100 protein-coding genes and 1 tRNA gene (1 of these 101 cut by a window edge) are annotated in these 112943 nt (G+C 71.9%); 34 read left to right on the forward strand and 67 right to left on the reverse strand.

Annotated features, from left to right (window positions below; genetic code table 11):
- Positions 1 to 181: 181 nt before the first annotated feature.
- Entirely contained in the window at positions 182 to 853 is a 672-nt protein-coding gene (locus tag ABTX18_RS19165) for a FadR/GntR family transcriptional regulator (RefSeq protein WP_352123874.1), read from the forward strand.
- 75 nt (positions 854 to 928) lie between these two features.
- Here ABTX18_RS19165 and ABTX18_RS19170 read toward each other — a convergent pair whose 3' ends face one another.
- Both ABTX18_RS19170 and ABTX18_RS19175 read right to left on the reverse strand, forming a co-directional pair.
- A complete protein-coding gene (locus tag ABTX18_RS19170) occupies positions 929 to 1708 on the reverse strand; it encodes an SDR family NAD(P)-dependent oxidoreductase (protein WP_352123875.1) in 780 nt (259 codons plus the stop codon).
- Positions 1705 to 3042 carry an enolase C-terminal domain-like protein gene (locus ABTX18_RS19175; protein ID WP_352123876.1) on the reverse strand — a complete coding sequence of 446 codons (1338 nt, stop codon included), beginning with the start codon at positions 3040 to 3042 and terminating at the stop codon, positions 1705 to 1707. Before ABTX18_RS19175 ends, ABTX18_RS19170 begins: the two co-directional genes overlap by 4 nt.
- Positions 3043 to 3298: 256 nt before the next feature.
- Between ABTX18_RS19175 and ABTX18_RS19180 the strand changes: the two genes are divergently transcribed.
- Complete coding sequence (locus tag ABTX18_RS19180; protein WP_352123877.1) at positions 3299 to 4336, forward strand: PAC2 family protein; 1038 nt, start codon at positions 3299 to 3301, stop codon at positions 4334 to 4336.
- An 88-nt stretch (positions 4337 to 4424) separates the two neighbouring features.
- On the opposite strand, the gene mshC is transcribed toward ABTX18_RS19180, so the two are convergent.
- The 4 genes from mshC to ABTX18_RS19200 form a co-directional block, all read right to left on the reverse strand.
- On the reverse strand, positions 4425 to 5654 hold the full coding sequence (gene mshC / locus ABTX18_RS19185) for a cysteine--1-D-myo-inosityl 2-amino-2-deoxy-alpha-D-glucopyranoside ligase (protein WP_352123878.1): 1230 nt from the start codon (positions 5652 to 5654) through the stop codon (positions 4425 to 4427).
- A 138-nt stretch (positions 5655 to 5792) separates the two neighbouring features.
- Positions 5793 to 6632, reverse strand: a complete 840-nt coding sequence (locus ABTX18_RS19190; protein WP_352123879.1) for an SCO1664 family protein — start codon at positions 6630 to 6632, stop codon at positions 5793 to 5795.
- The gene (locus ABTX18_RS19195) at positions 6596 to 7186 is read right to left on the reverse strand and encodes a DUF3090 domain-containing protein (protein ID WP_352123880.1); all 591 of its coding nucleotides are present in this window, start codon (positions 7184 to 7186) and stop codon (positions 6596 to 6598) included. The genes ABTX18_RS19190 and ABTX18_RS19195 overlap by 37 nt, the downstream gene beginning before the upstream one ends.
- Before the next feature lie 106 nt (positions 7187 to 7292).
- Positions 7293 to 8006: a histidine phosphatase family protein gene (locus ABTX18_RS19200; RefSeq protein WP_352123881.1), complete on the reverse strand. Its 714-nt coding sequence runs from the start codon at positions 8004 to 8006 to the stop codon at positions 7293 to 7295.
- 67 nt (positions 8007 to 8073) lie between these two features.
- Between ABTX18_RS19200 and corA the strand changes: the two genes are divergently transcribed.
- Positions 8074 to 9060 (forward strand): magnesium/cobalt transporter CorA, encoded by a 987-nt coding sequence (corA, locus tag ABTX18_RS19205; RefSeq protein WP_352123882.1) that lies wholly within the window; start codon positions 8074 to 8076, stop codon positions 9058 to 9060.
- Positions 9061 to 9111: 51 nt separating this feature from the next.
- On the opposite strand, the gene ABTX18_RS19210 is transcribed toward corA, so the two are convergent.
- Positions 9112 to 9900: a ferritin-like domain-containing protein gene (locus ABTX18_RS19210; protein WP_352123883.1), complete on the reverse strand. Its 789-nt coding sequence runs from the start codon at positions 9898 to 9900 to the stop codon at positions 9112 to 9114.
- A gap of 296 nt (positions 9901 to 10196) precedes the next feature.
- A complete protein-coding gene (locus ABTX18_RS19215; protein WP_352123884.1) occupies positions 10197 to 11249 on the reverse strand; it encodes an LLM class F420-dependent oxidoreductase in 1053 nt (350 codons plus the stop codon).
- A 140-nt stretch (positions 11250 to 11389) separates the two neighbouring features.
- Here ABTX18_RS19215 and ABTX18_RS19220 point away from each other — a divergent pair, with 140 nt between their 5' ends.
- Positions 11390 to 12373, forward strand: a complete 984-nt coding sequence (locus tag ABTX18_RS19220) for an aldo/keto reductase (RefSeq protein WP_352123885.1) — start codon at positions 11390 to 11392, stop codon at positions 12371 to 12373.
- Positions 12370 to 14661: a helix-hairpin-helix domain-containing protein gene (locus ABTX18_RS19225; RefSeq protein ID WP_352123886.1), complete on the forward strand. Its 2292-nt coding sequence runs from the start codon at positions 12370 to 12372 to the stop codon at positions 14659 to 14661. Before ABTX18_RS19220 ends, ABTX18_RS19225 begins: the two co-directional genes overlap by 4 nt.
- 95 nt (positions 14662 to 14756) lie before the next feature.
- Here ABTX18_RS19225 and ABTX18_RS19230 read toward each other — a convergent pair whose 3' ends face one another.
- Positions 14757 to 15416 (reverse strand): hypothetical protein, encoded by a 660-nt coding sequence (locus tag ABTX18_RS19230; RefSeq protein WP_352123887.1) that lies wholly within the window; start codon positions 15414 to 15416, stop codon positions 14757 to 14759.
- Between the two features lie 47 nt (positions 15417 to 15463).
- Between ABTX18_RS19230 and ABTX18_RS19235 the strand changes: the two genes are divergently transcribed.
- Positions 15464 to 15652: a DUF5703 family protein gene (locus ABTX18_RS19235; RefSeq protein ID WP_136328229.1), complete on the forward strand. Its 189-nt coding sequence runs from the start codon at positions 15464 to 15466 to the stop codon at positions 15650 to 15652.
- Between the two features lie 58 nt (positions 15653 to 15710).
- On the opposite strand, the gene ABTX18_RS19240 is transcribed toward ABTX18_RS19235, so the two are convergent.
- The 3 genes from ABTX18_RS19240 to ABTX18_RS19250 form a co-directional block, all read right to left on the reverse strand.
- Positions 15711 to 16481, reverse strand: a complete 771-nt coding sequence (locus ABTX18_RS19240) for a chaplin (RefSeq protein WP_352123888.1) — start codon at positions 16479 to 16481, stop codon at positions 15711 to 15713.
- A 138-nt stretch (positions 16482 to 16619) separates the two neighbouring features.
- Positions 16620 to 16853, reverse strand: coding sequence for a chaplin ChpH (gene chpH, locus ABTX18_RS19245; protein ID WP_123528131.1), 234 nt, complete (start codon positions 16851 to 16853; stop codon positions 16620 to 16622).
- A gap of 169 nt (positions 16854 to 17022) precedes the next feature.
- Positions 17023 to 18357 (reverse strand): M20/M25/M40 family metallo-hydrolase, encoded by a 1335-nt coding sequence (locus tag ABTX18_RS19250; protein ID WP_136328226.1) that lies wholly within the window; start codon positions 18355 to 18357, stop codon positions 17023 to 17025.
- 182 nt (positions 18358 to 18539) lie between these two features.
- Between ABTX18_RS19250 and ABTX18_RS19255 the strand changes: the two genes are divergently transcribed.
- Both ABTX18_RS19255 and ABTX18_RS19260 read left to right on the forward strand, forming a co-directional pair.
- Positions 18540 to 18624 (forward strand) — tRNA-Leu (locus tag ABTX18_RS19255).
- Positions 18625 to 18815: 191 nt separating this feature from the next.
- Positions 18816 to 21695 (forward strand): glycoside hydrolase family 2 TIM barrel-domain containing protein, encoded by a 2880-nt coding sequence (locus ABTX18_RS19260; protein ID WP_352123889.1) that lies wholly within the window; start codon positions 18816 to 18818, stop codon positions 21693 to 21695.
- Between the two features lie 51 nt (positions 21696 to 21746).
- Here ABTX18_RS19260 and ABTX18_RS19265 read toward each other — a convergent pair whose 3' ends face one another.
- The gene (locus tag ABTX18_RS19265) at positions 21747 to 22799 is read right to left on the reverse strand and encodes a rhamnogalacturonan acetylesterase (RefSeq protein WP_352123890.1); all 1053 of its coding nucleotides are present in this window, start codon (positions 22797 to 22799) and stop codon (positions 21747 to 21749) included.
- A 221-nt stretch (positions 22800 to 23020) separates the two neighbouring features.
- Between ABTX18_RS19265 and ABTX18_RS19270 the strand changes: the two genes are divergently transcribed.
- Positions 23021 to 23956 carry a pseudouridine synthase gene (locus tag ABTX18_RS19270; protein WP_352123891.1) on the forward strand — a complete coding sequence of 312 codons (936 nt, stop codon included), beginning with the start codon at positions 23021 to 23023 and terminating at the stop codon, positions 23954 to 23956.
- A gap of 4 nt (positions 23957 to 23960) precedes the next feature.
- On the opposite strand, the gene ABTX18_RS19275 is transcribed toward ABTX18_RS19270, so the two are convergent.
- The 3 genes from ABTX18_RS19275 to ABTX18_RS19285 all read right to left on the reverse strand — a co-directional run bounded on the left by ABTX18_RS19275 (position 23961) and on the right by ABTX18_RS19285 (position 26495).
- Positions 23961 to 24590: an MBL fold metallo-hydrolase gene (locus tag ABTX18_RS19275; RefSeq protein WP_352123892.1), complete on the reverse strand. Its 630-nt coding sequence runs from the start codon at positions 24588 to 24590 to the stop codon at positions 23961 to 23963.
- Complete coding sequence (locus ABTX18_RS19280; RefSeq protein WP_352123893.1) at positions 24590 to 25675, reverse strand: S-(hydroxymethyl)mycothiol dehydrogenase; 1086 nt, start codon at positions 25673 to 25675, stop codon at positions 24590 to 24592. The genes ABTX18_RS19275 and ABTX18_RS19280 overlap by 1 nt, the downstream gene beginning before the upstream one ends.
- Before the next feature lie 118 nt (positions 25676 to 25793).
- Positions 25794 to 26495, reverse strand: a complete 702-nt coding sequence (locus ABTX18_RS19285) for a FadR/GntR family transcriptional regulator (protein WP_352123894.1) — start codon at positions 26493 to 26495, stop codon at positions 25794 to 25796.
- Between the two features lie 179 nt (positions 26496 to 26674).
- Between ABTX18_RS19285 and ABTX18_RS19290 the strand changes: the two genes are divergently transcribed.
- Both ABTX18_RS19290 and ABTX18_RS19295 read left to right on the forward strand, forming a co-directional pair.
- On the forward strand, positions 26675 to 27184 hold the full coding sequence (locus ABTX18_RS19290; protein ID WP_352123895.1) for a gluconokinase: 510 nt from the start codon (positions 26675 to 26677) through the stop codon (positions 27182 to 27184).
- A gap of 11 nt (positions 27185 to 27195) precedes the next feature.
- The gene (locus ABTX18_RS19295; RefSeq protein ID WP_352123896.1) at positions 27196 to 28593 is read left to right on the forward strand and encodes a GntP family permease; all 1398 of its coding nucleotides are present in this window, start codon (positions 27196 to 27198) and stop codon (positions 28591 to 28593) included.
- Here the strand turns inward: ABTX18_RS19295 and ABTX18_RS19300 are convergent.
- Both ABTX18_RS19300 and ABTX18_RS19305 read right to left on the reverse strand, forming a co-directional pair.
- Positions 28579 to 29220, reverse strand: coding sequence for a cytochrome b/b6 domain-containing protein (locus tag ABTX18_RS19300; RefSeq protein ID WP_352123897.1), 642 nt, complete (start codon positions 29218 to 29220; stop codon positions 28579 to 28581). The two genes, ABTX18_RS19295 and ABTX18_RS19300, sit on opposite strands and share 15 nt — an antisense overlap.
- Positions 29204 to 29992: a molybdopterin-dependent oxidoreductase gene (locus tag ABTX18_RS19305; RefSeq protein WP_503061169.1), complete on the reverse strand. Its 789-nt coding sequence runs from the start codon at positions 29990 to 29992 to the stop codon at positions 29204 to 29206. Before ABTX18_RS19305 ends, ABTX18_RS19300 begins: the two co-directional genes overlap by 17 nt.
- Before the next feature lie 109 nt (positions 29993 to 30101).
- Here ABTX18_RS19305 and ABTX18_RS19310 point away from each other — a divergent pair, with 109 nt between their 5' ends.
- On the forward strand, positions 30102 to 30545 hold the full coding sequence (locus ABTX18_RS19310) for an ASCH domain-containing protein (protein ID WP_352123898.1): 444 nt from the start codon (positions 30102 to 30104) through the stop codon (positions 30543 to 30545).
- Positions 30546 to 30566: 21 nt separating this feature from the next.
- On the opposite strand, the gene ABTX18_RS19315 is transcribed toward ABTX18_RS19310, so the two are convergent.
- A complete protein-coding gene (locus ABTX18_RS19315) occupies positions 30567 to 31817 on the reverse strand; it encodes an FUSC family protein (protein WP_352123899.1) in 1251 nt (416 codons plus the stop codon).
- A gap of 102 nt (positions 31818 to 31919) precedes the next feature.
- On the reverse strand, positions 31920 to 33575 hold the full coding sequence (locus tag ABTX18_RS19320; protein ID WP_352123900.1) for an FAD-binding dehydrogenase: 1656 nt from the start codon (positions 33573 to 33575) through the stop codon (positions 31920 to 31922).
- Between the two features lie 219 nt (positions 33576 to 33794).
- Here ABTX18_RS19320 and ABTX18_RS19325 point away from each other — a divergent pair, with 219 nt between their 5' ends.
- From ABTX18_RS19325 to ABTX18_RS19340, 4 genes are read left to right on the forward strand one after another with little or no spacing between them, the layout of a single operon-like run.
- The gene (locus tag ABTX18_RS19325) at positions 33795 to 34688 is read left to right on the forward strand and encodes a DMT family transporter (RefSeq protein ID WP_352123901.1); all 894 of its coding nucleotides are present in this window, start codon (positions 33795 to 33797) and stop codon (positions 34686 to 34688) included.
- Between the two features lie 47 nt (positions 34689 to 34735).
- On the forward strand, positions 34736 to 35245 hold the full coding sequence (locus ABTX18_RS19330; RefSeq protein ID WP_352123902.1) for an NUDIX hydrolase: 510 nt from the start codon (positions 34736 to 34738) through the stop codon (positions 35243 to 35245).
- 9 nt (positions 35246 to 35254) lie between these two features.
- Positions 35255 to 35650, forward strand: a complete 396-nt coding sequence (locus tag ABTX18_RS19335) for a YidH family protein (protein WP_352123903.1) — start codon at positions 35255 to 35257, stop codon at positions 35648 to 35650.
- A complete protein-coding gene (locus ABTX18_RS19340; RefSeq protein WP_352123904.1) occupies positions 35647 to 35958 on the forward strand; it encodes a DUF202 domain-containing protein in 312 nt (103 codons plus the stop codon). Before ABTX18_RS19335 ends, ABTX18_RS19340 begins: the two co-directional genes overlap by 4 nt.
- A gap of 21 nt (positions 35959 to 35979) precedes the next feature.
- Here ABTX18_RS19340 and ABTX18_RS19345 read toward each other — a convergent pair whose 3' ends face one another.
- Both ABTX18_RS19345 and ABTX18_RS19350 read right to left on the reverse strand, forming a co-directional pair.
- Positions 35980 to 36921, reverse strand: coding sequence for an NADP-dependent oxidoreductase (locus ABTX18_RS19345; RefSeq protein ID WP_352123905.1), 942 nt, complete (start codon positions 36919 to 36921; stop codon positions 35980 to 35982).
- A 67-nt stretch (positions 36922 to 36988) separates the two neighbouring features.
- A complete protein-coding gene (locus ABTX18_RS19350) occupies positions 36989 to 38278 on the reverse strand; it encodes a glucarate dehydratase family protein (protein WP_352123906.1) in 1290 nt (429 codons plus the stop codon).
- 153 nt (positions 38279 to 38431) lie between these two features.
- Between ABTX18_RS19350 and ABTX18_RS19355 the strand changes: the two genes are divergently transcribed.
- Both ABTX18_RS19355 and ABTX18_RS19360 read left to right on the forward strand, forming a co-directional pair.
- Complete coding sequence (locus ABTX18_RS19355) at positions 38432 to 39460, forward strand: phosphotransferase family protein (RefSeq protein WP_352123907.1); 1029 nt, start codon at positions 38432 to 38434, stop codon at positions 39458 to 39460.
- Between the two features lie 8 nt (positions 39461 to 39468).
- Positions 39469 to 40683: an acyl-CoA dehydrogenase family protein gene (locus ABTX18_RS19360; RefSeq protein ID WP_352123908.1), complete on the forward strand. Its 1215-nt coding sequence runs from the start codon at positions 39469 to 39471 to the stop codon at positions 40681 to 40683.
- 44 nt (positions 40684 to 40727) lie between these two features.
- Here ABTX18_RS19360 and ABTX18_RS19365 read toward each other — a convergent pair whose 3' ends face one another.
- Genes ABTX18_RS19365 through ABTX18_RS19375 form a run of 3 tightly spaced genes read right to left on the reverse strand, consistent with a single transcriptional unit; the run spans position 40728 to position 43795 of the window.
- Entirely contained in the window at positions 40728 to 41321 is a 594-nt protein-coding gene (locus ABTX18_RS19365) for a TetR/AcrR family transcriptional regulator (protein ID WP_352123909.1), read from the reverse strand.
- Between the two features lie 54 nt (positions 41322 to 41375).
- Entirely contained in the window at positions 41376 to 43034 is a 1659-nt protein-coding gene (locus ABTX18_RS19370; RefSeq protein WP_352123910.1) for a class I adenylate-forming enzyme family protein, read from the reverse strand.
- Positions 43031 to 43795 carry an SDR family oxidoreductase gene (locus ABTX18_RS19375; RefSeq protein WP_352123911.1) on the reverse strand — a complete coding sequence of 255 codons (765 nt, stop codon included), beginning with the start codon at positions 43793 to 43795 and terminating at the stop codon, positions 43031 to 43033. Before ABTX18_RS19375 ends, ABTX18_RS19370 begins: the two co-directional genes overlap by 4 nt.
- Positions 43796 to 43979: 184 nt before the next feature.
- Here ABTX18_RS19375 and ABTX18_RS19380 point away from each other — a divergent pair, with 184 nt between their 5' ends.
- Entirely contained in the window at positions 43980 to 45257 is a 1278-nt protein-coding gene (locus tag ABTX18_RS19380; RefSeq protein ID WP_352123912.1) for an exo-beta-N-acetylmuramidase NamZ family protein, read from the forward strand.
- Between the two features lie 90 nt (positions 45258 to 45347).
- Here the strand turns inward: ABTX18_RS19380 and ABTX18_RS19385 are convergent, their stop codons facing one another.
- Complete coding sequence (locus ABTX18_RS19385) at positions 45348 to 48194, reverse strand: penicillin acylase family protein (protein WP_352123913.1); 2847 nt, start codon at positions 48192 to 48194, stop codon at positions 45348 to 45350.
- A 230-nt stretch (positions 48195 to 48424) separates the two neighbouring features.
- Between ABTX18_RS19385 and ABTX18_RS19390 the strand changes: the two genes are divergently transcribed.
- Entirely contained in the window at positions 48425 to 49036 is a 612-nt protein-coding gene (locus tag ABTX18_RS19390; RefSeq protein ID WP_352123914.1) for a hypothetical protein, read from the forward strand.
- Between the two features lie 57 nt (positions 49037 to 49093).
- Here the strand turns inward: ABTX18_RS19390 and soxR are convergent, their stop codons facing one another.
- Positions 49094 to 49567: a redox-sensitive transcriptional activator SoxR gene (gene soxR, locus ABTX18_RS19395; RefSeq protein WP_352123915.1), complete on the reverse strand. Its 474-nt coding sequence runs from the start codon at positions 49565 to 49567 to the stop codon at positions 49094 to 49096.
- A 293-nt stretch (positions 49568 to 49860) separates the two neighbouring features.
- On the opposite strand from soxR, the gene ABTX18_RS19400 reads away from it, so the two are divergent.
- Entirely contained in the window at positions 49861 to 50322 is a 462-nt protein-coding gene (locus tag ABTX18_RS19400) for a MaoC family dehydratase (protein ID WP_352124020.1), read from the forward strand.
- A gap of 55 nt (positions 50323 to 50377) precedes the next feature.
- Here the strand turns inward: ABTX18_RS19400 and ABTX18_RS19405 are convergent, their stop codons facing one another.
- The 3 genes from ABTX18_RS19405 to ABTX18_RS19415 form a co-directional block, all read right to left on the reverse strand.
- Complete coding sequence (locus ABTX18_RS19405; protein ID WP_352123916.1) at positions 50378 to 51001, reverse strand: TetR/AcrR family transcriptional regulator; 624 nt, start codon at positions 50999 to 51001, stop codon at positions 50378 to 50380.
- 95 nt (positions 51002 to 51096) lie between these two features.
- Positions 51097 to 51387: a YiaA/YiaB family inner membrane protein gene (locus ABTX18_RS19410; RefSeq protein ID WP_352123917.1), complete on the reverse strand. Its 291-nt coding sequence runs from the start codon at positions 51385 to 51387 to the stop codon at positions 51097 to 51099.
- A 114-nt stretch (positions 51388 to 51501) separates the two neighbouring features.
- The gene (locus tag ABTX18_RS19415) at positions 51502 to 52653 is read right to left on the reverse strand and encodes an acyl-CoA dehydrogenase family protein (RefSeq protein WP_352123918.1); all 1152 of its coding nucleotides are present in this window, start codon (positions 52651 to 52653) and stop codon (positions 51502 to 51504) included.
- 69 nt (positions 52654 to 52722) lie between these two features.
- On the opposite strand from ABTX18_RS19415, the gene ABTX18_RS19420 reads away from it, so the two are divergent.
- Complete coding sequence (locus tag ABTX18_RS19420; RefSeq protein WP_352123919.1) at positions 52723 to 53373, forward strand: TetR/AcrR family transcriptional regulator; 651 nt, start codon at positions 52723 to 52725, stop codon at positions 53371 to 53373.
- Positions 53374 to 53586: 213 nt separating this feature from the next.
- Here ABTX18_RS19420 and ABTX18_RS19425 read toward each other — a convergent pair whose 3' ends face one another.
- The 10 genes from ABTX18_RS19425 to ABTX18_RS19470 form a co-directional block, all read right to left on the reverse strand.
- Complete coding sequence (locus tag ABTX18_RS19425) at positions 53587 to 54666, reverse strand: Zn-dependent alcohol dehydrogenase (protein WP_352123920.1); 1080 nt, start codon at positions 54664 to 54666, stop codon at positions 53587 to 53589.
- 53 nt (positions 54667 to 54719) lie between these two features.
- Positions 54720 to 56114, reverse strand: a complete 1395-nt coding sequence (locus ABTX18_RS19430) for an aldehyde dehydrogenase family protein (RefSeq protein ID WP_352123921.1) — start codon at positions 56112 to 56114, stop codon at positions 54720 to 54722.
- 167 nt (positions 56115 to 56281) lie between these two features.
- Entirely contained in the window at positions 56282 to 57640 is a 1359-nt protein-coding gene (locus tag ABTX18_RS19435) for an ABC transporter ATP-binding protein (RefSeq protein WP_352123922.1), read from the reverse strand.
- Between the two features lie 133 nt (positions 57641 to 57773).
- Positions 57774 to 59045, reverse strand: a complete 1272-nt coding sequence (locus ABTX18_RS19440) for an MFS transporter (protein ID WP_352123923.1) — start codon at positions 59043 to 59045, stop codon at positions 57774 to 57776.
- Positions 59046 to 59048: 3 nt separating this feature from the next.
- Entirely contained in the window at positions 59049 to 60461 is a 1413-nt protein-coding gene (locus tag ABTX18_RS19445; protein WP_352123924.1) for a CitMHS family transporter, read from the reverse strand.
- 120 nt (positions 60462 to 60581) lie between these two features.
- Positions 60582 to 62891, reverse strand: coding sequence for a molybdopterin oxidoreductase family protein (locus ABTX18_RS19450; protein WP_352123925.1), 2310 nt, complete (start codon positions 62889 to 62891; stop codon positions 60582 to 60584).
- Positions 62892 to 63017: 126 nt separating this feature from the next.
- Positions 63018 to 63638 (reverse strand): TetR/AcrR family transcriptional regulator, encoded by a 621-nt coding sequence (locus ABTX18_RS19455; protein WP_352123926.1) that lies wholly within the window; start codon positions 63636 to 63638, stop codon positions 63018 to 63020.
- 68 nt (positions 63639 to 63706) lie between these two features.
- Complete coding sequence (locus ABTX18_RS19460) at positions 63707 to 64990, reverse strand: hypothetical protein (RefSeq protein WP_352123927.1); 1284 nt, start codon at positions 64988 to 64990, stop codon at positions 63707 to 63709.
- Positions 64991 to 65037: 47 nt separating this feature from the next.
- Entirely contained in the window at positions 65038 to 65943 is a 906-nt protein-coding gene (locus tag ABTX18_RS19465) for a hypothetical protein (protein WP_352123928.1), read from the reverse strand.
- A 134-nt stretch (positions 65944 to 66077) separates the two neighbouring features.
- A complete protein-coding gene (locus ABTX18_RS19470; RefSeq protein WP_352123929.1) occupies positions 66078 to 68249 on the reverse strand; it encodes a right-handed parallel beta-helix repeat-containing protein in 2172 nt (723 codons plus the stop codon).
- Positions 68250 to 68378: 129 nt separating this feature from the next.
- On the opposite strand from ABTX18_RS19470, the gene hmgA reads away from it, so the two are divergent.
- The 3 genes from hmgA to ABTX18_RS19485 all read left to right on the forward strand — a co-directional run bounded on the left by hmgA (position 68379) and on the right by ABTX18_RS19485 (position 71854).
- Positions 68379 to 69707 carry a homogentisate 1,2-dioxygenase gene (gene hmgA / locus ABTX18_RS19475; RefSeq protein ID WP_352123930.1) on the forward strand — a complete coding sequence of 443 codons (1329 nt, stop codon included), beginning with the start codon at positions 68379 to 68381 and terminating at the stop codon, positions 69705 to 69707.
- A 40-nt stretch (positions 69708 to 69747) separates the two neighbouring features.
- Positions 69748 to 70533, forward strand: coding sequence for a GntR family transcriptional regulator (locus ABTX18_RS19480; protein ID WP_352123931.1), 786 nt, complete (start codon positions 69748 to 69750; stop codon positions 70531 to 70533).
- A 103-nt stretch (positions 70534 to 70636) separates the two neighbouring features.
- Entirely contained in the window at positions 70637 to 71854 is a 1218-nt protein-coding gene (locus ABTX18_RS19485; protein ID WP_352123932.1) for a type ISP restriction/modification enzyme, read from the forward strand.
- On the opposite strand, the gene ABTX18_RS19490 is transcribed toward ABTX18_RS19485, so the two are convergent.
- The 3 genes from ABTX18_RS19490 to ABTX18_RS19500 all read right to left on the reverse strand — a co-directional run bounded on the left by ABTX18_RS19490 (position 71812) and on the right by ABTX18_RS19500 (position 73990).
- Positions 71812 to 72501: a TetR/AcrR family transcriptional regulator gene (locus ABTX18_RS19490; protein WP_352123933.1), complete on the reverse strand. Its 690-nt coding sequence runs from the start codon at positions 72499 to 72501 to the stop codon at positions 71812 to 71814. The two genes, ABTX18_RS19485 and ABTX18_RS19490, sit on opposite strands and share 43 nt — an antisense overlap.
- Before the next feature lie 151 nt (positions 72502 to 72652).
- Entirely contained in the window at positions 72653 to 72916 is a 264-nt protein-coding gene (locus ABTX18_RS19495; protein ID WP_078598324.1) for a hypothetical protein, read from the reverse strand.
- Between the two features lie 282 nt (positions 72917 to 73198).
- Positions 73199 to 73990, reverse strand: a complete 792-nt coding sequence (locus ABTX18_RS19500; RefSeq protein ID WP_503061173.1) for an SGNH/GDSL hydrolase family protein — start codon at positions 73988 to 73990, stop codon at positions 73199 to 73201.
- A 225-nt stretch (positions 73991 to 74215) separates the two neighbouring features.
- Between ABTX18_RS19500 and ABTX18_RS19505 the strand changes: the two genes are divergently transcribed.
- Positions 74216 to 75331 carry a DUF5925 domain-containing protein gene (locus ABTX18_RS19505; RefSeq protein ID WP_352123935.1) on the forward strand — a complete coding sequence of 372 codons (1116 nt, stop codon included), beginning with the start codon at positions 74216 to 74218 and terminating at the stop codon, positions 75329 to 75331.
- A gap of 93 nt (positions 75332 to 75424) precedes the next feature.
- On the opposite strand, the gene ABTX18_RS19510 is transcribed toward ABTX18_RS19505, so the two are convergent.
- Positions 75425 to 75799, reverse strand: coding sequence for a GntR family transcriptional regulator (locus ABTX18_RS19510; RefSeq protein ID WP_352123936.1), 375 nt, complete (start codon positions 75797 to 75799; stop codon positions 75425 to 75427).
- A gap of 69 nt (positions 75800 to 75868) precedes the next feature.
- Here ABTX18_RS19510 and ABTX18_RS19515 point away from each other — a divergent pair, with 69 nt between their 5' ends.
- Both ABTX18_RS19515 and ABTX18_RS19520 read left to right on the forward strand, forming a co-directional pair.
- Positions 75869 to 76789 carry a GNAT family N-acetyltransferase gene (locus ABTX18_RS19515; protein WP_352123937.1) on the forward strand — a complete coding sequence of 307 codons (921 nt, stop codon included), beginning with the start codon at positions 75869 to 75871 and terminating at the stop codon, positions 76787 to 76789.
- Entirely contained in the window at positions 76770 to 77267 is a 498-nt protein-coding gene (locus ABTX18_RS19520) for a ribonuclease FAU-1 family protein (protein ID WP_352123938.1), read from the forward strand. Before ABTX18_RS19515 ends, ABTX18_RS19520 begins: the two co-directional genes overlap by 20 nt.
- 103 nt (positions 77268 to 77370) lie before the next feature.
- On the opposite strand, the gene ABTX18_RS19525 is transcribed toward ABTX18_RS19520, so the two are convergent.
- Positions 77371 to 78849, reverse strand: a complete 1479-nt coding sequence (locus tag ABTX18_RS19525; RefSeq protein ID WP_352123939.1) for a trifunctional class I SAM-dependent methyltransferase/NUDIX hydrolase/VOC family protein — start codon at positions 78847 to 78849, stop codon at positions 77371 to 77373.
- Between the two features lie 225 nt (positions 78850 to 79074).
- On the opposite strand from ABTX18_RS19525, the gene ABTX18_RS19530 reads away from it, so the two are divergent.
- Entirely contained in the window at positions 79075 to 80154 is a 1080-nt protein-coding gene (locus ABTX18_RS19530; protein ID WP_352123940.1) for a lytic polysaccharide monooxygenase auxiliary activity family 9 protein, read from the forward strand.
- A gap of 24 nt (positions 80155 to 80178) precedes the next feature.
- Here ABTX18_RS19530 and ABTX18_RS19535 read toward each other — a convergent pair whose 3' ends face one another.
- From ABTX18_RS19535 to ABTX18_RS19545, 3 genes are all read right to left on the reverse strand, one after another.
- The gene (locus ABTX18_RS19535; RefSeq protein ID WP_352123941.1) at positions 80179 to 81072 is read right to left on the reverse strand and encodes an esterase/lipase family protein; all 894 of its coding nucleotides are present in this window, start codon (positions 81070 to 81072) and stop codon (positions 80179 to 80181) included.
- A gap of 207 nt (positions 81073 to 81279) precedes the next feature.
- Positions 81280 to 82278: a DNA polymerase Y family protein gene (locus tag ABTX18_RS19540; protein WP_352123942.1), complete on the reverse strand. Its 999-nt coding sequence runs from the start codon at positions 82276 to 82278 to the stop codon at positions 81280 to 81282.
- A 32-nt stretch (positions 82279 to 82310) separates the two neighbouring features.
- Positions 82311 to 85817, reverse strand: coding sequence for a DNA polymerase III subunit alpha (locus ABTX18_RS19545; protein ID WP_352123943.1), 3507 nt, complete (start codon positions 85815 to 85817; stop codon positions 82311 to 82313).
- Between the two features lie 188 nt (positions 85818 to 86005).
- On the opposite strand from ABTX18_RS19545, the gene ABTX18_RS19550 reads away from it, so the two are divergent.
- Positions 86006 to 87052, forward strand: coding sequence for a DUF3533 domain-containing protein (locus ABTX18_RS19550; RefSeq protein WP_352123944.1), 1047 nt, complete (start codon positions 86006 to 86008; stop codon positions 87050 to 87052).
- A 361-nt stretch (positions 87053 to 87413) separates the two neighbouring features.
- Here the strand turns inward: ABTX18_RS19550 and ABTX18_RS19555 are convergent, their stop codons facing one another.
- Genes ABTX18_RS19555 through ABTX18_RS19570 form a run of 4 tightly spaced genes read right to left on the reverse strand, consistent with a single transcriptional unit; the run spans position 87414 to position 90418 of the window.
- Entirely contained in the window at positions 87414 to 89009 is a 1596-nt protein-coding gene (locus ABTX18_RS19555; protein ID WP_352123945.1) for a polyamine aminopropyltransferase, read from the reverse strand.
- Positions 89010 to 89030: 21 nt separating this feature from the next.
- The gene (locus ABTX18_RS19560; protein WP_352123946.1) at positions 89031 to 89471 is read right to left on the reverse strand and encodes a DUF350 domain-containing protein; all 441 of its coding nucleotides are present in this window, start codon (positions 89469 to 89471) and stop codon (positions 89031 to 89033) included.
- Between the two features lie 48 nt (positions 89472 to 89519).
- Positions 89520 to 89915 carry a DUF4247 domain-containing protein gene (locus ABTX18_RS19565; protein ID WP_352123947.1) on the reverse strand — a complete coding sequence of 132 codons (396 nt, stop codon included), beginning with the start codon at positions 89913 to 89915 and terminating at the stop codon, positions 89520 to 89522.
- Positions 89912 to 90418, reverse strand: a complete 507-nt coding sequence (locus ABTX18_RS19570) for a DUF2617 family protein (RefSeq protein WP_352123948.1) — start codon at positions 90416 to 90418, stop codon at positions 89912 to 89914. Before ABTX18_RS19570 ends, ABTX18_RS19565 begins: the two co-directional genes overlap by 4 nt.
- Before the next feature lie 202 nt (positions 90419 to 90620).
- On the opposite strand from ABTX18_RS19570, the gene ABTX18_RS19575 reads away from it, so the two are divergent.
- Positions 90621 to 91118, forward strand: coding sequence for a phospholipase (locus ABTX18_RS19575; protein WP_352123949.1), 498 nt, complete (start codon positions 90621 to 90623; stop codon positions 91116 to 91118).
- 74 nt (positions 91119 to 91192) lie between these two features.
- Here the strand turns inward: ABTX18_RS19575 and ABTX18_RS19580 are convergent, their stop codons facing one another.
- Together ABTX18_RS19580 and ABTX18_RS19585 are read right to left on the reverse strand one after the other, a co-directional pair.
- Positions 91193 to 91792, reverse strand: a complete 600-nt coding sequence (locus tag ABTX18_RS19580; protein WP_352123950.1) for a hypothetical protein — start codon at positions 91790 to 91792, stop codon at positions 91193 to 91195.
- Between the two features lie 141 nt (positions 91793 to 91933).
- Entirely contained in the window at positions 91934 to 93361 is a 1428-nt protein-coding gene (locus tag ABTX18_RS19585; RefSeq protein ID WP_352123951.1) for a serine hydrolase domain-containing protein, read from the reverse strand.
- Positions 93362 to 93509: 148 nt separating this feature from the next.
- On the opposite strand from ABTX18_RS19585, the gene ABTX18_RS19590 reads away from it, so the two are divergent.
- On the forward strand, positions 93510 to 93668 hold the full coding sequence (locus ABTX18_RS19590) for a hypothetical protein (protein ID WP_352123952.1): 159 nt from the start codon (positions 93510 to 93512) through the stop codon (positions 93666 to 93668).
- Positions 93669 to 93738: 70 nt separating this feature from the next.
- Here ABTX18_RS19590 and ABTX18_RS19595 read toward each other — a convergent pair whose 3' ends face one another.
- Positions 93739 to 94824 carry a S1 family peptidase gene (locus tag ABTX18_RS19595; RefSeq protein ID WP_352123953.1) on the reverse strand — a complete coding sequence of 362 codons (1086 nt, stop codon included), beginning with the start codon at positions 94822 to 94824 and terminating at the stop codon, positions 93739 to 93741.
- A gap of 286 nt (positions 94825 to 95110) precedes the next feature.
- Here ABTX18_RS19595 and ABTX18_RS19600 point away from each other — a divergent pair, with 286 nt between their 5' ends.
- Positions 95111 to 96019, forward strand: coding sequence for an alpha/beta fold hydrolase (locus ABTX18_RS19600; RefSeq protein WP_352123954.1), 909 nt, complete (start codon positions 95111 to 95113; stop codon positions 96017 to 96019).
- Between the two features lie 52 nt (positions 96020 to 96071).
- Here ABTX18_RS19600 and fxsT read toward each other — a convergent pair whose 3' ends face one another.
- From fxsT to fxsA, 4 genes are all read right to left on the reverse strand, one after another.
- Entirely contained in the window at positions 96072 to 100007 is a 3936-nt protein-coding gene (gene fxsT, locus ABTX18_RS19605) for an FxSxx-COOH system tetratricopeptide repeat protein (protein ID WP_352123955.1), read from the reverse strand.
- Positions 99991 to 101349: an FxsC protein gene (gene fsxC / locus ABTX18_RS19610; protein WP_352124021.1), complete on the reverse strand. Its 1359-nt coding sequence runs from the start codon at positions 101347 to 101349 to the stop codon at positions 99991 to 99993. Before fsxC ends, fxsT begins: the two co-directional genes overlap by 17 nt.
- A 211-nt stretch (positions 101350 to 101560) precedes the next feature.
- The gene (gene fxsBH / locus ABTX18_RS19615; protein ID WP_352123956.1) at positions 101561 to 103804 is read right to left on the reverse strand and encodes a radical SAM/SPASM protein FxsBH, inactivated beta-hydroxylase extension form; all 2244 of its coding nucleotides are present in this window, start codon (positions 103802 to 103804) and stop codon (positions 101561 to 101563) included.
- 74 nt (positions 103805 to 103878) lie between these two features.
- Positions 103879 to 104046 carry an FxSxx-COOH cyclophane-containing RiPP peptide gene (gene fxsA / locus ABTX18_RS19620; RefSeq protein ID WP_206309473.1) on the reverse strand — a complete coding sequence of 56 codons (168 nt, stop codon included), beginning with the start codon at positions 104044 to 104046 and terminating at the stop codon, positions 103879 to 103881.
- 226 nt (positions 104047 to 104272) lie between these two features.
- Between fxsA and ABTX18_RS19625 the strand changes: the two genes are divergently transcribed.
- Positions 104273 to 105199, forward strand: coding sequence for a DUF4231 domain-containing protein (locus tag ABTX18_RS19625; RefSeq protein ID WP_352123957.1), 927 nt, complete (start codon positions 104273 to 104275; stop codon positions 105197 to 105199).
- Between the two features lie 47 nt (positions 105200 to 105246).
- On the opposite strand, the gene ABTX18_RS19630 is transcribed toward ABTX18_RS19625, so the two are convergent.
- The 8 genes from ABTX18_RS19630 to ABTX18_RS19665 all read right to left on the reverse strand — a co-directional run.
- Positions 105247 to 105726 carry a hypothetical protein gene (locus ABTX18_RS19630; RefSeq protein WP_352123958.1) on the reverse strand — a complete coding sequence of 160 codons (480 nt, stop codon included), beginning with the start codon at positions 105724 to 105726 and terminating at the stop codon, positions 105247 to 105249.
- Positions 105727 to 105956: 230 nt separating this feature from the next.
- On the reverse strand, positions 105957 to 106856 hold the full coding sequence (locus ABTX18_RS19635; RefSeq protein ID WP_352123959.1) for a S1 family peptidase: 900 nt from the start codon (positions 106854 to 106856) through the stop codon (positions 105957 to 105959).
- A 266-nt stretch (positions 106857 to 107122) separates the two neighbouring features.
- The gene (locus ABTX18_RS19640) at positions 107123 to 107923 is read right to left on the reverse strand and encodes a DUF1684 domain-containing protein (RefSeq protein ID WP_352123960.1); all 801 of its coding nucleotides are present in this window, start codon (positions 107921 to 107923) and stop codon (positions 107123 to 107125) included.
- 4 nt (positions 107924 to 107927) lie between these two features.
- Positions 107928 to 109067 carry an LLM class flavin-dependent oxidoreductase gene (locus ABTX18_RS19645; RefSeq protein ID WP_352123961.1) on the reverse strand — a complete coding sequence of 380 codons (1140 nt, stop codon included), beginning with the start codon at positions 109065 to 109067 and terminating at the stop codon, positions 107928 to 107930.
- On the reverse strand, positions 109064 to 110131 hold the full coding sequence (locus ABTX18_RS19650; protein WP_352123962.1) for an LLM class flavin-dependent oxidoreductase: 1068 nt from the start codon (positions 110129 to 110131) through the stop codon (positions 109064 to 109066). The genes ABTX18_RS19645 and ABTX18_RS19650 overlap by 4 nt, the downstream gene beginning before the upstream one ends.
- Positions 110132 to 110184: 53 nt before the next feature.
- Positions 110185 to 110994, reverse strand: coding sequence for an amino acid ABC transporter ATP-binding protein (locus tag ABTX18_RS19655; RefSeq protein ID WP_352123963.1), 810 nt, complete (start codon positions 110992 to 110994; stop codon positions 110185 to 110187).
- A gap of 40 nt (positions 110995 to 111034) precedes the next feature.
- A complete protein-coding gene (locus ABTX18_RS19660) occupies positions 111035 to 112879 on the reverse strand; it encodes an FAD/NAD(P)-binding protein (RefSeq protein ID WP_352123964.1) in 1845 nt (614 codons plus the stop codon).
- On the reverse strand, positions 112876 to 112943 hold the final stretch of the coding sequence (locus ABTX18_RS19665; RefSeq protein ID WP_352123965.1) for an amino acid ABC transporter permease. The gene runs 799 nt beyond the window's last position; 68 of the gene's 867 nt are visible here — the last part of the coding sequence; its start codon lies off the right edge, out of view; its stop codon occupies positions 112876 to 112878. The genes ABTX18_RS19660 and ABTX18_RS19665 overlap by 4 nt, the downstream gene beginning before the upstream one ends.

Here is a 112943-nt window from a genome sequence, read left to right on the forward strand (position 1 = left end):
ATGGACGCCGCCCCCCTTCTGGCGTCTGCGGAGTTCGCCCGATGGAGCCGACGCACCGTACGGAACCGGGCGAACCGGGCCGTTCGCGTACGGGAGACGGAGACCGGGTTGCCCCGGCGGGCACACCGCCGTCCCCGGGGACGCATAATGGGCCGATACATCGGATGTCTGGAGGTCGCCCATGGCTGTCACCGACGAGGCCATCGAGAAGATCAAGGAAATGATCGTCTCGGGTGCGCTACGGCCCGGCGATCGTCTCCCCAAGGAGAGCGAACTCGCCGCGGAGCTCGGCCTGTCCCGCAACTCGCTGCGGGAGGCGGTGCGCGCCCTGTCGCTGATCCGCATTCTCGATGTGCGCCAGGGCGACGGCACGTATGTCACCAGTCTCGATCCCCAGTTGCTGCTGGAGGCGCTGAGCTTCGTGGTGGACTTCCACCGCGACGACACGGTGCTGGAGTTCCTGGCGGTCCGCCGGATCCTGGAGCCCGCGGCGACCGCGATGGCGGCGAGCCGGATCAGCGAGGAGCAACTGGACCAGCTGGGCGCCCAGCTGGACGCGCTGGGCGAGCACCCCTCGGTCGAGGAGCTGGTGGCCTGCGACCTGGAGTTCCACCGCGGCATCGTGCAGTCCTCCGGCAACTCGGTGCTCTGCTCGCTGCTCGACGGCCTGTCGGGGCCGACGACCCGGGCGCGGGTATGGCGCGGCCTGACCCAGGAGGACGCGGTGAGCCGCACGCTCCACGAGCACCGGGCGATCCTCTCGGCGCTGCGGGACCGGGACGCGGAGGCCGCGGGAGCCTGGGCGACGGTGCATGTGGCGAGCGTGGAGCAGTGGCTGCGGTCGACGCTGTAGCCGGCGCCGCGGGCGGTCCTCGAACGCCGGACGGGCTGCGTGTGCCTGTCCGGCGTTCGCGTTTCAGCCGTACGGTCAGCTGCCGGCGGGGCGCAGCCGCAGCCCCTGCATTCCCCCGTCGACGGCCAGTGCCGTGCCGGTGACAGAGGCCGCGCCGGGGCTCGCGAGGTAGAGGATCGCGGCCGCCACTTCGTTGGCCGAGACCAGCCGGCCCAGGGGCTGCCGGGCATTGAGGGCCGCGCGTTCGGCGGCCGGGTCGTCGGCCTGCCCGAGCAGCCGGCCGATCCACGGGGTGTCCGCCGTCCCCGGGTTGACGCAGTTGACGCGGATGCCCTCGCGGACGTGGTCGGCGGCCATGGCCAGCGTCAGGGACAGGACGGCGCCCTTGCTCGCGCTGTACAGGGCGCGCTGGGGCAGCCCCGCGGTGGCGGCGATCGAGCAGGTCTGCGTGATCGACACGGCGCCGGGGCGGTCGGCCGCGGCCCTGCGCAGGTGCGGCAGCGCGTGCCGGGCGGTGCGGACCATGCCGAGGACGTTGACGTCCAGGACCCGGGCCCATTCCTCGTCGTCGTTGTCCTCGACGGTGCCGATGGAGCCGATGCCCGCGTTGGACACGAGTGTGTGCAGGGAGCCCAGTTCGGCGGCTGCCCGGTCGACGGCCTCGCGGACGGTGTCGTCGTCCGTGACGTCCGCCTCCAGGGCGAGGACGCCCTCGGGGGCGCCCGCGGTCTCCCGGTCGAGAATCGCGACGCGGGCCCCGCGCGCGGTCAACTGGCTCGCGACAGCGGCCCCGATGCCGGAGGCGCCGCCCGTCACCAGGGCGTTCATTCCCTCGAAGTCGCGTGTGCCGGTCATCGGCCGTCCTCCTCGTCGGTGCGGCGGGCCTGCCATACGGGGCCCTCCGGGTAGCGGTGTGCGGCGATCGATCCGGGGTGCATCCGGGCGGAGAAGCCCGGCGCCGCCGGGGCGGTGTAGCGCCCGGCCTCGATCACGGCGGGGTCGACGAAGTGTTCGTGGAGGTGGTCGACGTACTCGATCACCCGGTCCTCCCAAGTCCCCGACACGGCCACGTAGTCGAACATCGCGAGGTGCTGGACCAGCTCGCACAGTCCGACGCCGCCCGCGTGCGGACAGACGGGCACGCCGAACTTGGCGGCGAGCAGCAGGATCGCCAGGTTCTCGTTGACTCCGGCGACGCGGGCCGCGTCGATCTGGACGAAGTCGACCGCTCCTGCCTGGAGCAGCTGCTTGAACACGACGCGGTTGGCGGCGTGTTCGCCGGTGGCGACCTTGACCGGCTGGGCGGCGCGCACGGCGGCGTGGCCGAGGATGTCGTCGGGGCTGGTGGGCTCCTCGATCCAGTGCGGGTCGTACGGCGCGAGCGCGGTCATCCACTCCACCGCGCCGGCGACGTCCCAGCGCTGGTTGGCGTCGACGGCGATCCGTACGTCGCTGCCGACGGCGGCCCGGGCGAGGGCGAGTCTGCGGACATCGTCGCCGACGTCGCCGCCGACCTTCAGCTTGATCTGGGTGAAGCCGTCGGCGACCGCCTCCTTCGCCAGCCTGACCAGTTTGTCGTCGGAGTAGCCGAGCCAGCCGGGCGAGGTGGTGTAGGCCGGATATCCCTCGGCGCGCAGCCGCTCGGCGCGTCCGGCCCGGCCGGGCTCGGCGGCGCGCAGGATCGCGAGCGCCTCCTCGGGGGTGAGGGCGTCGGTGAGGTACCGGAAGTCGACGAGGGAGACGAGCTCCTGCGGCGTCATCTCCGCCAGGAACCGCCAGACGGGCATGCCCGCGTACCTGGCCGCCAGGTCCCAGGCGGCGTTGACGACCGCGCCGGCCGCCATGTGCATCACGCCCTTCTCGGGGCCCAGCCAGCGCAGTTGCGAGTCATGGGTGAGGTCCCGGTACAACGCGCCGAGGCCGGCCGCGGTCCGGGGCGCCGGACGCCCGATCAGATACGGCCGCAGCGCCTCGATCGCGGCCACCGTCACCTCGTTGCCCCGCCCGATGGTGAAACAGAAGCCATGCCCCTCCATACGGCCGCCGTCACCCTCCGCGTCGTCGGTACGCAGCACGACGTAGGCGGCCGAGTAGTCGGGGTCGGGGTTCATGGCGTCCGAGCCGTCCAGTTGTTCCGAGGTCGGAAAACGGATGTCGTGGACCTCGAAGTCCGTGACGGTCTGACTCATGTGCGCCCCCAGGGGAAATAACATCGGACCTCTACTCTGGTCATCCGATGTATAGCGCCCTGAATGCCCCAACGTCCAGCGTTGACCGGAAACCGACCGCACACAGCTCGGATGTATGCCCGGCCCCGACGCCCGGCCCCGGCCGATGACGCATCCCCTCGGCCGGGTTCACCCCACCGTGCGCAAGGGCTGCGGCGGGAGTGGCGGGAAGCCTTAAGGTTGTTCCGTACGCAAGGAACTTCGGAAGGAGGCCTGGGTGATCGAGCTCGAGGGAGTTCCCGAGCTGATCGACCCGGTCATGGTGGCCGCGTTCGAGGGGTGGAACGACGCAGGTGACGCCGCCTCCACGGCGGTCGCGCACCTGGACCGGGAATGGAAGGGCGAGGTGTTCGCGGCGCTGGACGCCGAGGACTACTACGACTTCCAGGTCAACCGCCCCACAGTCTGGCTGGACGGCGGGGTGCGCAAGATCACCTGGCCGACGACCCGGCTCTCCGTGGTCCGCATCCGCGGCGACAAGCCGCGCGATCTCGTCCTGGTCCGGGGCATCGAGCCGTCGATGCGCTGGCGCTCGTTCTGCAACGAGATCCTGGGCTTCGCCCATGAACTGGGCGTCGAGATGGTCGTGGTGCTCGGCGCGCTGCTCGGCGACACCCCGCACACCCGGCCGGTGCCGGTCAGCGGGGTCACATCGGATCCGGATCTGGCACGCACCATGGACCTGGAAGAGACCAAGTACGAGGGGCCGACCGGCATCGTCGGCATCCTCCAGGAAGCGTGCACGCACGCGGGTGTGCCCGCGGTGAGCCTGTGGGCGGCGGTGCCGCACTACGTCTCGCAGCCGCCCAACCCGAAGGCCACCCTGGCGCTGCTCAACCGCCTGGAGGACCTTCTCGGGCTGCGCATTCCGCTCGGTGAACTGCCGGAGGACGCCCGGGCCTGGCAGGTCGGGGTCGACCAACTCGCCGCCGAGGACAGCGAGGTGGCGGAGTACGTGCAGACGCTGGAGGAGGCCCGGGACACCGCGGAGCTTCCCGAGGCCAGCGGCGAGGCCATCGCCCGGGAGTTCGAGCGCTATCTGCGCCGCCGGGACCCCGGACCGGGCCAGGCCCCGGGCGGGCATGCCACGGAGAGCGGTGAGGGCCCGTATCTGCGGGACCCGTCGAGCGGCCGGACCAGACCGCCGAAGCCTCCCAGGCCCGAGACCGGCCCCGGCCCGGGGACCGGCCCCGGGGGCAGCGGCCTTCCGCCGGATGTGCCGGACGACTCGCCGGACGATTCCCCGGAGGACTGATCCGGGGCAGCGCGGCACGTACGCCCCGACAGAACCGGCCCCGGACTTCCTCAGAAGTCCGGGGCCGGTGCAGCGAAGTGGCGGACGGTTACAGCGCGACACCGAGCAGGGCGTCGACGGTACGCGAGACGAGTCCCGGCGCCCCCTCGTCGGTCCCGCCCTCGGCGGTCTGCCGCTCGGCCCAGCGGTCCACCGCGGCCAGCGCGGCCGGGGCGTCCAGGTCGTCGGCGAGGGCCTCGCGGACCTCCTCCACCAGCGCGTCGGCGGACAGCCCGTCTGGCCGGGAGACGGCCGCACGCCAGCGCGCGAGCCGTGCCACCGCGTCGGCGAGCACCTGGTCGGTCCACTCCCAGTCGGAGCGGTAGTGGTGCGAGAGCAGGGCGAGGCGGATCGCCGCCGGGTCCACGCCGTCTCGGCGCAGCGCCGAGACGAAGACGAGGTTGCCCTTCGACTTGGACATCTTCTCGCCGTCCAGGCCGACCATGCCGGCGTGGACGTACGCCTGGGCGAACGGGTGCTCGCCGGTCAGCACCTGGGCGTGCGAGGCGCCCATCTCGTGGTGCGGGAAGGCGAGGTCGGAGCCGCCTCCCTGGACGTCGAAGCCCATGCCGAGGTGGTCCAGGGCGATGGCGACGCACTCGATGTGCCAGCCGGGGCGGCCGGCGCCGAGCGAGGCCCCGTCCCAGCTCGGCTCGCCCTCGCGGGCCGCCATCCAGAGCATCGGGTCGAGCGGGTTCTTCTTGCCCGGACGGTCCGGGTCGCCGCCGCGTTCGGCGGAGAGCAGGCGCATCGCCTCGGTGTCGAGGTTGGAGACCTGGCCGAAGTGCGGGTCGGTGTCGACGGAGAAGTACACATCGCCGTCGAGTTCGTAGGCGGCGCCCGCGTCCCGGAGCCGTTCGACGAGCGGCACGATGCCGGGTATCGCCTCGACGGCTCCGATGTAGTGCTGCGGCGGGAGCATGCGCAGGGCAGTCATGTCCTCACGGAACAGGGCCGTCTCGCGCTCGGCGAGCTCGGTCCAGTCCTGCCCGTCGCGCACGGCCCGCTCCAGTAGCGGGTCGTCCACGTCGGTCACGTTCTGGACATAGTGAACCTGCCGCTTGGTGTCGAGCCACACGCGCTGAACGAGGTCGAACGCGTTGTAGGTCGCCGCATGACCCATATGGGTCGCGTCGTACGGCGTGATGCCGCAGACATAGATGCGGGCGACGGGACCGGGGTCAAGGGTGATCCGTCCGCCGGTCGCGGTGTCGTGGATCCGAAGGTCGCGGCCCTTGCCAGGCAGGGCGGGGACCTCAGAAGCGGGCCAGGCATGCATGCCACGAGCGTAACCGGATGCGCCTTCCGGATACGAACCGGAGGGGGCATCCTGGCCGAAGAGGCACTCTTGCGTCCCGGCCCGGAAGGTGCATGACCCCGTCCCTCCGCGGATTCGCCGCCCGTCACAGCGGCTTGATCACACCGGTGGCCACGGGATGGACGGCCACTCACCGCTCGGCTCGCGATGCACCCCTGTGCTCAGCAGGGCCGCCACCCGGGCCCGCAGGGCCTCGATCTCGGCGGTGGTGATCAGTTCCGCCAGCCGGGTGACCAGCGCGGCCCCCGGCTCCAGTTCCGCGGCCAGCCGGTCCAGCACCTCGACGGCCTCCGCCGTCAGCGGCTCACCGGCCCAGCCCCACAGCAGCGTGCGGAGCTTGTCGTCCACGTTGAAGGTCACCCCGTGATCGATGCCGTACAGCCGGCCGTCCGGCGCGGGCAGCAGATGGCCGCCCTTGCGGTCGCCGTTGTTGATCACGGCGTCGAGGACCGCGAGCCGGCGCAGCCGGGGATCGTCCCGGTGGACCAGCAGGGCGGTCTTCCCCTCCGCCACCTCGGCGAGGACCACGGGCTTCCAGCCCTCGCCCGGCTCCTCGTCCTCGACGAGCGCGAGCAGCCCGGGATCGTCCTCGCCCTGCGGCGCCGCCTCGATCCAGAGCTGGCACATGCCCTGGCCGTACGGCCCGTCCCGGAGCACGGTCGGGGGCACCAGGCCCCATCCCGTCACCTCGGAGACCTCGTAGGCGGCCACCTCGCGCTGGGCGAGGGTGCCGTCGGGGAAGTCCCACAGCGGCTGTTCCCCCGCCACCGGCTTGTAGACGCAGGTCGCCTCCTCGCCCTCGTACGCGACCGAGCAGTACAGCACCGCGTTGGACGCCCCGCGGACCTGGCCGAGGACCGTGAGCCGCCCCTTGCCGAGCAGGGTGATCAGCCCGTCGTCGGTCAGGCGCCGCGACGGTATCCGTTCTGGCGCGGGCATACGTGTCCTTCCGGATCGAGCGGCAGGCTGCACAGGGGGCACGGGGGGCGGCCGGCGTTCACGACGTCGAGTGCGCGTTTGGCGAAGGCGCGGGCCTGTGCGCCGCTGAGCCGGACCCGGAGCATCGGCGGGCCGTTCTCCTCGTCCTGGAGCAGCCGCTCCTCCGCCTCCGCGAGGTCCTCGATGGAGTCCGCGTCGAGTTCGACCAGGGCCTGCGCCTCGACGATCATGCGCTGTTCGTCGCCGTCCCAGGCCAGCGCCATGGTGCCGACGCGGAACTCCTCCTCGACGGGGACGTCGAGCGGAGCGGTGTCGGTGACGTCCATCGGGGCCACGGCCGGCACCGGCGAATTACCGCCGGTGCGCCGCACCACTTCGTCGAGCAGTTCGTCGACCCGCTCGGCGAGCGCGGCGACTTGGGTCTTCTCCAGGGCCACGCTGGTGACACGTCCGCCTGAGGATGCCTGCAGGAAGAACGTACGACGTCCAGGCAGCCCGACCGTACCGGCCACGAAACGGTCCGGGGGGTCGTAGAGGAACACCTGACGGGACACGTCCTGTCTCCCTTGAAATTGACGGCATATGAGGGTCGGCCGGGCCGGCCCGGGAGAGTCCCCGGGAAAGCGCACTACGGCGCGTCCACCCTACTGTGCGAAGCGATCACGGTGCCCCAGCGCCGCCACCGACCGCCGCGTCCCCCCCGCCGCCGGCCGTCCCGGCGCTTTCGTCGGGGGCCGGTTCGCGGGGCGCCAGTGAGGCGAGATCGCCGGTTTCACCGAGCCGGAGCAGGAACGGGCGCAGCCTGGTGTAGCGGATCGCGGTGACGGAACACGGGTCGGCGTGCACGCGCTGGAAGAGGTCCAGGTGCATGCCGAGGGCGTCGGCGACGAGGGACTTGATGATGTCCCCGTGGGAGCACATCACGTAGACGGCGCTCTCGCCGTGCTCCGCCTCGATCCTCGCGTTCCAGTCCCGTACGGCGTCGACGGCGCGTGCCTGCATCGCCCGCATCGACTCGCCGCCAGGGAACGCCGCGGCGGACGGGTGCTGCTGCACGACCGTCATCAGCGGCTCGTCGCTGAGCTCCGCGAGCTTGCGCCCCGACCAGTCGCCGTAGTCGCACTCGTTGATCCGCTCCTCGGTGTGCAGCGCCAGCTCCGGCCGGGCGGCGAGAAGCGGCCGGAGCGTCTCGCGGCAGCGTTGCAGCGGGCTGCTGACCGCGGCGGCGAGGGGCAGGGCGGCCAGCCGCGCGGGAAGTGCGGCGGCCTGCTCGGCACCGCGCTCGTCGAGCGCGACACCGGGGGTGCGGCCGGCGAGCACCCCGGCGGTGTTGGCCGTGGAGCGTCCGTGGCGTACGAGGATCAGGGTCGGCATACCGGCCAGGGTAGGGCGCGGAGCGGGCAAAGGTGCGCCCGGGACCCCGGCAGGGAAGAATGCGCGCGTGATCGTGGACTGCGCCATTTACCGGGACGGACGCCGCACCGACGGCCCCGCCGACTTCTCCGATGCCCTCGACGAGGCGCGGGCCGCAGGCGACGCGTTCTTGTGGATCGGCCTGCACGAGCCCACGGAGAAGGAGTTCGAGCTGGTCAGCAGTGAGTTCGGGCTGCATCCGCTGGCGGTGGAGGACGCGCTGGCCGCCCACCAGCGGCCCAAGCTGGAGGTGTACGACGACTCGCTGTTCGCGGTGATCAAACCGATCGCGTACGAGCACGAAAGCGACACGGTCAGCGCGGACGAACTCATGGTGTTCATAGGCGATTCGTTCGTGGTGACGGTCCGGCACGGCGAGGGCGCTCCCCTGGCCGCGGTCCGCCGTCGTCTGGAGGCCGAGCCCGAGGTACTCAAGCACGGGCCCACCGCGGTCCTGTACGCGGTCAGCGACGCCATCGTGGACCATTACATCGACGTCGCGGGGGAGCTCCAGGTCGACTTGGAGGAGCTGGAGACGCAGGTCTTCGCCCCGAACGCGACCGGCGACTCCAAGAACACCGCGGCCCGCATCTACACCTTCAAGCGCCAGGTGCTGGAGTTCCGCCGGGCGACGGTCCCGCTGGCCGCGCCGATGGCCCGGCTGGCGAGCGCGGGGGTGCCGTTCGTCCACGACCGGTCGCAGCCGTTCTTCCGGGACGTCCAGGACCACCTGACGCGCGCCAACGAGCAGGTGGAGGGGCTGGACCGGCTGCTCTCCGACATCCTGTCGGCGCATCTCGCGCAGATGGGGGTGCGGCAGAACGACGACATGCGCAAGATCTCGGCCTGGGCGGCGATGGCCGCGGTGCCGACCTTGGTCGCGGGGATCTACGGCATGAACTTCGACCACATGCCGGAACTGCACTGGATCTGGGCGTATCCGGCGGTCCTGCTGCTGATGGCGGGCGCCGTCCTGAGCCTGCATCGTCTGTTCAAGCGCCGCGGCTGGCTCTGACGCACCGCCTGCTCAGGCGCCGCGGCCGGCTCCGACGGCCGTCCGGGCCGCTCAGGCGAACTCGGGTGCCGGTACGGCCGGTCCGCCCAGCGCGTCGCGCCGCTCGGGAGGCGCCAGGGTGACCATGCGCCGCCAGCCGTGGAGCCGCTCGTACGCGTGGACGGCGTGGATCCCCGCCGCCAGTACCGCGGCCTTCGCCCGGGACCAGCCGAGGACGCGGCCCATGTGGCCCATCACGGCGAGGCTGACGTCGCGGTAGACCCGGATCTCGGCGAGGGCGCACTCGCGCAGGATGTGCTGGATCGTCCGGCCGTGCCCGGCCGCGGCGAAACGCAGGAGCTCCTCGTGGCAGTACGCGAGGTGGTTGTCCTCGTCGTGGGAGATCATCCTGACCGCGCGGCCCAGGTCGGGGTGGTCGGCGAAGTACTTGCGCAGCAGCCGCATCTGCTCGGACGCGCGCTGCTCGGTCACCCTGCTGTGGGCGAGGTAGGTGATGATGTCGCGCTCGGTGAGCGGCTCCTCGCGTCCCAGCTGCTCATGGGCGAGTCCGATGCCGTGCTGTTCCAGCAGCATCGTGTAGTCGGTCTCCCGCGGGACCGGGACCGGCGTCAGGCCGCGCTTGCGCAGCAGGGCGTTGAAGATCCGCCCGTGCTTGTCCTCGTCGGCGCCGTGCCGGGCGATCTTCGGGGCGAGCGCGCGCTGACTCGCGGGGACGAGGGCCGCGATGCGGCCGTTCTCCCAGCCGCCCTGGGACTCCCCGCTGGCGGCGATGGAGCAGAACAACCGGAACGCGTCGTCGTCGTCGAGAATTTCCTGGAACAGGTTCTTTGCCGAGAGCATCACTGCCACCTCCGTGCGGCGTCCGCCGAGCGACAGTCAATTCCCCCCGCGCCCGACGGGCAACAGGAGCGCTCCCCCACTGGGCCGTACGGGGGACCCCTCTCCCGGAGCGCCCACCTATGGCGAACCGTTTCAGCACGGCCCGTAACCCGCGCGCCCCGCCCGCGTTGTTCCCTGTGACGCGGCCGTGGCGGGGAGGATCCCCGAGCCCCCACCACGGCCGTACTGCTGCCCGCCGCAGGCCCAGGTCCTGTCTGGACTCCCCCCGCGGCGTCGCGACGAACTCCGGACAGGACCTACTGGGCGAGCCCGGACCGCTCCAGCGCGTCCGTGCCGGCCCGCAGCGCGGCGATCCGCTCGTCGAGCGTGAAGCCCGCGGGGGCCAGGGTCAGGGTCGTGACACCGGCGGCCGCGTACGCCTGCATCCGGTCGGCGATCCGCTCCACCGATCCCAGCAGCGTCGTCTGGTCGATCAGCTGGTGCGGAACGGCGGCGGCCGCGCCGGCCTTGTCCCCGGACAGGTACTTCTCCTGGATCTCGGCGGCTTCCTTCTCGTACCCCATGCGCTGGGCGAGCTGGTTGTAGAAGTTCTGCTTCGGGCTGCCCATGCCGCCGACGTACAGCGCGGTGTACGGCCGGAACATGTCGGCGAGGCCCTTGATGTCGTCGCCCACGGCGAGCGGCAGCGTCGGGCAGACGTCGAAGCCGTCCATGGTCCTGCCGGCCTTCTCGCGTCCGGCCCGCAGGTACCGCATCGCGGTGTCCTCGAGGTGGTCCGCGGACGGGAAGATCAGCAGGGCGCCGTCGGCGATCTCGCCGGTCTGCTCCAGGTTCTTGGGCCCGATCGCCGCGATGTACAGCGGGATGTGCTCGCGCTGCGGGTGGACGGTCAGCTTGATCGGCTTGCCGGGGCCACCGGGCAGCGGGAGTGTCCAGTGCTGCCCCTCGTACGTCAGCCGCTCACGGGCCATGGCCTTGCGGACGATCTCGACGTACTCGCGGGTGCGGGCGAGCGGCTTGTCGAACGTGACGCCGTACCAGCCCTCGGAGACCTGCGGCCCGGACACCCCGAGGCCGAGGCGGAAGCGGCCGCCGGAGAGGGAGTCGAGGGTGGCCGCGGTCATGGCCGTCATCGCGGGCTGCCGGGCCGGGATCTGCATGATCGCCGAGCCGACGTCGATGGACTCGGTCTGCGCCGCGACCCAGGACAGCACGGTGGGCGCGTCGGAGCCGTACGCCTCGGCCGCCCAGCAGACGTCGTAGCCGAGCCGGTCGGCCTCCTGCGCGACGGCGAGGTTGTCGCCGTCCATTCCCGCTCCCCAGTAACCGAGATTGATGCCGAGCCGCATAGCCGCACCCCTTACTGATCAGTAACGTCCCTGTGTTCCGGACTCTAGCGCGCGGGAAGGCCATCCGGCAGGGGCCACCCGGGCCCCGGTTGCCCACGGGCCTGCGACGCGTGGGGCTCCGGCCAGTAATCTCAGCGCCCATGGAGCAGAGGCATCTCGGCCGCACCGGCCTTCGAGTGTCCCGGATCGGGCTCGGCACCCTCACCTGGGGCCGGGACACCGACGAGCACGACGCTGCCGAGCAGCTGAAGGCCTTCTGGGAGGTGGGAGGCACCCTGGTCGACACGGCGGACGTGTACGGGGGCGGGGAGGCCGAGTACCTGCTCGGGCAGCTCGTCGGTGGCCTGGTGCCGCGGCACGATCTGGTCATCGCGACCAAGGCCGGCAGCGTGGCCGATCCGTACCGCAGGTTCAACGGCTCGCGCGGACATCTGCTGGCCGCCCTGGACGCCTCCCTGGCGCGGCTCGGAACGGACTACGTGGATCTGTGGCAGGTCCACGCCTTCGATCCGATGACCCCGCTGGACGAGACGCTCCAGGCGCTGGACATCGCGGTTTCCAGCGGGCGCGCCCGGTACGCGGGGGTGTCCAACTTCTGCGGCTGGCAGCTGGCGAAGGCGGCGACCTGGCAGCTCGCCTCGCCCGGCGTGCGGACCCGGCTGGCCAGTACGCAGATGGAGTACTCGCTCCTCCAGCGGGGCGTGGAGCGCGAGGTGCTGCCGGCCGCGCTCGACCTCGGTGTGGGCCTGCTGCCGTCCTCCCCGCTGGGCCGGGGCGTGCTGACCGGCAAGTACCTCACGGGGACCCCGGCGGACTCGCGCGGCGCCTCCGAGCTGCTGGCGCCCTTCGTCGAGCCGTATCTCGACGACCCGGCGAGCCGCATCGTGCACGCGGTGGCGACCGCGGCCGAGGGACTGGCCACCACGACGCTCCAGGTGGCGCTGGCCTGGGTGCGGGACCGGCCCGGAGTGGTGGCCCCGATCATCGGCGCGCGCAACGCACAGCAGCTCACGGAGGCATTGTCAGTGGAGGCGCTTAGTCTTCCTGACGAGATCTGCCAGGCGCTCGACGACGTGTCGGCGCCCGTGCACCGCTATCCCGACCAGGACTGGAGCACGCTGTGACTGCGCTTCCCCGGGGGGAATCCCCCGGCCCCTCGGCCACCGACGACGACGGCGTCGCGGACGAGCCCGCCACCGCACCCGCCGGGGAGGCCGAGGACGGGGAGACCGCTGCGGCGACAGCCGGGGATTCCGGCGGCCCTGAGGCTCCCGGCGGTTCTGACGACGTATCGGGTGGGACCGACGAGGCGGGTGGGATCGACGGTCCCGACGAAGCGGGCGCGACCGCGGCTTCGGAGGCCGGTGCCGCCACTGCCGCAGCGCCCTCCGAGGCCGAGGCGGAGCTGGCCGCCCAGCGCGAGCTGCGGGAGCGGATCGAGAAGCGCAAGGCCGAGAAGGAGGGCCCCATCGCCGCCGGTACGAAGCTGAGCGGCCCGGCGGCCGATCTGCTGGCGGCCGTACGGGCCGTGGAGAGCGGCGACAAGCCCGGCGCCGCCTTCTTCGACTCGCCCGCCCCCTCCCCGGCCCGCAGGAGCGTTCCCGCCCCGGCGCCGGTGCGGGAGAGGGCCCCCGAGCCCGCCCGCGCGCCCCAGGGCGCGTCGCCGGAGGCCGTCGCCGCCGTGGCGGCCGTACTGGCCGAGGGAGGGGCTCCGGAGGCTCTGGCGGGCTCTGCGGCCGCCACCCTCGGCGCGCAGGCCGACGAGGCGCTTCGGGAGGACCCGTGGCAACTGCTGTCCCTGCCGGGCGTCGGCCCGGAGCAGGCCGACGGCTTCGCCCGGGCGCTGCTGGGTGCCGGATGCGGCCCCGACGACGAGCGGCGCACCGCCGCCCTGGTGGGCTGGCTGCTGGAACGGGCCGCGCTGCAGGGCCACACCGCGCTGGACGCGGACCAGGTGCGCGCCGCGCTCGCCGGCCGGGCGGTGGGCGACCCCGACGCGGCGGTGCAGCACGCCATCGCCGAGGGCGTCGTCCTGGTCTTCCAGGACGGCCCGGAGGGCGAGGAGAGCACCGAGGAGGTGGAGGACGAGGAGAGCGGTGAGGCGGGCTCGGGCGACGGGGCCGCGGAGCCGGGGGCCGGCCGGGAGCCGGTCCAGGTGCTCCTCGGCCTCGACCGGTACGCGCTGGCGGAGGAGAGCCTCGCCGACGGACTCGCCCGGCTGGTCAACGCCTGCGAGAAGGACGCCGACTGGTCGGAGGCCGTCGTCGCGGCCCCATCCCCCTCGGCCGCCGAACTGATCCGCGCGGTCGCGGCCCACGGCCTCGTCGCCCACACGGGCGGCGAGGCGGCGAGAGCCGAACCCGCGGCCCTGATCGCCGCCGCCCGCGGTCTCGGTATGCGGGCCCTGGGCGCCACCCACAGCGTGGACGGCCGGCAGCGGCTGGCCGAGGCGGTCGGGGACCCCGAGGCGGCCGTCACGCTCGCCGGGCTGCTCTCCGGCGCGCAGGGCCCCGGACGGGACGGGGAGGGGGCGCTCGCCCTCGATCTGCTCGTCGTGCTGGACGCCCCGCAGCTGGACGTCGAGACCGGCGCGATGCTGGTGGAGTCCCTCGCCGACGGCACCCGCGTGGTGTTCAGCGGCGACCCGGGCGTGCTGGGATCGGCCGGTGCGGGGCGGGTGTTCGCCGATGTGCTGGCCGCCCGCGCCTGCCCCCAGGTCGTCTCCCGCACCCCGGACCCGGGACCGATCGGCGAGCTGGTCTCCGGCATCGGCATCGGGGAGCTGAACCAGGTGGAGGCGCCGGGCAAGGAGGTCGTGATCGTCCCCGTGCGGGACGCGGGCGAGGCCGTGCACCGCACGGTGCAGCTGGTCGCCGACTCCGTCCCGCGCGTCATCGGGGTGTCGTCCGCGGAGACCCAGGTCATCACGGTCGGCCATGGCGGCTCGGCGGGCACCCGGGCGTTGAACGAGGCGCTCAAGCAGCGCCTCAACCCGGGCCCGGGCCGCTTCGGCGGTTTCGATCCGGGGGACAGGGTGGCCCATGTCCCGGCGCCGGGCCGGACCGTGCCCGGCGTGGTCGTCTCGGCCGACGCCGAGGGACTGCATCTGGACTGCGCGGGGAGCCCCGTCGTCGTACCGCAGGAGCGGGTGGCCGCCTCCGTCCGGCACGCCTGGGCGCTCAGCGCCCACCAGGCGGCGGGGATGCGGTGGCCCGCGGTCGTCGTCGTCCTGCCCGGTGACGCGGCTCAGGGGCTGAGCCGCCCCTGGGTCTACACCGCGTTCGGCCGGGGCGAAAGGCATCTGTCCGTGGTGCACGGAGTCGACCAGGCCCTGCCCCGCGCCGTGGCCGAGTCCCCCGCCCAGGACCGCACCACCCGGCTGCGTACGCTGCTGGAGGCGTCCGAGGGCTGACGGCACACCGAAGGGCCGGGTGGACGCGTCGCGCGTCCGCCCGGCCCTGTCGGAGGCGGCGGCGAGGGATCAGAGGCTCTGGCAGCGGCGGGGAATCAGCTCCGGCCCCTCGTCAGACCGTCGATCTCCTCGTCCGCCTCGTCGTCGTCGAAGACCGCGCTGACGTCGAAGCGGCAGACCACCAGCTGAGGGTCCGCGTCGTCGAACGGGGCACCCAGCCACTCACCCGGCTCCGGCAGCTCCTCCGCGGCCGCGACCCAGAGCGTCGAGTCGCCCTCCTCCAGACCGAACTCGGCGTGCCTGGAGGCGATCTCGTCCGCCTCGTACTCCCCGAAGAGCACCCCCAGCGCCGCGTGGACGCTGCCGCCGACCTCGGCCGCGCCCTCGCTGCCGCCGTCGGCGGCCTCCACGTCGGCGAGGCGCTGCGCCTGGGCGAGCAGCCGCTGCGGCTCGACCACCGCGTAGTCGCGGCGGATGAGCACGCTCAGCGCGTTCGGCTCCTCCGGGCCGCTGTACGGCGGCAGGGAGTCCTCCACCCCCGGGATCTCGAACGGGGTGACCTCGTCATGCCGGTCGTAGAGGAGTTCGTCGTAGACCTCGGCCGCAGCGGCCAGTGCGTTGAACGCGTCGTAGACAGCGGGGTCGTCGTCCCCGGACCGGCGTTCGACGGCCGCGAGGTGGTGGTCGATCGCGGCTTTCACCGCATCGGCGGCGGCGCGTACCTCGGCAGCGGTGGGCTGCGCAGCATCAGACATAGGGCAGACGCTATCCGTACACGGGCTCTGCCCGCACAATAGATGCGATGCCGGAATACGAATTTGTCGACGTGTACGTGCCGCGCGGGGTGTCCCGGAAGGAGACCGCCCGCCTGTTGACCGACCATGCCGAGTACGGGCACTGGGAGCTGGACCGCCTGACCCTGCGCCTGGACGGCAGCCGCCGGGTGCGGCTGCGGCGGCGGATCATCCGCCAGCTGCGGGCCACCTGGTGACACGGAACGGGCCCCGCTGCCGCGGGGCCCGTTCCCTTCGCCGTGCTGACCGCTGCCGTCAGGCGGCGGCCTTGGAGCGGCGGTACAGCACCGTGCCCGCACCGGCCAGCAGCAGCCCCGCGCTCGCCGGAACGAGCAGGTCGAGCCCGCCCCCTCCGGTGTGCGCGAGCTGCGGCGTGCTCGCCGGCAGGGTCTGCGGCTCCGGCGCGTTCGGGACGGTGTGCGGTCCCGGCTCCGGCGGTGTCTCGTGGTGCACCTGGGTGGGCGGAACGACCGGCGGCGTGCTGTCGTTCTCGCACGTGTTGCCGAGGGCGGGGTTCAGCAGGCCACCGATGGTGACGCTGTTCCCGCAGGCGTTGACGGGGATGTCGATGGGCACCTGGATCTGGTTGCCCGAGAGGATTCCTGGCGAGCCCTGCGCGGTCCCCTCCGCGGTGGCACCGCCCCCGTGGTCGCGGCCCGGCCCTCGGTGCTTCCCGGTGCCCGCCCGATCGCCCTGCCCGCGGTCGTGCGACGCCCTGCCGTGGTCCGAGGCGTGGCTGCCCGAGGAGCCGGACGAACCGTGATGGCCCGCCGAGGCGCCGTTCGAAACGTTCGCGCAGGCGTTGCCCGCTGCCGGGTTGAGCAGCCCCACGACGTTCACGGAGTTGCCGCAGACGTTGACCGGGATCTCGACCGGGATCTGTACCGAATTCCCTGAAAGCACCCCCGGGGAATTCGATGCGCCGCCGGCCGCTCCCGCGTCGGCGTGCGCGTAACCGCCACTGAGCGCGAGCACGCCGCCCGCAGCCGCCATGGTGATCAGGCCTTTACGCGTGACCTGTCGCATAGGTTGTTTCCTGCCTTCTACCTTCCGGAATACCCCCGGACTTGACCGTGCGGAGGCAAAGGACCCGACGGCCCCGGGGCACATGGCGTGCGCTCCGGGGCCGAACGGGCTCAAACCCTTGCGGGTTGACGCACAACGTCAGGCGTTGACGCAGGTGTTGCCGAAGGCCGGGTTCAGCAGCCCGATCACGGAGATCGTGTTGCCGCACACGTTCACGGGAACGTGGACGGGAACCTGAACGACGTTGCCCGAGAGCACGCCGGGGCTGCCGATGGCGGCACCCTGGGCGCCCGAGTCGGCGACGGCCATGCCGGCGCCCGCGAGCACCAGACCACCGGTGACAGCCGCAGCGGCGACGATCTTCTTGATCATTATTCCTCCTAGTTGGCAAATGCGGTCCCAGCCGCGGACCGCATCACCTGTAACGAGGAAGAAGTAATCGGGCTACGAGCGATCCATCCCTTTCACTCGTTCCGGTGAGGCACGTACACGCTGGCGATTTAAGGAGGTCCGAGTGCCAGGGGATCCGAGTGCCAGGAGGTCAGCTGTGGTCGATGAAGCGATCGAGCACCCGCGCGCCGAATTTCAGACCCTCGACCGGCACGCGCTCGTCCACCCCGTGGAACATGCCCGCGAAGTCCAGCTCCGGCGGAAGCTTCAGCGGAGCGAATCCGAAGCAGCGGATGCCCAGGTCGTCGAAGGACTTGGCGTCCGTACCGCCGGAGAGCATGTACGGGACCGCGCGCGCGATCGGGTCCTCGGCCTTGAGCGCGATCTGCATCGCGTCCACGAGCGAGCCGTCGAAGTCGGTCTCCAGCGCCTTGTCACCGTGCACGTCCTCGCGCCTGACCCGCGGGCCGAGGATCCGGTCGAGGTCGGCCAGGAACTCCTGCTCGTACCCCGGCAGGAAGCGGCCGTCGACATGGGCGGTCGCCTGGCCCGGGATCACGTTGACCTTGTACCCGGCGCCGAGCATGGTGGGCGCCGCGGAGTTGCGCAGGGTCGCGCCGACCATCTTGGCGATGCCGCCCAGCTTGGCCAGCGTGGCGTCCATGTCCTCCGGGTCGAGCGGGGTGCCCAGCGCGTCGGACAGCTCGTCCAGGAAGGAGCGCACGGTCTTGGTCACCCGCACCGGCCAGGTGTGCCGCCCCAGCCGCCCGACCGCCTCGCACAGCTCGGTGATCGCGTTGTCGTCATTGGTCATCGAACCGTGGCCGGCCGTGCCGTCCACGGTCAGCCGCATCCAGTGCATGCCCTTCTGCGCGGTCTCGACGAGATAGAGCCGCAGGTTCTCGTTGACCGTGAAGGAGAAGCCGCCGACCTCCCCGATGGCCTCGGTGACGCCCTCGAAGAGGTCCGGGTGCTTGTCGACGAGGTAGCGGGCGCCGTACGTACCGCCCGCCTCCTCGTCCGCGAGGAAGGCCAGCACGATGTCGCGCGGGGGCTTGCGGCCGCTGCGCATCCGGTCGCGTACGACCGCCAGGGTCATCGCGTCCATGTCCTTCATGTCGACCGCGCCCCGGCCCCAGACGCAGCCGTCCGCGATCTCCCCCGAGAAGGGGTGGTGCGTCCAGTCGTGGGCGTTGGCCGGTACGACGTCCGTGTGGCCGTGGATCAGCAGCGCCGGCTTGGACGGGTCCTCCCCCTCGATCCGCGCCACCGTGGAGGCACGGCCCTTGTGGGACTCGAAGATCTGAGGCTCCAGGCCCACCTCGGCGAGCTTCTCCGCGACGTACTCGGCGGCCGCGCGCTCGCCCGGGCCCGAGTGGTCCCCGTAGTTGCTGGTGTCGATCCGGATGAGATCGCGACAGAGGTCGACGACCTCGTTCTCGGCGCTCTCGCCCGCGCCGGTCCTGGCCGCTCTGGTCTCGCTCACGCTGGTTCCCTCCGCTGTCGCTGTGGTGCTCCGCCTCATCCTCCCGCGCCCGGCCCGCGTACCCAAGGGCGCCCGCCCCTCGTCACACGCCCGTCACACGAAGGGGGCGTGATCGAGCACCCCCCAATGTTTGCTATGGTTTTCCACGTCGGAACGGGCAGGGCCCGCAAGACAGACACCTGGTCCGGGTGGCGGAATGGCAGACGCGCTAGCTTGAGGTGCTAGTGCCCTTTATCGGGCGTGGGGGTTCAAGTCCCCCCTCGGACACAGAAGAGACAGAGTGCCGATCAGGAGAAATCCTGATCGGCACTTTGCGTTGCCGGGACTCCCACGGCTGACGGAACGGTTCGGCGAAACCCGCGCGGCGCTTCACCATGCGGCCTGCCACCCCTTGTTGAAACGGTTCATTGCTGGCTAACGTCACCTCCGAGAAAGGGCGTTCCCGAGCGAGGAGAACCATGAGCCGCACCGACACGCTGTCCTGGTACGAGGATCCGAGCCCGGGTACCGGCGGCCTCGCGCCGCGGTCCTGGTACGCGGCGTCCGACGCCTGGCGGATGTCCCTGAACGGCGCCTGGGCCTTCCGGCTCTCGCCGGGGGCCCGCACCGAGGACGAATCGTTCGCACGGCCGGGGTTCGACGCCTCGGCATGGGGAACGGTCGCGGTGCCCGGTCACTGGGTGCTCCAGGGGGCCGGAGGCGCTCCCGCGTACACGAACGTCGTCTATCCCTTCCCCGTCGATCCGCCGCGGGTACCGTCCGAGAACCCGACGGGTGACCATCTGCGGACGTTCACGCTGCCCGGGGACCGGCCCGGGGACGGCGAGTTCGTGCTCCGGTTCGAGGGCGTGGAGTCGTGCGCGCGGGTCTGGCTGAACGGGCGGGAGCTGGGTGACTTCAAGGGGTCCAGACTGCCGCACGAGTTCGCCGTGGGCGATCTGCTGGAGCCCGGTGAGAACGTCCTCGCCGTGCGGGTGCACGCATGGTCGTCGGGTAGCTACCTGGAGGACCAGGACCAGTGGTGGCTGCCGGGCATCTTCCGTGAGGTCACGCTGCTGCACCGGCCGCGGGGCGCCGCCCGGGACTTCTTCGTGCACGCCGCCTACGACCACCGCGACGGCTCCGGGACACTGCGTGTGGAGTGCGAGGGAGCAAAGGGCCGGGTCCTGGTGCCCGAGCTGGGTGTCGACATGGCGGCGGGCGAGTCCGTGACGCTGCCGGTCGAGCCGTGGACCGCCGAGACGCCCCGGCTGTACGACGCGGAGCTGGTGACGGCCGGCGAGCGGATTCCGCTGCGGATCGGCTTCCGTACGGTCGTCGTCGAGGACGGCGTCATCAAGGTCAACGGCAGGCGGCTGCTGTTCCGCGGGGTGAACCGGCACGAGTTCCACCCGGAGACGGGCCGGGCCGTCGACGCGCGGACGATGCGGCGGGACCTGGTGCTGATGAAGCAGCACAACATCAACGCGGTGCGGACCAGCCACTATCCGCCGCACCCCGCCTTCCTCGACCTGTGCGACGAGCTGGGTCTCTGGGTGATCGACGAGTGCGATCTGGAGACACATGGCTTTGTCGACCTGGAGTGGCGGGGCAACCCGGTCGACGACGAGCGGTGGACCCCCGCCCTGCTCGACCGGGCGGCCCGCATGGTCGAGCGCGACAAGAACCACGCCTCGGTGATCATCTGGTCGCTGGGCAACGAGTGCGGTGCGGGCAGCGGTCTGACCGCGATGGCCGAGTGGATCAGGGGACGGGACCCGGAGCGGCTGCTGCACTACGAGGGCGATCTGTCCTGCGAGGACGTCGATCTGTACTCGCGGATGTATCCGGCACACGCCGAGGTCGAACTCATCGGCAAGCGTGCGGAGGAGCCGCTGGCCGACGCCGGACTCGACGCCCGGCGCCGCGCGATGCCCTTCATCATGTGCGAGTACGGGCACGCCATGGGCAACGGACCGGGCGGACTGAGCGAGTACCAGCGGCTCTTCGAGCGGTACGAGCGCTGCCAGGGCGGGTTCGTCTGGGAGTGGATCGACCACGGCTTCGCCCACCCCGAGCACGGCTTCGCCTACGGCGGGGACTTCGGCGAGGAGCTGCACGACGGCAACTTCGTCTGCGACGGGCTGCTCTTCCCGGATCGCACACCCTCCCCCGGGCTCGTCGAGTACAAGAAGGTCATCGAGCCGGTGCGGATCGGCCCGGGAGCGGTTGCCGGTTCGTTCGCGGTCACCAATGGCTACGACTTCGCGGGGCTGGAGCACCTCGAGTTCGTCTGGTCGCACGAGGTGGACGGCACGGTCGTCGCCTCGGGCACCCTGGCCGTGCCGGAGCTCCCGCCCGGCGCTTCGGCGCAGGTCACGCCCGATGCCGCGGGCGACGGTCTGTGGACGGTCCGGGCGGTGCTCGCCGAGGACACCGCCTGGGGCGAGCGCGGGCACGTCGTGGCGTGGGGCCAGGTGGAAACGGGTGCGCCGGCCACCCCGGCTCCGGCGGCCGGTGAGCGTCCGGTGCGGTCCGGTGGTGTGATCACCCTCGGGCCGGGCGTCTTCGACGCGGCGACCGGGGCGCCGGTGCGCATCGGGGACGTCCCGGTGGATGCCCTGCGGCTGGATGTGTGGCGGGCGCCCACCGACAACGACAACGGGGCCGCCTGGCAGCCGGACGAGCGGTTCGGGCTGCGGTGGCGGGAGCTGGGGCTGCACCGGATGCGGCACCGGATCGACGCGGTCGAGGCGGACGGGGACGCGCTGACCGTCCGGACCCGCGTGGCCCCGGCGGGCTGGGACCTCGGGCTGCGGACCACCTACCGGTGGACGGCCGGCGGGGACCGGCTCGGGCTGACGGTGTCCGTGGTGCCCGAGGGCGACTGGCGGGTGCCGCTGCCCCGGCTCGGCATCCGGTTCGGGCTGCCGGCGGCGTACGGCGGTGCGCGGTGGTCCGGCGGCGGACCGGGCGAGGCGTACCCGGACACCCGGGCGGCCGCGCTGCTCGGGACGTGGGAGAGGGAGGTGGACGCGCTCCAGACCCCGTACGTCAGGCCCCAGGAGAACGGGGCCCGGGCCGACGTGCGCTGGGCGGAGCTCACGGACACCGGTGGTGCGGGGCTGCGGGCAGAGGGCGGCACGCCGTTCTGGTTCACCGCGCGTCGCTGGACGAGCGAGCAACTGGACGCGGCGGAGCACCTGCCGGATCTGGTGGCCGGGGACCGTGTCTGGGTCAACCTGGACCACGCGTTGCAGGGCATCGGCTCGCAGTCGTGCGGACCGGGCGTGCTGCCGGAGCACCGGCTCGACGCGGCGCCGGCGGAGTTCTCGTTCGTGTTCTCGGCGCTGGGGTGATCAGTCCTGTCCTGCCCCGGCCTGAAGCCGGGGCGGGACAGGGCCTTCGGGTCAGCGGAACAGACGTTCCGGCAGCAGGTCCTGGTCGCGGAGCGCGTCGCGGACCATGGCGGCGTACTCCGTGGCCCCGCGCTCCGAGGTGTGCGTGTTGTCGCGCTTCTCGGCGGTGAGGTAGAGGGCCTTGGAGCCCTCGGGGCCGAGCTCCTCGACCCGTTGCCGGGTGAGCGCGGTCAGGTCGACGAGCGGCACGTCGTGCTCGGCGGCCAGGAGCCGGATCTGCGCGGGCAGGTCGACGCCGAGGCCGTTGACGAGCAGGGCGGTTCCGTTGTCCAGCGTGCCGTCGGCGTTGAACCAGCGGCGGACGATCGGGGTGACGAGCACCGGCCGGCCGCCCTCGGCGCGGATGGCGTCGATCATCGTGGTGAGGTTGGCCCGGTAGTCCGCCGCGGTCGTCTGCTTGTCGTTGTGGGCGAGCTGGATGAGCACGGTGTCGCCCCGGCGGATCAGCGGGCGGACGGTGGGGAAGAGCTGGGGCTGGTCGAGATACGTCTGTGAGCTTTCGCCGGAGTCCGCGTAGCTGGCGACGGACATGCCGGCCCGGAAGTACTGCGGAAGCTCCTGGCCCCACCCCGTGTACGGGCTGCCGAGCTGGTCGCAGACCGTCGAGTCGCCGATCAGGAACAGCTGCGGGGTGCCCGGCGCCGGGCTGACGTGCAGCCCCGTGAGAAGGGGCGCCGGGCCGCCGAAGGTGAGGTCGAGACCGGGGCTGCCGCTCGCCCCGGTGGGCTCGCCCTCCGGCTCGCGCACATTGACGGTGAAGGTGCGGAGCACCGGCCGCCCGGCGGCGGTCGGCGTCTCGCCGAGCACGGTGCGCCGCGTCTCGGCGGTGACCGTCGTACGGCCCTCGGCGGCGCCGCCGATGCGAGCGGTGACGCGGTAGGTGCCGGGGGCCACGTCGAAGTGGCAGACCACGGGGGCGGTTCCGGTGCAGCCGGCGGGGGCGGGCTCAGCCACCGTGCTGTCGGCCAGTGCCGGGGTGGCGAGGGCGGCCACGGCGGCCACGGCGGTCAGCAGGGCGGGGGCGGTTCTGCGGGCAAGGGGCATGGCGGGGCTCCTTCGACGATGCGGGTGCGGGTGCGGCGCGATACCGGCAGCCTTGCCGTGCCGCAAGCGCTTTCTACCCCCGTACACCGGGATTTGAATCCTTTCAGTCCTGGGAAGTTGTCCACGCTCTCCCCTCCTCGTCCTCGACCCTGAGGCGCCGGTCGCTGTGGAAAGATGCCCGGCATCATGAGAACCAGCACCAAGGCGTCCGGCGGGCCCCGATGAGAGGCCGCGCGAAGCCTCCGCCGTCGCCGTTGCCCCAGCACGACGGGGTCGATCCTGTCCGGGTGCGGCTCCCCGAGGACCCGGACGGGCAGTGGGCGACGGTCGGCGATCATCTGCTGGCCCGGTTCGCCGGAGCGATCGGCGCGGCCCGGGTCGACGCCATGCTGACCGGGGGCCGGTTCGTGTCCGCCGAAGGTGCGGTGACGGGCCACGAACCCTACGCGGCGGGCCGGCACCTCTGGTTCCACCGGGACTTCGCGCCGGAGGAGCCCGTGCCCTTCCCGGTCGGTGTGGTGCACCGGGACGAGCACCTGGTCGTCGCGGACAAGCCGCACTTCCTGGCGACCACCCCGCGTGGCCGGCACATCACCGAGACCGCGGTGGCCCGGCTCCGGCGGGAGCTGGGTCTGCCGCTGCTCCAGCCCGCCCACCGGCTGGACCGGCTGACCGCGGGCCTCGTCCTCTTCATCGTGCGGCCGGAGGAACGGGGCGCGTACCAGACGCTGTTCCGGGACCGCCTGGTGCACAAGGAGTACGAGGCGGTGGCACCGTACGAACCGCGGCTGGTCTTCCCGCACACCGTGCGCAGCCGCATCGTGAAGGAGCGCGGGGTGATCGCCGCCCGCGAGGAGCCCGGCGAGCCGAACAGCGAGAGCCGGATCGAGCTGCTGGAGCACCGGGACGGGCTCGGCCGCTACCGGCTGCTGCCCGCCACCGGGCGCACGCATCAGCTGCGGGTCCACATGAACAGCCTGGGGCTGCCGCTCGTCCACGACCCCGTCTATCCCGTGGTCGAGGCGGAGGGCGCCCCCGACGACTTCGCGCACCCCCTGCAACTCCTGGCCAAAACGCTGCGGTTCACCGATCCGGTCACGGGAGAGCCGCGCCGCTTCGAGAGCGGGCTGCGGCTCTCCGCGTGGCGGCAGGGCTAGGGCCTCAGTGGCCGCGGGCGATCCACTCGTCCAGGTGCGGGGCCTCCGCGCCGATGGTCGTGGAGTCGCCGTGTCCGGTACGGACGGTGGTCGCCGGGTCGAGGGCGAGCAGCCGGTCCCTGATCGAGGCGACGATCGTCGGGAAGTGCGAGAAGGACCGGCCGGTGGCGCCGGGCCCGCCCTGGAAGAGCGTGTCGCCGGTGAAGACGGCCGACAGCTCGGGGGCGTACAGGCAGACCGCGCCCGGGGCGTGCCCCGGGGTGTGAAGGACCTTCAAGGCCGTCCCGGCGATCCGCAGCTCCTGGCCGTCGGTGAGTTCGCCGTCCGGCGCCCGGTCCGGGTGGGTCTGCTTCCACAGCGGCAGGTCGTCGGGGTGGAGCAGGATCGGTGCGCCGGTGGCGTCGGCGAGGGCCGGGGCCGCGTCGATGTGGTCGTTGTGCGCGTGGGTGCAGATGATGGCGCGCAGCGTGCGTCCGCCGAGTGCGGCCTCGATGGCGGCGGCGTCGTGGGAGGCGTCGATGACGACCGCCTCGGTGTCGTCGCCGACGATCCAGACGTTGTTGTCGACGTCCCAGGTGCCGCCGTCGAGGGCGAAGGTGCCGGAGGTGACCAGGTGGTCGATGCGGGCGGCCATCAGAAGACCACCACCGAGCGCAGGACGTCGCCGTCGTGCATCCGGGCGAAGGCGTGCTCGATGTCGCCGAGGCCGATGGTCTCGGTGACGAACGCGCCGAGGTCGATGCGGCCCTGCTGGTGCAGGTCGATGAGCATCGGGAAGTCGCGGGAGGGCAGACAGTCGCCGTACCAGGAGGACTTGAGCGAGCCGCCGCGGCCGAAGACGTCCAGGAGCGGGAGTTCGAGCTGCATCTCGGGGGTGGGTACGCCGACCAGGACGACGGTGCCCGCGAGGTCCCGGGCGTAGAAGGCCTGCTTGTAGGTCTCCGGGCGGCCGACCGCCTCGATGACGACGTCGGCGCCGTTGCCGCCGGTGAGCGACCGGATGGCCTCGACCGGGTCGGTGGAGCGGGAGTTGACGGTGTGCGTGGCACCCATCTTCTTGGCCGTCTCGAGCTTGCGGTCGTCGATGTCCACGGCGATGATCTTCGCCGCTCCGGCCAGCCGTGCGCCCGCGATCGCCGCGTCGCCGACACCGCCGCAGCCGATCACGGCGACCGAGTCGCCGCGGCCGACCTGGCCGGTGTTGATGGCGGCGCCGATGCCGGCCATCACGCCGCAGCCGAGGAGGCCGGCGACGGCCGGGGAGACCTCGGGGTCGACCTTGGTGCACTGGCCGGCGGCGACGAGGGTCTTCTCGGCGAAGGCCCCGATGCCGAGGGCCGGGGAGAGCTCCGTGCCGTCCAGCAGCGTCATCTTCTGCTTGGCGTTGTGCGTGTCGAAGCAGTACCACGGGCGGCCGCGCAGGCAGGCCCGGCACTGTCCGCACACGGCGCGCCAGTTGAGGACGACGAAGTCGCCCGGCTCGACGTCGGTGACGCCGTCGCCGACGGACTCCACGACGCCCGCGGCCTCGTGGCCGAGGAGGAAGGGGAAGTCGTCATTGATGCCGCCCTGCTTGTAGTGGAGATCGGTGTGGCAGACGCCGCACGCCTGGATCTTCACCACGGCCTCGCCCGGGCCGGGGTCCGGAATCACGATCGTCTCGACGCGTACCGGCTCGTTCTTTCCCGGTGCGATGACCCCTTGTACGTGCTGCGCCATTCCCGTGGTCTCCCATTCCCGACGTACCGTCAGACCGGTCTTCCTGAGGACCGGTCACGAGCAACCGTACGCCGTGAGCGGGAGCGGGCCGGCCGGGGCGCACACGCGCTCACCGGGCTCAGGGCGCGAGTACGTCCAGTTCGTGCAGGGCGCCCACCGCGATCTCCTTCGTCAGCCGCTCCGCGGCGGCGGCGTCGCCCTCGCGGACCGCCTCGGCGAGCCGGACATGGAGGGTGACGGCGGCCGGGTCCGGGTCCTCGAACATCACCTGGTGGTGGGTGCGCCCCGCGAGAACCTCGGCGACGACGTCGCCGAGGCGGGCGAACATCTCGTTGCCGGAGGCGTTGAGGACGATCCGGTGGAACGCGATGTCGTGCTCCAGGTACGCCTCCAGCTGCTGGCCGCGTGAGGTGGCGACCATGCCGAGGGCCCGTTCGGTGAGCTCGGCGCACTGCCGGGCGGTGGCGTGGCGGGCGGCGAGCGAGGCGGCGACGGGTTCGATCGCCGAGCGCAGGACGGTCAGCGAGCGCAGCTGCCGCGGTCGGTCGGCGCCGGCCAGCCGCCACCGGATGACCTGCGGGTCGTAGACGTTCCACGCCTCGGTCGGCCGTACGGTCACGCCGACGCGGCGCCGGGACTCGACGAGGTGCATGGACTCCAGGACCCGGATCACTTCGCGGACGACCGTGCGGGACACGTCGAAGCGCTGGGCGAGCTCGTCCGTGCGCAGGACCTGGCCGGGCGGGTGCTCACCCGCGGCGATCTCCAGACCCAGGGTGTCCAGCACATGCGTATGCAGTCCCTGGCTCTGTGTGGTCATGGACCAAGCGTACGGGGGCACGCGTGGGAAGCCCGCTCCTGGAAGCCCTCCGGAGTCCCGGTCGAACTAAAAGTACGACGTTTACGTCACACCCTCTTGAATAAGTCGTACGTATAGGTTTCAGTGGCGCGACGGACCGATGTCGAGGACGACATCGAAGAAGACAGCGAGGCACCGTAATGAGCACCCCCCACGTCGTTGTGGTGATGGGCGTCGCAGGGACCGGCAAGACCACGATCGGCCCCCTGCTCGCCGCCGAACTGGGCGTTCCGTACGCCGAGGGCGACGACTTCCATCCCGCGGCCAACATCGCCAAGATGTCGGCCGGCACCCCGCTGGACGATGCGGACCGGTGGCCCTGGCTCGACGCGATCGGGCAGTGGGCGCACGGCCGGGCAGGGCTCGGCGGTGTCGTCAGCAGTTCCGCGCTGAAGCGCGCCTACCGCGACCGGCTGCGCAGCGAGGCCCCGGGCGCCGTCTTCCTTCATCTGAGCGGCGACCGGTCGCTCATCGAGGAACGGATGGCGGGCCGCAAGGGCCACTTCATGCCGACCGCACTCCTCGACTCGCAGTTCGCCACCCTCCAGCCCCTTGAGGACGACGAGGCCGGCGTGGCCGTGGATGTGTCCGGCACCCCCCAGGAAATCACCCAGCGAGCCGTCGCCGCGTTGCGCCGGCTCGAAAGCTAAGGATCTTCACCGTGACACGTCTCAGCGTCGAGATGCTGGCAGCGGACGCCGTCGAACCGATCACTTCGGCCGGCAACGCGCAGTTGGGCATCGCCGTCCTGGCGGGCATCGCCGTCATCGTTCTGCTCATCACCAAGTTCAAGATGCACGCGTTCCTCGCGCTGACCATCGGCTCGCTGGCCCTCGGTTCGTTCGCCGGCGCCGCGCCGGCGAAGACGATAGCCAGCTTCACCGCGGGCCTCGGCTCGACCGTGGCGGGCGTCGGCGTCCTCATCGCGCTCGGCGCGATCCTGGGCAAGCTGCTCGCCGACTCCGGCGGCGCGGACCAGATCGTCGACACGATCCTCGCCAAGGCGAGCAAGCGGGCCATGCCGTGGGCGATGGTCCTGATCGCCTCGATCATCGGTCTGCCGCTGTTCTTCGAGGTCGGGATCGTGCTGATGATCCCGGTGGTGCTGCTCGTCGCCAAGCGCGGCAACTACTCCCTGATGCGGATCGGCATCCCGGCCCTGGCCGGACTCTCCGTGATGCACGGGCTCATCCCCCCGCACCCCGGCCCGCTCGTGGCGATCGACGCCCTCGGCGCCAACCTGGGCGTCACGCTGGCCCTCGGTGTCCTGGTCGCGATCCCGACGGTGATCATCGCCGGACCGGTCTTCTCCCGCTACGCCGCCCGCTGGGTGGACATCAAGGCGCCGGAGAAGATGATCCCGCAGCGCCCGTCCGAGGACCTGGACCGCCGGCCGAGCTTCGGCGCCACCCTGGCGACGATCCTGCTGCCCGTCGTCCTGATGCTGATCAAGGCACTGGTCGACATCGTGGTGGACGACCCGGAGCAGAGCCTCCAGCGGGTCACCGATGTGATCGGCTCGCCGCTCATCGCCCTGCTCGCGGCCGTCATCGTGGCCATGTTCACGCTGGGCCGGGCGGCCGGATTCACCAAGGGCCGGCTCTCCACCACCGTGGAGAAGTCCCTCGCCCCGATCGCCGGTGTGCTGCTCATCGTGGGTGCGGGCGGCGGTTTCAAGCAGACGCTCATCGACGCCGGTGTGGGTCAGATGATCCTGGAGTTCTCCGAGAACTGGTCGATCCCGGCGCTGCTGCTCGGCTGGCTGATCGCCGTGGGCATCCGGCTCGCGACCGGCTCGGCGACGGTGGCCACCATCTCGGCGGCCGGTCTGGTGGCCCCGCTGGCCGCCGACATGTCGACCTCGCACGCCGCCCTGCTGGTCCTCGCCGTCGGCGCGGGCTCGCTCTTCTTCAGCCACGTCAACGACGCGGGTTTCTGGCTCGTGAAGGAGTACTTCGGGATGGACGTCGGCCAGACGGTGAAGACCTGGTCGGTGATGGAGACCATCATCTCCGTGGTCTCGCTGGCCTTCATCCTGCTGCTGTCACTGGTCCTCTAGCGACCGCTCCCCCGGCTCCCGCCACAGCGGGTGCTCGCGGCGGGCCCACTGGCGCTCGACCGACCCGGTACGCATGCCACGGCGTGCCTCCGGGTCGGCGAGCGCCTTCGCGATGTGTCCGCCCAGCACGATGCCGATGGCCAGCGCCAGCCAGTCGTGGACGAAGGTCGCGGCGGTCCGCCACATCAGCGGGGCCAGACCGGTGAACCACATCAGCAGCCCGGTGCCCGCCATGACGAGCACCGCTCCCGCGATCCACGCCGCGTACAGCTTCTGTCCGGCGTTGAACTTCCCGGCCGGGCGGGACCCGGGCCGGTGGTCACGGCGGCGTACCGCCCGCAGCCACTGCCCGTCGTGCGGCCCGAAGCGGTTGAGGCGGCCCAGGTCGGCCCGCAGGGACCGCGCGAGAAGCCCCGCCAGCAGCGGTACGGGAATGAGCAGCCCGGACCACTCGTGCACGGTGACCAGGAGATGGCGGCGCCCGACGAGTTCGGCGAGCTGCGGTACGTACAGACAGGCCGCCGTCGCCACGCACAGGAGCATCAGCGCGGCCGTGGTGCGGTGCACCCATCGCACCGCGCCGCTGAACCGGTGGACCCGGCCGTCCGCCTCAGGTCGTGGGGGCATCGTCGCGGCCGTTGGACCGGCCGACCCAGGCGTCGACGTCATATCCGAGCTTCTCCCAGTATCCGGGGCGAGCCGAGTCCGTGACGGTGACCCCGGAGAGCCATTTCGCCGACTTGTAGAAGTACATCGGGGCCACGTAGAGGCGGACCGGTCCGCCGTGGGAGTGGGACACCGGCCGGTCCTGCATCCGCAGCGCGACCAGCACATCGGCCCGGCGGGCCTGGTCGAGGGTGAGGCTCTCGCTGTAGGCGCCGTCGAAGCAGGTGAACCGGACGGCCTTCGCCCCGGGCCGGACCCCCGCCGCGTCCAGCAGGGCGGAGAGCCGTACGCCCTCGAAGGGGGTCTCGGGCACCCGCCAGCCGGTGACGCACTGGACGTCCCGGACCATCCGGGTCTGCTCCATGCGCTGGAGGGCGTCGAGGGTGTACGTGGCCGGGCGGTCGACCAGACCGTCGACGGTCAGCCGGTAGTCGCCGGCGCTCTTCTTCGGTACGGACGTGGCGACGGAGTAGTAGCGGAAGCCGCCGCCGTTGGGCAGCAGCCCGGTCAGCCCCGTGGGGTCCTTGTCGGAGAGCGCGCCCAGGCCGGATTCGAGGGTGCGCTGCAGTACGGGGGCGGCGACGAGCCCGGCCGCGCCGAGGCCCAGCATCGTCAGGACGAGCCGGCGGCCCACGGGCGTGCCGGTGCCGTCGGGATCGGGGCCCTGGGCCCCGGGATCCGGTTCCGCGCCGGAAGGGGAATCGGGAACGGAATCGGGAGGAGAACTGTTCACCCGTCGATTCGAGCACTCCGGGCCCCCGGAAGCCAGGGGCTGCGGCGGTCCGTCACCGTCCCGTCAGATCTGCCCCGCGCGGGCGGACCGTGAATGCCAGACTTGCGCCATGCCGAACCGCGAAGCGCTCAAGCCCTTTCTGCTCGCCTTCCCCGGTCCGCTGCGCGACCAGTTGGTCGCCGCGGTCCTGGACGGGCGCAAGGTGTCGACCTCCGGCCTGCTCGTGGAGTACGAGATCGAGAAGGAGGAGCTGCCTCCGGTCGGTGAGCGGTCCGCCCTCATCGACTCGGACGGGCGGGAGATCGCGGTGCTCGAAGTGACCGAGGTGCGTGTGCTGCGACTCGCCGACGTCGGCCTCCAGCACGCGCTGGACGAGGGCGAGGGCTACACGTCGGTCGCCGAGTGGCGGGCGGGCCACGAGCGGTTCTGGCACAGCGAGGAGATGCGGGACGCGCTCGGCGACCCGGAGTTCACCGTGGACGACGACACGATGATCGTCGCCGAGCGCTTCCGGGTCGCCGAGCGTATCGGCCCCGACGTGGCACGGGGCTGAGCCGGCACGGCCGGCCGACGCTCACTGCACCTCGACTTCGGCACTCTGCTCCCTGCCCCCGCCCTTCACGAGGCCCAGGCGGCGCCGGAGCGCGAGCAGCCGGGGGTGGCGCTCGTGCAGCTCGGCCGAGCGGCGGTCGAGCTCCTGGCCCAGACGTTCGGCGCGCTTCTCGATGTCGAGCTCGTCCAGGATGCGGTCGACCTCGGCGAGCAGGGCCCCGTGCAGCTGCCACTTCCTGGGATGCTCCTGGACGGCGGCCAGCAGCATGTCGGCCACCAGGTCCCGGGTTGTCCGGCTGGCGGTGAGCGCCTCGGTGAGCCGCTCCTCGGCCTCCTCGGCGCTGGCGGCCACCGGAGTGGTGATGAGCACCGAGAAGCTTTCGATGGCCCCCGCCATCTGCTCGAACAGTTCCGTGATGTGCCCGGCGACCTCAGCGGGGAAGAGGGGTTCGTCGACCCGGTCCTTGGCGAGGTCGGTCAGCGTCCTGGACAGCACCCGCACGACGACCGCGCAGATCTCCAGCGTGTCCAGACCGGTGCGCAGCACCACCCGGTGCAGCAGCCCCTGCCGCACCCTTGGGTTGTACATCAGGCTTTCCTCGGCCTGCCGCAGAGAGGCGTCCACCTCGACGATGTCGTGGTCGAGACGGCGGGCCCGGTGCAGCCGGTCGGCCGCCTCCGGGACGGTGACCGGACGGGCGAGGTCGCTCCCCAGGTCGCGGAACATCTGCCCCATCTGGCCGGCCAGTCCGTCGATGGACGTGCCCGCGGTCTGCACCCAGACGGGCGGGGCGAACAGCAGGTTGAACAGCAGGCCCACGCCCGCGCCGATGAGTGTCTCGTACACGCGCTCCCACGCCATGCTGGACCGCGCGGTTTGTGACGTGACGCCGAGGACGAGCATGGCGCTGATCGCCACCTCGGGGACGAACTCGTCGACGCGGACCAGTCTGCCGATGATCAGCGCGGTGAAGATGGTCAGCCCCAGGCTCCACCAGGAAATGCCGACGAGGGCGCTGAAGCCGCTCGCGATGAGGACGCCGACGATGACGGACACGACACGCTTGACCGACATGTTGACGGTGGCGTAGAGGGTCACCTGGACGACGAGCAGTGCGGTCAGCGGTGCGGTCAGCGGTGCGGGCTCGGTCAGCGTCGCGGTCGCCACGGCATAGGCGATCACCGCCGCGCCCGTGGAACGCAGGGTCTGCGCGGCCACGGGCTCGGTGGTGCGCCGGACGAGGTTGATGACGGGTTCGGCTACTCCTGGCATCTTCTTCCCATGCCCGAATCCGGCGCCTCGGCACGGTTCCGGGTCCGGAACCCCACCGGACGGACGCGCGCGGGGCCGTAGGCGGCCCGCCGGCCGGCCGCTCTATACGACCGCCGCCGCGGCCGCGCGCCCCGCCGCCCGGCCGGAGAAGATGCAGCCGCCGAGGAAGGTGCCCTCCAGGGAGCGGTAGCCGTGCACCCCGCCGCCGCCGAAGCCGGCCGCCTCGCCGGCCGCGTACACCCCGGCCAGGGGGCTGCCGTCGGCGGTGAGGACCCGGGAGGACAGGTCCGTCTCCAGTCCGCCGAGCGATTTGCGGGTCAGGATGTTGAGCCGTACGGCGATCAGCGGCCCGGCCTTCGGGTCGAGGATGCGGTGCGGCGTGGCCGTACGGATGAGCTTGTCGCCGAGGTAGGTGCGGGCACCCCTGATCGCGGTGATCTGGAGGTCCTTGGTGAAGGGGTTGGCGATCTCCCGGTCGCGGGCGGTGATCTCGCGGCGCAGGTCGTCCTCGTCGATGAGCGCTTCGCCGGTGAGGGCGTTCATGCCGCGGACGAGGGCGGCGAGGTCCTTCTCGACGACGAAGTCCACGCCCTGGTCCATGAACGCCTTCACCGGGCCCGGCACGTCCGCGCGGGCCCGGCCGATCACGTCACGGACGGACTTGCCGGTCAGGTCGGGGTTCTGCTCGGAGCCGGAGAGCGCGAACTCCTTGCCGATGATCTTCTGGTCCAGGACGAACCAGGTGTAGTCGTGGCCGCTGCGCATGATGTGTTCGAGGGTGCCGAGCGTGTCGAAACCGGGGAAGAGCGGGACGGGCAGCCGCTTGCCGCGGGCGTCCAGCCAGAGCGAGGACGGGCCGGGCAGGATCCGGATGCCGTGCCTGGCCCAGATCGGGTTCCAGTTCTCGATGCCCTCGGTGTAGTGCCACATCCGGTCGCGGTTGATGTGGTGGGCGCCCGCGTCCTCGGTGATGCCGAGCATCAGCCCGTCCACGTGGGCGGGGACGCCGGAGAGCATCTTGGCGGGAGGGGTGCCGAGCCGCTCGGGCCACTGCTCGCGTACGAGGTCGTGGTTGCCGCCGATGCCGCCGGAGGTGACGATCACCGCCTGGGCCCTGAGCTCGAAGGCGCCGGCCGTCTCCCGGCTGCTCGCGGTGCCGCGGGCCGCGTCGCTGGGCTCCAAGATCTCGCCGCTCACGGTGTCGACGGTGCCCCCGGTGCGGCCGAGGCCGGTGACGCGGTGGCGGAAGCGGAAGCTGACGAGCCCCTTGGCGACGCCCTCGCGCACGCGCCGCTCGAAGGGGGCGACGACGCCGGGGCCGGTGCCCCAGGTGATGTGGAAGCGGGGGACGGAGTTGCCGTGGCCGTTCGCGTCGTAGCCGCCGCGCTCGGCCCAGCCGACGACGGGGAAGAACCTGACGCCCTGGGCGTGGAGCCAGGAGCGCTTCTCACCGGCGGCGAAGTCGACGTACGCCTCGGCCCACTTCTTCGGCCAGTGGTCCTCCTTGCGGTCGAAGCCTGCCGTACCGAACCAGTCCTGGAGGGCGAGCTCGTGGCTGTCCTTGATCCGCATGCGGCGCTGTTCGGGCGAGTCGACGAGGAAGAGGCCGCCGAAGGACCAGTGCGCCTGGCCGCCGAGTGACTGCTCGGGTTCCTGGTCGAGGAGGATCACCGAACGGCCCGCGTCGACGAGTTCCGCCGTGGCGACCAGCCCCGCGAGTCCTGCCCCGATCACGATCACATCAGCGTCGTACGCCATGGTTTCCATCCTTGTCGGGGCCGGCCGGGCCGCGGTCCGGCACAAGGACCGCACGTCACCCGTACGGCCGCTCGCGAAGTTACTCGTGCGTCAGATCTTCGGTACCGGCCGCCCCGGCGTCAACCGCCCGGTCGGCCGCACTCCGGCCGCACCGGCGGCCCCCAGGCGCTATCGTCGATACGAATCACCCTCTTCCGGCCTGACTCGGGGTGGAGAAGCGTGTCGGTGCTGGTCCTCGTGCTCGCCGTGAGTGCGGCCTGCTGTCTGGGGTTCGGCTTCGTGCTGCAGCAGGCCGCCGCCAGTCACGCCCCGAGGAGCGACTATCTCTCCCCCCGGCTGCTGCTGGACCTGATGCGGGTGCCCACCTGGCTGGCCGGTATCGGGCTGATGGTCTGCGGCATGGTGCTGGGCGCTGTGGCGCTCGGCAAGGGCGAGGTCTCCGTCGTCGAACCGCTCCTCGCCACCAATCTCCTCTTCGCGATGGCCCTTTCCCGGCACCGCACCGGTCAGCGGCTGGGCCGGCAGGGCTGGGCCGGGCTGTGGCTGCTGGCCGGCGGGGTCGCCGCCTTCCTGGTGGCGGGCGAGCCGAAGGGCGGGCAGGCGGTGTCCAGTCCGCTGCGGCACTGGCTGGTGATCGGCGTGGTGGTGGGGCTCGCCCTGCTGCTGACGGCCTTCGCCAAGCACGCTCGGTCGGGGGTGTCCCCCGCGCTGCTCGCGGTGGCGGCGGGCCTGCTGTACGGACTCCAGGACGCCCTCACCCGGGTCAGCGGGCAGCGGCTCTCCGACGGGGGCTGGGCGGCGTTCGTCACCAGCTGGCAGCCGTACGCGGTGCTGGTGCTGGGGGTGACGGGGCTCATCCTCGTACAGAGCGCGTTCGAGACGGGCCCGCTGCGATTGTCGCTGCCGGCCCTGACCGCGGCCCAGCCGCTGGCCGGGATCGCCTGCGGGATCGGCTTCCTGGGCGACCAGGTGCGCACCGACACGGGCGCGCTGGCCTGGCAGGCGGCCGGGCTGGCGGCGATCGTGGCCGGGATCGTGCTGCTGGGGCTGCACCCGGCGATGCCGGAGGGGCCGGTGGGCGGACGCCGTTCGCAGAGCCTCCAGCCGCACTGAAACCTCACGTCACATGGGTGCCGGAGGGCTGATGTTGGATGAGGGGCATGAATCCCTCTGACGAGATCCTGGACATCGTCGACGAGAACGATGTCGTCGTGGGGCAGGCCCCGCGCGGCGAGGCGACCGCGCGGGGCCTGCGCCACCGCTGCGTGTTCATCGAGGCCCGCGACGCAGAGGGCCGCGTCTTCGTGCACCGCAGGACCGCCACCAAGCTCGTCTTCCCGTCCCACTACGACATGTTCGTCGGCGGGGTGGTCGGCGCCGGTGAGTCCTACGACGAGGCGGCGCTGCGGGAGGCGGAGGAGGAGCTGGGCGTGTCGGGACTCCCCCGTCCGGAGCCGCTGTTCAAGTTCCTCTACGAGGGCGGCGGGCACAGCTGGTGGTCGTACGTCTACCGGGTGCGGTGCGCGCTGCCGGTTCGGCCGCAGGTGGAGGAGGTCGCCTGGCACACCTTTCTCACGGACGCGGAGCTGGAGCAGCGGCTCGGCGACTGGGACTGGGTGCCGGACGGGCTGGAGGCCTACCGGCGGCTCCAGTCGTTCCGATCGGCTTAAGGTCCGTACGTGAACGATTTTGTGCGGGGTCTGCGGCTGTGGTTCGCGCCGCAGCGGATCCGCGAAGAGGGCGACACGCCCGACTACCGCTTCTCGCTCGCCAACGAGCGGACGTTCCTCGCCTGGATCCGGACGGCTCTCGCGCTGATCGGCGGCGGTTTCGCGGTCGACCAGTTCCTGCCCGAGCTGGCGTGGGGCGTCCGGGCCGGCCTGGCGCTCGCCCTGCTGGCGGCCGGGGTGCTGTGCGCCCTGCGGGCCGTCAACCACTGGGTGCGGTGCGAGCGGGCGATGCGGCGCGGGATGGACCTGCCGGTGTCGCGTTTCCCGACGCTGCTGAGTCTGGCGGTCGCCGTGGTGGCCGTGGCGATGGTGGTGGTGGTCCTCTTCGGCTGGGAGGGCCGGTGACCGCAGGGGAGCGCGACCCGGGGCTCCAGCCCGAGCGGACGAGGCTGGCGTGGCGGCGTACGACGCTGTCGTGCACGGTCGTGGCGCTGCTGGCCGGAAAGCAGGCGCTGCACGGCGGGGCCACCCCGGCCGGGATGGTCGCCCTGTCGTTGAGCGTGCTCGCCTGGCTGGGGTTCCTGAGGGTGGCGAACCGGCGGGTGCAGGGCATGGGCGCCGCGCGACCGCGGCCGCTGGGTGCCCGTGCGGCGCTGACCGCGGCGGCGTGCACGGTCGCGCTGGCCGCGTTCGCCGCCGCGATGCTTTTCTGAGTCGCCTGGGGGCGGGAGCGGTCAGTCCTCGCTCTCCCAGTCCACGGTGACGACGATCTTTCCGCGGGTGCGTCCCTCGGCGTTGAGCCGGTGGGCCTGTGCCGTCTGTGCCAGCGGGAAGACCCGGTCCACATGGACCGTGACGATGCCCTGCTCGGCCAGCTCCGCCAGATGGGCCAGGTCCTTGGCGTCGGGCCGTACGAACGCGTAGGCACCGCCGTACGAGAACACCTCCTGGTCCACGATCGACGCCAGGCGCCCGCCCGGCGCGAGCGTCTCGGCGGACACCCGCAGCGCCTCCCCGCCCACGGTGTCGAAGGCGGCCTCGATCCCGTCGGGGGCGAGCGCCCTCAACCGGTCCGCCAGCCCGTCCCCGTACGCCACGGGCTCCGCGCCGAGCTGCCGCAGATGGTCGTGGTTGCGCTCACTCGCGGTGCCGATGACCCGGCAGCCGGCGTGGCGGGCGATCTGCACGGCGAACGAGCCGACGCCGCCCGCCGCAGCATGGACGAGAACCGTGTCGCCGTCGCCGATGCGCAGCGAGCGGTGGAGCACCTGGTAAGCGGTGAGGCCGGCCAGGGGCAGGCCCGCCGCCTCCTCGAAGCTCAGGCTCAGGGGCTTGCGCGCGAGCGTGCGCACGGGCGCGGCCACGTACTCGGCGAAGGTGCCGCGGCTGAGGAAGTCCTCCCGTACGTATCCGATGACCTCGTCGCCGACGGCGAACTCGTCGACGGCGCTGCCGGGCTGGACGACGACCCCGGAGACGTCCCAGCCGGGGATCACGGGGAAGACCGTGTCCAGGATGGCGTCGAGGTGTCCCTCGCGGGCTGCCCGGTCGACGGGGTTGACCGCCGCGGCCCGTACCTTCACCAGAACGCTGTCGGGGCCGACCTTGGGGTCGGGGCGCTCCCCGTACTCCAGGACGTCGGTGCCGCCGTAGCTGCTGTAGCTGATCGCCTTCATACACCGACATTCGCGGCGGGGCGGGGCGCCCGCAACTCGGGCCGGAACCGGCGCGGCGGACCGGCCGTCACCAGCGCGGAATCGCGGGAGTCGCCCAGTCCGGCTCGGCCTTGCGCATCGCGGCGGCGTCGTCGCGCTCGCGCATCGTGCCGTCGTCGTCGAGCCAGCGGCGGTGCAGCACGGCCAGGCGTTCCCGGTCGAGTTCGACGCCGAGGCCCGGGGCGTCGGAGACGGTGAGCCGGCCGTCCTCGAAGACGTGGCGGGTGGTGATGACGTCCTCGGTCTGCCAGGGGTAGTGGCTGTCGCAGGCGTAGTCGAGGTTGGGGACGGTGGCCGCGACGTGCGTCATGGCGGCGAGGCTGATCCCGAGGTGGGTGTTGGAGTGCATGGAGAGGCCGACGCCGTAGGTGCGGCAGATCCCGGCCAGTTCGCGGGTGCGGTGCAGCCCGCCCCAGTAGTGGTGGTCGGACAGGACGACCTGGACGGCGCCGCGTGCGAAGGCCTCGGGGACCTCGGCGAGCGTGGTGACGCACATGTTCGTGGCCAGCGGGACGTCGGTGCCGGCCGCCACGGCGGCCATCAGCTCCGTGCCGCTCGCCGGGTCCTCCAGGTATTCGAGTACGTCCTTCAGCTGCTCGGCGACGTACAGCGAGGTCTCGACGGACCAGGCTCCGTTGGGGTCCAGACGCAGCGGCTGTCCGGGGAAGGCCTCGGCCAGGGCGCGGACGGCGGCGATCTCCTCGTCGGGCGGGAAGACGCCGCCCTTCAGCTTGAAGGAGGAGAAGCCGAATTCGCGGGCGAAGCGCCGGGCCTGGGCGACGACTCCGGCCGGGTCGACGGCCGCGCCCCAGTCGTCGCTCTCGCCGCCGTCCGGGTGCTGCGCCCAGCGGTAGAAGAGGTAGGCGCTGTATTCGACGCTGTCGCGGACCTTGCCGCCGAGCAGTGCGTGCACCGGCAGGCCGAGGGTCTTGCCCAGGGCGTCCAGGCAGGCGACCTCGAAGCCGGAGACCACGGAGAGCCGCAGCTTGTCCGCGGTCTGGACGCCGCGCAGACCGCCCGCGTCGACCCGTTCGTCGGCCGCGCGTGAATCGCCGCACACCTCTTCGGCGAGGGCGAAGAGGCCGTTCACATCGCTGACCGGGCGTCCGGCCAGGGCCGCGGCGAGGGGCTGGGCCAGGTCGAGGTACTTGCCGTCGCCGTAGGTCTCCCCGATGCCGGTCACTCCGCCCCGGGTGACGACCTCCACGATGAGCCGCGGGGTGTAGGGCTGGTGCACGCCCTGGGTGTTGAGGAGCGGCGGGTCGGCGATGAGGATCGGGGTGAGGCGGACTTCGTCGATCAGCAGGGCAGTATCCATACGTGAACTCTATTCAGAGACAGGACCGAGTGCCAAGGCCGGCCGCCATTCGGACCGGATTCCGCACATCCGGTTCCGGAAGTTCACTGGACGACATACCGACTGGTCGGCATCATGAACACCGACTGATTTTTCACCCCGGAGGTGCGCACGATGAGCCCAGTCCATCCGCCAGGTCTCGACCTCGACCGCTTGCGCGGACATCTGGACCGCGAGCGGCCGGGTCTGGTGAACGGACCGCTCGATGCCCGGCTCATCGAGGGCGGCCGCTCCAACCTGACCTATGTCGTCACGGACACGGAGGAAGCCGGCCGCTGGGTCGTCCGCCGGCCGCCGCTGGGCCATGTGCTGGCCACCGCGCACGACATGAAGCGCGAGCACCGCGTGATCAGCGGGCTGTACCCGACGGCGGTCCCGGTCCCCGAACCGGTCCTGCTCTGCGAGGACGATACGGTCATCGGCTCGCCCTTCTACGTCATGGAGTACGTCGAGGGCACCCCGTACCGCACGGCGGAGCAGTTGGCCCCGCTGGGCGCCGAGCGGACCCGCAAGGCGGTGCTGGGGCTGGTCGACACCCTCGTGGAGCTGCACGCCGTGGACCCGCAGGCCGTCGGCCTCGGCGACTTCGGGCGCCCCGAGGGCTTCCTCGACCGGCAGCTGCGCCGCTGGGGCAAGCAGCTGGACGCCTCCCGCAACCGCGAACTGCCCGGCATCGACGAGCTGCACGCGGCGCTCGGCCGGCAGCTGCCGGGCTCCCCCGCCCCGGCCGTCATCCACGGCGACTACCGCCTGGACAACGTGCTGATCGGGTCCGACGACGAGATCAAGGCCGTCCTCGACTGGGAGATGTCGACGCTCGGCGACCCGCTCACCGACCTCGGCCTGCTGGTGATGTACAGCTCCGACCTGGGGCTGCCGAAGTCGCCGGTCTCCACCACCAGCGGGGCGGCCGGCCACCCCTCACCCGCCGAGCTGATCGAGCGCTACGCCGCCCGCTCCGGCCGGGACACCTCCGGCATCTCCTGGTACACGGCGTTCGCCTGGTTCAAGCTCGCCGTGATCCTCGAGGGCATCCACTACCGCTACACCCTGGGCCAGACGGTCGGCGGTGGCTTCGACCGCATCGGCGATCTCGTCCCCGTCTTCATCGAGCACGGCCTCACCACCCTCCAGGAAGGCTGACCCACCCCATGGACTTCGCATTCGACGCCCGTACCGAAGAGCTGCGCGCCAGGCTGCTCACCTTCATGGACGAGCACGTCTACCCCGCCGAGCAGACCGCGGAGGAGCAGCGCGCAGAGCTCGCGTCGCCGTGGGACACCCCGGGAATCGTCGACGACCTCAAGGCCGAGGCCCGCCGACAGGGGCTGTGGAACCTCTTCCTGCCGGACGCCGAGTACGGCGCCGGGCTCACCAATCTCCAGTACGCCCCGCTGGCGGAGATCCTGGGCCGCTCGCCGCACCTGGCGCCGACCGCGCTGAACTGTGCCGCGCCCGACACCGGGAACATGGAGGTGCTGGCGCAGTTCGGCACCGAGGAGCAGAAGAAGCAGTGGCTGGAGCCGCTGCTGGCCGGTGAGATCCGGTCCGCGTTCGCGATGACGGAGCCGGAGGTCGCCTCGTCGGACGCGACCAACATCGAGACCGGGATCACCCGCGACGGCGACACCTACGTCATCAACGGGCGCAAGTGGTACATCTCCGGGGCGATGAACCCGGACTGCGCGATCTTCATCGTGATGGGCAAGACCGACCCGGACGGCGAGGACATCCGCCGCCAGCAGTCGCAGATCCTGGTGCCGCGCGACACCCCGGGCCTGACGGTGAAGCGCGCCATGCAGGTGTACGGCTACGAGGACCACTCCCACGGCGGCCACGCCGAGGTGGTCTTCGACAACGTGCGGGTGCCGGCTTCGAACCTGATCGGCGAGGAGGGCGGCGGGTTCGCCATCGCCCAGGCGCGGCTCGGTCCGGGCCGCATCCACCACTGCATGCGCCTGATCGGCATGGCGGAGCGCGCCATCGAGCTGATGTGCCGGCGCGCGGTGGCCCGTACCGCCTTCGGCAAGCCGCTCGCCCAGCAGGGCGTCGTGCAGAACTGGATCGCGGACGCCCGGGTCACCGTGGAGCAGTTGCGGCTGCTCGTGCTGAAGACGGCCTGGCTGATGGACACGGTCGGCAACCGCGGTGCGCACACCGAGATCCAGTCCATCAAGATCGCCACCCCGCGTGCGGTGGTCTCGATCCTCGACCAGGCGGTGCAGCTGCACGGGGCGGGCGGGGTCAGCCAGGACTTCCCGCTGGCGGAGCTGTGGGCGGCGGCGCGGACGCTGCGGCTGGCGGACGGTCCGGACGAGGTGCACCAGCGGTCGCTGGCCCGCCGGGAGATCAAGAAGTACTTCTGAGGAGCCGGCGGGCCCGTGCGAACGGGCCCGCCGAGGGGGGCCGGCTACGGGCGCAGGGCGCGCAGCAGCAGGTCGGCGAGGTGGTCGGCGACCTGCTGCTGGGTCAGTGGGCCGTCCGGCCGGTACCAGGTCGACAGGTGGTGGACCGAGCCGAAGTGGTAGTCGACGATCAGGTCCGCGGGGGTCGCCGTGGAGAACACCCCGCTGCGCTGGCCCTCCTCCACGAGCGCGCGGAAGCGCTCGTGGTAGCGGCGCCGCTCGACCCGTACCTGCTTGTTCTTCTCCGGGCTCAGATGGTGCATGGAGCGGAAGAAGATCGAGGCGTCGTCGAGGTTCTCGATGGTGGTGACGACCACGTCCGCTGCGGCTTCGCGCAGCCGCTGCTCGACGGGTGCGTCGGCGTCCGCGAAGGCGTCCAGCCGCTCCTGCTGGAGCCGCAGCACCCGGGCGTAGACCTCCTGGAGGAGGTCCTCCTTGGAGCCGAAGTAGTGGTAGAGCGCGCCCTTGGTGACGCCGGCCGCCTCGACGATCTCCTGGACCGACGTGCGGTCGTACCCCTGCTCGGCGAAGAGCCGGGTGGCGGCGGCCAGCAGCCGCTGGGGGACGGGGGTACCGCTCCCGTCCGTCGCCTTGGCCATAGCCGCCACCTTCCTTCCGTGAGTCGCGTGAACCGGACCGGAACCGGACCGGTTCTAGCGGGGTGAACGCAGTTCCCGCCTGAGGATCTTCCCACTCGCGGTCTTGGGAAGTTCGGCCAGGATCTCGACTTCGCGCGGGTACTTGTACGCGGCGAGCCGTTCCTTGCAGTACGCACCCAATTCGCCCGGTTCGACCGCGGCGCCGGGCCGCAGACTGACGTAGGCGCGGACCGTCTCGCCGCGGTAGGCGTCGGGGACACCGACGACGGCGGCCTCGCGTACGGCGGGATGGGTGTACAGGACGTCCTCGACCTCGCGCGGCCAGACCTTGAAGCCGGAGGCGTTGATCATGTCCTTCTTGCGGTCGACGACGTAGAGCCAGCCCTCGCGGTCCATGAAGCCGATGTCGCCGGTGCGCAGCTCGCCGTCGGGGAACGCGGCGGCGGTGGCCTCGGGCAGCCGCCAGTAGCCGGAGACGACCTGGGGACCGCGCACCGCTATCTCGCCCTGCTCGCCGAAGGGGACCTCCGCCCCGTTCTCGTCGATGATCCGCACGACCGTGTCCGGGCCGGGCACGCCGACCGAGAGGGTGCCGGAGACCGGGTCGACGGGCGCCTCGCGCTCGGGCGGCACGGAGGCGCAGGGCGCCGTGCACTCGGTGAGGCCGTAGCCGTTGCGGATGTACGGGCCGAAGCCGGCCCGGAACTTCTCCACGAGTGCGGGCGGCAGGGGTGCGCCGCCGGAGGAGATCACCTGGAAGGAGGCGAAGTGATCCGGCGTGACCCCGGGGGTCGCGGCCAGCGCCATGAAGGCGGTGGAGGGGCCGACGGTGTACGCGGGCCGGTGCTCGGCGAACGCGTCGAGGACGACGCCGGGGTGGAAGCGGTACGCCAGCACGAGGGTGCCCGCGTTGGCGAGGCAGGCGGCCAGCTGGCAGACCATGCCGGTGATGTGGAAGAGCGGGGCGAGGGCGAAGTAGGCGGAGCCCTCGGCGACGGGGTGGCCGGTGCGCTGGCGTTCGGCGTTGATCATGATGTTGCCGTGGGAGTTCATGGCGCCCTTGGGGGTGCCGCTGGTCCCGGAGGTGTAGCTGATCAGCGCCACGTCGTCGGCGGCGAGCTCCCGGCCGGCGGGGGCCACGAGACCCTTGCGGGCGACGGCGACCAGGTCGTCGGCGTCATCGGCGGGCGGCTGCCGGTCGAAGTTCAGCACCCGCTCGTCGCTCGAAGTCTGGAGGTCGAGCTCGCAGGCGGTGACAGCGATCCGGAGGGCCGGGGCGGCAGCCGCGGTATCCCGCAGATACGCCTCCCAGGCCCGGTCGGAGCAGATCAGCGCCGTGACCTCGGCGTCCTTCAGTACGTGCCCGACCTCGGCCGACTTGTACATCGGGTTGAGCGGGACGACGGTGGCCCCGGCCTTCCAGGCGCCGAGCAGCGCGAGGACGAACTGTGGGGAGTTCTGCAGCATGATCGCGACCCGGTCGCCGCGCTCCAGGCCCCGGGCCGCGAGGTGCCCGGCCACGGAGTCGGAGAGTTCGTCGGTCTCGCGGTAGGTGAGGCGCCCGTCGAAGTAGGCGAGCGCCGGATGGCCGGGGGCCCGGGCCGCGGAGTCACGGAAGGCGTGCACCAGGGTTTCGGCGGGGCTGACGGGAGCCCGCTGCGCCTCGCTGAGCAGGGCGAGCCAGGGCTTGGCCGCGTAGATCGACTCGCTCATGCGCCTGCCTCTTCCCACTTCTGCTGGAGGTGGTTCATATTGCCGAGCCAGTGGTCGGTGTCCTTGGCGCGGGCCCGGTAGTACCCGGCGACCTCGGGGTGCGGCAGGACGAGGAAGCGGTCCTCGGCCATGGCGTCGAAGAGGGCGTCGGCGACGTCCTCGGGCTCGATGGCGCTGGGGGCGAGGACGAGCTTCCCGGCCGATCCCGCGGCGGTGAGCATGTCCGTGCGCACGCCCTGCGGGCAGATCGCGTGGACCTTGACGCCGCGGTGGCGGTAGGTGAGGGACAGCCACTCCGCGAAGGCGACCACGCCGTGCTTGGTGACGCTGTACGGCGCCGCGCCGATCATCGTCAGCAGCCCGGCGGCCGAGGCCGTGGAGACGAACCTGCCGCTGCCGCGCTCCAGCCAGTTGGGGAGCAGCGCCCTGGCCGCGCGGACGTGGGCCATCACGTTGACGTCCCAGGCGGCGGCCCAGACCTCCTCGTCGGCGAAGACGTCACCGGGTGAGGCGAGGCCGGCGTTGGCGCAGTAGACGTCCACGATGCCGTCCAGCGCGTCGCGGGCGGCATCGATGATCTGTGAGGCGTCACCGGCGACCGGGACGGCGCCGATCTCCTCGGCGAGCGTCTTGATCCGGCCCTCGTCGAGGTCGTTGACCACGACCCGTGCACCCTCGGCGGCGAATCTGCGGGCCAGGGCGGCTCCGATGCCGCCTCCGGCCCCCGTGACCACTACGCCCGCGCCCTGCACCGTACTCATCGGTCCCGCCTCTCTCAGCCGACTGCACCGGCAGACTAACCGGTCGGTATGTCCTCGGGGAAGGGGCGGGGGCCAGTCGTCCGCCTCTTGACGTACAGCCGCCCCGTCCGGCTCGTTCCCTGCGGCCCTCTCGCGCGCTAGCGTGCGTGGCCATGACAGACGTTGCGATCATGGAGGTAGCCGAATGAGCCTGTCCAGGCGTGGATTGCTGGCCGTCGGCGGCGCGGTGGGAGCGCTCGCGGCGACCGCCGCGTCCGCCGGACCCGCAGCCGCCGTCCCCTCGTCCGGCCAGGGGCACGGTGGCGGTCACGGCCGGGTCCGTACCGGATTCGACCGGCTGGCGGCTGACGGCTACGCGCTGCTGGCGGGGCAGCGCGTCGGCGTCGTCACGAACCCCACCGGGATCACCTCCGACGTGCGTCACATCGTCGATGTGATGCACCCGGACGAGCGGGTGAACCTGACCGCGGTCTTCGGCCCCGAGCACGGCTTCCGCGGCACGGCGCAGGCGGGCGGCTCGGAGGGCCGGTACGACGACCCGGCGACGGGGCTGCCGGTCTACGACACGTACCTGAAGAGCGGGCAGGCGCTCGCCGACGTCTTCACGGCGTCCGGCGTGGACACGGTCGTCTTCGACATCCAGGACGCGGGTGCCCGCTTCTACACGTACATCTGGACGCTGTACGACTGCATGCAGGCGGCGGCCCTCGCGGGCAAGCGGTTCGTCGTCCTGGACCGGCCGAACCCGGTGTCGGGACGCGCCGCGCTCGGGCCGGTGCTGGACCCCGCGTTCGGCACGTTCGTGGGGCGCCGGGAGATCTCCCAGGCGCACGGGATGACGGTCACCGAGCTGGCGCTGCTGTTCAACGGGGAGTTCCTCGCGGACCGGCCGGCCGAGCTGGAGACCGTGAAGATGTCGGGGTGGTCGCGCGCGGACTTCTTCGACGGCACGGGGCTGCCGTGGGTGCCGCCGAGCCCGAACATGCCGACGCCCGACACCGCGCTGGTCTATTCGGGCACCTGCCTCTTCGAGGGAACGAACCTCTCCGAGGGGCGCGGCACGACCCGGCCGTTCGAGCTGCTCGGTGCGGAGGGCATCGGCCCCGCCTGGGCGGCGGCGGCCAACGCGCTGGACCTGCCCGGCGTGGCGTTCCGCGAGGCGTACTTCGCGCCGACGTTCTCCAAGTTCCAGGGCAAGACGGTGGGCGGGGTCCAGCTGCACGTACAGGACCGCGAGGTCTTCGACCCGGTGCGCACGGGGATCGCGCTGCTCGTGACGGCGAAGCGGACGTGGAGCGGGTTCGCCTGGCGGCCGGACAACTGGATCGACAAACTCACCGGCAACACCCGCGTCCGCACGATGATCGACGCGGGTGCGGACACGGACGAGGTCGTGGGGGCGTGGGCGGCGGATCTCGCCGCGTTCCGGGCGGTGCGGAAGCGGTACGTGCAGTATCGGTGAGCTGTGCCGGGCGGCCCTGCCGAGTGCGGGCCCGCCCGGCCAACCGGTTCCGTCCTCGTACGCCGGACGGGCCGGAACCAGGCGTGGAACTCAGCGGTGCGCGGGGAACTCCACCACCTGCTGGTAGGTCGGGCGGTTCTGCCAGTGGATCGCCTTCTGCGTGATCCCGCCCAGGGCCCGGTGGATGATCGAGTCGGTGCACCACTGCTCACCGGCCTCACAGGTGCCGTCGGCCGGGTAGACCTCGGCCGCCGGCACCGCCGCCGCCTGCCTCAGCGAGGTCAGCAGCGTGGTGCGACAGCTGCTCAGATCGCCGTTGCCGCAATACGTCCTGGCCAGCGGCCCCTTGACCGGCTGCCCCAGCACCTGGCGCAGGTCCTTGTCGGCGAAGCCCCACCAGCCGTACTGGAAGGCCGAACCGCTGTGCGCGCCGCTCGGCCCGTGGCTGGCCGCCGGTGACTCGTCGGTGGCGAGGTTGGCGGTGAGCGCCCCGTACAGGCCGTCGCCGAGCCCGGGCTTGAACTCGGCCTCGATCAGCCTCGGCCACCAGGCGTCCATGATCCGCACCGCGTCGGCGTAGGTGTACGTGTGCGAGCGCGGGCTGCTCTCCTTGCGCTGGGCGCCCGACGCCCGCCAGGAGTCCAGTTGCTGGACCACCGCGTTCAGTGCGGGGTCGGTGACCGGCTGGGAGCGGATCACCTTGAGCAGCTCGGGCAGCAGCTGTTCGCCGCGCAGATCGGTGAGCGCGGCGTCCGCCATCGCACGGGTGAGGGATGCGCGGGTCACACCGCCTTCCGCCACCAGTGCAGACACCCGGTCGTCGAGCAGATCGGCCCGGTGCACCGCGCTGAGCCCGAAGCCCGCGGAGGCGTACCCCTCGGCCTGCTTGTTGTTCCAGGAGACGTAGTAGTCCTGGCCGTTGGAGTGCGGGTGCTCGGCGAACGGCGTGTACGCGGCGGTGTTGGCCACCGGGTCGTAGCCCTGCCACTCGTACCCTTCCTCCGCCCTGACGGGGAGCGCCGGGTCGACGCCGGGGGCGCGCAACGGGTTCATGCCGCTGTTGTAGTAGGCGGCGGTGCGGGAGTCGGCGTAGAACCAGTTGAAGGCGTAGTCGATGTTGCTCGCCGCCCGCTGGAAGGAGGCGGCGTCGGTGACGTAGGACGGGTCGTTGAGCATCTGGAAGCCGATGATCGAGTCGGCCTCGTGCCGGTAGGTGGTGCGCAGGCTCGTGTACGCGACGGGTTTTCCGTCCACCGTGGCGCGGTGGGTGACGATGCCGTATCCGGTGCGCCAGACCTGCATCCGGTAGGAGCCCTTCGCCGTGGAGTCGGCGACGGTCGGCTTCCAGGAGTTGACGCGCTCCATCTTCTCCATGGCGGTGCAGGCGCCCCGGTAGAGGTAGTGGGTGGAGTCCTTGGCGGGCGGGGAGCCGTCGGGTTCGCACAGCTCGACGGCGTACGTGTCGGTGATGTCCTGGCCCGCCGATGTGGCGCTCCAGGCGTAGTCCTGGCCGCGCCCCATCTGGATGTACATGCCGACGCCGGCGAAGGAGACGCCGCGGGCGCTGATGCCGGGGCCCTGGATCTCCTGGAGCATCATCAGCTGCGGGGCGAAGTAGCCGGTCTGCGGGCCGAACACGGCGACCGGGTTGCCGCTCGCGGTGTGCTTGCCGGAGACCAGCAGGGCGTTGGACATGCCGCGCTTCTGGGCGCCCGGGCCGGAGCCGGGGAGCGAGCCCTCGGGTATGACCCCGTCGTCATAGATGCCCTGGGCCCTCCTGAGCGTGGCCGGGGCCTTGACGGGCGCCTTGGCGTCGGTGCCCGCGGAGCCGGTGCGGTCGTGGATCAGCGGTTCGGCGGTGACGGAGCCGGGGTCCGGGAGCGCCGTACCCACGGCCTCGGCAGGCTTGTTCGCGTAAGGGAAGGCGGTGCCGTCGTGCACGGTCAGCACGGCCTCGGGGTCGTTGCGCTGCCGGAACGACTCCCAGACCTTCGTGCCCTCCTCGACGCCGTACTTCTGCTGGGCGGAGAGCAGGGACAGCGCCGCCTGGACCTCGCCGCCGCCCCCGCCGCCGAACTGGCCGCCGACGACCGAGGCGATCGAGATCAGGTCGGTCAGTTTGAACGGCTGGATCTCGCCTGTGTTCGTGATGGAGTCGATCTTGCCGGTGAGGACGTACTCGCCCGGGAAGTAGCGGCCTTTCTTCGACTTCTCCCGGTAGCTGTTGATGCCGTCCACATAGGCCTGGGCGTCCGCCATGGCCTGCTCGCCGCGCGCCCCCTCATGGGTCCTGATGTACGTGACCTGCGCCTCCAGATCGGCCTCGGTGTACGGGGCCTGCGGCCAGAACTGCTGCTCCAGGCCCTGGTTGGCGAGCGCGCCGCCGGCGAACGAGGTCAGCTCCCCGCGTCCGATGTGGCGGAAGAGGTCCATCAGCCAGAGCCGGTCCTGACCGGCCGCGAAGCCGGCGCCGAACTCGGTTCCGTAGCGCGTGGTGCCCTTGATGTGCGGGACGCCCGACACCTTGTCCCGGGTGATCGTGACGTCGTCGCGGGGCGAGGTGACGGACTCGACCTGGTCCTTCGCGACGCCGAAGGAGGCGTCGTTGAAGAAGTCGTTCAGCTTCTGGTCGGTGAGCGCCGTGTGCCCGGCCACCAGGCCGTCGTACCGGTCGAGCTGGTCGTCGCTGTGCGCGGGATGGGTGCCGAACGCCTTGTTGCCGAGGATCTCGACGAGGGTGGCGTTGCCGTTCTCGCCGGGCGGCAGGATGTCGTCGCACTGCCCCTGGCAGTAGTCGACGACCGGTACGGGGTCGGGTTCGGCGGCGCCCGCATGAGGTGCGGAGGCCAGCAGGGACGTGCCGAGGGCGAGAACGGCCGCGACGGTGGCGGCTCGTGTCCTGCCGGTGCGTACGGACATGCGGGTGCGTGGGGGCATGCGTGCTCCTCGGAGAGGCCGGTGCGCCGGAGGTTACCGACGGTATGACCCGTCGGTAAGGTGAACATCGGTCACCTTTTCCGAATCGCCACACACCGCCACATGACGAGCCGTCATCTCGCCAGATGGACCAACTCGCCATGAGAGGGAGCCGATCCGGGCACTCGTACGTCCACTCATTGACGCCGAAGTACGGGCGACGGAGTACGAGCGACGGAGGTGGCGGCGCGATGGCCGGTTTCCGGAGTCTTGCGAGACAGGTCCGCGATCCGCGGAGCGATCTGGCGCTGCGGCGGTATTCGCTGCGCAAATGCCTGGAACGCTTCGCACCGTACGGTCACCGGGCGACCTGGGCCCACCTGTGCGCCCGGCACGGGATGGGCCCCGAGGACCGGGCGCCCGACCCGGTGCGGCTGATGCGCGCACTGGAGGAACTGGAGAAGGCCCGGGCGGTCTGGCTCGGTTACGAGGCGGGGTTCGCCGAGCGCCGCAGGCGGGAGAAGCACGAGGGGCTGCGCCGGCCGGCCGCGTTCGACGACTGGCACCGGTGCACCTGGGGCGGGAACGGCGTGGCGCGGTGCGAGGACCCGGCCCTGCACCCGGCGGCGCCGCTCGCGGACGTGCTGAGCCGGCTGATCTCGGCCCTGGAGTCGGAGCCGGGCACCGGCTGCCCTGTGTGCGCACAGGCCCGCATCGTGTGGCGGCAGGACCTGCACAGCGAGCCGTGGTCCGGGCCGGTGTGCACCGGGTGCGGCATCGTGGTTCCGGAGCCCGTGCTCACCCCGGACGCGCTGGCGAAGGCCCGGCGGACCCGGCTCGGACCTCTCGCGGCGACCGGCTGAGGGCCGGAGCGGCCCGTCCGGCGCCGGCAGCCGCCGGACGGGGCCACTTCCTCGTGCTCACGCCTTGCCAGCGCCCCTGCCCTCCGGCATCAGGCGCGAGCCGCTCATCCGCTCGCCGGAGACGTCGTCCGGGTTGGAGAGCACGCACGTCTCCAGCGACAGACAGCCGCAGCCGATGCAGTCGGTGAGGTGGTCGCGCAGCCTGGCCAGCTGCCGGATCCGCTCGTCCAGCTCCGAGCGCCAGGCCGCGGAGAGCCGGGCCCAGTCCTCCCGGTTCGGGGTGCGCTCCTCCGGCAGCTCGGCCAGGGCGTCGCGGATCGTGGCCAGCGGGATGCCGACCCGCTGCGCCGCCCGGACGAAGGCGACCCGGCGCAGCGCGTCCCTGGTGTAGCGGCGCTGGTTGCCGCTGGTGCGCCGGCTGCTGATCAGGCCCTTGGCCTCGTAGAAGTGCAGGGCCGAGACCGCGGCCCCGCTGCGCGCGGAGAGCTGGCCGACCGTGAGTTCGTGGAGTGTCTGTGGGATCTGGGGCACTCATCGAACCCTACGTGGCCCGCTCCCGGGTGGTCCGTCGTTGACAGGAAAGCGCCTGCCCACCATGCTGAGCAAGCGCTTAGGTCGACCGGCAATTGGGGGGTGGGTGAAGGAGCGGGGCTGGGGGCGTGCAGCTGCAAGGCGGAGGATTGAGCCATGGCGGAGCCCTGGTGATCGACGACAACGCCGCAGATGAGCGTGCCCAGCCCCGCGACGCCGCCACCCAATTGCCGGTCGGCCCCAGACAGCGCCGGTACGGGACGGTCGAGAGCGGGAAGGCAGGGACCAGGAACATGGCAGAGCCGAGGATCTTCACGTCCGCGCAGGAGCTGCGCGACGGCGTGGGCGAGCAGCTGGGGCACAGTGACTGGCTGGAGGTCGACCAGAAGAGGATCGACCTCTTCGCCGAGGCCACCGGCGACCACCAGTGGATCCATGTCGACCCGGAGCGCGCCGCGGCTGGGCCGTTCGGCACGACGATCGCGCACGGCTACCTCACGCTCTCGCTGCTGCCGGCGTTCGTACCGCAGGTCATGCGGGTCGAGAACGCGAAGATGGGCATCAACTACGGGACCAACAAGGTCCGCTTCCCGTCCACCGTGCCCGTGGGCTCGCGGCTGCGGGCGACGGCCGTCCTGAAGAGTGTCGAGGAGGCGGGCGGCGGCGTGCAGGTCACGGCCGTCGTCACGGTCGAGCGCGAGGGCGGCGAGAAGCCGGCGTGCGTGGCGGAGTCGGTGTCGCGCTTCTACTTCTGAGCCTGACGGGTGTGGCCCGGGCCTCGTGGAGGTCCGGGCCACACCGCGTGCCGCGTCAGCGCTTCGCCGCGACCATCCGCAGGACGAGACCGGCGTACAGCTCGCCCACCTCGTCGGGGGTGCGGCTGCCCTGCGCGTTGAACCACCGCGCCACGTCGATGCAGAGCGAGAGCACGGCGAGCGCGGTGCCCGGCACGTCGGGCACGTCGAACTCCCCGGCCGTCACGCCCTCGCCGATGATCCGGCGCACCGCCGCGTCGCTCCTGCGGCGCAGCTCGACGATCTCGGTGCGGTGCTCCTCACCGAGCGCGTCGAGCTCGTACTGGACCACACGCGCGGTGGTGTGCCGCTCGGCGTGCCAGCGGACGAAGGCCCGCACGGCCCCGGCGAGCCGCTCGGTGGCGGTGCCCTCGCCGTCGGCCGCCGACTCCAGCAGGGTCAGGGCCCTGTCGTGGCCGATCCTGCTGATCCGGTGGAGCAGCTCTTCCTTGGTCTTGTAGTGGATGTAGAGCGCGGCGGGGCTCATGCCGGCGCGGCCCGCGATGTCGCGGGTGGTGGTCGCGTGATACCCGCGCTCGGCGAAGGCGTCGACGGCCGCGACGAGGAGCCGCCGGGCGGCCTCGGGCGTCACTTCGGCCCACGGCGTGTTCTCGCCGTCGGTCTCCTGCGCCGTGCTCATCCTCGGTCGCCCCTCTCAGTCAGCAGGACGAACACCATACCCCGATCCTGAGCAAGCGCTTAGGAGTCCGGGTAGTGAGATCGTCACGAGATCTGTCAGAGCTTCTGGAACGGGTCGTGCTCGGCGAGGATCTTCTCCAGGCGGGCCTGGTCGACCCGGCTGACGATCTGTCCGGCCTCCTGCCGGTCGCGGATCACCTTGGCCAGCGTGAAGGCGGACGTGACGAGGTAGAGAACGCCGATGGCGAGGAACCCGCGCACCCAGCCGTCGGCGTCGAGGGAGTAGATGCCGAGGGCGACCGCCCCCATCGCCACCCCGAAGGAAGCGACGGCCTGACCGTAGAAGGCGGCAGTGCTCTGCTGCTTGACCGATGTCGTCCCACTCATGCCACCCAGCATCGGGCCGCGTGAGGCGTACCACATCCGCCCCCGTACTCAGACCGGTACTCAGACGCCCGTTCGGGTCACTCGCGGCCCGGAAGGCGCCGGGGCACTCGCGGCTCAGAAGGCGGAGACCCCGGTCAGGGCGCGGCCGATGATCAGCTTCTGGATCTGGCTGGTGCCCTCGTACAGCGTCATCACCCGGGCGTCGCGCAGCAGCTTGCCGACCGGGTACTCGTCGATGTAGCCGTAGCCGCCGAAGACCTGGACGGCGTTGTTCGCGGCGCGGACGGCGGCCTCGGAGGCGAAGAGTTTCGCCTGGGAGGCGGCGGTGGCGAAGGGTTCGCCCCGGTCGATCAGGTCGGCCACCCGCCAGGTCAGCAGGCGGGCCGCGTCGACGTCCACGGAGATGTCGCTGATGAGTTCCTGGACGAGTTGGTAGCTCGCGATGGACTTGCCGAACTGCTCGCGCTCGCCCGCGTATCCGACGGCCGCGTCCAGGGCTGCCTGCGCGATGCCGACACAGCCGGCGGCGACCGACATCCGCCCCTTGGCCAGCGCGGACATGGCTATGGAGAAGCCCTTGCCCTCGGGGCCCATGAGGGCGGCGGCGGGGACGCGGACGTCCTCGAGGACCAGTTCGGCGGTCGCCTGGCCGCGCAGGCCGAGCTTGCCGTGGATGGTGCGGCGGGTGAGGCCGGGGGTGTCGGTGGGCACCAGGAAGGCGGACACGCCCTTGTGGCCGGGGGTGTCGTTGGTGCGGGCGAAGAGCAGCACCACATCGGCCCAGGTGCCGTTGGTGATGAACATCTTGCTGCCGTTGATGACGTAGTCACCGCCGTCCCGGACGGCCCTCGTCGAAAGATTCCCGGCGTCCGACCCCGTACCCGGTTCGGTGAGGCCGAAGCAGCCGACCGCGTCACCGGAGGTCAGCCGCGGCAGCCACTGCCGCTTCTGGTCCTCGTCGCCCCAGGCGGCGAGGGTCTTGGCGACCAGCCCCAGCGAGACGGAGACGATGCCGCGGACCGAGGAGTCGCCGCGGCCCAGCTCCTCGGTGACCAGGCAGTACGTGAGGTGGTCACCGCCCGATCCGCCGTACTCCTCGGGGACCGTCAGTCCGAGGAAGCCGAGGGAGCCCAGCTTCTTCACGATCGACTTGTCGACGCTCTCGGCCCGGTCCCACTCGACCACGTGCGGGGCGATGTCCCGGGCCACGAAGTCCTTGGCGAGCCGCCGGACGGCGTCCTGCTCCTCACTGAGCTCCAGGTTCATCCTTGACTCTCCACGTCCGCGTTAATTAGCACTGCTAGTTTTAGAGGTGCAGGGCCTACTATGTGCCGCATGGCCCGCCCGCGCAAGCCCCTCCTCAGCAGAGACCGCATCGTCGAGACGGCGAGCGCACTCGTGGACGCCGAGGGCCTGGACGCGGTCTCCACCCGCCGTCTCGCGGCCGAACTCGGGGTCAGCGGGCCGTCGCTCTACAACCACTTCCGCAACAAGGACGAGATCCTGGACGCGGTCGCCGACTCCGTCTCCGCACAGGTCGATCTGTCGATGTTCGACGAGTCCGACACCCGCGACTGGCGGGCCGCACTGCACGACTGGGCTGTCTCCTACCGGGCGGCGCTCGCCGCACACCCGCACATCGTCCCGGTGCTCGCCCAGGGCCCCGGCCGCCGCCCGGCCGGTCTGCGGGTCGCCGACGCGGTGTTCGGCGCCATGGTCCGCGCGGGCTGGCCGCCCGCCCAGGCCACCTCCATCGGCGCCCTGATGCGCTACTTCATCACCGGCTCGGCCCTCGGCTCGTTCGCCCGAGGTTTCGTGGACGACGAGACGGCGTACGACCCTGCCGACTATCCCCACCTCGGCCAGGCGCATCTGCTGGCGGAACGCCGACAGCAGGTCGACGAGGGGGCCTTCGAGACGGGACTGCGGGCGCTGATCGACGGACTCGCCCTTCAGTACGCCCCTCCGGCGCGGCGGCTGCGGTAGCGCGCTGCACCGCGTATCTGGTTGGGGCTGCTGTGGTTCGGCCTGTACATGGCAGTGCTCAACCGGGGTGAGCGGCAGGTGCGCTGCGGCGCAGAAGAGTCCGGCCCCCGCGGTGGAAGGACCGCCTCGTGAGGCGGAGTGTGAGGCGCCGGACCGGCCGTGGGCCCTGCCGCTCACCGCAGAAGGAGAGCAGGCCGGGCCCACGGGTGACGGCTAGAACACCACCAGGGCCCGGCCGCCCTTGCCGGCGATCATGTTGTCGAAGGCCGCCGGGATGCCGTCCAGCGCGATCCGTTCGGTGACCATCATCGACAGGTCGAAGCGGCCCGCCCGGATGTGGTCGGCCAGCACCGGCAGATCCCGGGCCGGGTCGCTGTTGCCGTATACACAGCCGGTCAGGGACCTGCCCCAGTGGAAGATCTCCAGGGCGTTGAACGTCACCTGCTGGTCCTTGCCGCCGATGCCGACGACCGTGGCGCGGCCGCCGCGGCGGGTGGACTCCCAGGCGGCACGGATGGTGGCTGCCCGGCCGACGCACTCGACGGCCACGTCCGCGCCCTGCCCGCCGGTGAGCTTCCGGATCTCGCGGGGCGTGGTCGCGGAGGCGATCACGTAGTCCGTGGCACCGGCCCGGCGGGCGAGGTCCTCCTTCTCCGGGGAGACGTCCACCGCGATGATCTGCGAGGCGCCGGCGATCCGGGCGGCCTGGAGCACGGCGAGGCCGACGCCGCCGATGCCGAAGACGACGACGGACTCGCCGGCGCGGACCCGGGCGCTGTGGTGGACCGCGCCGTACCCGGTCAGCACCGCGCAGCCGAGCAGGGCCGCGTCGGTGAGCGGGATGCCGTCGGGCGCGGGCAGGACACAGTTCGCGGCGACCACGGTCTCCTGCGCGAAGGCGGCGACGTTCAGCCCGGGGTGCAGTTCCGTGCCGTCCGCGGTACGGGCGTGGACGTTCGCCGCGCCGGCCAGGGCGTTGACGCAGAGCCAGACCTCGCCGATGCCGCAGTGGTGGCAGTTGCCGCAGGACGGGGCCCAGTTGAGGACCACGCCGTCGCCGGGGGCGAGATGGCCGACGTCCTCGCCCACGGAGACGACGGTGCCCGCGCCCTCGTGGCCGAGGACGGCCGGGACGGGCAGCCGCATGGTGCCGTTGGACAGGGAGAGGTCGGAGTGGCAGACGCCGGCGGCGGCGAGCCGGACCCGGACCTGACCGGGGCCGGGCTCGGGCAGGGTGATGTCGGTGATCTCCAGCGGAGCTCCGACGGCGGACAGTACGGCGGCGCGGACCACGGACTGGCTCCTTGCTGATCGGGGACGCGGACTCGGCGGATTCAAGGGCCGGTTCAGAACTGGAGGGACTTGGTCTGGAGGTACTCGGCGAGACCGTGCGCACCGAGCTCGCGGCCGACGCCCGACTGCTTGTAACCGCCGAAGGGAGCGAGCGGGTTGAAGCGGCCGCCGTTGATGTCGACCTGCCCGGTGTCCATCCGGCGGGCGAACGCGACGGCCTCCTCGTCGTCGGCGGCCCAGACGGCGCCCGCCAGTCCGTACACCGTGCCGTTGGCGATGCGGAGCGCGTCGGCCTCGTCCTCGTACTTCAGGATCGAGACGACCGGGCCGAAGATCTCCTCCTGGGCGATGGTCATCTCCGGGGTGACGTCGGCGAACACGGTGGGGCTGACGTAGTACCCGGTGGCGAGCGGCGCCTCGGGGCCGCCGGCGACGACGCGGGCGCCCTCCTCGATGCCCTTCTCGATGTAACCGCGCACGCGAGCCTGCTGCTTGGCGTTGACGACCGGACCGACCCGCTCTCCGGGTACGTACTTGGCGACGGCCTTCGCCGCGAGGGCGACGGCCTCCTCGTACCGCTCGGCGTCCACGAGCATCCGCGTCCAGGCGCTGCACGTCTGGCCGGAGTTGGACATCACGTTGGCGATGCCGACGTTGACGGCCTTGGCCAGATCGGCCGAGGGCAGGATGACGTTGGCGGACTTGCCGCCGAGCTCCAGCGCGACGCGCTTGACCGCGCCGCCTGCCGTCGCGCCGATCTGCCTGCCGACCGCGGTGGAGCCGGTGAAGGAGACCAGGTCGACGTCCTCGTGCTCGGCGAGCGCCTGCCCGGCGACCGGGCCCAGGCCGGTGACCAGATTGAAGACGCCGGCGGGCAGACCGGCCTCCTCGGTGGCCTCGGCGAAGAGCTGCGCGGTGAGCGGGGTGTCCTCGGCGGGCTTGAGGACGACCGTGCAGCCGGCGGCGAGCGCGGGAGCCACCTTGGCGACGATCTGGTGCAGCGGATAGTTCCACGGGGTGATCGCGCCGACGACGCCGAGGGGCTCCAGGAACACGGTGGAGTTGCCGTGCCGCTCCTCGAAGGCGTACGTGGCGGCCAGTTCCGCGTACGAACCGGCGACGAGCACCGGCACGCTCGCGTGCACCATCTGGGACAGCGGCAGCGGCGAGCCCAGTTCCGCGGTGACCGTCGCGGCGATCTCGTCCTTGCGGGCGGCGAGCACATCGCGCAGCGCGCCGATCCTGGCGGCCCGCTCGGCGGGCGGGGTCGCGGCCCAGCCGGGGAACGCGGCACGCGCGGCGCGTACCGCGGCGTCGACGTCCTCGGCGGTGCCCGCCGGGACGTGCGCGATGACCTGTTCGTCCGCCGGGTTCACCACCGCGATGGTGTCCGTCCCGGCGGCGGGCCGCCATGCGCCGCCGATGTACATACCGTCATGGGCCTTCATGGCTGTTCCTCCCGGACGCGGTGGCGGACGAGGTCGTCCGCGACCTAAACTAGCGCCGTTAGTTTTCTGGCGCCAGAGACGTCGGTCACGTGCCGGGGCCCGTCCGCCGCCGACGGCCTCGGTGAGGCGGTCGGGGAGGGGCGGCGGACGGGCCCGGTGCCGCCGCTTCACACCTCCAGGCCGGGGACCACCTTCGGGAGGGGACAGATCCGGCGGCCCTGGTGGTCGAAGACGTACAGATGGGCCAGGTCGACCAGGAGGGGAACCTGGCCGCCGGTGCGCAGCCGCATGTCCGGACCGGTACGGACGACGAGGTCGCTGGAGGTGACCGCGGGGCGGTCGGGGCTGTGGACGCCCGGCGGGAGCGGCTCGATGCCCGGTTCGTCGAGGACGGCGACGGATCCGCCGGCATGTCCGGTGGCGCGCTCCTTGAGGCGTTCCAGGACGCCGACCCCTCCTCCGCCGCCGCGGCGCCTGCGCAGGGTGCCGCGGTCGGGGCGGGCCGATTCCAGGTCCGGCACCACGGCCGGCTGCGATCCGGTGTTGAGGTGGACCAGCGCCTCGTGCCCCTGGTACTCGACGTGCTCGACGATGCCGCTGAGGGCGACCTCACCGGGGCGGGCCTGGCTGGGCGGGGCGATCCGGACCGCCTCGGAGCGCAGTCCCACGATGATGCGCCGGCCCTGCTGGATGCGCAGCAACTGGTGGTCGGGGCTCAGGGGTTCGGGCAGGGGGAGGCGCTGGCGGCCGAGGTCGATCGACATCCGCCCCTCCAGGGGTGCGTGGACGACGGCCTGCAGCAGGTTGATCCGCGGGGTGCCGATGAACGCGGCGACGAACACGTTCTCCGGCAGCGAGTACACCTCGCGCGGCGGACTCACCTGCTGGAGCACTCCCCCTCGCATGACGGCGACCCGGTGGCCCAGCGACATGGCTTCGGCCTGGTCGTGTGTCACGTAGACCGTGGTGACGCCGAGTTCCTTGGTGAGCTGGGATATCTCGGCGCGCAGGTGGTTGCGGAGCTTCGCGTCGAGGTTGGAGAGCGGCTCGTCCATGAGGAAGGCCGAGGGCTGGCGCGAGATCGCCCGGCCCATCGCGACGCGCTGGCGCTCGCCACCGGAGAGCTGGCCGGGGAAGCGGTCCAGGACGCTCTCGATGCCGAGCATCCTGGCCGTGTTCTCGATGTGCTCGTTGTGGTCCTGGCGCGGGTTCTCCAGCTTCAGCGGGAAACCGATGTTGGCCCGGTTGGTCATGTTCGGGTAGAGGGCGAAGTTCTGGAAGACCATGGCCATGCCGCGTTCGCGGGGGGTCAGGTGGTTGGCCTCTTCGCCGTCGAGCAGGATCTCGCCCTCGGTGACGTCCTCGAGCCCGGCGATCATGCGGAGCACGGTCGACTTGCCGCACCCCGAAGGGCCGAGCAGGACGACGAACTCGCCCGGGTCGATGGACAGCGAGAGGCGGTCGACGGCGCGCGAGGAACGCCCGTAGGTCTTGCTGACATTGTTCAGAATGATGGCGCGAGTCATGTGGTTCCGCCCGGGAGGATGAAGATGGTGCGGTGGGGAGCGGCAGCAGTGGCCTGAAATTAGCCCACTGCGGAGCGTGAGGGAACGACTCGTGCAAATCTTGCGGCGTACGGGTAGTGCGGAGACACAAGTGTCAGGTGGGATTCCGGTTAAGACCGGCCCGCGCCGGGCCGTTGTCCGGAACGGCAGGATCCGGTTGCGGGGCGCGGTCCCCGCGTGAGGGGCGCTCGTCCTTGCCGCGTGAGCCGAGGCCGGCCGCGGCGATCAGCAGCACGCCGAGCATGACGAACGGGGCCGCGGTACCCGCCACTCCGGCGACGAGCCCCGCGGCGGCGGGGGTCGCCACCTGACCCAGCCGGTTGCCGGTCAGCCGCAGGGCGAGAGCGGTGGAGCGGGCCGCCGCGGGGGCCGCCTGGACGACGGTGGTCATCGACAGGGGCTGGCCGGCCCCGAGGCAGAATCCGAGGACGGCGAGCATCACGGCCAGGGCAGGGACGGGGACGGGCAGCGCGATGCCGGCGCAGAGGAGACCGGCCAGCAGGCAGGTGGAGGCGAGCAGGGCCGCCCGGCCCAGCACCCGGAGCATCGGTGTCATCACCAGCCGGCACGCGATGGTGGCGGCGGCCCGCAGGCTCAGCAGCAGCCCGACGGTGGCGGGGGCGATGCCGCGGTGTTCCCCCACGACGGGCAGGTAGGCGGTGAGGATGTCGGTCGCGGAGAGCACGGCGAGGCTGATGAAGATCCCGGCGGGTACGCCCCGGGCGCGCAGAATGCTGCCGACGGGCACCTTGGCGGCCGGCGCCTTGTCGCGACGTACGGAAGTGGTCCGGTGCTCGATGCGCCACAGGGAGCCGAGGGAGACGGCGGCGACCGCCGCCGAGACGGTCAGCGCGAGGGCGCTGGTACGTCCCATGGCGCCGTCGCGCTCGGAGATCAGGTACCCGGCGGCGATCGGGCCGATGAGCTGGCCGAGGGAGGCGCCGATGGTGAAATGGCCGAAGTTGCGGTCCTGTTCGGCCGGGGCGGACTGGCGGGCGACGATGGACTGGGCGCCGATCACGAAGCAGAGGTGACCGAGCCCCATGACCCCGCTCCAGGCCGCCATCGCGGTGAGCGAGCCCGCCCGGCCGCTGAGGGAGCAGCCGCCGGCGATCAGGGCGACTCCCAGGGGCAGCAGCGGTGCGCATCGGCCGTGGTCCGTCCGGCGCCCCAGCGGAACGGCGGCGAAGAGCGGCAGGAGCGCGTACACGCCGGTGATGACGCCGATCGCCCGCTCGTCCGCACCGAGCGCCAGGGCCCGGTAGGAGACGGCGGGCCGCGCCATCGACACCGCCCCCTGCGCGAAGGCGAAGGCGATGACGAGGCGCAGCAGCCAGCTCCGGCCGGGCCCGGGGGTGGTGGTCATGAATCAGATGATCCCGAACAGGAGTCCGGCGCCGAGTACCACCAGGGAGGTGAGGGCGGCCCACTTGACGGTGAAGCGGGTGTGGTCTCCGAACTCGACCTTGGCCATACCGACAAGGACGTAGACGGCGGGCACCAGCGGGGACGACATGTGCAGGGGCTGGCCGACCAGGGAGGCGCGGGCGATCTCCAGCGGGGAGACGCCGTGCGCGGCTCCGGCCTCGGCGAGCACGGGCACGACTCCGAAGTAGAAGCCGTCGTTGGACATGAAGTACGTGAGCGGGATGCTCAGCACGCCGGTGACGAGAGCCATGTGCGGGCCCATGCCCTCGGGGATCGCGCCGACCAGCCAGTCGGCCATGTGGTCGACCATGCCGGTGCCGGTGAGTACGCCGGTGAAGACGGCGGCGGCGAAGACCATGCCGGAGACGTTGAGGACGTTGTCGGCGTGGGCGGCGATCCTCGCCCGCTGGTCGGGCATGTGCGGGAAGTTGACCGTGAGGGCGAGGGCCGCGCCGAGGAGGAAGAGCACCGGGATCGGCATCAGTTCCATGATCATCGCGGTGAGCAGGGCGATGGTGAGGCCCGCGTTGAACCAGTAGAGCTTCGGCCGCAGGGTGGCGCGGTGGGGGTCGAGGCCCTTGAAGCCGTCGCCGGCCTCCTCGGATGCCCCGGGTTCCGTGCCGCCCGTGCCGGCTCCGCCGGTGCTCTTGCGCAGCCGGTCGCTGCCGCCGCCGGCGGCGACGAGGACCGTCTCGGTCTCCGTGACCGCGGGGGCGCCCAGCGCGTCGTCGATGCTGAGCGTGCCGAGCCGCTTGCGCTCGCGCCGGCCGAGGACGACGGCCAGCAGGATGACCGCGAGCAGTCCGACGCCGAGCGCCGGGATCATGGGGACGAAGATGTCCCCGGCGTCCAGCTTGAGGGCGGTGGCGGCGCGGGCGGTGGGGCCGCCCCAGGGCAGGGTGTTCATGACGCCGTTCGCCGTGGCGGCGACGCCGGTCATGACGACCAGGCTCATCTTCAGGCGCTTGTAGAGCGGATACATGGCCGAGACGGTGATCATGAAGGTGGTGGAGCCGTCACCGTCGAGCGAGACGATGGCGGCGAGCACCGCCGTACCCACGACGATCCGCATCGGGTCGGCCTTGCAGAAGCGCAGGATGCCCCGGACGATCGGGTCGAAGAGGCCGACGTCGATCATCACCCCGAAGTAGACGATCGCGAACATCAGCATGGCGGCGGTCGGGGCCAGATTGCCGACGCCCTCGATGACGTAGTCACCGAGTTTCGCGCCCTTCCCCACGGCCACGCAGAACAGCGCGGGGATCAGCACGAGCGCCGCGATCGGCGACATCTTCTTCATCATGATCAGGACCAGGAAGGTCGCGATCATGGCAAAGCCGAGGATGGTCAGCATATGGATACCTATCGTTCACCCTTGAACTCCCACCGGAGCCGGCGGTGCGGATGACGTTAGGGCGCGCCATATGGCGTTAACAAGACGTTGACATGTGAGCAATACGAGCAAAACCCCAGGTCAACGCGAGGGTGCCACCGTGACCGGGATTCCGTTGAGCACGGCGGTGCCGGAGAGCGGGTCGAGGCGGCTGCCGTCGAGGAGCTGGTTGACGTTGACGCCGGGCTGCTCGGCGGCGACGGACATCCGGGTGCCGGGGCGGTCGTGCCCCCAGCCGTGCGGAAGGCTCACCACTCCGGTGCGTACGCCGTCGGTGACCTCGACCGGGACCGTGAGCTCGCCGCCGTCCGCGGTGATCGTGGCGGGCGCTCCGTCGGTGAGTCCGAGGCGCGCGGCGTCCTCGGGGTGAATCTGGAGGGTGCAGACGTTGGAGCCGCCGCGGAGTGCGGCGACGTTGTGCAGCCAGCTGTTGTTGGACCGCAGATGGCGGCGGCCGATGAGGACGAGCGCCTCGGGGTCGGCGCGGCCGTCGAGGGCCCGGCGCAGTCTTGGCAGATCGGCGGCGATCGGGGCGGGGAACAGCTCGACGCGCCCGCTGCGGGTGGTGAGGACCGTCGGGATGCGAGGGGCGAGGGGGCCGAGGTCGATGCCGTGCGGGTGGGCGAGCAGCCGCTCCAGGCTGAGCCCGTCGGGGGCGGCACCTTCGCCGGACGGGCCAAAGCCTTCGCCGGACGCGCCGAAGCCCTCGCCGTACGGGCCGAAGCCCTCGCCGTACGGGCCGAGGCGGAGCATCAGGTCGAGGCGCCGCTCGGCCCCGGTGCGGCCGGTGAGCGCGGCGGCGAGCTCGGCGGGGTCCCGGCCGTGTACGGGCGAGAGCGGGTCGGCGACCGCCTTGCCCAGGGCCCGGTCGATGATCATGGCATCCACGGCGTCCGGCTCCGCGCCGTGCATACCGGAGACGGCGAGGACGAGCCGGGCGAGGATCTCCGCCTCGTCCATGCGATCGGCGTCCAGGGGCAGGGCGGGGCGGGTGTAGCGGACCTGGTTGCGCACGGCCAGGGCGTTGAACGCGAAGTCGAAGTGGGCGCTCTGCGAGGGCGGCGGCGGGGGCAGCACGACATCCGCGTGGCGGGAGGTCTCGTTGAGATAGGGGTCGACGCTCACCATGAAGTCGAGCCCGTCGGCCAGTGCGGCGTCGAGCCGGTCGCCGTCGGGCGCGGAGAGGACCGGGTTGGCGGCCAGCACGATCAGGGCACGGATCCGCCCCTCGCCCGGCGTCGCGATCTCCTCGGCCAGTGCGGAGAGGGGCAGTTCACCCTTGGCCTCGGGGTGGCCGGAGACCCGGCTCGCCCAGCGGCCGAGGGCGAACCCCCTGCCGGGGCCGGCGGGGCGCGGGGCGCGGGCGGTCGCGGAGAGGGGGAAGAGGGCGCCGCCGGGTCGGTCGAGGTTGCCGGTGAGGACGTTGAGGACGTCGACGAGCCAGCTGGCGAGGGTGCCGTGTTCGACGGTGCAGCTGCCGATGCGGCCGTATACGGCGGCGGTGCGGGCGGCCGCGAGCTCCCGGGCGAGGGTACGGATGGTGCCGGCGTCCACGTCGCAGGCCGCGGCGACGGCCTCCGGCGTGAAGTCACGTACCGCTTCGGCGACTTCACCGAGCCCTTCGACGTGGTCCGCGAGCGCGCCGGGGTCGGTGAGCTTCTCCTCGAACAGGACGTGCGCCATCGCGGCCAGCAGGAGGGCGTCCGTTCCGGGCCGGATGGCCACGTGCCGGTCGGCGAGGCGGGCGGTGCGGGTGCGGCGCGGGTCGACGACGGTGAGGGTGCCGCCGCGGCGGCGCAGCGCCTTGAGCCTGCCGGGGAAGTCGGGGGCGGTGCACAGGCTGCCGTTGGATTCGAGGGGGTTGGCGCCCAGCATCAGCAGGTGGTCGGTGCGGTCGAGGTCCGGCACGGGGATGGCGTTCGGGTCGCCGAAGAGCAGTCCGCTGGAGACGTGCTTGGGCATCTGGTCCAGGGTGCTCGCGGTGAACAGGGCCCGGGTCCGCAGGGCGGCGAGCAGGGCGGGCGGGTAGAGGGCGCCGGCCATGGTGTGCACGTTGGGGTTGCCGAGGACGACGCCGACGGCCTGTGGCCCGTGTTCCCGGGAGACGGCCGGCAGTGCGTGGGCGATCGCGTCGAACGCCTCGCTCCAGCTCGCCTCCGTCAGGACGCCGTCCTTGCGGACGAGGGGGGTGCGCAGCCGGTCGGGATCCTCGTCGAGTCCGCCGATCGACGCGCCCTTGGGGCAGATGAAGCCCTTGCTGAACACGTCCTCCCGGTCGCCGCGCGCTCCGGTGACCCTGGTCCCCTCGATGGTGAGGGTGAGCCCGCAGGTGGCTTCGCAGAGCGGGCAGATGCGCAGGGCGGTACGGGAGCTGCTGGGGTCGTGCGGCATGGGGCCCTCCCGGGGCGGCGGCAGCGGTGGCGCGCGGACATGCGTGAGCACGGCCGAGCATACCGACCGGTACGCATGCTGGGGAGGTGTGCGGAGAAGAAGGTGACGGGGTCGGTGCGCTCGGGATCAGTCCAGCACCCGCGCGAGGTAGGCCTGGAGCAGCACGCGCGTCTCGGCGACGATCGCCCGGTCGCCGGACGGGTCGGTACGGAAGGCGAGTTGGAGCAGGGCGTCCGCGGCTTCCACGCAGACCAGGATGGAGCGCAGGAGGGCGTCGTCGGCCTCGCGGCCCAGATGGCCGGAGAGCAGCTCCACGAGCCGGCCGGCCACGCGCAGGTTGGCGTCGTCGGCCGGGTCGTCGACGGGTGCGGGGGCGCCGAAGTCGATGAGGGAGAAGCCGGGGACGGAGGTCTTCATCGCCAGGTACTCGTCGAGCACGGCGTCGATGGCAGGCCGCCAGTCGGCGGCCGGGATGGTGACCAGCCGGGCGGTGATCCGCTCGGCGTAGCTGTCCAGGTTACGGCGGGCCAGGGCGTCGGCGAGAGCCCGCTTGTTGGAGAAGAAGCGGTAGACGGAACCGATGGGGACCCCGGCGCGTACGGCCACGGCCCGGGTGGAGAGCTGCTCGTAGCCGGTCTCGTCGAGGAGTTCGGCACAGGCGTCGAGTATCCGGGTGAGGCGCTCGGCACTGCGCTGCTGCACGGGGGCGCGGCGGAGGTTCGTGTTCGCAGGGGGCACGGGTTCCATGATGCCGTGGGGATCCCGCGGCCTGGGCGCGGTCCGGCTCGACGTGGGGCCTGCGGGGGCCCTCGGCCTCAGGCGATGAGCAGGGCCAGTCCGCCGGTCGTGTACGCGACCATCAGGACCAGGAGCGGAAGCTGGCCGGCGACGGCACGGCCGGGCGGGAAGAGCCGGACGGAGCGGTCGTGGGCGGCGACGACGCCGAGGACATGACCGAGAACGATCGCGGCGACCTGGAGCGTGGCGATGCCGCCCGGGCCGAGGAACGGTTCGGGTGGAGCGGGATTGTCAGTGCCGAGTGCCACCATGACGGTGTGTGGGCCTTCGGTGACGAAGAGTGTGAAGTAGTGGGCCACGAGATAGCCGAGGGCGATCGGGACGAGGGAGTGCGCGAAGGCGGTGAGGGGGTGCGGCAGTTGGCCGGAGAGGAGCCGGACGGCCCCGGCGCAGAGGGCGTAGAGGGTGGCGACGAGGGCGACGGCGGCCAGCAGACCGAGGGTGGCGGTGGTGGTACGGCCCAGGGCCGAGGTCTGGACGGTGGTGATCCAGGAGGGGGCGTCGGAGAAGCCGTCGTACGCCGTGGAGCCGAGCAGCACGCACACCGTGACGACGAGCCCGGGCAGTTGGGGCGTGGCGTCAAGTCCGTTGAAGGGGGAGCGCAGGACGAGGCGGTGGTCGGCGGGGCGGCGGCCGAGCGGCGAGAGCCGGGCGAGGAGACCCGAATAGGCCTCGAAGGCGTCGGCCTGGTCGAACCAGCGGGCTCCGTAGTGGCAGGCGCCCGCGAGCTGGGCGAGGGAGTAGAGGGCGAGGAAGAGGAGGAGCGCGGTGGGTGAGGCGGGGTCGGGGGCGACGAGTTCGAGCCAGGTGAAGGCGAGGAGCCCGGCCGCGGCGGGCCACATTCCGAGGCGCGGGGGCAGGGGGCTGCCGGCAGCCGGGTCGCGTCCGAGCGCGCGGCAGCCGAGGAGGTGGAGGGTGCGCAGCGGGTTGAGCAGCCGCCAGACGGGCCCGAGCAGCAGCGAGGCCGGGAGGAGCCCGACCCAGAGGATTACGTAGACGGCGCCGGGGGCGGGATTCCGGTCCGGGTCGGCCGGGCCGAGGAGGAGGTGAAGGACGACCAGGAGCGCGGCGGCCAGGCCGAGCGCGCGGGCCGCGATGCGGGTGGGCCGGGCGTCGGCGGCGCGCTGGACGGCGTCCGGCAGCGGGCGGCCGGCCCGGTCGCCCCGGAATCGGGAGGCGGACCAGAGCAGACCGAGGGCGAGAAAGGAGACGAACAGCGCGGCGAACGCTCCCGCGAAGGCGTAGAAGGGCGAGAGGGGCAGGTCGTGCTGGGCGCCGATGCCGTGGGCGAGGACGCTCACGATCCCGGTGTCGGGGCCGGCATCGGCACCGGGATCGCCGAGGGCCGTCACCGTACGACGAGTTGGGTCAGGAGCAGGTCGGACTCGTGCGTCTCGACCTCGAAGAGCCCGGTGCGGTCGGCGGTGAAGATGAGGGTGACGGTCCGGCCGGCGGGCAGCCGCGTCTCCTTGTCGTAGCCGTGGACGTGAAGGGTGTCCTCGCGGTCGCTGCGGACCACGAGGCGCACGGTCCGGCCCTTCCTGACCTCGGTGCGCCCGGGAGCGGGGTTGACCTTGCCGTCGCGGACCGAGATGTCCACGGTGGTGCCGGGGGTGGGAGTGGGAGTAGGGGCGGGAGTGGCGGTGGGTGTCGAAGTGGCCTCGCCGAGCGTGGCGCCGGCCTGGACGGGGGCGGCGCCGACCGCCCAGGCGGTGTGGTCGTCGGCGTAGAGGCGAGCCGTCAGCCGGGTGCCGCCCCCGGCGGCGCGCAGCAGTGACTCCGGGAGGTGGAACCAGGTGCCGTAGACACGGGCGAGGGGGTGGCCGTCGAGGAAGAGCCGGGCGTGGCCGCGCCCCAGGAGTGCGGCGCCGCCGACGCTGTCCGGGGTGAACCGGAAGTGCCCCACCGTGAGGTGGACGTTCCAGCCGTCCTCCGAGTCCGGCCGTACGGACACGGCGACCTCGGGCGCGCCCTGGGCGTCGACCTGGCGCAGCCGGTGGCCGGAGCCGTCCTCCTCGGTCAGGAGCCGGCCGTTGCTGCCGGTGGCCTGCTCGTGGCTGGTGCCCGGCTTGTGGTGGGTGGTGGCCCGCCCCCCGCAGCCGGCCGCGCCGAGCAGGAGGGCGGCGACGAGCAGGGCGGCGGCGGACCTGCGCGCGCGGGTCGGCGCCCCGGCCCGGTCCGGCGCGCCCGTCCGGTTCGGCGCCCCCGTCCGGTTCGGCGCCCCCGTCCGGTTCGGCGCCCAGGTCCGGTCCATGTGGCGGTCCGGCTGGCGATCGCGGCGGTCGGGAGGCCGGTTCGGGTGGCGGTCCGGACACTTCAGGTGGCGGTCCGGGAGCCGATTCGGGTGTCGGCCCAGGAGCCGACTCAGGTGTCGGCCCAGGCGGCGGTTCACGACGGTTCCCCGTCCGGTTCGGCGGCCGGCGCGGTGCGAGAGGCGGAACGCCCGGGTTGCGCCAGGGCCTGCGCCCCGTCGGCGCCTCGGGCGCCGTCGGAGCCGGTGGCCGGTTCCGCGCCGAGGCCCTCGCCGCCTCCCGCACCCGCCTCCGCTTCTGGCACCCCCTTCGAGGGCGCTCCGTGGCGGGCGGCGGCCACGACGGCCCACACCACCCAGACCAAGCCGAGCAGCCCCCGTACCCAGGCGGGGCTCAGCGGAATCCACGGGATCATGAACACGCCCTTGTCCAGCGCGTCGAGCAGCGTGAGACCGCCCAGCGCCACCGTGATCCAGCCCAGCCCGGGCCGCCCCCGCCGCAGCACCAGCCCGATGCCCGTCCACCAGAGCCCGGTCAGCAGCAGTGAGAGGGCGGGCACATAAGTGGAGGCGAGGCCCATGGTCGAGCCGGCCACGTCCAGGCCGAGGCCGATGAGTCCGAGGAGCGTGGCGGCTGTGGCGAGCCTGCTGGACCGCAGCCGGCGCCACCACAACACTCCGCCGACCAGCACGAGCACCACCGCGATGCCCAGGGCCGCCTGCACCTCGACGCGTTCGATGCCGCGCGCCCCGTACCAGTCGCAGCCGGCCGGCAGTCGGCGCGCCTGCACGTTGTAGTCGGCACAGACCAGCAGTTGGGCCAGCTTCACGGGCTCTCCCACCAGCCGGTCGGTGCTGCCGGAGACTGATCCCCGCCCGGCCCCGCAGGCGGGCAGGGAGCGCGGGGTGGAGGCGCCCGTGTCCGACTGCCAGCAGTTGCCCGCCCCCTGGCCGTCCCACCACACATCGGTGCCGTTGGGACGCGACCTGCCCTGCTTGTCGGTGCCGAGGTGGTTGTTCGCGTACCGGTTGTGGTGGGAGGTGTCGGTCTGCTTGCCGAGGGCGTCCTCGCCGCGGATGAAGGCGGGGACCGCGCTCAGGAAGAAGGCGGCGCGCTGCTGCCCGTAGACCCAGTTGTCCTCGTAGAGGTTCCAGTTGCCGCCCGCGGTGATGATGCCCGTGCCCGGGGGCATGGAGATCTGCGGGCAGACCACCCCGTCCTCGTAACCGCGCTCGACGGGCGGCTTGGCGCAGGTGCCGTCGGCGACGTACGGGTAGTAGTCGGCGTTGTTGTCGTGGATCAGGTTGCGCTCGAAGCGGGCGTGGTTCTGCGGCAGGCCGGGGTGGCCGGGGAAGGCGCTGTCCATCGAGGCGCCGCCCATGTTGTGGTCGAACTCGTTGTCGTGGACGTAGACGGAGTCGCCCGCGGTGCCGGAGTAGCCGACCATGTTGTGGTGGCTGCGGCAGCCGGTGATCTCGATCGAGTAGCGCGGCACCTCGTAGCCGTGGGCGTCGTTGATGTCGGACGCGCTGCCCGGGTAGATGCCGGAGTCGCCGTTGCCGTACGACTCGCAGTTCTTGTACATGCCGTGGTCGCTCGCGAAGGTGAGGAAGCCGTACTCGTCGTTCCACCGCGTGAGGACGTCGTCGATGACGAAGCCGTCCTGGGCCAGCACGTAGAGCGAGTTGAAGGTGGTGCGCTGGGCGGTGAAGTTCTTGAAGTAGACGCCGTCGGAGCCGTCCGCACGGACCGCGTTGAGCTTCTGGTACTTGGCGTCGATGACGACGTCCGTGCGCGCGGCGCCGGTGCCCTCGATCTGAAGGTCCTTCTTTCCGAGGATCGCCACCAGGTTCTGGTTGTGCGGGCACTTCGCCTGCTGGGCATAGCTCAGGATCTGGTAGCCGAGCTGGGAGTTGGGGGCCTTCAGACGGGCGCACTCCCCCCTCGGCGCGGGCAGCGAGGGCTCCTCCTCGTAGAGGCCGGGCAGGATCGCGATGTTCTTCCCGGGCCCGGTGACCGCGTCGACGGCCTGCTGGAGATGGCGGTAGCCGGACTTCCGGCACCGCTCGAAGAGCGCCAGGTTCCTGGCCCGCAGGGCGTCCGGGAATCCGGAGATCCGGCGCTCGAAGTCCGCCCGGTCGCTCTTGCAGACCAGGAGATCGGGCTCCCCCGCCCGGTACACCGGCACGCTGCCGGTGCCGTCGGGCAGGGTCACCGGCCGCTCCTCGTGCGCCTGGGCGGTCGGGGCCGCGAGAAGGGCGGCCGCGAGCGCCGCCAGGACCACCAGAAGTCTTCGTGTCCACGACATGTGCGCGAGAGTAGAGCATTGTTCATGTTCTGGAACCCCCCGTGCCGCACGAATGCCGTTGACTCTCCTCGCTCCGATTCCTACGGTTGACCATAGGATTCCACGATTCCTCAGGCACCGGGAGCACACATGAGCGGCATCGAGCAGGCGCGGAAGACGGCGGAAGGGCTCGCGCACTCCGCCGGATTCGGCAATCAGCACAGCTCGGAAGCGGTGCCGGGGGCGCTGCCGCACGGCCGCAACTCCCCGCAGCGCGCACCGCTGGGGCTCTACGCCGAGCAGCTGAGCGGTTCGGCCTTCACCGAGCCGCGCGTCCACAACCGCCGCTCCTGGCTCTACCGGATCCGCCCCTCCGCGGCCCATCCCCCGTTCGTCCGCGTCGACAACGGCACCCTGCGCACGGCCCCGTTCACCGATTCCGTCCCCGACCCCAACCGGCTGCGCTGGGACCCGCTCCCGGAGCCCGCGCCCGGCACGGACTTCCTGTCCGGCCTGTGGACGCTGGGGGGCAATGGGGACGCCGCGCAGCGCACCGGCATGGCCGTGCACCTCTATGCCGCCGACACCGCCATGACCGACCGGGTCTTCAGTGACAGCGACGGCGAACTGCTGATCGTCCCGGAGCACGGCGGACTGCTGCTGCGCACCGAACTGGGCCTGCTGCGCGCGGAACCCGGCCACGTCGCCCTGATCCCGCGCGGTGTCCGCTTCCGGGTCGAACTGCTCGACGCGACCGCCCGCGGCTATGTCTGCGAGAACTACGGCCAGCCGTTCGTCCTCCCCGACCTCGGCCCGATCGGCGCCAACGGCCTCGCGAACGCGCGGGACTTCCTCGCCCCGGTCGCCGCGTACGAGGACGTGGAGCGCCCGGTGGAGGTGGTCAACAAGTACTGCGGCAACCTCTGGTCGGCGACGTACGATCACTCGCCGCTCGATGTGGTCGCGTGGCACGGCAACCACACCCCGTACGTCTACGACCTGCGCAGGTTCAACGTCATGGGCTCGATCAGCTACGACCACCCGGACCCGTCGATCTTCACGGTGCTGACCTCGCCCACGGACACCCCTGGTCTCGCCGGGGTCGACTTCGTGGTGTTCGCGCCGCGCTGGCTGGTCGGCGAGGACACCTTCCGGCCGCCGTACTTCCACCGCAACGTCATGAGCGAGTACATGGGTCTGATCGAGGGCGCGTACGACGCGAAGACGGCCGGCAAGGGGGGCTTCGTGCCCGGCGGCGGCTCCCTGCACAACATGATGTCGGCGCACGGCCCGGACCGGGAGACCTTCGAGCGGGCGAGCGCCGCGGAGCTGAAGCCGCAGAAGATCGACGACGGTCTGGCCTTCATGTTCGAGACCCGCTGGCCCGTCACCGCGACCGGACAGGCGGCGACGGCCGGCCATCTCCAGCAGGGCTACGACGACGTGTGGCAGGGTCTGAGCCGCGACTTCAGGCCATAACGACCCCCGTGAGCAGCGACGACGAACGCAGGTGACCCAGGTGCCGACGCCCCCTCCGAAGCCCCCCACGGCCCCGGGGGCCGCCTTCGCGCCCGACTCCCTGGTCCTGAACCGCAAGCTCCCGCTCTGGTATCAGGTCTCGCAGTCGTTGCGGGCCTCGATACTGGGCCGCACCGCGGACGCCACCCTGCGGCTGCCGACCGAGGAGCAGCTCGCCGCGCACTACGGCGTCAGCGTCCTCACCATGCGCCAGGCGCTGAAGGAACTGGAGGCGGAGGGACTGATCAGCCGGCACCGGCGGCGCGGCACCTTCATCGAGCCGCGCGCACGCCGGGTGTCGCCGGTGCGGCTGCTCGGCTCGATCGACGCGATCGTCGCCCAGCAGTCGGGCGAGCGGACCACCGTCCTCGACCACGGCCCGTCCCCGGTGCCGGGCGAGGTCGCGGAGTTCTTCCCCGGCTGCCCGGAGGTCACCGGCTACCGGCGGCTGCGGTGCGAGGAGGACACCGGGGAGCCGACCAACTGGGCGCAGAACTGGGTCCATCCGGAGGCCGCGGCCGGGCTCGACCCCGCCGACCTCGAACGCTGGCCGATGACCAAGGTGCTGCGCGACCGTGTCGGTGTCCCGATCGCCCGGATCACCGACACGGTCGAGGCCCGGCTCGCCGACCCGGCCACCGCCGAACTGCTCCGGGTCCCGCTGCTCAGTCCGATCCTCTACTACACGGGCGTGACCTACGACGAGAGCGGCCGGGTGGTCGATGTGGCGCAGATCCGCTACCGGGGCGACCGGTTCTCCTTCTCGGTCACGGTGGAGGCGCACTGACGGCCTCGGCCGCAGGACCGGGCAGGCACCCTGCCGGTACCCGCGGCCCCGCCGTTACGATGCCCGGGAAGGCGGCAGACGTGGCGACGGGGAGGACGACACGGTGGCAGCACCGGCAGCGGCCGGATCCGGCGAGGACCCGCGCGGCCCGCTCCTCGACGACCTCATGCCCTGGTCCGTACGGCCACTCAGGACCGGGCGCCCCTGGGTGACCGCTCCCGACCCCGCCTCGCTGCGCGCCCGCTGGGAGCGGCTCGTACGCGCCCCGGGCACCGAGCGCGAACGGCTGTTCATGCCCACCCGTGCGCGTACGCCGCAGACCGCGGTGGCGGCGCTGCCCGGGCAGTCCACCGGCACGGGCCGGTTCGCCCGTGAGCCGGGGCCGTATCCGGAGCCGGTACGGATCCTGCACGGGCCGTTCGACGAGCAGTGGCTGCTTCCCGACCACCGTCTGATCGACGTGGCCCGGCCCGAGCTGTGGCGGGTCGCCGACGGTCACCAGCTCTTCGTCGTCGAGCACGGCCGGGTGCCCCAGGACACGGGGCCCGCCCTCTCGGTGACCGCGCTGCTTCCCGACGGCCACTCCCCCGCGGGGCGGCCGGGCCGGATCCGTCCGCTGTTCCGGCGCCCCGGCGGGGCCGAGCCCAATCTGGCCCCCGGCCTGCTCGGTCTGCTCCGCGCCCGCCACGGGGACGCGGTCACGGCCGATTCGGTGCTGGCCTGGATCCTCGCGGCGGCCCGGCAGACCCCGGCGGGCTGCGTGGTGCCGCTGCCCGCGGACACCGCGCGCTGGTCGGCGGGGGTGGAGCTCGGGCGCGAACTGGTGCGGATCCAGCTGCGCGGGGCGCGGGGCGGCGAGCGCCCCCGGCTGCCGGGCGGGCGCCGCCCCTATGTGCGGGCCGCCGTGCCGCCCGCCCCGGCGGAGCTGTCCTACGACCCCGAGGAGCAGGTGCTGGGGATCGGTACGGGCCGCATCGCGCCGGTGCCCGTCGGTGCGTGGGAGTTCCGGGTGGGCGGTGTGCGCATGCTGGAGCTGTGGTTCGGGCGCCGGGCGGCGGCCCCCGCCGCCGAGGGCCTGGCGGCCGTACGCCCCCCCGCCTGGCCGCAGGAGTGGACGTCGGAGCTGCTGGAGCTGATCACGCTGCTCGCCCTGCTCGCCGAACTGCGGCCCCGCCAGGAGGAGCTGGCGCGGGGCCCGGAGATCGGCGGGCACGAACTGCGGGAGGCGGGCGTACTGCCGGTGCCGGCGGCCGCCCGGCGGCCCGCATCGGTGCTGGATCACCAGGAAGAGGGCCCGGACGGCCAGTTCGCCCTGCTGTGACCTGGCCGGACCGGCCCTCCCCGCGGCCGAACGAGTCCAGCACCGGTCAGCGCGGCCGGCCGGTCCAGGGCGCCGAGCAGCGCGACGAAGCCCGACTCCAGGAAGGCGCCGAGCTCGTCGAGGGCCTCCGGCTCGTCCAGCGGCCAGCTGGTGACCGCCTCTTCGGCGAAGGCCATCCAGGCCCGCGTGGCGACGGACAGCCGGGGCGAGTCCGGCATCCCGAGCCGCCGGTGCCCCTCCTCCAGCCGCCGGGCCACGGCGGTGCGGGTGGACTCGACGATGTCCTCCACGGCGGGATGGCTGCCGGCGGCGCCCCGGACCAGGGCGAGATAGATCCTGCGGTGCTCCGTGACGTACGCCGCGAACCCGGCGATGAACGACCGCAGCCAGGGGACGGGCTCCAGCGAGGGGTCCGGTTCCATGGCTGCGGCGAATTCGTCGCACTCCCGCTGCACCATGGAGCGGTAGAAGTCGCGCTTGGAGTCGAAGTAGTGGAAGAGCAGCCCCCGGGAGATCCCGGCGCGGCGCGCCACATCGTCGGTGGAGAGCTCGTCCAGCGAGCGATCGGAGAGCATGTCCACGCCAATCGCGACCAATTGCGCCCTTCGCTCATCGGGGCTCAGGCGCGCGGCTCGCTTCTCGGGCATGCGGACAGTGTAGAAGTATTTCGACACCGAATTACCTCGGCACCCAGCCACCCCGACGCGAGAGGGTCGCGGACATGGCGACGCGCCACTGCCGGCTCCGGGGATGACGGAAGAGCGGGCAGCAGCGCGATGCCGGGACCGGGGCGTCGGGTCAGCGGCGGCTGCCGAAGAGCGAGCGCCGCAGCCGCCGCAGCGGGGCGAAGAGCGAGACCCTCGCGCTCCTGCTCCGGCGGGTGTGCGCGGCGTCGCGCGAGGTGAGCTCGAGCATCAGCAGCGTCGCCTCGGCGGACTCACGCTGCGGGACGGCGGGGCCGCCCAGCACTGCGAGATGGCGGTCGAGGCGCGAACTCGTCGCACCGCTCCCGCATGTGATGGCAGGCACACGCGGCCTGCTGCGCATCGTTATCTGTTCCATGTCACTCCCCACCCGTACGAGGGCACCCGGCCCGGGCAGGTTAACCCTATCGCCCCGCGGCGACACGCGTGTATCCCGGGCACAGGATTGGGCACACACATACGGAGGTTGACGACCAGTCTGCGAATCCGCCCGATTCCAGGGCGAGTTGGACAGTTCGTCAACCCCCGGGCGGCGCGGGTCCGTCGGGCCTGCCCATCGGAGAAGGCCCTGACCTGCAGAGCTCTCGACAGGCGGTCCGACGGGGCGCCGCACGGAGGTGCGAACAGAGGTCGGCGCCGGTCAGTCGAGCGAATTGAGAACGGGCAGATAGCCACCGGACTGCCCTGCGGCGAAGGGGTGGTACGACTCGCCGATGTTCAACCAGTTGAGACTGTGCAGCCAGGCACTCCCGGAGCAGATCTCGTGCCCGGTGAACGTCCCGGCGACATCACCGAAGGTGAAGCCGTGGTCGGCGGCACGCTTGGCGGTTGCCGCGTTGAGGTAGTCGGATGCGCCGTTGATGGCGGTGCGGACCTTGTCGCTCAGGCCGACGACGCAACTGCCGCCGATCTTGTAGAAGCGCGGGTAGCCGAGCACGACGACGTGGGCCGACGGGGCCTTGGCGCTGATCGCCGAGTACACCGAGTCGAGCCGGCCGGGCAGCGTGGAGTCCACGTAGGCGCGGGCGGTGGCGATCCGGTTGAGGCAGGTCGCCTCCGACTGCAGGACACAGGTCGTCATGACATCGGCGAAACCCGCGTCGTTGCCGCCGATGGAGATCGAGACCAGGTCGGTCGACGAGCTGAGCGGCCCGAGCTGGCTCGCGGTCACGTCGTTGGTGCGGGCGCCCGAGCAGGCGGTGAAGGCGAACGACGCGGGTGAGTTGGCGGCCGCCCAGAGCGAGGGATAGGCGAGGGTGCTGCGCTTGCAGTCACCGCTGGAGCCGATGTAACTGCCGGAGCCGACCCCCGAGGAGTAGGAGTCGCCCAGCGCGACGTAGTCGACGGCTTGGAGGGACGGTGCGGCGTTGGCGGTGGCTGCCCCGGTCAGGGCGATGACGGCGCCGAGCAGGAGTGAGGACGAGAACGCCATGAGTCTGGATATCTTCATGGAACCTCCCTTGGACCGACCAGCAGGATCTCTGCCTACTCAGTGGTAGCAGCAGCGAAGCCGCTCTGGAAGTGTTCATGCCAAATCGATCGGACGGCCTTTCGCCGACGGCTCCCTGAGTTCGTGTCATACGGTGCGCAACGCACCCCGGGGCGGGCTGAGGCAGGTGACGAAACCTGGGTGCGCCAGGTGCCTCCGTGCCGGATCATGGGCCGCATGTCAGCCACCCCCGAGTCCGCTCTGCCGATCCGGCTCAACGTCGACGACAGCGACTCCCCGTCCGACGTCGTCGACGCGCTGTTCCTCGGCCGCTTCGCGACGGGCGAGCAGCCGTACTCGCACAGCTCCTCGCTCGACCGGGTCAGGAAGAGCGCCACGCTGCTGCCCAAGGGGGCGAAGGTGCTGCGCGCCGCCCGCGACGACGACCGCAGCGCCACCCTGGCCGAGGGCGACGGCTGGACGCTGCTGATCTCGCGGTGGAACCGGGGCGCCGATGTCACGGTCACCGCGACCACCGCCGAGCTGGCACACAAGGTGCTCGAAGAGGCGACGGATGGCGCCCAGGACGAGCCGGAGCCGCAGCCCGAGAACGTGACGATGGGCTTCTGGTACGTCTCGCCGCGCCGGGGCCCGTACCGCACCACCCGTCAGATCGCGGCGGGCACCTGGGACGAGGTCCGGTCCAACTACACCGCTCCCGTGGCCGATGCGATGGACCGGCTGATGAAGGTCACCCCGGACGACATCGCGGGCCGGCTGCTCCTGCTGCACGGCCCTCCCGGGACCGGCAAGACGTCAGCCCTGCGCACGCTGGCGCGGTCCTGGCGCGACTGGTGCCAGGTCGACTGCGTACTCGACCCCGAACGGCTCTTCAACGACGTCGGCTATCTGATGGACATCGCGATCGGCGAGGACGACGGGAGCGCGAAGGGCCGCTGGCGCCTGCTGCTCCTGGAGGACTGCGACGAGTTGATCCGCGGCGAGGCCAAACACACGGCCGGCCAGGCGCTGTCGCGCCTGCTGAACCTCACGGACGGACTGCTGGGCCAGGGCCGCAACGTGCTGGTCGGGGTGACGACCAACGAGGACCTGGAACGGCTCCACCCGGCGGTCGTCAGGCCCGGCCGCTGCCTGGCCCGGATCGAGGTGGGCCCGCTGACCCGCAAGGAGTCGACGGCCTGGCTCGGTACGGAGGAGGGCCTGGGCCGGGACGTGACCCGCGAGGGCACGACCCTGGCGGAGTTGTACGCGCTGCGCCGCGGCACCGGCCCCGCGTCGGTGCCCAAGCAGGACTCGGGGGCGGACGCGGGCCTGTACCTCTGAGCCGCGGCGCGGACGGGCCGCTGGCCACGCGACGCGCGGACGGGCCCGCAGTCACGGGCCGCTGCGACACGCCGCGCCCGCGCGCCCCTCGGCTCAGTCCGCGTACACCGCCCGCACCGCGTCCTCGGCCAGCTCCAGGGCCCGCGCCCGGGACATCCCCAGCCGGCGGGCGTGCTCCGCGTACTCCCGCGCCGCGGCGCCCGCGTGGCGGTCGGCCGCGTCGCCCGCCGCGGCGACGAACGTGCCGTTGCGCCCCCGCGTCTCGATCACCCCGTCCGCCTCCAGCGCGCGGTAGGCCTTGGCGACGGTGTTGGCAGCGAGGCCCAGCTCCTCGGCGAAGCCACGTACGGTGGGAAGTCTGTAGCCGACCGGCAGCGCCCCCGAGCGGGCCAGTTCGGAGATCTGCGTGCGCAGCTGCTCGTACGGAGCGGTGCCGGCATCCGGGTCAACGGCGATCTTCAGAGTCACGGGCCGATTCTGCCCCACCGCCGGAAATTCGGGGGCGGCCGGGCCGGGCCCGCGGGTAGCGTCCGGCGCATGACTGTCATCGTGCGCGATTTCCGGCCCGCCGACGCCGAGGACTGGGTGCGGGTGCGGCGCGCTGCCCTCCCGTACATGGTCACCACGCCGGAGCAGGTCGTCTTCGACCTGGCCACCGCCCATCCGGACAAGCGCTACCGGCTGCTGGTCGCGGAGGAGGACGGCGAGGTCATCGGGACGGCCCAGGTGGGGCTGGCGTACGAGAGCCCCGAGCCGGGCCAGGCGTTCTGCAATCCGTACACCCACCCGGAGCGGACCGGCCGGGGAGCGGGCACGCTGCTGCTGCGCACGGCCGAGGAGTACCTGGCCCTGGCCGGTGCGACCTCGGTCTACACCTGGGTCCTGGACACCCCCGGCAACCGGGCGTTCGCCGGGAAGCACGACTATGCGCCGAGCCGGCCGGCGCACTTCCTCCATCTCGACCTCGCGGGCGGCACGCTGCCGCCCCGTCAGGAGCTCCCGGCCGGTGTCGAGCTGCGTACCGCCGCCGACTTCGCCGACGACCCGCGTCCGCTCTTCGAGGCGGATGCCGAGACCACCGCGGACGAGCCCAGCGACACCCCCACCCAGCTGACGGACTACGAGGAGTGGCTCGGCGAGACCTGGGGCAATCCCGGTCTCGACCACCACCTCACCTCGGTCGTGGTGGCCGACGGCGAGGTGGCGGCGTTCAGCGCGGCGGAGACCGACGGTGCGAACCGCTACTGGTCGGGGATGACCGGCACCCGGCGGGCCCACCGCAACCGCGGGCTGGCAAAGCTCGCCAAGAACGACTCGCTGCACCGGGCGCGCGCCGCCGGGTACACCGACGCCTACACCGGCAACGACGCCGACAACGCTCCGATGCTGGCGATCAACCGCTGGTTCGGCTACGAGATCTGTGCCACGGAGGTACGCCATGTCCGCAGGATCGTCTGACGCCGGGCTGACCGTCGTCCTGGTCAAGGCCGGAAAGACCAAGATCCGCTACCCCGCCGCCCTGGTCGCCGACGACGACACCCGGGTGACGGTGCGGGCCCCCTGGGCCGCCCCGGGTGTACGCGACTTCGGTTTCGTGCGCTTCGAGCCGGGCGACATCTTCACCGAGTACTACTGGCGTGACGCCTGGTTCGCGGTGAAGGAGGTCCGCACGGGTGCGGGCGAACTCAAGGGCTGGTACTGCGATGTGACGCGTCCGGCCGTGCTGCGGGACGGCGAGCTGCTCGTCGAGGACCTGGATCTCGATCTGTGGGTGTCGGCGGACCGCACCGCCGTACTGCGGCTCGACGAGGACGAGTTCGAGGAGAGCGGACTGGCCGGCCGCGACCCGGAGGCGGCCGGTGCGGCCGTGGCGGCCCTGGACGAGCTGGAACGGCTCGCCCGCACGGAGGAGGGGCTCGCGAGCCTGCTGGGCTGAACCGCCGCCCGGCGGCCCGCCGCCCCGCGGCCCGCCGCTCCGGCGGCCCAGGGGCCGGTAGGGCTGGCGGCCCGGGGGCCCGGCGGCCTGGAGCCCAGGGGCCTCAGCTCACCACCAGCTCCACCTCGTACCCCGCCGCGTCCTCCAGATACGCGGCCACATGCCCGTCTCCGCCCGCGCGCGGATGGCGGTCGCCGAAGAGCAGCCGCCAGCCGTGCTCCGGGGCCCGGGCCACCAGTGCGTCGAGAGTGGCCCGGTCCTCGACGTGGAACGCCAGGTGGTTGAGCCCGGGCCGGCGTCGTTCGTGCGCGCCGGGGGCCAGGTCGGGCGACTGCTCGATCACCACGTAACTGTCACCCCGCCGCCAGCTGCGCCCGTGCGCCCATTGCTGGTACGGGGCATGGCCCAGCTCGCCCAGGAGCCAGCCCCAGCCGGATGCGGCGGCCGCCAGATCGGGCACCCACAGCTCGATGTGGTGGAGCAGCCCGGTACGGACCCCGCCGGCCGGCAGGGGAACGGCCCGCCGGACGCCCCCCGGTTCGAACGCGACGGTGTCGCCGTCCTCGTGCCAGTGGACCAGGAAGTGTTCCCCGCTCCGGTAGCCGTCGAGGCCGGCGCGGCAGTACGCGACCATGTCGTCGGGCAGGGCGTCCAGCGGGAACCATTGCAGCTCGGAGCACTTGTCCGGTTCCCGGTTGTACGGCGGCCTGTCGGGGTCGTACGCCGCCTCGAAGAACCAGCCCGTCCTGGGTTTGCCGCCCGGTCCCCGGTGCTGCATGACCAGGGCCACGCGCAGCTCCTCCGGCTGGAGCTCCACCCCGATCTCCTCGGCCGTCTCGCGGATCATCGCCGCGCGGACGTCCTCGCCGTCCTCCACGTGCCCGGACGGGGCGTGCAGCAGCCCGTCCGCGTATCCCGTGCCGGCCCGCCGGGCGAGCAGGACGTCGGAGCCCCGGCGGAGGATCAGATGCACATCGACGACCTCGGTGTGCCGACGCGGGGGTTCGGCACGCGCGACCAGCGCGTAGCGTTCGTCGTCGACCTCCTTGCCCCAGAGATCCCGGTCGCCGGAGAGCGGCTCGTGATGAACGCGCTCGGTGAAGGGGCTGAGCAGCGCGGTGAGTTGCACGGCCGACAGACCGACCCCGTTCCACACGCCTTCGACCAGGACCAGTCGGCCGCCGGGCCGCAGCAGCCCGAACCAGTGGCGCAGCACCCGGGCCGGATCGGGGAGCAGCCACACCACGTGCCGGGCCAGGATCACGTCGAACCGCTGCTTGCCGACGGGTGGTGCGGCCGCGTCCCCTGCCAGCACCTCGGTGCCCGTGCCGGCCAGTTTGGCGCGCGCCTGCTCGACCATGCGGGGCGAGCGGTCCACGGCGGTGACCCGGTGGCCCTGCCCGGCGACGAGCAGTGCCAGACTTCCGGTGCCGCACCCGAGGTCGAGCACCTCGGAACGCTCCCGGGGCAGCCAGCTCTCCAGACGCCGCGCCCAGGCGTGCCGGACCACGGGGTCGAGCAGGCCGTGGTCCGGCTCGTCGTCGAAGGTACCGGCGGCTGAATCCCAGTCGATCGTCGTCATGAACCGATCGTGCCAGCTGCCACTGACAACGGGGCAGGTGCCGGCAGGTCCGCGGGCGGCCGGTCCCTCTTGACGTTCTTAAGCGGTCTTGAGTGGCCCCTTAAGCGCGTCATAACGATCGCCACCAGCCCGTTCTCCGGGCTTGTCCGGGGTCGGGCGCGGGCTAGCTTGCTGTTCCCGGGACGCCCCGCACACCGCCGTGGACCGCTGAAGGAGTACGTCACCATGCCCGCCATCTCCCCCTCCCGTCGCAGGACCGCCGCCGTCGCCACGCTCGGTGCGACGCCGCTCGTACTCGCCGTTCTGACCGCTGTTCCGGCCTCGGCGCACGGCTCGCTGACGGATCCGGTCAGCCGGGTCTCGGCCTGTTTCGCCGAGGGGCCCGAGCACCCGCGGTCAGCCGCGTGCGTGGCCGCTGTCGCGGCCGGCGGCACGCAGGCGCTGTACGACTGGAACGGCGTCAACATCGCCAATGCTGCCGGACAGCACCGGCAGTTGATTCCGGACGGCAAGCTGTGCAGTGCGGGCAACGACAAGTTCGAGGGGCTCGACCTGCCGCGCGCCGACTGGCCGGCCACCGCTCTGAAGGCGGGCTCGCACACCTTCCGTTTCCGGGCCACCGCCCCGCACAAGGGTTCCTTCGCGCTGTATCTCACCAACGCCGGCTACGACCCGGCGAAGCCGCTGAAGTGGTCGGACCTGGAGGAGAAGCCGTTCGCCGAGGCCACCGACCCGGAGCTGGTGGACGGTTCGTACGTCTTCGGCGGCACCGTTCCCGAGCGCTCGGGGCGTCAGCTGATCTACACCGTCTGGCAGCGGTCGGACTCCCCCGAGGCGTTCTACGCGTGCTCCGACGTGGTCTTCGAGGGCACGAGCGGTGCGGACGGCAAGGATGCGAGCGGCAGCAACACGAACAGCAGCGGCACGAGCGGCAGCGGTTCGGTCGCCGCCGTGCCCGCCCCGTCCGCTTCGGCGCCCTCCGAGCAGGAGATCGCCGAGGGGGCGGAGAAGTCCTCGGTGGAGCACGGCGGCCACGGTGACGACGACGCCGGTACAGGCGCTGCCGTCACCGAGGCCGTCACCGAGGCCACGGGCGCGACGGCCGCTGCGGCCAATGCGCCGGAGCCGGACAGCGCCTCGGGCGACACCCCCGTCGCGGGCTCCGACAACCTCGCCGAGACAGGCGGCAGCGCCGCCACGAGCCGGGTGGCCATGGGCGGCGCGGCCGCGATCGCGCTGGGCGCGGCCGCGCTGCTGGTCTCGGTCCGTCGCCGGGCCGCCGCGGCGGCCCGGCGCGGACTCTGACGGATCCGGCCGGGGAACCGGTGCTTACCCGATGACCGAGGCGCAGGTGGTCGGGGTGGCGTGCGCCGGGTCCAGGGCGTTCGCCACCTCGTGGTAGGCGATCCGGTCGATGGTTCCGATCGCCACATGCTCGGACAGGTCGACCGGGCACAGGTTCTGGAGCAGGACGTTGCGTACGTCCGGCCCGTCCAGGAACTGGGTCCGGTACGGGGTCACGACCTCGTCGTACCTGGTCGCGATGACGGTGTAGTGCACACCGGGCACCGTGTCGGGAAGCGAGTTGAGCTTGGTGACGAAGGGCGATCCCGCCACCTGGTCGGCGAGTCCGGGCGTACCGGCATTGAGCAGGTCCTCGGCGCCGGGGAAGTACGGCAGCAGCTTCGTCAGGCCGAGGAGGGTGGTGCCGTGGTTGTCGGGGGCGAGCCCGACCAGGGCGTTCACCTTGGCTCCTCCGCCGAGGAACTTCAGGTAGTAGTTCGGCATCATGCCGCCCTGGGAGTGGCCGACGAGGTCGGCCTTGGGCGCCCCGGTGGAGGCGAGCACTTTGTCGACGAAGGCGGCGAGCTGTCCGGCCGACTTGTCGATCGGGCCGAGGCCGTTGAAGAACGGCACACCGGGGAGCTGCCCGTAGTCGAGCGAGTAGACGCAGTACCCCCGGTTGACCAGGTAGGGGGCGAGGACGAGCCAGTTGTCGACCGCGTTCCCGAAGGTCCCGTGGACCAGCACGACGGGGCGGGGGTGGGCGGCGGAGGGCTTGCAGGAGTAGTCGTTCCAGCCACGGGAGGTGACCGTGGCGGTGGTGGGGGCGGCTGCAGCGGCAGTGGCCGTGGGGGTGGCGACTGCGGCGACGGCGAGGAGCAGTGCGGCGAGGGTGGTCCGTGTACGTGGGGTACGCGGCGCACGGGTCCAGGGCAGCATCGGGTGGTCTCCTTGCGGCTCAAGGGAGTTGCGATGTCTGTGCAGGAGTTGCGTTGTCTGTGCACCCTGCGGTCCGGACCACAAGTTCTGAGACGTTCTACGTGCTCATGCCAAATTACGCATGAGTAAGGTGGAGGGGGAAGTTACGCGTCGGTAAAAACTGACGCGGGAGTAACCGTAGCTTCAGGACGGTTCCCGACGGGCGGCTCAGGCCGCGAGTCGCCCCGGCATCACGGCCCGGGGTCCGAACCGGTCCCGCAGCCGGTCCGCGACCGCCTCGATCCGCCGCGCCCGTTCGTCGACCGGGTCGAAGGTCAGCTGGTGCGCGGCCCGCCCGGCGTCACCGAGCCCCTCGGCGCGCAGCGCGATCCCCCGCACCCGGGCCCGCTGCAGGGCGAACGAGTCATGGATGCGGTAGGCGAGCGCGGTGAGTTCCGCGGAGTGCGCGGTGGGCTCGCGGAGCGTACGGCTGCGGGTCAGCGTCGCGTAACCGGTCCGGTCGGCATAGCGCACGGAGACCGCGAGCGAGCGGCACACCTGCCCCTCGCCGCGCATCCTCGCCCCCAGTTCCTCGGTGAGCGACATGAGCGCACGACGCTGCCGCTCCGGGTCCAGCTCGTCGCGGGGGAAGGTCCGTTCGGCGGCGAGCGAGCGGGCGGCGGCGTTCGTCACGACCGCCGTACGGTCGATGCCGTGCGCCCGCTCCCACAGGTCGCGTCCGGTCCGCACCCCGGTGATCCGTTGCAGGGTGCCGAGCGGGGCGGCCGCGATCCGGCCGACGGAGTCGAGCCCGTATCCGCACAGGGTGCGGGCCGTCGCCGCCCCCACGCCGTCCAGCGCGGCGGCCGGCCGGTCCGCGAGGAAGGCGGCGGCCCCGCCGACGGGCACCACGAAGGTCGTCCCCGGCGCGGCCTGCCGTGCCGCCATCCGGGCCAGCATCGGGTTCTCGGCGGCCCCGATCGCGCAGTCCGCACCGTGCAGGGCCAGGGCGCGGACCCGGATCACCGAGGCCAGCCCCGTCACGTCCTGCCCGAAGTAGCGCAGCGCGCCCCGGACGTCGGCGAGCGCCCCGTCGGGGGGCGCGGCCTCGACGACCGGGGTGAACGAACCGAGCAGGGCGAGCAGCCCCGCGTAGCCGGCGTCGTCCGGGAGGCCGCCGCCGACCCTGCGGAACCGCAGGCAGAGGATTCCGGGCTGCTCGCTCATCCCACTCACCTCATCCATCCCGCTCGCCCCGCTCATCCCGCGCTCCCCGGGCTCTGGTGCCACAGCTTCCTTCCGGTGGGTACGCCCTCGCCGGGCGGCTGGAGGTCGGACCAGGGGTTCATCTCGTAGCCGGTGGGCATCCGGATCCGGCGGCCGTCGTCGCCGACGGGCGCCTCCTCCTTCTCCGGAGCAGCCGCCTCCTTGTCCGGCGCAGCCGCCTCGGCGGGCACCTGCGCCAGCCGGGCCGCGACCGCGTCGAGTCCGCCGGTGCGCCGCAGTTCGGCCAGTTCGGCCAGGTTCCAGGCGGCCGAGCCGACCACGCTCAGGCTCCGCGGCCCGCGCCGCTGCACCACCCCGCGCACCAGCAGCAGCCAGGAGTGGAAGACGGTGTGCGCGCAGGCGGCGTGGCTGTCGTCGAAGAAGGCCAGGTCGACCAGGCCCGTGCCGTCGTCCAGGGTGGTGAAGACGACCCGGCGCCCGGAGCGGATGGGTGGGGTCTGGGTGGCGGCCTTGGCGCCCGCGACCAGCACGGTCTCCCCGTGCCGGGCCTCGCGCAGCCGCTTGGCCGACAGCGCGCCGAGCTCCTCCAGGAAGGCGTGGTGATCGCTCATCAGATGGCGTGAGACGTCCATGCTCAGCACCCCCAGCTCCGCGCTGAGCCGTTCCGCCTCGTTGAGGTCGGGCAGGCCGATGGAGCCGGTGCGGTGCCCGCCGCCGAGCGGGAGCTGGGCGCCGGAGCCGCCGGAGCCCGTGCCGCGCTGGGCGCGGTGGAGTTCGGACAGGTGGAGCAGCAGGTCGCGGCGGTTGGCGCCGAACGCGTCCAGCGCGCCGACCTGGGCGAGCCGTTCGGCGGCGGGCTTGCCCGGACGGGCCCGCTGCCAGAAGTCCAGCAGCGAGGTATAGGGCTGTCCGGCCTCGATCCGGGCGACCTCGGCCGTGCTGATCCCATGGACGTCCGAGAGCGCGAGCCGCAGCCCCCAGGACTCCCTCCCTCCCTCACCATCAGACACCAGTTCGATTCGATGAGTGGCCGCGGAGCGGTTCACATCCAGCGGCAGCACCGGTACCCCGCGCCGCCGCGCGTCCACGAGCAGCAGCCTCTTCGGGTACATCCCCGGGTCATGGGTGAGCAGACCGGCGTAGAAGGCCGCCGGGTGATGCACCTTCAGCCAGGCCGACTGGTACGTCGGCACGGCGAAGGCCACCGCGTGCGCCTTGCAGAAGCCGTAGCTCCCGAACGCCTCGATGATCTCCCAGGCGCGGGCGATCACATCCGCGCCGTACCCGCGCGCCGCCGCGTGCCGGCCGAACCAGGGCCTGATCAGGTCCTGCGACTCGGGGTCGGAGAGCCCGCGCCGGACCCGGTCCGCCTCGCCCCGGCCGCAGCCGGTCATGCGGTCGACCATCTCGATGATCTGCTCGTGGAAGACCACCACTCCGTACGTCTCGCGCAGCGGCCCCTCCAGGTCGGGGTGGGGATAGCGGACCGGCGCCCGGCCGTGCCGGGCCTCGATGAACGGGCGCACCATGTCGGCGGCGACCGGACCGGGCCGGAACAGCGAGATGTCGACCACCAGATCGTGGAAGGTGGCGGGCTGGAGCCTGCCGACGAGATCGCGCTGGCCGGGTGACTCGATCTGGAAGCAGCCGAGCGTCTCGGCGGACTTGATCAGCCGGTACGTCTCCGGGTCGTCCGGCTCCACGGCGTCCAGGTCCACCTCCTGCCCGGAGGCCCGCTTCACCTCCGCGACCGCGTGCGCCATCGCCGACTGCATCCGCACCCCGAGCACGTCGAGCTTGAGCAGCCCGAGGTCCTCCACGTCCTCCTTGTCGAACTGCGCCATGGGGAAGCCCTCGCCGCTGGTGGGCATGACGGGGGTGCGGCGCAGCAGCGAGGCGTCGGAGAGGAGGACCCCGCACGGGTGCATGGCGATGCCGCGCGGCAGCGCGTCCAGCGCCTCCACCAGCTCCCACAGCCGCCCGTACTTCTCCTTCGTCCTCGCCACTTCGCGCAGTTCGGGCAGTTCCTCCATGGCGGCGCGGGCGTCGCGGGCCCGGATGTGCGGGAAGGCCTTGGCGAGCCGGTCGGTCTCGGCCGGGTTCATGGAGAGCGCGGCGCCGACGTCGCGGATGGCGTGGCGCACCCGGTAGGTCTCGGGCATGGCGACGGTGGCGACCCGTTCGGCGCCGAAGCGGCCGATGATCGCGCGGTAGACGTCGAGGCGGCGGGCCGACTCGACGTCGATGTCGATGTCGGGCAGCACGAAGCGGCGCTTGGACAGGAACCGCTCCATCAGCAGCCCGTGCTCGACCGGGTCGGCGTGGGCGATGCCGAGGAGGTGGTTGACCAGGGAACCGGCCCCGGAGCCGCGCGCGGCCACCCGCACCTTCATCTCCCGTACGTCGTCCACGACCTGGGCGACCGTGAGGAAGTACGAGGCGAAGTTGTGGTGGGCGATGATGTCCAGCTCGTGGTGCATCCGGTCCCAGTACGCGCGCCTGCGGTCGTAGCCGCGCAGCACCATGCCCGCGGCGGCGCGGGAGGCCAGCACCCGCTGGGCGGTGCGCCGGTCCGCGCCGACGAGGTGCGGTTCGGGGAAGTGGACGGAGCCGAGGCCGAGGTCGCCCCGGGGGTCGACCACGCAGGCGTCGGCGGTGCGCCGGGTCTCCGCGAGCAGCCGCGCCCCGGCGCCGGGGCCGAGGCCTGCGGCGGAGGTGATCCGCTCGGCGGTCTCCGCCATGGCGCGGGCGTCCTTGAGCCAGCGCTCACCGCTGTCGAGCGGGGCGCGGCGCGGGTCGACGGGGACGAGCCTGCGGGCGGAGTCGAGCACGTCGGCGACCGGGCCCTGACCCGGGTCCGCGTACCGGACGGCGTTGGTCAGCACGGCCCGTGTCCCCTGCTCGGCGGCGAATCCGACGGTACGGGCGGCGAGCCGCAGCGAACCGGGGCCGGTGCCGTCACGGCCGTGGTGGACGGCTTCGAGCCGCAGGTCGTCGCCGTACATCTCCCGCCAGGGCGCGAGCAGGGCGGCGGCCCGGTCGGGGCGGCCGGCGGTCAGCGCCCTGCCCACCTCGGACGCGGGGCCGAGCAGCACGGTGAGCCCTTCGGCGGGCAGTGCGGAGCGGTCGAGAAGGGGCCGGCCACCGTCGGGCACGGCCGCGTGGGCGGCGGTGACGAGGCGGCACAGTTCGGCCCAGCCCTGCGCGCCGTCGCGGGCGAGGAAGGTGACCCGGGGTGCGGATTCATCGACAAAGGCACCCCCGCGGGCGGGGGTCCGCAGCCGTTGCGTACGCCCTTCGCCCTCCACGCGTCCGGCGAGTGCGGGGGCCACGGCGAGTTCCACCCCGAAGAGCGGCCGCACCCCGGCCCGCTCACAGGCCTTGGCGAACCGGACCGTACCCGCCAGGGTGTCGCGGTCGGTCAGCGCGAGGGCGTCCATCCCCCGCTCCTCGGCGCGCTCCACCAGCCGCTCCGGGTGCGAGGCCCCGTACCGCAGGGAGAACCCGGAAACGGTATGCAGATGCGTGAACCCGGGCACCCGCACCTCCTGAACCGATCCGCACTCACCACCCCCTCGCTCTCCACGATAGACCATGTTTCGAACATTCGTACGATAGTCGGGGTGGGGGCCACCCCTTCTGCCCCCTTCTGCCGTTCGACTCCTCCGTTCCACCATTCGGCCCGGTCCCGACTGCGTGGGCGCCGGGCAGCCCGGACCGTGGGGGCATGACTTTCGCTGACGAGGTGAAGAACGCCGTCACCCCACGGGCCGCGCTGCTCGTCATCGGCGTGCTGGCGCTGCAGCTGCTGTTCATCGCGTCCTATATCGGAGCACTCCACAACCCGAAGCCCACGGACGTCCCCTTCGGCGTCGTCGCACCCCAGCAGGTCTCCTCCCGGCTCGTCACCGAACTGAAGAGCCTCCCCGGCGACCCCCTGGCCCCCCGCACGGTCACCGACGCGGCCACCGCCCGGCGGCAGATCCTCGACCGCGAGATCGACGGCGCCCTGATCGTCAACCCCAGGGGCACGACCGACACCGTGCTGGTCGCCTCCGGCGGAGGCACCGTCCTGGCCACCACACTGACGAAGATCATCAAGGAGGCCGACTTCGCCGAGCACCGCACGGCCCGCGCGGTGGACGTGGCCCCGGCCTCGAAGCAGGACTTCGACGGGCTCTCCTCGTTCTACCTGGCCGTGGGCTGGTGCGTGGGCGGCTACCTCTGCGCCTCGATCCTGGCGATCAGCGCGGGCAGCCGCCCCGCCAACCGGCAGCGCGCGGCGATCCGGACCGGCGTCATGGCGCTGTACTCGATCGCGGGCGGGATCGGCGGCGCGATCATCATCGGCCCGATCCTCGGCGCCCTGCCCGGATCCTTCTGGGGCATGTCGGGCCTGGGCGCCCTGACCGTCTTCGCGGTCGGCATGATCACGCTCGCCCTGCAGGCGCTCACCGGCATCGTCGGCATCGGCCTGGCCGTCCTGATCGTGGTGATCGCGGGCAACCCGAGCGCGGGCGGCGCCTTCCCGCTCCCGATGCTCCCGGACTTCTGGCGGGCGATCGGCCCCGCCCTGCCGCCGGGCGCCTCCACCTGGACGGCACGCTCGATCGCGTACTTCAGGGGCAACGCGGTGACCGGTCCGCTGCTGGTGCTCTCCGCGTGGGCGGTGGTGGGCACGGTCATCACCCTGCTGATGGCGATGCGGAAGAAGCCGGAGGCGGCGGACGCCCCGGCCGCGGGGGCGACGGGCGGGGGCTCGACACTGGCCTGAAAGGCTGTCCCGCAATTCCTGGTGGATCAGCGCGCGGCGTCAGATGCGGTGCGTCGCAAGGCGGAGAGGCGCCCGCATACTGGATGTATTCGGGCGTTCAGACAACGCGGCGAGGTGCCGTAGCTGTCGTCGTGCGCCCGCCAGGAATTGCGGGGACAGCCCTTAGCGGGGGGCGGAGGCCTCTCTCCCTTCTCCACCCCGCTCAGATGCAGATCTGCGAGGTGCTGGACTGGTTCTCCTCACAGCAGCGCTGGACCTGGCCCGGAGGTCCTGAGCCGGGTGGTCCGTGTGCGCGCGGCCCTGAGTATCTGCTCCGACGACGTGGCCCGGTTGCCCGGGCCGGCAGGCACCCCGTCCCGGCTCAGTAGTCGCGCCACTCGTCCAGAACGTATTCGAGCACCGCGGGATCCATCAGCGTGCTCGGCCGTACGTCGGTGCGGCGGCGGTCGACGGGGAAGACGGTGGCCGCCTTCAGCACCGCCTCGTCCAGGTAGCGGAGCTTCGGCGCGTCCGGGGCGAGCCTAAGCGGCGGGGCCTCGGTGCCGGGGGTGGCGAGGACGAAACCCCAGTTGCCGAAGCTCGGGACGTCGATCTGGAACTCCGTCGTCGCGTACCCGGCTGTCTCGATGGTCTTCTCGATCGACCAGTAGGTCTTGGGGGCGAAGAACGGCGATCCGCTCTGGACCACGACCTGGCCGTGCGGCGCCAGCACCCGGCCGAGCAGATCGTAGAACTCCACCGAGTACAGCTTCGCCAGCGACGCCGAGTCCGGGTCAGGAAAGTCGATGATCACCGCGTCGTACCGCTGCCGGGCCTCGCGCAGCCAGGTGAAGGCGTCCGCGTTGACGACCTGGGCCCGCGGATCGTCCAGCGAACCGTGATTGAGCCCCTGCAGCGGCTCGAACGTGCGCGCCAACCGGGTCATCGCCGGGTCCAGCTCGACCAGCGTGACATGCCGGACGTCCTCGTAGCGCAGCACCTCGCGCAGCGCGAGGCCGTCACCACCACCCAGGATCAGCACGTTGGACCGGCGGCCGGACAGCGCGGGATGGACCAGCGACTCGTGGTAGCGGTACTCGTCGACCGAGCTGAACTGAAGGTCGCCGTTGAGGAAGAGCCGTACGTCGGGCTTCCCGGTGAAGGCGGTGGAGCGGGTGACCACGATGTCCTGGTACGGGGTGGTCTCGGAGTGGATGATCGGATCCGCGTACATGTGCTGCCGTGCGGTGACCTCCAGGTCGTCCGCCAGCACATACGTGGCGCCGAGGACGGCGAGCACCACGGTGACGCCGGCCAGCAGCCCGGCCTTGGCCAACCGGCCGGTCTGGCGGCGGAAGATGAACACCACGACGATGACCCCGGCGACCGCGTTGACCCCGCCGACCACCAGCGCGCCCTTCAACTGGCCGAAGGTCGGCAGCAGGAACAGAGGGAAGCCCAGGCCGCCGACGAGGGCGCCGATGTAGTCGACGGCGAACATGTCGGCGACGGCACTGCTCGCCTCCTGTTTGCGGATGCGCTGGAGCAGCGTCATCAGCAGCGGGATCTCGGCGCCGATGAGCAGGCCCACCACCAGGGACACCACGATCATCGCGGGCATGTAGAGCTGGAGCCAGGCGAAGGCCGCGTACAGGATCAGGACCGACAGGCCGCCGACCAGTGCCAGCACCCCCTCCACCACCGCGAAGGCGACGACGGGACGGCGGCGCAGCGGTTTGGCGGCCAGCGAGCCCACTCCCATCGCGAAGACCATCACGGAGATGACCACGGAGGTCTGGAGCACCGAGTTGCCGATGAGGTAGCTGCCCAGCGCGGTCAGCGCCAGTTCGTAGACGAGGCCGCAGGCGGCGCAGAGGAAGACGGCGAGCAGCAGCAGGAACCGCGCCCCCGGCGTGTGGCGGTCGGCCGGGGGACGCGGAGGCGTCGCGGTGGCACGGTCGTCCAGGGTGGAGCTCATCGGATGGTCCTCGTGGTGGTCCTAGGAGAGGGCCGCGCCGACCATGACGGCGGTGCCCAGGTACATGCCGGCCTGGACCCAGGCGGCGGGGTGCGGGCGGCGGTCGTCGCCGTCGTCGAGGGCCACCGCGCCCATCTGACCCGGCGTCAGCACGCCGATGACGATGCCGACCAGCGTCATCACCAGCACCCCGGCCAGACCGTAGAGGAGAGTGCTGAACAGGCCGTATCCCAGGCCCTCTTCGGACTCGCTGGCCCGGATGGCCGACATGATGACCAGCCCGACCGCGATGGACTGGCTGCCGAGGAGCACGGCCGCGCCGCGGTTGCGGTCCCGCCACACCACGTGGAAGAGCTTGCCGGGCGTGACGAGGTCGAGGGCGACGAAGCCGACGGCCATCACGGCGAGGCCCACGATCCCGTAGAGCAGGGCCTGCCCGGCCGACTCGAAGATCTCGGTCACTGCATTGCCTTTCTGGAGGGCGTCGTCAGGGCCGGAGGGCGCCGGACGTCACTTGCCGGAGCCGGGGCCGCCGCCGCGGAAACTGCTCGGGTTGGGCCAGTAGGTGAGGTGCTGGTGATGCCGGCGGTAGCCGTTGCGGTAGTCCTCGATCTCGATCGTGCTGCCGCTCCGGTACGGCGAAACGGTCACCATGTCGTCGCCGTAGCGCAGGAACTCCATGCCGCCGCCGGTCGTCCGGTCGAGGGCGTCGCGGTGGCCGTCGATCGCGTCGGCGACCTTGGCCGGCGGGCTGTTCTGGTCGAGCCACCCGCTCCCGCCGGCGGAGTACGTCTTGCCGATCCAGCTGCGCGGGACGCCGTCCTCCCCGTCGCTGGAGCAGGCGGAGAGCAGGGCCGTGACCAGCACGGCCGCCACCGCCCCGCGTAGGAGTCTGGTGCTGTTCATCGAGCCTCCAGCCGGCTGTGGGTCGATACGATGTACCCGTCCTGCGGGTAGCTGTGCCAGGTACGCCAGGCCAGCCCCGCGCCGGACCGCTCGTCGCAGGCCTCGACGACCACCGCAGTCACCGCTTCCGGGGACCCGGGGAAGACCCCGCACAGGCTGTGCTCCGCCTCGTCCGCGCGGCTCAGGGCGTCCGCGACCCGGTCACTGAACTCCCCGGGCCCGAAGCATGCCGTGGTGGCACTGAAGTCGTACGTCCACCCCGCGAACCGCCGGGTGTGCGTGGCCGGCAGTCCCCTGACCGCTTCCGGCAGGCACGCCACGGTCTCCCGTACCGGGCCTGCGAAGACCTGATGGGACGCGCCGAGCAGCCTCAGTCGCACGGCGAGCCCTCCCACGGACACCTCATGTTCGGCAAGCGCCGGCCGTTCGGTCAGGTCCAGAGAGAAGCAGAGCTGATCCGCGGCCGTATCCAGGTAAGGGGCCTGCAGAGATACGGCGTGCACGCGGCCCCCGGTCCGATATTGCTATGAGCGGCGCCGAGTATGACACATGCGTCAACCATGGCTGGAAAGCGGCCCCTGGAAGACCGCGGGATGGCGGCTCCGGTCTAGTCATGACAGGTACATGACGGCATGCTGTAGCGACCTCGTGCCACCCACGGGGCGGAAGCCGCCTCACATCCCCGCCACCCCACGGAGGTTGCTCATGCGTCGCCGTTTCGCCACCCTCTTCGCCGCAGTCACCCTGTCGCTCCCCCTCGCCCTGCTGCCCGCCGCCTCGGCGTCGGCGGCCCCGGCGGACAAGCCCCAGGTCCTCAGCTCCTGGACCCAGACCAGCGCCTCCAGCTACAACGCCTGGAAGGCCGCCCGCGGCAACCAGGGGGCATGGGCCGCGTACGGCTTCGACTGGTCGACGGACTACTGCAGCACCTCGCCCGACAACCCGTTCGGCTTCCCCTTCCAGATGTCCTGCGCCCGCCACGACTTCGGTTACCGCAACTACAAGGCCGCCGGAACGTTCTCCGCCAACAAGGCCCGCCTCGACAACGCCCTCTACGCGGACCTCAAGCGCGTGTGCGCCGCCTACTCCGGTGCCTCACGGACCTCGTGCGACGCCACTGCCTGGACGTACTACCACGCAGTGGACATCTTCGGCGTCGCACCGGCGAAGGCGGGCGCCGGCAGAGCACCTCAGCCGTCCTGACCAGCCCGAGCACCGGGCGGCCCCGGCCACGTTGTGGCTTGGGCCTCCCGGTGACCGGTGACCCGGTCCGATGGTCAGTGGCCGCCGCTGGGGCGGTCGCACGCCGAGTGGTCGGGATAGCCGCCGAAGGCGTCCGCTTCGGTGGTCGCGCTGTTCATCGTCCCCTCCACGCACACCAGCGGGGAGTCATCTGCGTAGATGAGGAATCCGACCCCGGTGGGGCCGCTCTGGTGCGCCTCCACGGCCCCGGGGGCGTAGCCGAGGCCCGTGAGGACGTCACGGGCGTGCTCCGGAGTGAAGTCCCCGCGCTCACGCAGCGGTTCCAGTGCCTTCTGCACGCGCGCAACCACCGCGATCCCGTCGCAGCGGCTCTGGCCGTGCAGCGGGAACGGGTCCTGGAACCCGTGATTCTCGGCGTAATGGTCGGTGGGTGGCACGGCCGGGCCCGAGGACGGTGCGGTCGGTGTCGGATCCGGTGAGACGCTCTCGCCGGGACACCGGAAGTCCGCAGGCGCACTGGGCCTCGATATCCCGGTGGGCGTGGGATACGCGCTCCGGTACATGTCGCCGGCGTCCCCGGCCCGCTGCGTCCCGCATCCGCCTGCCGTCAGCACGGCCACCGCCGCCAACGCCGACATCACGAACTTGGCCCCTGTCACTCCGGTCGTCGTCATGCGTCGATCCTCCCCCGTATGGGGCCGACATGGGCCCCGGCCTCGCACTTCTCCATGAGGCACCCGCCCCCGGCGTGATCGCCGGGAGGCCGCGCCACTTCAGCCGCTCCCACCTCTCATGGGACACCCCCGGTCCACGTCCTAAGCGACGTCAGGCCGGGTCATCAGCGGTGACCGCAAGTGCAGTTCCAGGTCGGGGCCGGTGAGCGGCAGGGTGCTCCACAGCGCCGTGGCGGTCCCGGCGCCGGAGTCGATGACCAGCCGCACGCGGTGCGGGGCGGTGATGACGTAGAGATCGGCTACGAACAAGTCGCCCTGCCAGGCTCCGACCGCGACGACGGGCCGCCCGAGCGGCGAGCTCTCCCGCCAGTCGCCGTGGCCCACCTCGACGTCGAAGAGTGACTCGAACCGTACGAGCCACCCACCATCGGCGGGATCGACGGTCACCGTCGTTCCGTCGGGCAGGGCCGATTCCTCGGCCGAGGAGTCGATTCGCGCGTCGGCCGAACGCCCCGGGTCGGCCGAGCCCGGCACGAGCGGCAGCGACATACGGCGCAGCCGCTCGGCAAGGAGCGCGTCGTCCTGAACGCTTCCCCTCTGGTCCACGCCGGGCAGCAGGCACTCCCACATGGCGTCGAGCACTTCCTGAGACTCCCCCTGGGCGGTCACGGCGACCACGAGGTCGTGCGACGGAACCACCACACACTGCTGTCCAAAGGCCCCATGGCCGTGGTATCCGTGCCGCGACATCCAGAACTGGTAGCCGTATCCGCAGGAGAAGTCGGCGTCGACCGACCCGACTTCGAACGGCAGGCAGTCGGTGTGCCGCCCGGTCGCGAGCTCCACCCACTCGCGCGGAACCAGTTGCTGGTCGCCCCAGGCACCACCACGCAGCAGCAGTTCACCGAAGGCGGCGACGGCCTCGGTCGTCAGGTGCAGGCCATGAAATCCGAAGGCGGCCCCGCTCGCCACCCGGTCCCACTCGGCGTGATCGATGCCCATCGGCTTGAAGAGGCGCTCGTCGAGGAACTCCGGAAGGCCCCGGTTCGTGACACGTTCCACCATTCTGGCCAGGATGAACGTGGTCGAGTTGTCGTAGACGTGCCGCGTTCCCTCCGCCACGGCGAACGGCAGACGCAGGAAACCCTTCACCAAGTCGCCGGGCTCCAGCTCCCACGCCTCGCCGAGGCTGTCCGTGGGGTGCCCGGCCGTCATGGACAGCAGGTGGTGAACGGTGATGCGGCTCCCCTGCTCCGAGATGTCGGGCGGGACATGGTCGGGCAACACGTCCACCACTCGGTCGGCCGGCGAGAGCAGCCCGTCGGTGACCGCGAGCCCCACGGCGATCGACGTGAACGACTTGGTCAGCGAGTAGAGCAGGTGGGGGCGCTCGGCCGAGTACGGAGCCCACCAGCCTTCGGCAACGACGTGACCGCGGTGCACGACCATGATCGAGTGACACTCGACGGATCGCTCTTCGAGCCGGTCCAGCAGCAGGGCGATCGACCGGGACGATATCCCGGAGGTGGCCGGTGCCGAACGTGGAAGCAGGTGGCGCCCAGAAGACATTCAGACTTTCTAACAGGCCCACGCGGACCGGCGCGAGCGAGTTGTGGACGTGGGCAGGCGACGGGCACGGAACAGAGCGGTCACCCCACACCCGCAGCAGCCTCAGAACGATGCGTAACGCAACCCTCGCGTCGATGTCCGCCGCCTGATGGCGCTCCAGTTGCCCCAGGAGGAGCAGGCACTCCATGCCGAAACCTTCCGCCGCCTCACGACCTTCGAGTCCCTGCTGGCCCGGACGGCGGGAACCGGACGCGGCCTGGTCGACGACGTGCGCGACCGGCTGGCGGCGGGCGGACTGACCGGCTGAACGTGCCTGGTCCGCGGAAGTGGCCCCCGGCCGGCTTCTCCGGGGGCCATGCGTCACCGCGCGGAACCGGTCAGCCGATCTCCGCCCCGAACGCCGACAGCGCCTCCGGCACCGGCTGGAAGAACGTCTCGCCGCCCGAGGAGCAGTCGCCGCTGCCGCCCGAGGTCAGGCCGATCGCCGTGTCACCGGCGAAGAGCGAGCCGCCGCTGTCGCCGGGCTCGGCGCAGACCGTCGTCTGGATGAGGCCGTTGACGATGTCGCCGTTGCCGTAGTTGACCGTGGCGTCCAGCCCGGTCACCTCGCCGTCGTGCACCTGGGTGGTGGAGCCGCTGCGCGTCACCGTCATTCCGACGGTCGCCTCGCCCGCCTTGGTGATCGGCTGGGCGGAGCCGTTGTAGAGGTCGACCTCGCTGGGGTGCGCGGTGTCGGAGGTGTACTTCACCAGGCCGTAGTCGTTGTCGGGGAACGACGAGCCCGCGTTCGTCCCGATCTCCGCGCCGCCCTGGGAGTCCGACCAGCTGGAGATCGCCTCGGTGCAGTGCCCGGCGGTCAGGAAGTACGGTTCGCCGTCCTTGACCACGTTGAAGCCGAGCGAGCAGCGCCCGCCGTTGCCCCAGATCGCGTCGCCGCCCGCGATGAACGGCTTGAACTCCCCGCCGGAACGCTTGAGTTCGGCCTTGCCGCCCAGCTCCTCGACCACCGAGCTGAGCTTCTGCCAGGCAGCGCCCTCGACCGTGCGGTCCGCGGTGACGACCACCTTGTTGCTGACCGGGTCGACGGCCCACGAGGTGCCGGGGATCGTGGCCTTGCCGGTCAGGGTCTGCCGGGCCGACTTCAGCTCGGCGAGCGAGTTCCGCACGATTCTCGCCTTGCCGCCCGCCTGACGCACCTGCTCGGCGGCGGCCTCGTCGACCACGTTCATCACCAGGCTCTTCGACGTGGCGTCGTAGTACGCGCCGGCCGCGTCCGCGCCCAGGTCCGCGTCCAGAGCGGTGGCCAGCTCTCCGGCCGCCACCGCGTCGAGCGTCCGGGCGGTGAACTGCGGCACGTCCTCACTGGCGTTCGCGCTCTGGAACGTCACTCCGGCTGCGACCAGGGCGACCACGGCCGACCCGGCCAGCACTGCGCGCTTCCTGGATATGCGTCGATGCTTCAACTTCGACCTCCTGTGGGGCCGCGCACGAATGATGTGGGGTCGCCCGTGCGCGGAGGATGGGGCGCCCACTATTCCGACCGGCCGGTTCGCACACAAGGTCGGCTTCAGGACGCACACACGACACCACCGGTTCGGGCGCGCCATGTTCACCGCCGGAGGCCGGGGCTCACCCGCCGTCCGGATTCTCCCCACGCGCCATGCCGGGATCGCCTCCGATGGGTCATCATCAAAGGGTGCGGGGAAAGCCGGGCACGTCGTGTCCGCAGGAATCGCGAGGAGGCACGGAGTGCGCAGTCGGGTGCGCGCGGCCGACGGACGGCAGCTGGTGGTGGAGCGTCTGGGGGATCCTCGCGGCAGACCGGTCTTCCTGCTGCACGGGATGCCCGGCAGCAGGCTCGGTCCGGCGCCGCGGGGCATGGTGCTGTACCAGCGCAAGACACAGCTGATCACCTACGACCGGCCGGGATACGGCGACTCCGACCGGCTGCCGGGCAGATGCGTCGCCGACGCCGTCCAGGACGTCCGGGCCATCGCGGACCACATCGGGCTCGACCGGTTCGCCGTGGTGGGCCGGTCCGGTGGCGCCTCGCACGCTCTGGCCTGCGCCGCGCTGATGCCCGAGCGAGTCACCCGGACCGCCGCCCTGGTCGGGCTGGCCCCCCGGGACGCCGACGGTCTCGACTGGTTCGAGGGAATGGCCCCCTCCAATGTGCTGGCCTACACCGCGGCGCGGTCCGATCCGGACGGGCTGGCGAAGTCGTTCATCTCACGGTCCGCGGTGATCCGGAAGAACCCGGTGCGGCTGATCGACGATCTGCGCCGGGAGCTGACCGACTCCGACCGGATGGTGGTCAACGACGCCGGCGTCCGCACCATGCTGCTGCGCAACTACCGTGAAGGGCTGCGCACTTCGGCGTACGGCTGGATCGACGACGCGCTCGCCTTCTGCCGGCCGTGGGGGTTCGACCCGGCCGCCATCACCGGTCCGGTGCTGCTGTGGCACGGCGAGAAGGACGTGTTCTCACCGGTCGGGCACACCCGCTGGCTGGCGAGCCGCATACCGGGCGCCACCGTCGTGGTGGAACCGGCGGCCGCGCACTTCGACGCGCTGCACGCGCTCCCCCGCATCCTCAACTGGCTGCTGGACACGTCCGGAGACCGAGCCGCGGGAGCATCGGAAGCGCCCGGAGACTGAGCCGCGGGAGCCGCGGGAGCGTCCGGCCACCGGCCGGGCGCTCCCGCACGCGTCACACCGCCTGGGGCTCCAGTTCGCGCTGGAACCGGCCGTCGTTCCGGGCGATCCGGGTGAGCGGATGCTCGTCACCGAGCTGCCGGGACAGCTCGTCGACCGTCTCCGCCCTGACGTGCGCCGCCTCGTCCTCGCGCCCCATCGCTTCGAGAGTGACCGCCATGTTCGACTTCATGGCCAGCGTCTCCGGATGGTGCGCGCCCAGCGCTTCCCGGAACTGCACCGCCAGGCTCCGCTCCGTCTTCAGCACCAGATCGAGGTCGCCCCGCTCCGCCGTGGCGTTGGCCAGGTTCATCACGCTGAACAGCGTGTTGGGGTGCTCCCGCCCGTACACCTCCCGCATCGAGGCGACCACCTTCGTCAGCACCTGCTCCGCCTCCTCGGACGCGCCGGTCCCCCAGAGATAGACGCCCAGGTTGTTCAGGGCTGCCAGCGTGTACGGGTGCTTCTCGCCCGGCACCTTCATGTACTGGTCGACCACCTCCTGGGCGGCGTCCCGGGCCTCCGTCGCCTCGCCGGCCGCGAACAGGTCGGCCGCCATGTTGAGGTCGCAGGCCAGCCACTCCGGGTTGGCGGAGGTGTACTTGGCCCGGTAGCGGGCCCGGGTCGCGACCGTGAGCCGGCGGGCGTCCTCCAGTCTGCCGGCCCGGCGCAGCGAGACCGCGAGGCTCTTGGCCGCGCTGAGCGTGCCGGGGAAGGACCGGCCGAGCGTGGCCTTGTAGCTGTCGTACGTACGGCTGAGGATGCCGACCGAGTCCTCGTACCGTCCGACGTCCCGCAGGTCACGGGCGAGGTTCATGGCCGAGGAGAGGCTGTACGGGTGTTCCTCGCCGAGCACCTCGCGGCGCCGGTCGAAGACGTCCTGGTCGATCTCGCGGGCCTTGGCGTACTGGCCGATCGACCGCAGGGTGAACGCCAGGTTGTTGGCCGCCGCCAGGGCCCTGGGGTGCGAGTCGTGGAAGATCTGGTTGAACCCGTCGGTGGCCTCGGTCGCCAGCTGGATGGCCCTGGTGTACTCGCCGAGCGTGCCGAGGTCCGTGGCCAGGCTGCTGGTGCTCATGTACGTGTGCGGGTGCTCCGGGCCCAGCACCTCCCGCTGGGTGGCCAGGGTGATCTCGTCGAGGTCCTTCGCCTCCACGTAACGGCCGCGCGAGCGGTAGATGTTGGACAGGTGGAAGCAGAGGTAGAGGTACTGGATGTCCCGCTCCCCCAGCGTCTCGCGCCAGATCTCGCGCAGCTCCTCGCAGAGCGTGGTGGCCGTCCGGAAGTCACCGCGCTTCCAGAGGTAGCGGACCCGGTCGATCAGGAGCCTGCGGGCCTCGGGCTCCTTGCAGTTGCGGGCGTCGGACGGGCCCAGGTGCGGCCATATCGTGGCGAACTGAGGCCAGTTGGCCGGGTTGTCGATCGGCTCGTCGTCATCGGGCCTGGCGCCCGCCAGGATGCGGTGGACGGCGTGCCGGGCGTCCCGCTGCTCCTGCTCGGTGAGCTGGGCGCGGATGACCGCCTGGACGAGCCGGTGCACCTGGATGGAGTTGGAGACCTGGTCGACCTTGGCGAGGGCGAACCGGCCGATCTCCCGGATGACGCGGCCCAGCACGAGCTTCTCCTGGAGCGAGGCGTCGTACGGCTTCAGTGCCTCGATCATCTCCTTGCTGTACAGCAGGTTCCCCGAGATCGGCTCGGGGGCGAAGAAGGCGCAGAGCTGGAGGAGGCGCACCGCGGCGGGTGAGCGTTCCTTGAGACGCTGGATGGAGATGTTCCAGGTCGCGGCGACCGGTTCCGGGTAGCCGGCCGGCTGGTTGAGCGCCAGGACCTCGGGGGCCTGCTGGGCCAGCTGTTCCAGGTAGGTGTCGATCGGGGTGGCGGTCTCCGCGATCCACGCCGCCGCCTGTTCGACGGCGAGCGGCAGGTCGCCGACCGCGGTGGCGACCTGGGCGGCGTCCTCGTCGCTCAGCCCGGGTGCGCGGCGCTGGAGGTGCTCGATGGACTCCTCGCGCAGGAAGACGTCGACCGGGAGCGCGTCGCCGTGCTGGGACCAGGCCTGGTTGCGGGAGGTGACCAGGATGTGGCCGGAGCCGCCCTGCGGGAAGTAGCGCCGGAGCCGTTCGGGGTCGTCGGCGTTGTCGAAGACCAGCAGCCAGCGGTCCGACGGCACGCCGCGGCGCAGCAGGTCGACGGCCTCCTGGGAGGCGGCGGCCATGTCGTCGCCGCCCTGGGCGCCGAGCCGGACGGCGAGTTCGGCGAGCCCCGCGACCACGTCGTCGGTCTGCTCGGACGATATCCACCAGACCAGGTCGTAGTCGGCCATGAACCGGTGGACGTACTCCAGGGCGACCTGGGTCTTGCCGACGCCGCCGAGTCCGTACAGAGTCTGCGGCTGCGGCAGGACGACGGCCATGCCGCCGCCGAGCTGGTCGCGCATCCGCTCCAGGACGAGGGAGCGGCCGGTGAAGCCGGGGTTGCGCGGCGGCGCGTTCCAGATCCGGGGGACGGTGCCGGGGAAGCGCGGTCCCGGCGAAACCGCGTCGGTGAGCTGGACGGGCCGGTCCAGGGCGCGTAACAGGGCGGCGGTGGCGTGCACCTCGTCGAGCCGGAACAGGTCGACGGGGTTGCGGTCGATGAAGGCCGCGGACAGCCGTACGTCACCGACCCTGAGCGGCAGCAGTTGGCGCCGCCCGCCGCCCGGGTCCTCGGCGACGGCCCGGTCCCAGAGGTTCACCGCGCGTTGCGACTTGAGGTACGCGCTGGAGAGCAGGACCACGGTCCGCACCGCGTTCTCCGGGGTGCCGGGCGTCTGGTCCTGGGGTCCGCGCTCGGCGGACACGTCGCGGGGCACGACGCGGAAGCCGGCCCGGGTGAGCACGGACTCGATCCAGTCGGCCCACATCCGGTTCTCCGCCACATAGCTGAGGAAGAGATCGGCGGGCAGCGCGGGCCGGCGCCGGGTGAACGCGTCACGGATGCGCAGCCGCACCTCTTCCCCGACCGGGGGCATCGAGGTGATCTCCCGGTCCGTGATGACGGAGGTGAGTCGTTCGAAGGCGGAGAGGAGGGAGTTGGTGAGCCCCGCCTCGTCCCCGAAGGTGGCCAGCGTCTCCTCGTACGCGTAGTAGGGGCGGTAGGGAATCTCCACCGCGCCCCAGTAGGCGGTGAGTTCGTCGCCCGACAGGTCGCGGGGCAGCCGGTCGAACTTCAGCCGGGCCAGGGCCCGTCCGGCGTCGGCCTTCTCCTTCTCGCCCTCGTCGATCCGCATCGGGACGGGGAAGATGGAGATGGGGCGGCCGGTGTAGCGCTCGGAGATCTGCCGGGCGACCGAGGCGGCGCCGTCGATGGACTGGTCGCTGAGGGTGAAGCAGTCGACGAGCACGTCGGGCAGGTGGACGGTGCAGATGTCGGCGATGTCGCTGAGGCCGGTGCGGCTGTCGATGAGGACATAGTCGTAGTTGGCCTTCATATCGTCGCGCAGGGCGTCGAAGAAGTGGCCACCGCCGAGCCGGTCGTAGAAGTTGTCCCAGTCGAAGGTGGAGACGGTCGCGGAGTATTCGCGGTTCTGGCGTCCGGCGGAGACGAAGTCGAGCGTGCCGCCGTGCGGGAACTCCCAGCCGAGGGCCTCGGGCGTGAGCGAGACCGCGTGCGGCTGGATCCGCGCGTAGTCCCGGTGCCAGTCGTCGGCCCGTTGCACGGGGCTGGTCGCGGCCCAGGCGTACTCGGTGATCAGGTCGATGACACCGGTGGTGGCGCCGAGCGTCGACGGGTCGAGGAACGGATGGAAGAACCGGTGCAGTCCGGGGGCCTCCAGGTCCCAGTCGACGGCCAGTACCCGTTTGCCGTTGGCGGCGAGAATCCAGGCGGTGTTGGCCAGGGCCATGGTGCGCCCCGTACCACCCTTGTACGAGTAGAAGGTGACGATGCGCCCGTCACGACTGGCCGTCATCCGTGTCCTCCGCATCCGTCGAAGCGTCATGTGTCCCGGGGATGTACTGGGTCTGCGCCATGGGTCCCATCAGGCGAGTCCGTTCGGTGGGTCCTCCGCCGCCGGTGGCAGGCAGATAGACGGCCGCGTGTCTCAGGTACTGCTGGGCGGCCACCTCGACCACCTGGGGCAGGATCTGTCCGAAGGCCTCCATGCTCGGTACGCCCTTGGCGGCGGCGCGGCAGTAGGCGCGGCCCTGGCGCATCTTGGCCGGCATGGTCCGCTCGAGTTTGGCGGTGAGCTCGGCCTCGGCGGCTCTGCTCTCGTGGTCGTCCCGGTTCCAGGGGACGACCATCGTCACCCAGGGGCGGTTCTCCGCGTCGAAGGCGGCGAGCCGCCGGCACCGGTCCTCGTCCTGGAGCGCCCAACGGTCGACGAGGAGGATCTCCGGCGTGGTCGGGCCCTGTTTGCCGGCCGGGAGGCCCGCGTCCTCGTCGAAGGAGGCGATGGTCGCCTGGTAGTTGAGGGAGCGCACCAGGTCCTCGGCGACATAGGCCAGGGGCCGTGCCGCGTCCGGGTGGTAGGGGTTCCAGTCCTGCGGGTTGTCGCCGTAGTAGTCGGCGTTGCGCCCCTCGGGCAGGTCGTGGCGGGTGGCGGCTGCGATGGTCACCTGCATGGGGCGTGGGCCGCCCGTTCCGCTGCCCGCCGAGCCGAAGGCGCTGGGGGCCAGCCGGTAGTCGACGGGCCGGCCGGTGCCGATCCGTACGGTGTCGGCGACGCTGACGATGCGTTTGGCGAGCTCGTACACCGCGCGCTCGTACTCCTCGTTGAAGAGTTTGAGCTTGATCAGTCCGTACAGTCCGTCACTGACGTAACGGTCCCCGAAATCGCGGTGGTTGAACTGTAATCGCTCGGCCGGTCCGGGCAGCTGGCTGGGCGGGACCGGCACCCAGAGCGCCGGGACGATCGCCTCGGCCGGCTGGTTGGAGCGGGCCCGGTGGTGGATGGCCCGCTGGGCGAACGCGTACCACTCCTTGCCGCACATCTCGCTGGCGAAATAGCGCGGCGAGAACAGCGGGACGAACACCCGGCAGGTGGCAAGCACTTCGCCGAGCCGTTCCGACCAGCCCTCGCCGGAACGTATCTCGCGGTCGATGAACCCGGCGGGCGCGCCCGCGGGGAGGTCGGTCATGGCCATCACATGGCCACAGAGGTCCTGGAAGAGCCGCTCGACCCACATGTCGGGGTCCGTGCCACCGCCGTACCCCGGTGTGTGGGCATAACTCAAGAAGAAGTACGGCCGATGGTCCGCCGCTCGCTGCTGCGTCGTCGCGTGCACACGACCCCCGTCCTGTGTGAGCACCCGCACCCGAGGAGTGAAGAGAATGCGAGCGAATTCATCATTCCGGAGCGGACCTTGCTCCACCCCCATGACGTTCGGTCAATCAACGCCGCTTTTCAGTCATCTGTTCCCACGCTCCGTCGATCACACTCCTGCGCGTATGCGTTCTGCGGTTGTTCCTCCCGGTTGTCCCGGAGGTCTGCTCCCTCCGCGTCGAACCGGAATCCGGGATTCAGAATTCTTTTCGCATCCGCGTCAGGAGCCGTTTTCCGCCGATGGTGAGTTCGGCGGCCCCTTCCAGCGTGTCGAGCGCCTGCGGCAGACCATCCCGGTACCGGGGATCGAATGCCGCGAGCGCCAGCCGTTCATAGGCAGCTTCCAGCAGCCGGGAAAACGGAATCAATTCGTCCTTCCAGGGCATTCGATGTTCCCAGGCGCCGTCCGCCGCGTAAAGATCCGTGACGTCCACGAATGCCCGGAATCTCGCCCGCCGCACGCCCCGCAGCAGCGTGAGCGCCAGCGTGCCGGCGTCCTGGTCCGCCCCGATGCCGAGCGCGCCGTAGCCGTGCCGCCCCACCGACGGCTCGCTCGGTTGCAGGCCGGTGAGCGGGGTGACGGTGAGCGGACCGTCGAGGGACCCCGCGCCATAGGCGGGAGCCCGCTCCCCGATCAGCGCCCATGCCTCGGTGAGCGCGTCGCCCAGACGCCCGGCGGCCGCCGGGCCGAGCGTGGCCGCGGCGGGCGCGCCGAAGCAGTCGCGGTACCGGTCGAGGTCGTCGATCACGAAGCCGTGGTCCGGGAACGGGCTGCCCGGCAGCGGGAACGCGCGCACCGGCAGCCAGCCCGGCTCCGCCGCGTCGTACCGCCGGATCCGCCGCTCGGGTCCGCCGGCCGGCCCGGCCAGGAAGCCGTTCCCCGCCGCGCGTACCAGCACGGTGCCGCGCTCCCCCGGCCCGGCGACCGTCAGCCGGCCCAGCGTCGGCAGGACAAGCTCACCGTCCCGGTAGGGCGCAGGCGCACGCAGGTCGAGGCCGGCCCGCACGGCGGCCGCGGCGAGGAGGGTCTGCAGACCGTCCGCGGCCCCGGAAGCCGCCTCCGGGCGGTCCTCGTGCAGGGCGGCCAGCGCGTCGAGCAGCCAGGTGCGCGTGTACGGATGGGCGAGTACGCCGTCCAGCCCCCGGGCCCCTTCCTCCGAGCCCTCCAGGGCGGCCGCCAGCTCCCACGCCCGCGCCCACCGCTCGCCGCCCCTGCCGTCCAGGTCGGCGTGCAGCCGCGCCAGCAGGGTGCGGGTGAGGTCCTCCTGGGCCGCGAGCAGTCCGTCCGCTCCGGCCACCGCTGGCGCCACGGTGTCCGCGGGCGTCCGGGCCTCGATGCCGTGCACCAGGGCAGCGAGGTCGTGGCAGTACACGGACGGGTTGTCGAAGCCCGCGCCGTCGGGCGAGGAGCGGTAGCGGTGGGTGTACAGGCCTCCCCCGCACGAACGTACGACGGGGCAGCGGCGGCACGTCTCACTGACCCCCTCCAGGCCGAGCTGCCTGGCCCGTACCCCCGGGTGCGCCGCGACCTCGTCGAAGCTGTGCGCGAAGACGTCGAACCCGGTGGCCGCCGCACCCTCGTAGGCGCTCTTCAGTGAATCGACCTGCTCCAGCCGTCCGTCGGTCTCGACGACGACGAGGTCGGTCGGCGCGAGGCCCAGCGACTCGGTGAGGCTGGGCCCGCCGCTCAGCGTGGAGGCGACCGAGGAGAAGATCCGCACCGGCACCGGGCGCCCCTGCTCCTGCCAGCGGTCGAAGACCGCGAGGAGCCAGTCGGCGTAGGCGGTGGGCGATCCGTCCGGCCGAGGCGGCGGGTCGTCCCAGGTGGCGTGGGGAAGCAGGAAGTCGATCAGCGGCGGTTCGAGCTCCGTGAGCGCGTCGAGGACCGCGACGGGGTCGTTCTCGATGTCGATGGTGCACAGGAGACCGAGGTTGAGATGGCGGTAGCGCTCCTGCCGGAGCAGCTCGACGGCCTTGAGTACGAGGGGGTGGCTGCTGCGCCCGTCGGCGAAGCGGCGGTGCCGGTCGTTGGCCGCGCGGTCGCCGTCGAGGGAGATGCCCACCTTGACGTCGTACTCGCTGAAGAGGTCGAGATAGCGCGGGCTGAGCTGCAGGCCGTTGGTGTGGATCCGGAGATCGAGGGCGGCGATGCCGTCGAAGGCGGAGGTCAGCTCTTCGCAGATGCGCCGCAGCCGGGCGGGGCCCGCCAGCAGAGGCTCCCCTCCGTGCAGGATTACTGACACGGAGGGCAGTGCGTGTGTCTTGGCATGCTCAGCCAGGCGCTGAGCAGTCCGGAAAATGACTTCGTCAGAGATTGTTTTCGGACGGGTTCGCCAGCTCTGATCGGCATGTTCGTAGACATAGCAATGGTCACAGGCAAGATCACACCTGCTGTGAACCTTGAGGACTACTTCACGGAAAGGGACCAGGGGTCCTGTCATTCCAACAGTCTAGCCAGCCCGGAAGGGTGATCCGGCAGACCGGCCGTCCCGGAGGAGTGGCCCGTGAAAGAGGATCAGAGGGAGGAGTTGAAGGTGGATGCCTGGGTGGGGCGACCGGCGGAGGCGACATGCACTCGACCGAGCTTCCTGGCTGCTTCGCCACCACGCGCGTCGATCGCGGCGAGCGGCACACGGCTCTTCTTCGCAACGGCGAAGGAGAGGGAGGATTCAGTGGTCTTCACGGCCGTCCTTGAGGGGATTCGTTCCGATGGAATGGTTCCGGACAGGAGACCAGCGTTGGTACCTGCACCATTGCAGTGTCCGGCGGCACGACTTTACTCTCATGACCTCGGTTGGCAACTGAGGACGCCCACTTGGAACACGAGCGTCACACGGGACCGGCCCGGTTCGAGCGGAAGACGAGATTCCGCCATCCGGGTGACCACATAACCGCAGACGGGAGTGAACATGACGGCGATTCCCGGACCACTGCAGAGCATGGTCTTCAGGAACGCTGATCTGCCGGAGCTCTTTCACCACACGGACGCCATTGCGGTCGCCCGCCAGCGGGAGGCGGTGAATACGACCCGGTGGCAGCTCATCCTGCTGGTCGCGGGCACGGTGCCGGCCGCGCTGCCCTGGCGCGCGGAGCTCGCCGGATCGCTTCAACTCACGGACTGCGCGGCCGTGTTGGCATACCTCGGCGTCCTGGTCACCACCTACCTGACCTCCCGGCGGAAAGCAAAGTCGCATTGGCAACTCAATCGGTCCGCGGCAGAGTTCATCAAATCGATGTGCTGGCGTTACTCGGTGCACGGCTCACCTTTCGACACCGGCACACAGCACCCCGAGGCGGTGTTCGCCAACCGGCTCGAAGAGGGGCTTCAGGAGCTCCGCAAGGTGGGCTGGACGGACCCCCGCGACCGGACGGCCGATTCCGGCGGACTGATCACCGATTCCATGCGCGCATTACGGGACAAGGCATTCACCGTGCGCAAGGAGACCTATGTACGTGACCGGCTGATCGAACAGCGCAGCTGGTACCGCAGACGCCAGGAGGTGTCCCGGCGGGCCACCCTCGTCTGGTCGACCACCATCGCCGCACTGACGGCACTCGCGCTGCTCCTCGCCGTGCTCAGGGCTTTCTCGGCCGGCCAGTCCTTCGCGCTGACCGGAGTGCTCTCCGCGGCGGCCGCCGCCTGTCTCGCCTGGGCCGAGATGCGCCGGCACCATCCGCTGATATCGGCCCACTCCCTGGTGGAGAAGGACCTGGAGTCGATGCAGATAGCGATGGAGACCACCCTGAACGAGCGCCAGTGGCCGCGGGCGGTGTTCGAGACCGAGCGCATCGTCTCCCCCCAGCACACGGACTGGCTCGCCCGGCACCAGATGTAAGGGCGAGCCCGCACCCGCACTGCGCGCCGAGGTACACGACGGCGTGCTCAGCCGCGCTCGACCCCCTCGCGCCAGATCACCGTCACCGGGCGGCCGAGCCCGCGGGCGTAGCTCACGATGTCCCCCGTGCCGCCGAGGCCGCGCGCGGGGCGGCCGTCCCATACGGCGATCAGCCGGTCGCAGTGGTCGGCGATGTACGCGCCGGCGGCGTAGTACGCCTCGTCGGTGGAGTGCGGGTAGTCCAGCCTGACCTCACGGACGGCGCGTGCCTTGAGGGCCCGGTAGCGGGCGAGTTCGGCCCCGTCGGCGAAGCAGGCCTCGTAGTCGCCGCTGGGGATGACCACGGTCAGTTCGGCGCCGTGGGCGAGGGCGAGGTCGGCGAAGAGCTGGTCCGCGCCGACGGCCAGGCTGGACAGCGCCTCCACCGAGCCGTCGCACCCGCGGAACGCCGCTCGCATCGACGCCAGCACATGGGCGTGGGCCTCCCGCGGAATGCTGCGGTGACCGGTCACTCCGATGCGTTTCACGGAACTGGAACCCCCTGGGGTGTCTGCCGGGGGTTCCCGGAGGGCATCCCTCCGGGAGGCGCAGCATCCGCCCCCGTTGCTCCTGCGTGACCGTCCTGTGCCACATCCTCTCAAAAGCCGCGGGGTCAGCGGGAGCCCCCGCCCGCAATTCGGGCGGGGGCTCGGCGTGTTCGACGTGCGCTTTCGAGGGAGGGGCCGGTTCCGGGGGACAGAACCGGCCACCCGGCGCGTCAGTAGACGCTGACGCCGTATGCGCTGAGTGCCTCGGTGACCGGCTGGAAGAAGGTCGTCCCACCGGAGCTGCAGTTGCCGCTGCCGCCCGAGGTGAGACCGATCGCCCTGGAGCCGGAGTAGAGCGGACCGCCGGAGTCACCGGGCTCCGCGCACACATTCGTCTTGATCATGCCGTAGACGATGTCGCCGTTGCCGTAGTTGACCGTGGCGTTGAGCGCCGAGACGGTGCCGCTGTGGATGCCGGTGGTGGAGCCGCGGCGGGTGACGGACATCCCGACCGTGGCGTTGGCCGCACTGGTGATGTCGACGCTGCCGACGGTGCCGGCGTGGGCGACGGAGGCGTTGTCGTAGCGGACCAGGCCGTAGTCGTTGGTCGGGAAGCTGGATCCGACCGTCGGACCGATGCTCGTGGTGTGCGAGGAGTTGGTGTACCAGGGCGGGTTGCCGTCGGTGCAGTGACCGGCGGTCAGGAAGTAGTAGGTGCTGCCGCTGCGGACGTTGAATCCGAGGGAGCAGCGCCAGCTCGGTGCGTAGATGGCGTCGCCGCCGGAGATCAGCTTGCTGAACTTTCCGGAGGTGTGCTCGATGCGCAGGGCGCCCGCGTTGGCTCCCGCGGAGTCCTTGATCTGCTGGATCTCCGAGGCGGAGACCGTGCTGTCGACGGTGACCACGAGCTTCTTCGTCACGGGGTCGACGTTCCAGGCCGTGCCGGCCACGTCGGCGCCGAGGACGGCTTCGCTCGCGGCGGAGAGCTGGTTCGCGCTGTACGTTCCGGTGGAGCTGGCCTGGGCGCTGGGGATGGTGAGTGCGGCGACCGCCACAAGACCTGCGGCGATGCCGACGGCCCTGCTGCGTCTCGCGGTGCTGCCGAGGGGGGTGGTGCGCTTGATCCTCACTTGTTTCCCTCCCGAGGGGGGTCGGGGGTCCGCCTGTGGGGTGGTCGGACCCGTGAGGCGCAGTCATGGGCCCGGCCATCCGTCCGCATTGCGGATATGCCGTGCCCCTGACAAGCGCTGCTCGGGAGTATTCAAGGCGTCAACTTCCGGCGCAAGGGCGCCTTTTGGCCTGAGCTTTGCGGATCACACGCTCCCGCACCCGGCGTCCGGCCCCGGCGGCCGAGGTCTGCCGGGGCCGGACTCGGGTGGTCGGCGAAGGCGCCGGTTCAGCCGTCGGTCCGCTTCCGCTCCCCCGCCTCGACGGCAACGGAGAGGGTGTTGCCGGGCGGCGGGAACGGGCAGATGAAGTGGTCCGCGAAGGCGCAGGGCGGCAGCAGCGCCCTATTGAGGTCCACGGTCACCGATCCGTCGGCGGCCGGTGCGGCGGGACGCAGGAACCGGAAGCGGTAGCTGGTGTTCCCGCTGGTGGCGTCGGCGAAGACCGCCCAGAGCGAGCCGTCGTCCTCGACGGCGACCTTAAGGGTGTGCTCGACGCCGTCCAACTCGAAGGCGATCTCCCCGCCGAGCCCGAGCCCGCGCTCGACACCGTCGGCGTTCTCCACCCGGACGGTGCGCGAGACGCCGTACGGGCGAAAGGTCCCCGGCACGGCCCAGCGCGGGTCGTACGGCGTGGCCTCGATGGCGCGGAAGGCGCGCCGCGCCGGGGAGTCCGGGTCGAAGTCCCGTACCGCCCAGAGGCCTTCGCGGCTCAGCACCACGAGCCGACGCCCGCCGTGCGCCACCCGCGAGTCACCGATGGGCCCGCGGTCGGCGCCGAGCCGGACCTGACCGGTGAAGGGCTTCCCGTCGACGCTCAGCCCGTCCTCGGGGCCGGCGGTGAGCACCACCTCGTCACCGTCCTCGCGCCACTGCCCCGGGACGGCCGGAATTCGCCCTTCCGGGTAGTCGGAGAGCCAGTGGGTACCGGTGAGGGAGAGCGGCCCGTACGGTGCGGCGACCGTGGCGGTCCGCTCCTGGCGCCAGTGGTCCCAGTCCCGCGCCGCCTGCTGTTGTGCGTCCGTGCTCATGTGGTCAACCTTTCCATACCGGCTCGGCGAGTCCGAGGTGCGACCGCAGCGTGGAGCCGGTGTACGCGGTGCGGAACATCCCCCGTTCCTGGAGGAGCGGGACGACCCGGTCGACGAAGTCGTCGAGGCCGCCGGGGGTGGGAGGCGGAACGATCACGAAGCCGTCCGCGGCTCCCGTGGCGACGCGGTGGGCCATCTCCGCGGCCACGCTTTCCGGGGTGCCGACGAACGGCTGACAGCCCGTCTCCTCGGTGACGCGCTGCCGGAAGGTGCCCTTCGCCCGGGCCGGCTCGCGCCGGAGTGCGGCCGCCCGCTCCCGCGCCTCGGCGTCGGTGTCGCCCAGCACCACGCCGGCGCGGGGCATCACCGTGAGTGCGCCGGGCTCCCTGCCGTACGCGGCGAGCCTCCCCCCGACGACGGCGCGGAAGGCACGCCCTGCCTCCGGGGTGCCGTGCCGGGTGAGGACGACGTCGGCGTCGTACGCGGCGCACTCGCGGTCCTGCGCGCGGTCTCCTGTCCGGATGACGACGGGGTGCCCCTGCGGGGAGCGCGGGACGGTGAACTCGCCCTCGACCGAGAAGTGCCGGCCGTGGTGGGCGAAGGGGCGCGGGTCCCCGCCGGGGGTCCAGGAGTCCCACAGCTCACGGGCGGTGGCGACGAACTCGGCGGTACGGCCGTGTTCACCGTCCCGGTCGAGGCGGCCGCCGCGCCGGAAGTTCTCGGCTGCCCGGGCGTCGGCCGAGGCGGCGACGTTCCAGGCGGCGCGGCCCGCGCTGAGGTGGTCGAGGGTCGCGAACCGGCGGGCCACCTCGTAGGGCTCGTTGAAGGTGGTGCTCACGGTGGCGGCGAGACCGATCCGGTCGGTGACCGCCGCCAGTGCGGCCAGCACGGTGAGGGGTTCGAGGCAGCCGGCCGCGTCCGGATCGTCGGCCGGGCCGCCCGGCTCGCGCGGCGGCAGCGCGTCGTCGAGGAGGAGGAAGTCGAACAGCCCGCGCTCGGCGGTCCGCGCGAGGTGTTCGAAGGAGGAGAACGCGATCTCGCTGCCGGAGCGCGGGTCGCTCCGCACGGCCCGGTCGTCCACCGGGAAGTGCGCGGCAAGACGCATCCGTCCGGGGGCAGCCGCCTGTTGGGGGGCGGCCGTCATACCCGTGCTCCTCGGAGGGCGTACCGGTTGGCCGGGCGGGCCAGGCCCAGGTGCTCGCGGAGGGTGCCGCCGGGGTAGAAGGTGCGGAACAGGCTGCGGTGCTGGAGCAGGGCCACCGTGCCGTTGACGATCCGTTCGAGGTCGCGCTCGGGTGTGATCGGGGTGAGGTGGAAGCCGTCGACGGCTCCGGACCGGTGCCACTGGGTGATCAGGTCGGCGAGGTCGACCGGGCCGCCGCGGTAGTACGTGCCGTGCCCGGCGAGCGGTGGTCCGCTCTCCAGGCCCGGCTCCGGGGCCGATTCGGCGTCGCCGAGGTCGACGGTGAGCGCGGCGAGCACCCGCAGCGTCGCGGGGTCGCGCCCGTGGGCGGCCGCGCGGCTCAGTACGTCGTCGCGGATCCCGGCGGCCCGCTCGGGTGTGCCGGCCCGTACGAGCACCACGTCGGCGTGGCGGGCGGCGGTCTCCCGGGCCGGATCCGCGGTGCCGTCGACGACCGTGACCGGGTGGCCCTGCGGGGGCCGGGGCACTGCGGCGGGTCCCCGGACGCTGAAGGCGGCGCCCTCGAAGTCGGTGCGGTGAACCTTGCCGCCGCCGGGGAGACGTCCGGTGGCGGCGTCCCGGATCCCGGCGTCGTCCTCCCGGCTGTCCCAGAGCCGCGCTGCCACGTCGGCGGCCTCGCCGGCCTCCCGCCACAGTTCGGCGGCGGGCGCGGCGGGGCGGCGCCCGAACAGCCGGGCCTCGGCGCCGGTCGTCGACACGTCCGCCCACCAGCCGGCCCGGCCGCGGCTGACCCAGTCCAGCGTGGCCACGGCGGCCGACACGTGGAAGGGCTCGGTGTGGGTGGTCGTCACCGTCGGGACGAGACCGATCCTGCGGGTTGCGGGCGCGATGCGGGAGAGCACGGTGAGCGCGTCCGGTCCCGGCCGGGCGAACGAGTCGCCCAGGGTGACGAAGTCGAGGGTGCCGTGCTCGGCGAGCCGGGCGAGGCCGGTGTAGTGCGCGGGGTCGTAGCGGGGCGGGCCGCCGATCCCGGCGGCGAGGTGGAGCGGGCGGAGAGCTGACATGGGCGAGCCCTTTCGGAGGGTGCGGACGTGGCTCGGGGCTGCGGAGTGCCGGGTCACAGCACCTTGGAGAGGAAGGCGCGCGTCCGTGCGTGGCGCGGCCGGTCGAGTACCTCGGCGGGCGGGCCCTGCTCGACGATCCGTCCCTCGTCCATGAAGACGACGGTGTCGGCGACCTCGCGGGCGAAGCCGATCTCGTGCGTGACGACGATCATCGTGGTGCCCTGCTGCGCGAGGTCCTTGATGACGTCGAGGACCTCGCCGACCAGTTCGGGGTCGAGCGCGGAGGTGGGCTCGTCGAAGAGCAGCAGCTTCGGTTCGAGGGCGAGGGCCCGGGCGATGGCGACGCGCTGCTGCTGGCCGCCGGAGAGCTGTCGCGGGTACGCGGCCGCCTTGTCGTCCAGCCCCACCCGGGCCAGCAGCCGGTGCGCGGTGGCGTTGGCCTGCTGCTTCGTACGGCCGAGGGCGGCGACGGGGGCCTCGGTGACGTTCTCCAGGACGGTCAGGTGCGGGAAGAGGTGGAAGTTCTGGAAGACGAAGCCGATCCGGGTGCGGCGGCGCAGGACCTCGCGCTCGGGGAGTTCGTACAGCTTGTCGCCCTTCCTGCGGTACCCGACGAAGTCCCCGTCGACGGTGATCGAGCCGCGGTCCGCCTTCTCCAGGTGGTTGACGGTGCGCAGCAGGGTGGACTTCCCGGACCCGGAGGGACCGAGGATCACGGTCACTTCGCCGGGGCGGACGGACAGGTCGACGCCGCGCAGGACGTCGAGGGAGCCGAAGCTCTTGTGTACCCCCCGGATCTCGACCATGGGGGCGGCGGGGGCGGGTGCCGGCCGGCTTCGCGGGGGACGGCTGGTCGTCTTCATGGGCGTGTCCTCGGATGGTACGGATCGGAGTGCGGGCCGGTCAGCCATCGGCTTGGCCGAGGCCGCGCAGGAAGGTGAGGGCGGCACGGGCGGTGGCGTCGTTCTGCCCGAAGGCCGGGCCGCCGGTGCGTGGCCGGGTGAAGGCGCCGCTCGTGCGGGCGGCCGTGTGCGGGCCGAGCGCGAAGCGGCGGGGGTGCGGGAGGCCGTCGCGGTCCAGGATCCGGCCGTCGCCGGGGTCGACCGCCAGCAGCCCGGTGACGGTGGCGGCGGCCCCGTCCTCGTACAGCCCCCGGAGCAGGGTGCTGCGGGTGCGTCCCGGCGAGGGGTCGGGCAGCCGGGCCTCGACGAGGGCGCGGGCCTCGATCCGCTCCCCGGGCACGGTGGCGCCGGCCGCCCGGAACAGGCCCCGCTCCTCGTCGGCCTCGACCGTCGTCCCGGCGCCGAGGAAGCGGACGACACCGGCCCGGGAGAGCGCGAGCAGCTGCCGCAGCCGGGGGCCGGGCGGTCCGGAGGCGAGGTAGCTGAAGAAGCCGTGCCACCCGTCACCGATGTCGGGGAACCGGACCAACTGGCCGTATACGGAGAGCAGTCCGAGGAAGACGGCGAGGTCCTCGCTGTGCGAGGGGTCGTGCCGGCGGTCCAGGTCCGCGGTGATGTAGGCGCGCGTCGCCTCCTGGAAGGAGGCGGCCGAGGCGTGGCGCACGCCGTCCAGGGGGTGATCGAGCGCCGCCAGGTCGAGCCGGTCGGCCGGGTCGGGGACGGCTGCGGCGATCACGGCCCGCAGATCGGCGCTCCCCGGGTCGGCGGCCGCGTACTTCTCCTCGAAGACCGCCCAGTCGGCCGTGGTGCGCTCCGGGTGGGCGGCGAAGAGCCGGTGGTAATGGGCGTAGCCGAGCTCTTTGTCGACATGGGGCCATATGTCGCAACGGAAGTCGAGCGGTTCCGGTCGTTTCAGCAGCTCGTCGGCCAGGTCCGGACCGAAGAAGCGCGGCAGCGGAGGCCGCTCGCCGGGCCGGACGTACCCGATCTTGGAGTGGTACGGGACGCCGCGCCGCGATCCGACGTACAGCACGGGCTCCTTGCCGGAGGGCAGGTAGGCGCCGTTCTCGTGGCGTCCGCCGCGGCCCTCGGTGAGCAGCACCATCAGGTCGATGAAGGCGAGCCCGAAGCCCCGGACGATGACGGGTTCGCCGGCGGGCAGGGCGCTCAGGTCGCTGTCGGCGGTGAAGTCGGGCGGCAGATGGACGAGGCCGTGCCGGTCCGCGAAGCGGGACAGCCGCCGCTGTTCGTCCTCCGGTTCGGCGTCGAGGTGGCCGAGGGTGAGGACCACGAGGTCGGCGGTGAGCGGTTCGGCGCGACCCTCCAGGTGGACGGACTGGCGGCCGTCGCGGGGGCCGGTGACGCGCAGGGCCCGGCGGCGGTGTTCGTGGACGGTGACGGTGGGCGGGAGCGCGGCCACCGACTGCTCGTACACCCAGCGCAGATAGGCGCCCTGCAGCCGCCGGCTCGGGAAGTCTCCCCCCGTCAACGCGTCGATCTCGGCGCGGAGCCCGGGTTCACGGGCGACGTCCGGGCCGGGTTCGGTCCGTCCCTCGCGCACGTCGGCCGCCCAGGCGTGGAGCGCCGGGCCCGGCCGTACGGGGCCTTCCAGGCGGACGGTGTCGTCGGTGAACATGGTGACGTCCTCGGCCATGGAGTTCATCCACAGCAGCGGCGACTGGTCGTGGCGCCAGATCCGGCCGCCGCCGGGCGGGAACGGGTCGACGAGATGGATGTCCAGCGGCCGGCCGTCGTACAGCGAGGGGGCGTTGGCGGCGATGCGCTCGATGACGCCCGTGCCCCGCGGCCCCGCCCCTATGACGACCAGCGTCGCCGCGGCACTCACCGGGCGTCCCCGGTGCCGCGCGCGTAGTACCGCTCGACGTAGTGCTGGCCGACGCTGAGCAGCG

The sequence above is a fragment of the Streptomyces sp. NPDC096323 genome, assembly GCF_040302845.1.
Taxonomy (GTDB): domain Bacteria; phylum Actinomycetota; class Actinomycetes; order Streptomycetales; family Streptomycetaceae; genus Streptomyces.

Coding starts and splice junctions, on each gene's coding strand:
- ABTX18_RS19165 (WP_352123874.1), top strand. CDS start 182: ATGGCTGTCACCGACGAGGCCATCGAGAAGATCAAGGAAATGATCGTC.
- ABTX18_RS19170 (WP_352123875.1), bottom strand. CDS start 1,708: ATGACCGGCACACGCGACTTCGAGGGAATGAACGCCCTGGTGACGGGC.
- ABTX18_RS19175 (WP_352123876.1), bottom strand. CDS start 3,042: ATGAGTCAGACCGTCACGGACTTCGAGGTCCACGACATCCGTTTTCCG.
- mshC (WP_352123878.1), bottom strand. CDS start 5,654: ATGCATGCCTGGCCCGCTTCTGAGGTCCCCGCCCTGCCTGGCAAGGGC.
- ABTX18_RS19190 (WP_352123879.1), bottom strand. CDS start 6,632: ATGCCCGCGCCAGAACGGATACCGTCGCGGCGCCTGACCGACGACGGG.
- ABTX18_RS19200 (WP_352123881.1), bottom strand. CDS start 8,006: ATGCCGACCCTGATCCTCGTACGCCACGGACGCTCCACGGCCAACACC.
- ABTX18_RS19210 (WP_352123883.1), bottom strand. CDS start 9,900: ATGCTCTCGGCAAAGAACCTGTTCCAGGAAATTCTCGACGACGACGAC.
- ABTX18_RS19215 (WP_352123884.1), bottom strand. CDS start 11,249: ATGCGGCTCGGCATCAATCTCGGTTACTGGGGAGCGGGAATGGACGGC.
- ABTX18_RS19220 (WP_352123885.1), top strand. CDS start 11,390: ATGGAGCAGAGGCATCTCGGCCGCACCGGCCTTCGAGTGTCCCGGATC.
- ABTX18_RS19230 (WP_352123887.1), bottom strand. CDS start 15,416: ATGTCTGATGCTGCGCAGCCCACCGCTGCCGAGGTACGCGCCGCCGCC.
- ABTX18_RS19235 (WP_136328229.1), top strand. CDS start 15,464: ATGCCGGAATACGAATTTGTCGACGTGTACGTGCCGCGCGGGGTGTCC.
- ABTX18_RS19240 (WP_352123888.1), bottom strand. CDS start 16,481: ATGCGACAGGTCACGCGTAAAGGCCTGATCACCATGGCGGCTGCGGGC.
- chpH (WP_123528131.1), bottom strand. CDS start 16,853: ATGATCAAGAAGATCGTCGCCGCTGCGGCTGTCACCGGTGGTCTGGTG.
- ABTX18_RS19260 (WP_352123889.1), top strand. CDS start 18,816: ATGAGCCGCACCGACACGCTGTCCTGGTACGAGGATCCGAGCCCGGGT.
- ABTX18_RS19265 (WP_352123890.1), bottom strand. CDS start 22,799: ATGCCCCTTGCCCGCAGAACCGCCCCCGCCCTGCTGACCGCCGTGGCC.
- ABTX18_RS19270 (WP_352123891.1), top strand. CDS start 23,021: ATGAGAGGCCGCGCGAAGCCTCCGCCGTCGCCGTTGCCCCAGCACGAC.
- ABTX18_RS19275 (WP_352123892.1), bottom strand. CDS start 24,590: ATGGCCGCCCGCATCGACCACCTGGTCACCTCCGGCACCTTCGCCCTC.
- ABTX18_RS19280 (WP_352123893.1), bottom strand. CDS start 25,675: ATGGCGCAGCACGTACAAGGGGTCATCGCACCGGGAAAGAACGAGCCG.
- ABTX18_RS19285 (WP_352123894.1), bottom strand. CDS start 26,495: ATGACCACACAGAGCCAGGGACTGCATACGCATGTGCTGGACACCCTG.
- ABTX18_RS19290 (WP_352123895.1), top strand. CDS start 26,675: ATGAGCACCCCCCACGTCGTTGTGGTGATGGGCGTCGCAGGGACCGGC.
- ABTX18_RS19300 (WP_352123897.1), bottom strand. CDS start 29,220: ATGCCCCCACGACCTGAGGCGGACGGCCGGGTCCACCGGTTCAGCGGC.
- ABTX18_RS19310 (WP_352123898.1), top strand. CDS start 30,102: ATGCCGAACCGCGAAGCGCTCAAGCCCTTTCTGCTCGCCTTCCCCGGT.
- ABTX18_RS19315 (WP_352123899.1), bottom strand. CDS start 31,817: ATGCCAGGAGTAGCCGAACCCGTCATCAACCTCGTCCGGCGCACCACC.
- ABTX18_RS19320 (WP_352123900.1), bottom strand. CDS start 33,575: ATGGCGTACGACGCTGATGTGATCGTGATCGGGGCAGGACTCGCGGGG.
- ABTX18_RS19330 (WP_352123902.1), top strand. CDS start 34,736: ATGAATCCCTCTGACGAGATCCTGGACATCGTCGACGAGAACGATGTC.
- ABTX18_RS19345 (WP_352123905.1), bottom strand. CDS start 36,921: ATGAAGGCGATCAGCTACAGCAGCTACGGCGGCACCGACGTCCTGGAG.
- ABTX18_RS19350 (WP_352123906.1), bottom strand. CDS start 38,278: ATGGATACTGCCCTGCTGATCGACGAAGTCCGCCTCACCCCGATCCTC.
- ABTX18_RS19355 (WP_352123907.1), top strand. CDS start 38,432: ATGAGCCCAGTCCATCCGCCAGGTCTCGACCTCGACCGCTTGCGCGGA.
- ABTX18_RS19360 (WP_352123908.1), top strand. CDS start 39,469: ATGGACTTCGCATTCGACGCCCGTACCGAAGAGCTGCGCGCCAGGCTG.
- ABTX18_RS19365 (WP_352123909.1), bottom strand. CDS start 41,321: ATGGCCAAGGCGACGGACGGGAGCGGTACCCCCGTCCCCCAGCGGCTG.
- ABTX18_RS19370 (WP_352123910.1), bottom strand. CDS start 43,034: ATGAGCGAGTCGATCTACGCGGCCAAGCCCTGGCTCGCCCTGCTCAGC.
- ABTX18_RS19375 (WP_352123911.1), bottom strand. CDS start 43,795: ATGAGTACGGTGCAGGGCGCGGGCGTAGTGGTCACGGGGGCCGGAGGC.
- ABTX18_RS19380 (WP_352123912.1), top strand. CDS start 43,980: ATGAGCCTGTCCAGGCGTGGATTGCTGGCCGTCGGCGGCGCGGTGGGA.
- ABTX18_RS19385 (WP_352123913.1), bottom strand. CDS start 48,194: ATGCCCCCACGCACCCGCATGTCCGTACGCACCGGCAGGACACGAGCC.
- ABTX18_RS19390 (WP_352123914.1), top strand. CDS start 48,425: ATGGCCGGTTTCCGGAGTCTTGCGAGACAGGTCCGCGATCCGCGGAGC.
- ABTX18_RS19400 (WP_352124020.1), top strand. CDS start 49,861: ATGGCAGAGCCGAGGATCTTCACGTCCGCGCAGGAGCTGCGCGACGGC.
- ABTX18_RS19405 (WP_352123916.1), bottom strand. CDS start 51,001: ATGAGCACGGCGCAGGAGACCGACGGCGAGAACACGCCGTGGGCCGAA.
- ABTX18_RS19410 (WP_352123917.1), bottom strand. CDS start 51,387: ATGAGTGGGACGACATCGGTCAAGCAGCAGAGCACTGCCGCCTTCTAC.
- ABTX18_RS19415 (WP_352123918.1), bottom strand. CDS start 52,653: ATGAACCTGGAGCTCAGTGAGGAGCAGGACGCCGTCCGGCGGCTCGCC.
- ABTX18_RS19420 (WP_352123919.1), top strand. CDS start 52,723: ATGGCCCGCCCGCGCAAGCCCCTCCTCAGCAGAGACCGCATCGTCGAG.
- ABTX18_RS19430 (WP_352123921.1), bottom strand. CDS start 56,114: ATGAAGGCCCATGACGGTATGTACATCGGCGGCGCATGGCGGCCCGCC.
- ABTX18_RS19435 (WP_352123922.1), bottom strand. CDS start 57,640: ATGACTCGCGCCATCATTCTGAACAATGTCAGCAAGACCTACGGGCGT.
- ABTX18_RS19440 (WP_352123923.1), bottom strand. CDS start 59,045: ATGACCACCACCCCCGGGCCCGGCCGGAGCTGGCTGCTGCGCCTCGTC.
- ABTX18_RS19445 (WP_352123924.1), bottom strand. CDS start 60,461: ATGCTGACCATCCTCGGCTTTGCCATGATCGCGACCTTCCTGGTCCTG.
- ABTX18_RS19450 (WP_352123925.1), bottom strand. CDS start 62,891: ATGCCGCACGACCCCAGCAGCTCCCGTACCGCCCTGCGCATCTGCCCG.
- ABTX18_RS19455 (WP_352123926.1), bottom strand. CDS start 63,638: ATGGAACCCGTGCCCCCTGCGAACACGAACCTCCGCCGCGCCCCCGTG.
- ABTX18_RS19465 (WP_352123928.1), bottom strand. CDS start 65,943: ATGGACCGGACCTGGGCGCCGAACCGGACGGGGGCGCCGAACCGGACG.
- ABTX18_RS19470 (WP_352123929.1), bottom strand. CDS start 68,249: ATGTCGTGGACACGAAGACTTCTGGTGGTCCTGGCGGCGCTCGCGGCC.
- hmgA (WP_352123930.1), top strand. CDS start 68,379: ATGAGCGGCATCGAGCAGGCGCGGAAGACGGCGGAAGGGCTCGCGCAC.
- ABTX18_RS19490 (WP_352123933.1), bottom strand. CDS start 72,501: ATGCCCGAGAAGCGAGCCGCGCGCCTGAGCCCCGATGAGCGAAGGGCG.
- ABTX18_RS19495 (WP_078598324.1), bottom strand. CDS start 72,916: ATGGAACAGATAACGATGCGCAGCAGGCCGCGTGTGCCTGCCATCACA.
- ABTX18_RS19500 (WP_503061173.1), bottom strand. CDS start 73,990: ATGGCGTTCTCGTCCTCACTCCTGCTCGGCGCCGTCATCGCCCTGACC.
- ABTX18_RS19505 (WP_352123935.1), top strand. CDS start 74,216: ATGGGCCGCATGTCAGCCACCCCCGAGTCCGCTCTGCCGATCCGGCTC.
- ABTX18_RS19515 (WP_352123937.1), top strand. CDS start 75,869: ATGACTGTCATCGTGCGCGATTTCCGGCCCGCCGACGCCGAGGACTGG.
- ABTX18_RS19520 (WP_352123938.1), top strand. CDS start 76,770: ATGTCCGCAGGATCGTCTGACGCCGGGCTGACCGTCGTCCTGGTCAAG.
- ABTX18_RS19525 (WP_352123939.1), bottom strand. CDS start 78,849: ATGACGACGATCGACTGGGATTCAGCCGCCGGTACCTTCGACGACGAG.
- ABTX18_RS19530 (WP_352123940.1), top strand. CDS start 79,075: ATGCCCGCCATCTCCCCCTCCCGTCGCAGGACCGCCGCCGTCGCCACG.
- ABTX18_RS19535 (WP_352123941.1), bottom strand. CDS start 81,072: ATGCTGCCCTGGACCCGTGCGCCGCGTACCCCACGTACACGGACCACC.
- ABTX18_RS19540 (WP_352123942.1), bottom strand. CDS start 82,278: ATGAGCGAGCAGCCCGGAATCCTCTGCCTGCGGTTCCGCAGGGTCGGC.
- ABTX18_RS19550 (WP_352123944.1), top strand. CDS start 86,006: ATGACTTTCGCTGACGAGGTGAAGAACGCCGTCACCCCACGGGCCGCG.
- ABTX18_RS19555 (WP_352123945.1), bottom strand. CDS start 89,009: ATGAGCTCCACCCTGGACGACCGTGCCACCGCGACGCCTCCGCGTCCC.
- ABTX18_RS19565 (WP_352123947.1), bottom strand. CDS start 89,915: ATGAACAGCACCAGACTCCTACGCGGGGCGGTGGCGGCCGTGCTGGTC.
- ABTX18_RS19575 (WP_352123949.1), top strand. CDS start 90,621: ATGCGTCGCCGTTTCGCCACCCTCTTCGCCGCAGTCACCCTGTCGCTC.
- ABTX18_RS19580 (WP_352123950.1), bottom strand. CDS start 91,792: ATGACGACGACCGGAGTGACAGGGGCCAAGTTCGTGATGTCGGCGTTG.
- ABTX18_RS19585 (WP_352123951.1), bottom strand. CDS start 93,361: ATGTCTTCTGGGCGCCACCTGCTTCCACGTTCGGCACCGGCCACCTCC.
- ABTX18_RS19590 (WP_352123952.1), top strand. CDS start 93,510: ATGGCGCTCCAGTTGCCCCAGGAGGAGCAGGCACTCCATGCCGAAACC.
- fxsT (WP_352123955.1), bottom strand. CDS start 100,007: ATGACGGCCAGTCGTGACGGGCGCATCGTCACCTTCTACTCGTACAAG.
- fxsBH (WP_352123956.1), bottom strand. CDS start 103,804: ATGACAGGACCCCTGGTCCCTTTCCGTGAAGTAGTCCTCAAGGTTCAC.
- ABTX18_RS19625 (WP_352123957.1), top strand. CDS start 104,273: ATGACGGCGATTCCCGGACCACTGCAGAGCATGGTCTTCAGGAACGCT.
- ABTX18_RS19640 (WP_352123960.1), bottom strand. CDS start 107,923: ATGAGCACGGACGCACAACAGCAGGCGGCGCGGGACTGGGACCACTGG.
- ABTX18_RS19645 (WP_352123961.1), bottom strand. CDS start 109,067: ATGACGGCCGCCCCCCAACAGGCGGCTGCCCCCGGACGGATGCGTCTT.
- ABTX18_RS19650 (WP_352123962.1), bottom strand. CDS start 110,131: ATGTCAGCTCTCCGCCCGCTCCACCTCGCCGCCGGGATCGGCGGCCCG.
- ABTX18_RS19655 (WP_352123963.1), bottom strand. CDS start 110,994: ATGAAGACGACCAGCCGTCCCCCGCGAAGCCGGCCGGCACCCGCCCCC.